The sequence below is a fragment of the Burkholderia sp. Ax-1720 genome (assembly GCF_011753035.1).
GTDB lineage: Bacteria > Pseudomonadota > Gammaproteobacteria > Burkholderiales > Burkholderiaceae > Burkholderia > Burkholderia gladioli.
The window spans coordinates 54,482-140,451 of record NZ_VWWK01000003.1 but is presented as its reverse complement, the minus strand read 5'-3'; the positions used below and the strand labels follow the sequence as shown (position 1 = coordinate 140,451).

The 85,970-nt window shown below is 61.1% G+C and carries 82 protein-coding genes and 1 pseudogene; 39 read left to right on the top strand and 44 right to left on the bottom strand.

Translation table 11 applies throughout. The annotated features are described in order from the left end of the window. Positions 1-225 (top strand): annotated as a pseudogene (locus tag F3J18_RS02075) (hypothetical protein); the annotation flags it as partial. Next, positions 222-1,337 (top strand): LLM class flavin-dependent oxidoreductase, encoded by a 1,116-nt coding sequence (locus F3J18_RS02070; RefSeq protein WP_166911087.1) that lies wholly within the window; start codon positions 222-224, stop codon positions 1,335-1,337. The pseudogene F3J18_RS02075 and the gene F3J18_RS02070, both read left to right, overlap by 4 nt. Positions 1,338-1,406: 69 nt before the next feature. Here the strand turns inward: F3J18_RS02070 and F3J18_RS02065 are convergent, their stop codons facing one another. Further along, positions 1,407-2,495: a sigma-54 dependent transcriptional regulator gene (locus F3J18_RS02065; RefSeq protein WP_166911085.1), complete on the bottom strand. Its 1,089-nt coding sequence runs from the start codon at positions 2,493-2,495 to the stop codon at positions 1,407-1,409. A 259-nt stretch (positions 2,496-2,754) separates the two neighbouring features. Between F3J18_RS02065 and F3J18_RS02060 the strand changes: the two genes are divergently transcribed. Beyond that, positions 2,755-3,084: an H-NS histone family protein gene (locus tag F3J18_RS02060; protein ID WP_166911083.1), complete on the top strand. Its 330-nt coding sequence runs from the start codon at positions 2,755-2,757 to the stop codon at positions 3,082-3,084. Between the two features lie 310 nt (positions 3,085-3,394). On the opposite strand, the gene F3J18_RS02055 is transcribed toward F3J18_RS02060, so the two are convergent. From F3J18_RS02055 to F3J18_RS01985, 15 genes are all read right to left on the bottom strand, one after another. Next, positions 3,395-3,697, bottom strand: a complete 303-nt coding sequence (locus F3J18_RS02055) for a hypothetical protein (RefSeq protein ID WP_166911081.1) — start codon at positions 3,695-3,697, stop codon at positions 3,395-3,397. A 23-nt stretch (positions 3,698-3,720) separates the two neighbouring features. Continuing rightward, on the bottom strand, positions 3,721-3,933 hold the full coding sequence (locus F3J18_RS02050) for a hypothetical protein (RefSeq protein ID WP_166911079.1): 213 nt from the start codon (positions 3,931-3,933) through the stop codon (positions 3,721-3,723). Positions 3,934-4,581: 648 nt separating this feature from the next. Beyond that, positions 4,582-5,058, bottom strand: coding sequence for a hypothetical protein (locus tag F3J18_RS02045; RefSeq protein WP_166911077.1), 477 nt, complete (start codon positions 5,056-5,058; stop codon positions 4,582-4,584). A 14-nt stretch (positions 5,059-5,072) separates the two neighbouring features. Then, the gene (locus F3J18_RS02040; RefSeq protein ID WP_166911075.1) at positions 5,073-5,462 is read right to left on the bottom strand and encodes a hypothetical protein; all 390 of its coding nucleotides are present in this window, start codon (positions 5,460-5,462) and stop codon (positions 5,073-5,075) included. 22 nt (positions 5,463-5,484) lie between these two features. After that, on the bottom strand, positions 5,485-5,766 hold the full coding sequence (locus F3J18_RS02035) for a hypothetical protein (RefSeq protein WP_166911073.1): 282 nt from the start codon (positions 5,764-5,766) through the stop codon (positions 5,485-5,487). A 516-nt stretch (positions 5,767-6,282) separates the two neighbouring features. Beyond that, positions 6,283-6,684, bottom strand: coding sequence for a hypothetical protein (locus F3J18_RS02030; protein WP_166911071.1), 402 nt, complete (start codon positions 6,682-6,684; stop codon positions 6,283-6,285). Positions 6,685-6,730: 46 nt separating this feature from the next. Then, positions 6,731-7,018 carry a hypothetical protein gene (locus tag F3J18_RS02025; protein WP_166911069.1) on the bottom strand — a complete coding sequence of 96 codons (288 nt, stop codon included), beginning with the start codon at positions 7,016-7,018 and terminating at the stop codon, positions 6,731-6,733. Positions 7,019-7,104: 86 nt separating this feature from the next. Beyond that, positions 7,105-7,359 (bottom strand): hypothetical protein, encoded by a 255-nt coding sequence (locus tag F3J18_RS02020; RefSeq protein ID WP_166911067.1) that lies wholly within the window; start codon positions 7,357-7,359, stop codon positions 7,105-7,107. A 750-nt stretch (positions 7,360-8,109) separates the two neighbouring features. After that, complete coding sequence (locus F3J18_RS38030) at positions 8,110-8,316, bottom strand: tyrosine-type recombinase/integrase (protein ID WP_345891676.1); 207 nt, start codon at positions 8,314-8,316, stop codon at positions 8,110-8,112. 206 nt (positions 8,317-8,522) lie between these two features. Then, positions 8,523-10,139, bottom strand: coding sequence for a hypothetical protein (locus tag F3J18_RS02010; RefSeq protein ID WP_240154512.1), 1,617 nt, complete (start codon positions 10,137-10,139; stop codon positions 8,523-8,525). 28 nt (positions 10,140-10,167) lie between these two features. Continuing rightward, positions 10,168-10,431: a PAAR domain-containing protein gene (locus F3J18_RS02005; protein WP_166911065.1), complete on the bottom strand. Its 264-nt coding sequence runs from the start codon at positions 10,429-10,431 to the stop codon at positions 10,168-10,170. A 60-nt stretch (positions 10,432-10,491) separates the two neighbouring features. Next, complete coding sequence (locus tag F3J18_RS02000; RefSeq protein WP_166911062.1) at positions 10,492-12,030, bottom strand: DUF6396 domain-containing protein; 1,539 nt, start codon at positions 12,028-12,030, stop codon at positions 10,492-10,494. Between the two features lie 122 nt (positions 12,031-12,152). Next, positions 12,153-14,270 (bottom strand): phospholipase D-like domain-containing protein, encoded by a 2,118-nt coding sequence (locus F3J18_RS38635; protein ID WP_166911060.1) that lies wholly within the window; start codon positions 14,268-14,270, stop codon positions 12,153-12,155. A gap of 41 nt (positions 14,271-14,311) precedes the next feature. After that, on the bottom strand, positions 14,312-17,044 hold the full coding sequence (tssI, locus tag F3J18_RS01990; RefSeq protein WP_166911058.1) for a type VI secretion system Vgr family protein: 2,733 nt from the start codon (positions 17,042-17,044) through the stop codon (positions 14,312-14,314). A 365-nt stretch (positions 17,045-17,409) separates the two neighbouring features. Next, on the bottom strand, positions 17,410-18,354 hold the full coding sequence (locus F3J18_RS01985; RefSeq protein WP_240154513.1) for a cell division protein FtsZ: 945 nt from the start codon (positions 18,352-18,354) through the stop codon (positions 17,410-17,412). 28 nt (positions 18,355-18,382) lie between these two features. Between F3J18_RS01985 and F3J18_RS01980 the strand changes: the two genes are divergently transcribed. Further along, positions 18,383-18,718, top strand: a complete 336-nt coding sequence (locus F3J18_RS01980) for a helix-turn-helix transcriptional regulator (RefSeq protein ID WP_166911056.1) — start codon at positions 18,383-18,385, stop codon at positions 18,716-18,718. 387 nt (positions 18,719-19,105) lie between these two features. On the opposite strand, the gene F3J18_RS01975 is transcribed toward F3J18_RS01980, so the two are convergent. Beyond that, a complete protein-coding gene (locus F3J18_RS01975; RefSeq protein ID WP_166911054.1) occupies positions 19,106-20,134 on the bottom strand; it encodes an extracellular solute-binding protein in 1,029 nt (342 codons plus the stop codon). Then, positions 20,131-21,828, bottom strand: a complete 1,698-nt coding sequence (locus F3J18_RS01970; protein WP_166911052.1) for an ABC transporter permease subunit — start codon at positions 21,826-21,828, stop codon at positions 20,131-20,133. Before F3J18_RS01970 ends, F3J18_RS01975 begins: the two co-directional genes overlap by 4 nt. 509 nt (positions 21,829-22,337) lie before the next feature. Here F3J18_RS01970 and F3J18_RS01965 point away from each other — a divergent pair. The 4 genes from F3J18_RS01965 (at position 22,338) to F3J18_RS01950 (ending at position 25,888) form a co-directional block, all read left to right on the top strand. After that, positions 22,338-22,814, top strand: a complete 477-nt coding sequence (locus F3J18_RS01965) for a GNAT family N-acetyltransferase (protein WP_166911050.1) — start codon at positions 22,338-22,340, stop codon at positions 22,812-22,814. 31 nt (positions 22,815-22,845) lie between these two features. After that, positions 22,846-23,841 carry an AraC family transcriptional regulator ligand-binding domain-containing protein gene (locus F3J18_RS01960; RefSeq protein ID WP_345891675.1) on the top strand — a complete coding sequence of 332 codons (996 nt, stop codon included), beginning with the start codon at positions 22,846-22,848 and terminating at the stop codon, positions 23,839-23,841. Between the two features lie 473 nt (positions 23,842-24,314). Continuing rightward, positions 24,315-24,638, top strand: a complete 324-nt coding sequence (locus F3J18_RS01955) for an Arc family DNA-binding protein (protein ID WP_166911046.1) — start codon at positions 24,315-24,317, stop codon at positions 24,636-24,638. A gap of 362 nt (positions 24,639-25,000) precedes the next feature. Next, the gene (locus F3J18_RS01950) at positions 25,001-25,888 is read left to right on the top strand and encodes a hypothetical protein (RefSeq protein WP_166911045.1); all 888 of its coding nucleotides are present in this window, start codon (positions 25,001-25,003) and stop codon (positions 25,886-25,888) included. Positions 25,889-26,241: 353 nt separating this feature from the next. Here F3J18_RS01950 and F3J18_RS38505 read toward each other — a convergent pair whose 3' ends face one another. The 10 genes from F3J18_RS38505 to F3J18_RS01905 all read right to left on the bottom strand — a co-directional run bounded on the left by F3J18_RS38505 (position 26,242) and on the right by F3J18_RS01905 (position 32,279). After that, on the bottom strand, positions 26,242-26,376 hold the full coding sequence (locus F3J18_RS38505; RefSeq protein WP_275691107.1) for a hypothetical protein: 135 nt from the start codon (positions 26,374-26,376) through the stop codon (positions 26,242-26,244). Between the two features lie 11 nt (positions 26,377-26,387). Continuing rightward, positions 26,388-26,588 (bottom strand): hypothetical protein, encoded by a 201-nt coding sequence (locus tag F3J18_RS38020; protein WP_240154515.1) that lies wholly within the window; start codon positions 26,586-26,588, stop codon positions 26,388-26,390. 1 nt (position 26,589) lies between these two features. Beyond that, positions 26,590-27,231: a hypothetical protein gene (locus tag F3J18_RS01940; protein WP_166911043.1), complete on the bottom strand. Its 642-nt coding sequence runs from the start codon at positions 27,229-27,231 to the stop codon at positions 26,590-26,592. A gap of 110 nt (positions 27,232-27,341) precedes the next feature. Then, positions 27,342-27,827: a hypothetical protein gene (locus F3J18_RS01935; protein WP_240154516.1), complete on the bottom strand. Its 486-nt coding sequence runs from the start codon at positions 27,825-27,827 to the stop codon at positions 27,342-27,344. A 301-nt stretch (positions 27,828-28,128) separates the two neighbouring features. Beyond that, on the bottom strand, positions 28,129-28,311 hold the full coding sequence (locus F3J18_RS01930) for a hypothetical protein (protein WP_166911041.1): 183 nt from the start codon (positions 28,309-28,311) through the stop codon (positions 28,129-28,131). Positions 28,312-28,317: 6 nt separating this feature from the next. Further along, on the bottom strand, positions 28,318-28,575 hold the full coding sequence (locus F3J18_RS01925) for a hypothetical protein (RefSeq protein WP_166911039.1): 258 nt from the start codon (positions 28,573-28,575) through the stop codon (positions 28,318-28,320). 400 nt (positions 28,576-28,975) lie between these two features. Then, positions 28,976-30,151 (bottom strand): ATP-binding protein, encoded by a 1,176-nt coding sequence (locus F3J18_RS01920; RefSeq protein WP_166911037.1) that lies wholly within the window; start codon positions 30,149-30,151, stop codon positions 28,976-28,978. A gap of 198 nt (positions 30,152-30,349) precedes the next feature. Next, positions 30,350-31,078: a hypothetical protein gene (locus tag F3J18_RS01915; RefSeq protein ID WP_166911035.1), complete on the bottom strand. Its 729-nt coding sequence runs from the start codon at positions 31,076-31,078 to the stop codon at positions 30,350-30,352. A 408-nt stretch (positions 31,079-31,486) separates the two neighbouring features. Beyond that, on the bottom strand, positions 31,487-31,834 hold the full coding sequence (locus F3J18_RS01910; RefSeq protein ID WP_166911033.1) for a hypothetical protein: 348 nt from the start codon (positions 31,832-31,834) through the stop codon (positions 31,487-31,489). Positions 31,835-31,949: 115 nt separating this feature from the next. Then, on the bottom strand, positions 31,950-32,279 hold the full coding sequence (locus tag F3J18_RS01905) for a hypothetical protein (RefSeq protein WP_166911031.1): 330 nt from the start codon (positions 32,277-32,279) through the stop codon (positions 31,950-31,952). 513 nt (positions 32,280-32,792) lie between these two features. On the opposite strand from F3J18_RS01905, the gene F3J18_RS01900 reads away from it, so the two are divergent. The 3 genes from F3J18_RS01900 to F3J18_RS01890 all read left to right on the top strand — a co-directional run bounded on the left by F3J18_RS01900 (position 32,793) and on the right by F3J18_RS01890 (position 36,257). Continuing rightward, entirely contained in the window at positions 32,793-33,911 is a 1,119-nt protein-coding gene (locus F3J18_RS01900) for a type IV toxin-antitoxin system AbiEi family antitoxin (protein WP_166911029.1), read from the top strand. Then, positions 33,912-34,823: a hypothetical protein gene (locus F3J18_RS01895; RefSeq protein ID WP_166911027.1), complete on the top strand. Its 912-nt coding sequence runs from the start codon at positions 33,912-33,914 to the stop codon at positions 34,821-34,823. A gap of 171 nt (positions 34,824-34,994) precedes the next feature. After that, positions 34,995-36,257, top strand: a complete 1,263-nt coding sequence (locus F3J18_RS01890) for a restriction endonuclease (RefSeq protein ID WP_166911025.1) — start codon at positions 34,995-34,997, stop codon at positions 36,255-36,257. Positions 36,258-36,290: 33 nt separating this feature from the next. On the opposite strand, the gene F3J18_RS01885 is transcribed toward F3J18_RS01890, so the two are convergent. The 4 genes from F3J18_RS01885 to F3J18_RS01870 form a co-directional block, all read right to left on the bottom strand. Continuing rightward, the gene (locus F3J18_RS01885) at positions 36,291-36,998 is read right to left on the bottom strand and encodes a Cthe_2314 family HEPN domain-containing protein (RefSeq protein ID WP_166911023.1); all 708 of its coding nucleotides are present in this window, start codon (positions 36,996-36,998) and stop codon (positions 36,291-36,293) included. Between the two features lie 34 nt (positions 36,999-37,032). Further along, entirely contained in the window at positions 37,033-37,971 is a 939-nt protein-coding gene (locus F3J18_RS01880) for a TraB/GumN family protein (RefSeq protein ID WP_166911021.1), read from the bottom strand. Continuing rightward, entirely contained in the window at positions 37,968-38,888 is a 921-nt protein-coding gene (locus tag F3J18_RS01875) for a hypothetical protein (RefSeq protein WP_166911019.1), read from the bottom strand. The genes F3J18_RS01880 and F3J18_RS01875 overlap by 4 nt, the downstream gene beginning before the upstream one ends. A 195-nt stretch (positions 38,889-39,083) precedes the next feature. Beyond that, positions 39,084-39,785, bottom strand: coding sequence for a competence protein CoiA family protein (locus F3J18_RS01870; RefSeq protein ID WP_166911017.1), 702 nt, complete (start codon positions 39,783-39,785; stop codon positions 39,084-39,086). 328 nt (positions 39,786-40,113) lie between these two features. Between F3J18_RS01870 and F3J18_RS01865 the strand changes: the two genes are divergently transcribed. The 3 genes from F3J18_RS01865 (at position 40,114) to F3J18_RS01855 (ending at position 45,060) form a co-directional block, all read left to right on the top strand. After that, positions 40,114-42,249 (top strand): phage integrase family protein, encoded by a 2,136-nt coding sequence (locus F3J18_RS01865; RefSeq protein WP_166911015.1) that lies wholly within the window; start codon positions 40,114-40,116, stop codon positions 42,247-42,249. A gap of 1,069 nt (positions 42,250-43,318) precedes the next feature. Beyond that, positions 43,319-44,002: a ParA family partition ATPase gene (parA, locus tag F3J18_RS01860; protein WP_166911012.1), complete on the top strand. Its 684-nt coding sequence runs from the start codon at positions 43,319-43,321 to the stop codon at positions 44,000-44,002. Further along, positions 43,999-45,060, top strand: coding sequence for a ParB/RepB/Spo0J family partition protein (locus F3J18_RS01855; protein ID WP_166911010.1), 1,062 nt, complete (start codon positions 43,999-44,001; stop codon positions 45,058-45,060). Before parA ends, F3J18_RS01855 begins: the two co-directional genes overlap by 4 nt. 109 nt (positions 45,061-45,169) lie before the next feature. Here F3J18_RS01855 and F3J18_RS01850 read toward each other — a convergent pair whose 3' ends face one another. After that, positions 45,170-46,441, bottom strand: coding sequence for a replication initiation protein (locus F3J18_RS01850; protein WP_166911008.1), 1,272 nt, complete (start codon positions 46,439-46,441; stop codon positions 45,170-45,172). A 1,343-nt stretch (positions 46,442-47,784) separates the two neighbouring features. Here F3J18_RS01850 and F3J18_RS01845 point away from each other — a divergent pair. The 14 genes from F3J18_RS01845 to F3J18_RS01780 are packed head-to-tail and all read left to right on the top strand — an operon-like array spanning position 47,785 to position 62,542. Further along, positions 47,785-48,501 (top strand): type IV secretion system protein, encoded by a 717-nt coding sequence (locus tag F3J18_RS01845; protein WP_166911006.1) that lies wholly within the window; start codon positions 47,785-47,787, stop codon positions 48,499-48,501. Beyond that, positions 48,498-49,373 carry a TrbG/VirB9 family P-type conjugative transfer protein gene (locus F3J18_RS01840; protein WP_166911004.1) on the top strand — a complete coding sequence of 292 codons (876 nt, stop codon included), beginning with the start codon at positions 48,498-48,500 and terminating at the stop codon, positions 49,371-49,373. Before F3J18_RS01845 ends, F3J18_RS01840 begins: the two co-directional genes overlap by 4 nt. 7 nt (positions 49,374-49,380) lie before the next feature. Then, the gene (locus tag F3J18_RS01835) at positions 49,381-50,655 is read left to right on the top strand and encodes a TrbI/VirB10 family protein (RefSeq protein WP_166911002.1); all 1,275 of its coding nucleotides are present in this window, start codon (positions 49,381-49,383) and stop codon (positions 50,653-50,655) included. After that, the gene (locus F3J18_RS01830) at positions 50,652-51,458 is read left to right on the top strand and encodes a transglycosylase SLT domain-containing protein (RefSeq protein ID WP_166911000.1); all 807 of its coding nucleotides are present in this window, start codon (positions 50,652-50,654) and stop codon (positions 51,456-51,458) included. Before F3J18_RS01835 ends, F3J18_RS01830 begins: the two co-directional genes overlap by 4 nt. Further along, a complete protein-coding gene (locus F3J18_RS01825) occupies positions 51,455-52,720 on the top strand; it encodes a TrbG/VirB9 family P-type conjugative transfer protein (protein ID WP_166910998.1) in 1,266 nt (421 codons plus the stop codon). The genes F3J18_RS01830 and F3J18_RS01825 overlap by 4 nt, the downstream gene beginning before the upstream one ends. Beyond that, entirely contained in the window at positions 52,720-53,142 is a 423-nt protein-coding gene (locus tag F3J18_RS01820) for a lytic transglycosylase domain-containing protein (RefSeq protein WP_205195252.1), read from the top strand. Before F3J18_RS01825 ends, F3J18_RS01820 begins: the two co-directional genes overlap by 1 nt. A gap of 2 nt (positions 53,143-53,144) precedes the next feature. Next, positions 53,145-53,702: a toxin co-regulated pilus biosynthesis Q family protein gene (locus F3J18_RS01815; protein WP_166910994.1), complete on the top strand. Its 558-nt coding sequence runs from the start codon at positions 53,145-53,147 to the stop codon at positions 53,700-53,702. A gap of 5 nt (positions 53,703-53,707) precedes the next feature. Beyond that, the gene (locus F3J18_RS01810) at positions 53,708-55,306 is read left to right on the top strand and encodes a type II secretory pathway protein (RefSeq protein WP_166910992.1); all 1,599 of its coding nucleotides are present in this window, start codon (positions 53,708-53,710) and stop codon (positions 55,304-55,306) included. Between the two features lie 5 nt (positions 55,307-55,311). Continuing rightward, positions 55,312-56,640: a hypothetical protein gene (locus F3J18_RS01805; protein WP_166910990.1), complete on the top strand. Its 1,329-nt coding sequence runs from the start codon at positions 55,312-55,314 to the stop codon at positions 56,638-56,640. Then, a complete protein-coding gene (locus F3J18_RS01800) occupies positions 56,627-57,205 on the top strand; it encodes a hypothetical protein (protein WP_166910988.1) in 579 nt (192 codons plus the stop codon). Before F3J18_RS01805 ends, F3J18_RS01800 begins: the two co-directional genes overlap by 14 nt. Continuing rightward, entirely contained in the window at positions 57,202-59,598 is a 2,397-nt protein-coding gene (locus F3J18_RS01795; RefSeq protein ID WP_166910986.1) for an ATPase, T2SS/T4P/T4SS family, read from the top strand. The genes F3J18_RS01800 and F3J18_RS01795 overlap by 4 nt, the downstream gene beginning before the upstream one ends. After that, positions 59,595-60,728, top strand: a complete 1,134-nt coding sequence (locus tag F3J18_RS01790) for a type II secretion system protein (RefSeq protein ID WP_166910984.1) — start codon at positions 59,595-59,597, stop codon at positions 60,726-60,728. Before F3J18_RS01795 ends, F3J18_RS01790 begins: the two co-directional genes overlap by 4 nt. 11 nt (positions 60,729-60,739) lie before the next feature. Further along, complete coding sequence (locus F3J18_RS01785; RefSeq protein WP_166910982.1) at positions 60,740-61,333, top strand: type 4 pilus major pilin; 594 nt, start codon at positions 60,740-60,742, stop codon at positions 61,331-61,333. Positions 61,334-61,342: 9 nt separating this feature from the next. After that, positions 61,343-62,542, top strand: a complete 1,200-nt coding sequence (locus F3J18_RS01780; RefSeq protein WP_166910980.1) for a hypothetical protein — start codon at positions 61,343-61,345, stop codon at positions 62,540-62,542. Between the two features lie 861 nt (positions 62,543-63,403). Here F3J18_RS01780 and F3J18_RS01775 read toward each other — a convergent pair. From F3J18_RS01775 to F3J18_RS01755, 5 genes are all read right to left on the bottom strand, one after another. Next, positions 63,404-64,438 (bottom strand): CAP domain-containing protein, encoded by a 1,035-nt coding sequence (locus F3J18_RS01775; RefSeq protein WP_166910978.1) that lies wholly within the window; start codon positions 64,436-64,438, stop codon positions 63,404-63,406. Between the two features lie 595 nt (positions 64,439-65,033). Then, positions 65,034-65,228: a hypothetical protein gene (locus F3J18_RS01770; protein ID WP_166910976.1), complete on the bottom strand. Its 195-nt coding sequence runs from the start codon at positions 65,226-65,228 to the stop codon at positions 65,034-65,036. Beyond that, positions 65,215-66,417, bottom strand: a complete 1,203-nt coding sequence (locus tag F3J18_RS01765) for a FlhC family transcriptional regulator (protein WP_166910974.1) — start codon at positions 66,415-66,417, stop codon at positions 65,215-65,217. The genes F3J18_RS01770 and F3J18_RS01765 overlap by 14 nt, the downstream gene beginning before the upstream one ends. A gap of 50 nt (positions 66,418-66,467) precedes the next feature. Further along, entirely contained in the window at positions 66,468-67,703 is a 1,236-nt protein-coding gene (locus F3J18_RS01760; RefSeq protein ID WP_166910973.1) for a hypothetical protein, read from the bottom strand. 230 nt (positions 67,704-67,933) lie between these two features. Next, a complete protein-coding gene (locus tag F3J18_RS01755) occupies positions 67,934-68,635 on the bottom strand; it encodes a nuclease-related domain-containing protein (protein WP_166910971.1) in 702 nt (233 codons plus the stop codon). A 424-nt stretch (positions 68,636-69,059) separates the two neighbouring features. Here F3J18_RS01755 and F3J18_RS01750 point away from each other — a divergent pair, with 424 nt between their 5' ends. The 6 genes from F3J18_RS01750 (at position 69,060) to F3J18_RS01725 (ending at position 73,273) form a co-directional block, all read left to right on the top strand. Beyond that, a complete protein-coding gene (locus F3J18_RS01750) occupies positions 69,060-69,422 on the top strand; it encodes a hypothetical protein (RefSeq protein WP_166910969.1) in 363 nt (120 codons plus the stop codon). A 112-nt stretch (positions 69,423-69,534) separates the two neighbouring features. Beyond that, positions 69,535-69,984 (top strand): hypothetical protein, encoded by a 450-nt coding sequence (locus tag F3J18_RS01745; RefSeq protein ID WP_166910967.1) that lies wholly within the window; start codon positions 69,535-69,537, stop codon positions 69,982-69,984. A 2-nt stretch (positions 69,985-69,986) separates the two neighbouring features. Beyond that, positions 69,987-70,814 carry a hypothetical protein gene (locus F3J18_RS01740; RefSeq protein ID WP_345891673.1) on the top strand — a complete coding sequence of 276 codons (828 nt, stop codon included), beginning with the start codon at positions 69,987-69,989 and terminating at the stop codon, positions 70,812-70,814. A 9-nt stretch (positions 70,815-70,823) separates the two neighbouring features. After that, complete coding sequence (locus tag F3J18_RS01735) at positions 70,824-71,378, top strand: single-stranded DNA-binding protein (protein WP_166910963.1); 555 nt, start codon at positions 70,824-70,826, stop codon at positions 71,376-71,378. Between the two features lie 429 nt (positions 71,379-71,807). Then, entirely contained in the window at positions 71,808-72,950 is a 1,143-nt protein-coding gene (locus F3J18_RS01730; protein WP_166910961.1) for a toprim domain-containing protein, read from the top strand. A gap of 95 nt (positions 72,951-73,045) precedes the next feature. Then, a complete protein-coding gene (locus tag F3J18_RS01725; RefSeq protein ID WP_240154473.1) occupies positions 73,046-73,273 on the top strand; it encodes a hypothetical protein in 228 nt (75 codons plus the stop codon). 41 nt (positions 73,274-73,314) lie between these two features. Here the strand turns inward: F3J18_RS01725 and F3J18_RS01720 are convergent, their stop codons facing one another. The 4 genes from F3J18_RS01720 to F3J18_RS01705 form a co-directional block, all read right to left on the bottom strand. Beyond that, entirely contained in the window at positions 73,315-73,569 is a 255-nt protein-coding gene (locus F3J18_RS01720; protein WP_166910959.1) for a hypothetical protein, read from the bottom strand. Further along, positions 73,566-73,721: a hypothetical protein gene (locus tag F3J18_RS01715; RefSeq protein ID WP_166910957.1), complete on the bottom strand. Its 156-nt coding sequence runs from the start codon at positions 73,719-73,721 to the stop codon at positions 73,566-73,568. Before F3J18_RS01715 ends, F3J18_RS01720 begins: the two co-directional genes overlap by 4 nt. 118 nt (positions 73,722-73,839) lie before the next feature. Next, positions 73,840-74,175 carry a hypothetical protein gene (locus F3J18_RS01710; protein ID WP_166910955.1) on the bottom strand — a complete coding sequence of 112 codons (336 nt, stop codon included), beginning with the start codon at positions 74,173-74,175 and terminating at the stop codon, positions 73,840-73,842. Positions 74,176-74,184: 9 nt separating this feature from the next. Beyond that, complete coding sequence (locus F3J18_RS01705) at positions 74,185-75,189, bottom strand: PRTRC system protein D (protein WP_166910953.1); 1,005 nt, start codon at positions 75,187-75,189, stop codon at positions 74,185-74,187. A 1,444-nt stretch (positions 75,190-76,633) separates the two neighbouring features. Between F3J18_RS01705 and F3J18_RS01700 the strand changes: the two genes are divergently transcribed. Next, positions 76,634-77,776 carry an integrase domain-containing protein gene (locus F3J18_RS01700; protein WP_166910950.1) on the top strand — a complete coding sequence of 381 codons (1,143 nt, stop codon included), beginning with the start codon at positions 76,634-76,636 and terminating at the stop codon, positions 77,774-77,776. 838 nt (positions 77,777-78,614) lie between these two features. Here the strand turns inward: F3J18_RS01700 and F3J18_RS01695 are convergent. Together F3J18_RS01695 and F3J18_RS01690 are read right to left on the bottom strand one after the other, a co-directional pair. Continuing rightward, a complete protein-coding gene (locus F3J18_RS01695; protein ID WP_166910949.1) occupies positions 78,615-79,286 on the bottom strand; it encodes a Lar family restriction alleviation protein in 672 nt (223 codons plus the stop codon). A 579-nt stretch (positions 79,287-79,865) separates the two neighbouring features. Continuing rightward, complete coding sequence (locus F3J18_RS01690; RefSeq protein ID WP_166911093.1) at positions 79,866-81,071, bottom strand: DUF1173 family protein; 1,206 nt, start codon at positions 81,069-81,071, stop codon at positions 79,866-79,868. A 1,185-nt stretch (positions 81,072-82,256) separates the two neighbouring features. On the opposite strand from F3J18_RS01690, the gene F3J18_RS01685 reads away from it, so the two are divergent. The 4 genes from F3J18_RS01685 to F3J18_RS01670 all read left to right on the top strand — a co-directional run bounded on the left by F3J18_RS01685 (position 82,257) and on the right by F3J18_RS01670 (position 85,964). Next, on the top strand, positions 82,257-83,258 hold the full coding sequence (locus tag F3J18_RS01685; protein ID WP_166910947.1) for an N-6 DNA methylase: 1,002 nt from the start codon (positions 82,257-82,259) through the stop codon (positions 83,256-83,258). 273 nt (positions 83,259-83,531) lie between these two features. Beyond that, on the top strand, positions 83,532-85,211 hold the full coding sequence (locus F3J18_RS01680) for a PRTRC system ParB family protein (protein WP_166910945.1): 1,680 nt from the start codon (positions 83,532-83,534) through the stop codon (positions 85,209-85,211). Positions 85,212-85,284: 73 nt separating this feature from the next. After that, positions 85,285-85,737 carry a PRTRC system protein E gene (locus F3J18_RS01675; protein ID WP_166910943.1) on the top strand — a complete coding sequence of 151 codons (453 nt, stop codon included), beginning with the start codon at positions 85,285-85,287 and terminating at the stop codon, positions 85,735-85,737. 8 nt (positions 85,738-85,745) lie between these two features. After that, positions 85,746-85,964 carry a PRTRC system protein C gene (locus tag F3J18_RS01670; RefSeq protein WP_166910941.1) on the top strand — a complete coding sequence of 73 codons (219 nt, stop codon included), beginning with the start codon at positions 85,746-85,748 and terminating at the stop codon, positions 85,962-85,964. Positions 85,965-85,970: the final 6 nt, after the last annotated feature.

Sequence of the window (85,970 nt, the reverse complement as noted above, 5' to 3'; positions counted from 1 at the left end):
CTCTATTGGATGGCGGCGGACCCCGCCGACAACCTGCGCGCCGCACCGTTCTGCGACGGCCTGATCGCCGTTGCGCGGCCCGACCCGGCCGTGTTCGAGGCGCTCGCGCGCGTCAGCGCGGCGCGCGCGCTGCCCCTGCCTTCGGCGCGCGAGCTGTTCCGCTGCGCCCTCACCGTGGCCGACGCTCCGCGCGCGGCCCCTCATCGGGAACACCGATCCTCATGAGCCTCGACTTCGCCTGGTTCCTGCCCACCAACGGCGACGGCCCGCATCTGGCCAACAGCGGCCTGCCGCGCCTGCCCACCTATCTGCGCGACTTCCGTCCGCCCACGCCCGACTACCTGCGCGGCGTCGCCCGGGAGGCCGAGGCCGCCGGCTTCGACAGCCTGCTGGTGCCGACCGCGACCGGCTTCGAGGATCCCTGGCTGGTAGCCGCCCAGCTCACGCGCGCCACGCGGCGGATCGCCTTCATCGTCACGTTCCGGCCCGGGCTGGAAACGCCCGAGCGGATCGCCGCCCAGGCGGCCACGCTGCAGCGGCTGGGCGGCGGCCGGCTGCGCCTGTTCGCGGCCAACGGCTCGAGCGCCTACGAGCAGCGCGCGCTCGGCGACTTCCTCGACCACGACGCGCGCTACCAGCGCAGCTCGGAATGCCTGCGCGTGCTGCGCCGCATGTGGCTCGGCGCGGGCCACAGCGTGGCCGGCAGCCACTACGCGCTGAGCCCTGCGCAGGCCGGCGAGCCGCTCGCCGCGCCGCCCGCCCTGTACCTGGGCGGCGCCTCGGGCGCAGCGGAACTGGTGGCCGCCGGCCAAGCCGATACCTACCTGCTGTGGGGCGAGCCGCCCGCCATGGTGCGTGCCCGCATCGCGCGGCTGCGCGCGCTGGCCGCCATGCATGGGCGCCGCGTGCGCTTCGGCCTGCGCGTGCACGTGATCGCGCGCGACAGCGAACGCGCCGCTTGGACGCGCGCCGACGAACTGCTGCGCGGCGTCTCGGACGGCATCTACATGAAGGCGCAGCGTGCGCTCGACGCCTACGACTCGGTGGCCCAGCACAGCCAGACCGCGCTGAGCCGGCGCGGGCCGCGCTCGCTGCGCGAGCTGGAGGTCTATCCGAACCTGTGGGCCGGCGTCGGCCTCACGCGCGGGGGCGCGGGCACCGCCGTTGTCGGCAGTCACGACCAGGTCGCGCAGCGCCTGGACGAATACCGCGCGCTCGGCATCGACGGCTTCCTGCTGTCCTCGTATCCGAACCTGGAGGAAGTCGCGCGCGTCGGCGAGCACGTCTTGCCCCGCGTACGACGGCTGGCGATGGGAAACGGCGCGGCGGCACAATGAGGCGCCCATCGCCCCCATCGCTCGCGCGGCGCGCGATCCACCCGGGCGGCACGCGCCGGGCGCAAGGTGTCAGTCGTCGAAAGCCGCTTCCGGGCGCGGATCGTTGAGCAGCCCGTAGCGTGCCAGCAGGGTGCGCATGGTATTGCGCGTCACGCCCAGCAGCGCGGCGGTGCGCACCTGGCTGTAGCGGCAATGCTCGAAGGCCTCGCCCACCACCAGTTCCTCGAGATCGCGCAGCAGGCTCTCGCCGGGCGCGCGGAACAGGCGCCGCACGCCGGCACGGATCTCGTCCTGCGGCAGCACGTTTTCGGCCTGCCCGGCACGGGCCTGGCCCGCCAGCGCCTCCGAGAACTTCAGGTGTTCCTCGCGGATCAGGTTGCCGCTCGATACCAGCAGCGCCAGATGCATCACGTTCTCGAGTTCGCGGATGTTGCCGGGCCAGGGATAGGCGAGCAGCGCCTGGCTCGCGCCCTCGGAGAGCATCGGCTGGGCCCGCTGCAGCTGCCGGCAGTAACGTGCGCGAAAGTGCTCGGCCAGCGGCAGGATGTCGTGCGGCCGCTCGCGCAGCGGCGGCAGGCGCACCCGCGCGAGATTGATCCGATAGAACAGGTCCATGCGGAAGTTGCCGGCCAGCACGGCCTGTTCGAGATCGACATGGGTGGCAGCGACGACGCGCACGTCCACCGCGCGGGCACGCGTCGCGCCCACCCGCGTCACCTCGCCCTCTTGCAGCACCCGCAGCAGCTTGGCCTGCAGCGCGAGCGGTAGGTCGCCGATCTCGTCGAGGAAGATGGTGCCCTGGTGGGCCTCCTCGAAATAACCGGTACGGCGCCCCTGCGCGCCCGTGAAGGCGCCGGCCTCGTGGCCGAACAGTTCGCTCTCGGCGAGCTGCTGGCTGATCGCACCGCAGTTCACCGCGATGAAGGCGCCCTTGCGCCCGCTCAGTTCGTGGATATGACGCGCCACCAGTTCCTTGCCGGTGCCCGTCTCGCCAAGGATCAGCACGGGCGCAAGGGTCGGCCCGAGCTGCTCGGCGAAACGTAGCACTGCGCGCGAGGCGGGATCGGCGAACACGATCGCCTTGGCGCGAATCGACAACGGCCGGCTCTCGCGCTCCGGCAGGGCAAGCAGCTTGGGGAAGTCGGAAGGGTTATCCATGGTCGACGCAGACGGATCGGTATCGCGTGTCAACAGGTGTCGACCCGAGGAATTGATCTTAATCAGAACCGGCCGCGCACAAAATGCCTATTCTTGCGATCCTTTGCCTACTTGTTCTGATAACGAATCCCGCTTGATAAAATAACCTGTAGGCCGTCCGTTAACTTCTCGTCGTTCACGGTAGTGATAAGGTCCGGTTCGCGGCCTTGGTCCGAGCCAACGTAGCATCACTCTCCAACATTCAAGTACCGAGGTACGCGTGACGTCAACAATCACCGAATTGCAATCTCAGCTGCGCAACATCAATATCCAACTGGCCGACGCAAGAGTCGAGGAAAAGCGTGCCCTCCTTGCTGCGATAAAAGAGCACGCGCAGTCGCTTGGGATCACGCAGGACGAGCTGTTGATCGCGGCCGGTTTCAAGATGCCCAAACGCCGACGCGCGCCGGCGAAATACTACGATCCGAGCAGCGGAAACAAGTGGTCGGGCCGGGGGCCGAAGCCGAAGTGGCTGCAAGATAAAAATCTCGACGATTACCTCATCGACCAGAATCGCCCTGAGCCTCAGGCGTGGTGGCCAGGCGAATGAAAGAGGGCGCTAATTCTGCCCCCCTTCCTCCCCCGTTTCCAGATTCGTTTTTGTCCGCCGACCGGTTGCGCGTGACAGCTTCGCGGCACGCCGATGCTAGCCCGACCCTTGTCCGGCAGCCCGCCCCATCTGATCGTCAAGCTCACCCACCAGCTCACCGCCACACGTGCGGTAGTCGGAAGGGTTAGCGGCGCCGCCCCAAACCCTGGTCTTCAACTCGCGCCGGCCGGAGTCCCCGCGCGGCGACCGACCGGCGCGCAGGTCACTGGCCGAACCATGCTCGCCAGCTCACGTTATGCATGCACGTCTTTCATCGTCGCGCACCTCTACTTATCACGCCTTCCTTGGTGCCGGCCAGGCCAACGTCTTCCGATGATTGCTGGCGCCGCGAATGAAGCTTCTCTGCGAGAACGGAGACGGTCACCAGGGCCGCGCTGACCAGGATGGCCACGGCATAGTTATGCAGACCGTCGAGCGCGCCAATGCGATGCGTCAGGATACCGGTCAAAACGAGGGCGGCGACGAGGCCCGCCGAGACTCCGAGCGAGAACCAATCACCTAGCACGCTGACTGCCCCTAGCAAATTCATCCCGAATGATTTGATCCTTTTCATGTCCGTTCTCCGGTCATTTTTGCTTACAGCGAACTCGGCTGCTTCACATTCGCCCACCGTTGCCGATTTTCTTCGCCAGCACAAACCGAGTTCCAGCCCATAGCATAGGCATCGATTGTCAGGTCAAGCGCGACTTCATCCTCGAGAAAGATCGGCTTGTCAGAAGCACGGAGAGCGGCTTCCGCCTCCGCGACACCAGCATCAAAGTCTTCAGTACGTTTTTCGGTAGTGCTCATCTTGTTTGTCAAAGCTGCAGTTCCGTTGTGGCGGCCAGGCCGGCGATTTCCTATTTGTCCGCGATGGTAGCTACTACCTGAGCTAGCGTCGAGGCCTGGGCTACGTGGGGAAAATTGTCCAAGATGTTCGGCTTCTTCCGGTACCCGCAAAGGAGAAGTTGCGTATGACGCAGAAGCGGATACTGCTCTGAAATCGCAGCTCGCACGGCCATACCTTCCGCCATTACATCGCGGGCGATCAACGCTATAAAGTCGTCTACGCAAACAACGTGAGCGCCAGCAAGCCCCACAGCGTTGCTGCTTGGAAGCACGGCATACTGCTCGATCGGGGTGCTTTCTGACAGAAACGGAAAAAGCTCGGAGAACATGTAGAGTCGCGCTAGCCGGAACTTCTTTTCGAAGCGTAGTTCGCGTTTCTCCCAGGTGTGGGCGTCCAGTGACAGTTTTTAATGTCGGATGATCCCTTCGTTCGGAGAATATCCGACGACATCGACCTCCATATCATGCCCACCAGCGAGGCGCTTGCCCACTCGCACGTTGGCTCTCACGATATGGCCAGTCCAGTCTAGCCATTCCTTGGCTAACGCTTCCAGGTGGTTCATGTTTATCCCGTTTCCCTTTGGGCCGGCAGCGCCAGCGTCTTCCTTTCTAAATGCGCTCGATCGGGATGTTCCAACCCACAAACATTTCTCGGCCATCATCTGTCCCCCCATCGACTCCGTGAGCCTTCCGGTCGTCGAAAACAAACCAGTCGCCGGCATTGGGGGCATGCTTGACGCGCCCCTGCTTGAACACCAGCCCGTCGTTATGAAGCACGACCATCAGCACCAGCCCTTCATCATCGGTGTGTGGCTCGACGCCAGCCGTGGCCACCAGAAGCTCCCGACGCTCGCGCCCAAAGACATCCGCCCGCTGTCGGCGGTAGCCCAAGGCCTCCAGATCCGGCAGCCAAGCGGCACCATCCTGCAAGGCCCACGCCGGGACCGACGAAGTTTCGACTTCGTCGCCGCAGAACGCCTGTTCCTCGGCCGCCAAAAACACCTCGGCGGCCAGCTTGCCAGCCTCAGCGATCACGAGAGCTGGCAATGCTACTGATCCGCAATTCTCACCCAGCGGCTGAGCCATCGGCGCTCTCCAATCTATTTGAAGACCAATGGAACTACCACTGCGTGAAGTCGTGCCGCTTCACGCCATAGCCCCGTTTGCTGCATGTCCGACATTTGATCCCACACCGTTGTAGCGCTGGATGCTGTCTCTTGAATACCGGACCTGACGAACAAGCTGGTGCCCGGATCGAGAAGCGATTCCAGGTAGCCTAGGACGACATCGCAAAAGAGCTCGCACCCATCCTCGCTCCGCAGATCAAGACGATGCTCGTCGAGGCCAGTGAAGAAGCGGTTCATCGCCACCGTCTCGCCTTCTGCGCCAAGGGCAACGATTGCCGCCCACTCACTGACTGTTTCGTCCGAGAACTCCTTCAACAGAAGAGCCGCCAGTATAGGCGAGAGAGGACGTTGCAGATCGATCATTGCTGCTTTCCTTGGCCCTGATTCAACGTTCGATGGACAAGTCGTCGCCGTTCACCTGGACGGTATACGCAATGCATTCGCTCATGCTCATCGCCGCATCGACAAACGTGAAAAGGCCGGCGGCACCGGGATCGGATGTAGTCACGACGACGCTATCGCTGATCGAGAACTCCGAGAGCAACTGCACGTCGTCGAAGATCTGACGCGCTTTGACAGCGTTGTCGCCAACATCAGACATGATCCAGTGCTTCTCTTGATCATCTACCAATGCTCTGCACTTCACTACTTTGAACGTCCCATTCATCGACGTTTCCTCGTTTTCCGTTGTGCCGGCCAGGCGGCGATTTCCGTGGTGTTTTCAGGCTACCGGCTGGGCCGGTGGCACAGGGTCGCAGCAGTGCGTGGGGAACTCCCAGCTTGCATCTTCGAGCTTCGGTCCGCTCGCGTAAAACCAGTCGAAGTCGTCTTCCCGATCTGCCGTGACCAGCCGAGGTTCTTCCCAGGAGGGTGCCCATACCCAAAGCGCCCTACCCGCGAACCATTCTTCGCCCGCGCTAAACTCGCGCCAGTTGCTCAGTTCCATTGTTTTCAGATCACCTTTTATCGCGAGAAGGCAAATACCTGCGCTCAATGGTCCCGTCCAAGAGCACACTGGCGACGACAGCAGCCGTCGCCGCTGGTACGCCAATCCACCACGACAGACCGGAGCTACGGCATGCGAACAGGAAGATCAGTGCAACCGCTGGTCCGAGTAGTGACACCACAACGGTCCATACAGGCAAAGTACCCACATCGTTTTGTCTTTTCATGTTTTCCGTTGTCACTGCTGCTCGGCCATCGCCACTGCAGCACGCACTGCGCAAGCTACATGCAATGACATTGCTTTTCCAGATTCCGCAGTCCAGATCGTGCGTAGGTAGGGCGTCCCAAGGTCCCGACAGACCTTCGACTGGACCACCCTGGGCGTGTATGAAGCGCCCAACGTGACGACGTAGTTCCGCCCCTTGTTGGCCGATACATTGAACACCCTTTCCTCTCCTCCCACGGAGATTCCGCTCGCGGCAAGGGCACCCCGCAGTGCATCCCACGCCGTCACGATTGGCAAACAGAAGGGCGCCTGATCGCCACTTTTCGTGATGATCGTGACGTCCGAGAATTTCGCCTCGAGAAGTGCAACCATCGTCTGAACGACCGACTCGAATTTGGCTTCGCTAATGTTCATTTGCAGTAATTTTCCTTCGTGCCGGCACGACCGCCGTGTTCCGCGCTTATCGGTACAGAGCAGCGTCCAGCGCTTCCAAAGATTCTGCGAGATCGCGCCATTCGGTCCAGTCACTGTCTGCACCGAACTTGCTATGCACGCGCCGCGCACATGCGACCACCGACAGAATCTCCCCCGCCGAGCCTAGCTTCACCGCGTTGCGCAATGCCAGCACGGCCATATCGTGGCGCTCCGCCACGCCGTCGTCGTCAATATCGGACAGGACTTTCTTGGCCGCCGTCACCATCATGGCCAACTGCGCTTCAAGCTGCTTGATCTTCTGTTCTTGATTCATGATGCTACTTCCCGTGAGGTTAGCCGGCCCGCGCGGCCACCGGCCCGCACATCGCCTTGTCGAGTGCCCTGCTCAATTCAGTTTTCCTACGCGTTCGACCGCAGCGCTCGGGCCGCCGCTCGAATCCGGCGGGCGGCATCGCGCGACGTGTCTGATACCTCCGTCCAATCGTGATGCCACCATGCGATCACGGCGGCAGCGTCGCCCAACGAGCGCGCAGCGATCACGTCGCGAACTTCGTCGGCCACTTCACTCCACCATGCCGCTCCTTCACCGTCACCTGTGCTCGGGTCGATTGCCTTGCGGTAGACCGCCTTAGCGGTGTCGAGTGTGATTTGCATCGAGTTGTCCTTGGCGCCGGCCAGGCCGACGTTTTACTGTCTGCTTAAAACGCGTAGCCTCGCTCAAGGCGGATCAACTGGCCCCGCCATGCGTGGCCGCACGAGGCGCAGTCGATCATGACCCGACGCGGGATTATGTCGGCAGGCCAGTCCGCGAGCGGTAGGTCTACGAGAGAATCGTCGTCGGTCTTCGGTGTCCGAATCCAATGATAGGCATGCGTGCGACATCGGGGGCAGCGACGATCAACCTTCATGGCGTTTTCCTTGCTATCCCAATCGCGGCCCGAGGCCGGCACTCTGCATCTTCCCGAACCCAGCTTCAGTGACGACGATGTGCTGGCAGCGGTACCTTTGTTCAATGCCCTCCAGGCTCACTGCCGCCGGCGGTTTCCGTTTTGCTTCGCCTAGTCATCGGCGGAAGCGCCGATATATGACCGCATCGTATATCCCCAATGGGGATGTTCAAGCCTTTTTCTTCTGCCACTCTAGAATCTCTTGCACGTAAGAGCGGCCCATGTCGGGCATGCTCCGAAAGTCCGGGGATTGGCTAGGTAGGAGCCATTTATCCAAGGTGCGTCTAGCGACGCTCACACGCGCTGCGAACTCATCGCGCGTCATCTCTAGCTGGTCCATCGCGTAGCGCAAGAACTCCTGTTGTGGGAGGTCGGAATACTGTCTGTTTGTGGCCATCTAACCCTTCAATATCGGCATTTTCCGTGTTTCACGGTATATCCCCATCGGGGATGTCCGTCAAGCGCCCAAGGCGTCGTCGCGATGGACGGGTATGTCGATCCCAGCCACGCTTGCAAGCAGTTCCCGCCGGGACGTGCCCAGGTACGCTGCAACATGATCCAGGTGCGCGTGCCCAAGGAGGGTTTGAACCATTTCGAGCGAGTGCCCATTCGCAATCAATCGGGTGGCAAGCGTCCCCCGTCTAGGATGACTGCTGTAGCCCACGCCGAGGCCTGCGGGCCGCTACAACGCGGTGAGGTAACTTTGCAGGCTGTGTCAGCGTCCCAATACTCCATCGGCTTGCCGGCAGAGCTGACGCGGCACTTCACACTTAGCTCGAACGGCCCACCCTTCTGCGTGAGGATGAGACGGGTTCGCGGCATCAGGCCGCGATACTCGCTCCAGTCCAGCGACGGTTCACGTGGACGAAATCAAAGCCCCAGGCGATCGGGCCGGACTACCGTGGGGCCGATGAAGACGAGCTTGCGAAGCGATCGTTGCGGGCCGTGTGGCTGCATCTTGAAGTGCGGGCGGCGCCAGTGGCCGCGCACCTGCCGATGAGCATCGAGACCGGATGATGGCTCATCGGGCAACTCGTCGAGCACGGCCGGTCCGACCACGTGCCGGTCGTACAACAATTCGATCTGCGCAAGCCTTTCGGCGCGCCGGCGTTTGCCCAGCCGACCCAGATTACGTGGTGCGTCCGAATATGCCCGATCGTGAATTACCTGCGCCTCGCCCGTCGCGAGATACAGCAGCATCTTGATCGTGTAGTCGAGCACGCGTCGCCATACCTGCATGGATCGCTCAACCTCCGCCAGCGGTTGATGGGTGGTCCCTCCATCGATATCCGCGAGAAACTGGCTAATGGTTTTCTGCGGATCTTCCAGCGGGATCGCAAGGAACCCGGTCTCAATCCAGCTCTCGTCGCGAACCTCACTCCACATGGCCACATTGATTACGTCGCTGGTGGCGTATCCCGGGCGCGAACCCGCCCGGCGGCGGCAGAGCATGATCGCGTCAACGCCCCCTCTCCGCCCCCACCAGGACGGATCAGGAACGATGCACATCGTGTCTTCCGGCGGTGCAAGCAGGCAGACCGGCACGTCGTCGGCGATATACGCGTCGTCGAGCAGCCGGTGCAGCGGCGGTGTCGGCTCGAACAGCGCGCCTTTACAGACGTCGAACATCTGCCACGGAATACTCCCGTGAGCGCGTCCGCGGTCATCGCTGCTCCGGAACAGCTTCGGATCGCCCCGACTCCACCAGTCGAGCCACGCCCCGAAATCCGACCGCATCAGCGAGACCGGATCATCCCGCAATCTCTGCGTGAACTCAGCCCCTGTGCGGCCGGCCGCGGAGCGGACCCTGGTCCAGGCTTCGAGCGCGCCACTGGCGCGGTAGCGCACGGGCATTGGCAGGCGGGCGAACCGGTCGTCGGCGGCGTCCTCCGTTCGAAGAAGGGCATTGCGAATCAGGTCGCCGATCCGCGCCGCGCCAGCATAGCCTGGTGCCTGGCGCGTCTGTGCAGCGATCGCGAACTGCGCCGCTGTCCGGTGGTCCTGCCCGATCAGCGGCATTTCGTGGCGGGCCACCTGAAAACGGGCGACCAGCGCCGGGCTGTACTCGACCGAGACGCGCATGGCGCACGACTCAAGATCCATGTCTGAGCCGGTCCGAGCGAGTCGGACGTCAACGCCCTGGGGAGAAGTCACGGTGATGCACTCGCCGGCCTCGAACCTGCCTGCGCGTGCAGTCAGTTTCTCCGCTACCGCGATCCACGCGTGATCGATGTACCTGCCCCAGGCAATCGCATCGGATTCGGGAAGCGGCCCGGCAACGACACGCATCGACAGCTCGGGGAGGAGATCGTGGCAGGCGACAGGGCGTCCGCCCAGGTTGAGCGATGCTCTCATCACGAGATCAAAGATGTAGCCCGTGTCGAGCGCGTCACCGCAAAGACGCAGGTGACTGCCCTCGCGGAACATCGATGCCAGCGAGCTGGGCGAGATCGGCTGCTCCTGCGCTGGAAGGGCTGGCTGCGTCATCTTCCGGCAACTATGTGCGAGAACCGGATCATGGAAATGACATCGTGGCCGAGCGACTCACGAGTGTGCAACCACAGCTCGTATGGTGGCCTTCCAACGCCACGGGGCGACCGTTGACCATGCTGTGCTCGTCGCCTTCGGAGATGGTCTGGCTTCCGTGCTCGTTGCATTCGACGGCGTCGCCCTTCCGGGCGATCGGCTTGCCGTTCACGACGTCCGCGCTCGAGCCCGTCGTGACGGTGCCGCCATGCGGCCCCAGCGTGTCGCCCACCACAATTACCTGACGAACCATGCTTTCGCTCCGGTCAGCAAGTCGAAGCTCCGGCAACGCCGGAACTTCGCTCAGTTGTCGTTACAGGCTAATCTCGCGAATACCAGGCATGCCGGTTTCCGCGTTCGGACTCCCGAGGTAAGTCCATCGAACATCGTTCATCGCCAGGCCTGGAAACCTCTCACTGGCTTGCGGGAACACCTGGCCTTTCTCAACGAACGTCTGCTGATTCCATCGGTTGAATGGCCTGGCCAGCGCATGATCGTCGGCAACGCGAGCTTCCCATATGCCACTTTGCGGGCACTGCTGCTGGCCGCCACAGATAAGGCGCGAAGGGAGTTCGGGAACCTGTCTCAGCAAGCGAGCTTCGATCATGTGTTTCAGGAAATCTTCACGCTGTGGAGGCAACGGGTACGCATCCCCCAGGTAGTGCCACTGGACCTGGTCGGCAGTGAGCCAGCTCAACGGAGACGCTTCGAAACGCTCGCCGGCATGGTAGCGCTCAGGCATGTTCCCGCGGGCGGGAATGAGCTGGGATTTTTCTGCTGACGCGGCCCCGTACAACGCCAGCCAGTATCCGTCGCGCGGGACAACCTGGTTGCCTGCAACTGAGATCGTGCTCGTGTCCAGCGATGCCACAGCGTAGCCGGGCTGTACAAGTTCGCGACCTTGTTGAGCAGCGCCCTGCTGCAGTTTGGGCGCCGGCGTCACGGGCTTCGCGCCATCGATCAACGTCTGCACGTTACCGTCCCACTTCGGCAACGCAGCCGGCGGCAGCGGAAGCACCTTGTCCAGGTTCGGAAGTTTGATGCGTCCTTGATAATGTTCCAGCGTCCTACTGATCGCGCGATATCGCTGAGCCCTGGCGCTGTCGATGGCTCCCGGCAAATTTCGTCCGTCGGCCAGGTTAAAACCGCCGAACTCGATGGACAGTTTTGTCGCGCACTTTGCGCTACCCAGCCTCACCCCTTCATGGAGAACCTCGAGCGCACGTCGCTTGGCCTCCGCCGTTCCGGGGCGTGCGTAAACGAAGCCAAGTTCTTCGGCGGCGTCTCCGTAGCCCTGCGCGAGAGCGCACTCGAGCATCTTGGTAGCGACAGGAAGGTTACCCCAGAACCCTTCATCCGGGTCGTCATGGGACGCATCCAACTTCTCCCCAAGAAATGCCAATGCAGATGGACTGCCCATATCGGCAGCTCGCTGAAAGAATGCAAATGCACTCGTCGCATTACCGCCCTTGATTCTTCCGTTCTGATGATACGTACCCATCATGTCATACGCATCTGGCACACCCAGCCGCATCGCCTTCTCAACCCATTGGATCGCGACTTCGGGGTCGTGTTCAGGCACACCTGGATAACTGCTGAGGATCAGTGATGCAAGGTTGAGCATGGCTTTCCAGTTCCCACGATCGGCAGCCTGAACGTACAGTTGATAAATCTTCGGATAGTCGCGCTTCTGGTAGTCGACATCGGGGTTGTCGAGTGCGAGCGCCTGCTGAAACCATAATTCAGCCTGCGGGTCGACCGGTGGGACATGCTGATCCTGATACACGCAGGTAAAAGTCGTACGATGCGGATTAAACAAAGGCAGCTTTTCGTAGCGCGGAAGATCAGACATGGCAACGGGACGCTCGGTAGTCGGTGTTGGTAGCAACGCGGCGTGAACACTCGCGGCGAATGCGCTCAAGGCAATCAAACTGATTCTGCACCAAGGCAAGATCGACACTAGATCTTCTCCGTTCAGGCAATAGAAGAGGTGTTGCTGGACGAGGGCGAGTCGATTTGTGCGTGCAATACGGTTTCCGTTCGGCGGTCGATAAATGGAAGTATGAATCCCTGCATTGGCCTCTTGCCGTCCTTCTGGATGTCTCGGTTGTCTTTCATCCGTCCTTCCCAAAGATCGAATGCTATCGACGTCTGGTCGCGATCTCCGCTGCCCGATGTCGCTCCTCCTGAGAGGAGCGAAAATACTCGCCCCCGAAGATGGGACACCCACTTCGGCCCCGTCGCTGAAATGTTGATCTCGCTGTCAACGGACATGCTGCGCTGGTTCATGTTTGCACTTCCCACTGTCACGAAGACATCGTCGATAAGCATCAACTTCGCGTGGATGTAGATCTCGCGATAGGCCATCACCTGATTGGCGGTCACTCCGCTGGTGCGTAACCGTGCGATGCTGACCTTCAGACCGATAGTGTCCCGCAGTTCCTGCGCGCTTTCCGGATGAAATGTGTTTTCGCCCTTTGCGTTCGTGTACGTTTCGCTGGTCTTGCCCTTATCCGACAGAACCTGTTCGCCCTTCCAGGCATCACCATGGCCCAGCTCGGCCATCGTATCGTAGGTACGTGGGACCATGCCAGGGTCTTGCGGATGCGGCGTGACAACGAACAGGTGCAAGATTGGCGCTTCCTGCTGCGGTTTGTTCGACAGTTTCGACCACGCTTCGTGGAATTTCTGCCGCTCCTGTTTCAGGTGCCTCGCAAACTCCGGATAGAAGAAATACTGATTCTCCATGTAGATGTAGTTGCGAGCGAAACTGGTCGCCTGCAGATAGGCTCTCTTTATCGTCTTCTCGTGTTCGTGCGGTTGGGTACGCACAATCTGCACGCGATAGGCGGGATCGTCGGGGAGACTCGGGATCTTGGAGGGCAGCGAGGTTAGTTCGTTCGTCTGCCATTGCGGCGGGGCGAACGGTTTCCAGCCGCGCTCGAAATTCTGGTGCAGCCGTTTCAACGCTTTGCCGACTACCTGGCAGGCATAATCCTGATACGGATTCGTGCGTGTATACACCGCCGCGCTGAGCGGACCAGTAGGATCCTGCGTTTCCTGCTCATGCTTGAGCTCGGATTGAACGTTGTCGGAGATCCATTCCTCACGCAGCGGATCATCGATTTCGTGGGCGGTCCTGTCCCAGTAGTCCGTGACCGAATTCAAACCCATCACAAAGCCGACCGCCTTACTTCCATTGTCATAGTTGTAGTCGATCAGGAGCGGCTTTTGATGATGCGTCGCGTAATCTTCAAGCAGACTCTTCTCATTGACTGCGTAGTAATCCACCAGCTCTGAGTGGGTGCTGGGAGCATCCTCTTCCGCCGGAGTTGCTGCGATCAGTTTCTTGACATCCTCGCTCGGAATGCTACGAAGAACAATCTGCAGCCGCTGATTCTTAGACCGGATGCCACTGCGTTTGCTTTCCCCGTCGGGCAGATTTCGATTCCACCATTCGATGCACCACTGGTTGCGTCTTTCGTTCGCATAGGGAGGTTTTACTTGCAGGTGTCTTTGCAACGGACTGGTCAACGAAACAGGAACATCGGTGAACCCCGGCATGCTGTTCTGAATGCGCGAGCCCCTCGGATCGAACCAGATCATCAATCGGACAGTAACGGGGTCTACCGCTCTCTGCGTAATCTCTTCGAGTAACGCTCCGTACACTATCCCACGGGGCCAATCGCCGGGTGGCGTTGGAGGAACCTGGTTGGCGGCAAGCGGCAGTGCCATCGAACCGGGTTCAAAGGAGCCGTTCCAAATTGGCTTGTTGGCGTCAAGTTCTTGTTGGGTTGGGCCCGGGGCGCCGACACCGGCTGGTGAGTCGGCGCCACGCCAAAGTTCCATGCCGGGATCAAACCCCCAACAGCAGATATCGACCGTTGATTTCGCCGCCATGAGTTGCTTGGCAATCGCCTTGAAGCCTTCCTCGCCGCAGACGAAGAACTGGAGATCGTTACCTGTGGTCGGCATGACGTCCTTGTCTACGTCCTTTTCAAGGAGCCATTGAACCGAGCCCTGCGCTGCCCGGCCAGCTTCGTCGATAGCGACATCGACCGGGTTGTGTGTTTCGAGAGGAAGTTGTGCCACGTTCTTTTCCCTGGTTGCCTTGAAGTACGTCGCTCACCTGGTCAGGCCAGCCGCTCACCGCGATTGCTCCGCTGGTCGGCGTGATCCGGATCCCCTTGTAGCGCGTCCTTCACCGCCATATCGAACTGACCGCCGTTCGCCAGCCGGACCTGATAGGCGGGTGTGCCTGGCTGGTGGTCGTTCACGACCACGCGGCCAAATTCGTCCGTAACGCCCTCACCAATTTTGGTGCCACCCTTGTACAGTTCATACGGCTCGCTCACGTATTGATGTGCGGCGCCGCCTGGAAGTGCGCCTAAAGCGAAATGCAACTGCTCCTTCTCCGGCGGGAGCGCCGGAATGGTCGGCGTGCTCACGCTGTCAGGCCCGACGAACGTCCTGCTCGCCGAGTGCACCTCGAAGCCACCTGACGTACCGCTCTTGATCTGCCCCGCCGTCCAGCGGGTATAGCTACCGCCTCCGTTGATCTCGACCTCCTGCTGCGCACTGATCGTGATCTTCGTGGCCGTCACCGTCACGTTGAGCTTCGCGAGGAGATTGATGCTGTCCTTCAACGCCTTCACATCGATATCGCCCGCCGCGGCGACGAGCCGCATGCCGGCCTCGGCGACAAACAGACGGAGCGCCTTGCGTGCGCTGGCGAAGAAGCCACCGCCAGTGCTGATCGACACGTGCTCGCCACTCGTCAGCGCGGTGGTCTTACCGCTGCTCAGATGAATCTGCGCCGGCGTGCTGGCGGCGACGCCGGCTGGGCTTGCCAGCACAAGATGCGGCTGCTCGAACTGCTTCAGGGCACCACCGCCCTGAATGCCCTTCGCCTGCGCTTTTAGCTCGCTCGCCACGGCTTTCTGCTCACCGTCCTGCGCCCCTGCGGATAGGGCTGACTGAGCAAGACTGGCCGCCGTATCCTGCGCACCGGCCAGTTGAAGATTGACCTCGTCGACACTGAACGCGTCACCGGTCGCGCCGGCGCGCGGATGCGTGGTCAGCAGCAGCCCGCGCGCGCCACGCACCGCGGCATTGCCGTCTGTACGCAACTCGACGCCCTCACCACGCTTCTCACCACGACCCGCCGGCTCGGTCACCCGCGTGATGTAGCCCGCGTGCAGACCCGACTCGAGGTGATCGCTGCGGATCTGCGTCTGGACCTGCCCCTGCGTATCGTCCTTCAGCCAGACGTTGTTCTGGCTGCCACCGATTTCCTTGCTCACGAAGCCCGACAGCATGTGCTGGGTCGGCAGGCTCCATTGCGGCGTGTTCGTGCCGTTGCCCACGCGGGCCGTGATCAGAGGTCGGTCCGGGTCGCCGTCGAGAAACGAGACGACAACCTCGTCGCCGATTCTCGGCAGCTGGATACCGCCAAAGCCCCCGCTCGCCCAGGGCTGCGCGACGCGCATCCAGCACGAGCTGCGCTCGTCCCGCTGCCCGATACGGTCCCAATGAAACTGCACTTTCACGCGGCCCATGGTGTCTGTGTAGACTTCCTGCCCGCCCGGCCCCGTCACCGTCACCGTCTGCAATTGCATGACCGGCTTGCGATGTTCAAACGGGCTACGAAACGGCACGGATCTGCGCTGCGCTTCGATTTCAACGAAGTAGACGCCCGTCGAGCCGTCCGGGTGCACGACGCCGGTCGCACTGCTCCCCTGCTCTTCCTTCGCTTCGGCGAGCTGGCCCTGCAGGCTGTGCGGAAAGTTCGCGTGGTGACTGGAGCCGGGAATGTTGTTCTCGACCAGCCACCGCGTTTCGATGATCGCGAACTGGCGTTTGTTTGGGGCATCGCGATCGTGCTCCGGGTGCCCGGTCAGTTCGAACCACCGGCCGGCGTCGGCACCGCGCAATCCGCCGGTGCCGTAAAACCGTTTCCCACGCGATTCCCACTCCTCCATGCGGACCTTCGACAGGTGATCGCCACGGTCCTGCTTCAAATAACTGTAGGGCCCCGTGTATTCGTAGACTTCCAACTGCTCCGGCAATTCCTGCGAGACCGTGGGAACGTTCGTGCCCTTCGGATTGGCGAGCGACGACGGACTCTTGTAGTCGTACGTGCGCGTCGTCAGCAGGGCGCTGTGCAGCATGCGCTCGCTGGACCAGTGAACCAGGGCATCGACTTCGCTGTTCATGCCGTACCGCGAAAACTGGACTGTCTGCGGAGCGAGCGGTTCGCAGGAATCCAGACGGTCCGCAATCGTCAGCGTGTGTGACTTGCCGTCTTCGCCCTGTTTCCAGATGCCAAACAGGCCCTCCGCTTCCATCAACCGGTGAACGAAGCTCCAGTCGTCTTCGTACTGCGTGCAATACGATCTGGGTTCAAGCGGCCTTGAAAGCGCGAAGCTGAACTGGCCTTTCGCCTGAGGGTGGGCGTTAAACACGTCGGCGAGGATTTCATCGACTGCCTTGTCCTGCCAGATGCGTCGGTCATGCCGGAATTTTAGGAAATTCATCCATGAGGCAAACCGGATCTGATAACTGGTGAGTCCACCCTCCGACCCAAGCCGACCGACAGAATAAACATATCCGTGATGCGGTCGATATGATTTGTCCGACTGCTGAAACCACAGAGTGACCGGCTGCCCAATCAGTTTCTTGAGCTTGATATCGCCGTTCGTCGACAGGACATCGAGCGTGAATTCAAAATGCCGCCCGAGCCGTGACCCGCCCACCATCCGTTGCGGCAGCAGGACATTGTCCCCCAGCGGCGTGTCGAGCCTGAGCAGACGATCCTGCTGGATCAGGCCTCCCTGAATGGCCCGTGCGATATCCTGCGCATTCATCTTTGCCCCATTTTTATTCTTATGCGCCCGCCGCATTACATTTACTACATATAATGTAGAATGGCGCAGCACATAATAGATAATCTCCAAAATACAGAGATGACAAATGTCTAACGATTCTAGCACGCCAGTTTAATTCAAAGACGGCTTTCCGATAGTATTTGACAATTCCTAACGTAATGCAAAAGACACTATCAATGAGGCCCTGTAGTCGAGCACATTAAGGTGTGGAAGGGCAGACTTGATGTGGCGCCGACCGCCAATGTTGAGCCATTCGTGAATGGTCGACGCTTCTGCTGATCCACAGCTCCCCGAGGGCATCGCCAAATTGACGATGCGGAAAACGTCCAGCGTGGCCGGAGGCTCTATATTGCCGCGACGACAGTCACACGCACGAGACCTCCCATGCGCTCGTCGTAGTGAGACGCGAGGACCGCTTCCGCGTCCCCCCGGGTCCGAGCATGGACCTGATACAGGGCCGACGCGACCTCGCCTAGCCGAAGCGTTTCCGCACCGCCCACGATCACCAACATGCCCGACGCCGTGCTCAACGATGTTTCGCTGACCGCCTCGATGGCATCGCTCGTCGCTTGGAAAATGCGCTCCGGACCGGCAGCGAAGCCGACACCCACGACGCCGCGGCGGCCGGCCTTGAACACCCCCCTCACGTCCAAAAATTCGCTGCCGGCCGGCATGGCAACCTTGCGGCCGCGCGCTGGGTCGCCCCCAGTCGCGGTCCGGTAAATCTGAAGAAGAGAGTCGAGAACGCTAAGGTGAGGGAATTCGGGAGTGACGACGATGGCATCGACCACGGCTGCGAGACCGGCAGTCGCGCTCTGGACTGTCTCCCGGTCTGCGGCCGCTCCATGCATGACGATCGCGACGGTGCGTAAGCCAATCGCCCGCCTGGCGGCGCCAACATTCTCCCCGAGTTGAAGCGCGCGAGGCTCCCCGGACGCGATGAGCAAGAACACAAGATCCGGCTGCGACCCGAGGTCCGGCCCGGGCTGGGCTCGCCGAAGCGTTGCATCGGAGAGCGTGCCGGCATCGCGATCGCCGTTCAACTGCGCGACGGCGCGCGAGCTCGTGTGCCTGGCCAGCGCCCGGGCCAACGCGGCGCCAATGCGGCCGACGCCCACCAGATCGCTCACCGGTCGATATAAATCGGATCTTCCGGTCGGCTCCGCCGATACGGCGCCGTCCACCACAGGCTTTCCCGCTTTCTCATCGCATGCTGACATCGTCATATCCTCGAGGCGCACCGGGTGCGCGCAATGCAATGTTAATTTAACAAAGACTGCATGGTTCATATTATGGCTTTTGTACGGTTGGCAATGCATGCTCTCGGGCATGAACGCATCTGCCAAAACCCCAACTTTCGAGCGCAACCCAATCACCCAGGCCGTCGGCCGGCGGTTGAAGGAAGTGCGCCTGCAGGCCGGCAAGAGCCAGGAAGATCTGGCTCACGAGGCGTCCGTCTCCAGGGTTGCGATCAGCGCAGTCGAATCCGGCGCCGCCAACACAACGGTCTTGACGCTCGCCGCGTTGTGCCGGCCGCTTGGGATATCGCTTTCGGAACTATTCGCTCCCTTGACCATGCCGCTCGACGACCACGGCCCGAGGCGAATCAACGCGGCCAAGCCGCCTAAAATCGGGCGGTCGCGCCTCCGTTAGCAGCCCATATCAGGGCAGACAGACGACAGCGTGTGGCAGGGACGCTCCGTCACGTCGCTTCGCGCCCTCTCCTTGCGTGTTTGCGCGGCCGCGCGCCGGCCACCGACTGCGCTTCGTTGCCGACACAATCTGCACTCCTAATAAATAAGAATCTCCGAGCACGTTGCGATGTCGCTTTCCGTGTTCCGAGCATTGAATAAAAAACGCGATCGGCGTGAGCGCAAACCGCGAGGCCGCCTGCAACGAGGCACGAGAAAAGTGCAGGCGGAGAAAAGCTGCGAGCCTTAAGGAAGCTCGCGAATTGGGTGATTTTTCAAAACCGCCTGCCGACTGTATTGCCCTGAGGAAGGCGCAATACAGCCGCAGAAATCTCGCGATCCAGAATGCCTAGTTAGACTTGAGCATTTCCCATACTTTGTTTCGCAACTTAATCGCTTGAACCGAGCACGCCTTATAAGGCTTCAGCCGCGATTTCAGATTCTCTGGTGTCGCGAATGCCGGATTCGACAGAAGCGATTTATCAACAAAACGCTCGGACCCGACAATCTCATTTCCATACATGTATGTATTGGAAACAACCGCTATGTTCTCCGGCCGCATCATCCAATTGACGAAGGTGTAGGCCGAGTCGAGATTCTTCGCCTTCGCCGGGATGAGCAGGCTGTCCATGAACAGCCGGACGCCTTCGCGCGGGTAGACGAACTTGACCGAAGGCAGCGCCTTTTCGGCACGCACCGCGGCGCCGTTCCAGATCTGCTGGACGATGACCTGCTTCGATGCCATCCGATCGACCGGGCCGTCATTGCTATAGAGCTTGACCGCGGGCTTCTGCTGTTTGAGCACTGCGAGGACCCGCTTCGCGTCCTCGGGGCTCTCCGTGCACTCGTCCTGCCCCAGAAACCAGCTGGCGGCCATGTAAAGCTCCTCCTGGACATCGAGGTCGGCCACCTCCCCTCGCAAGCTCGCGGGCGGGTTGAAGAACGGTCCCCAGGAATCGTCGAGGTGGCCGCCCGGGACACGCGCACTGTCGTAGGCATAGCCGGTCAGTACGATCGTATAGGGCATGGCATAGTCGCGGTTCTTGTCGAACGAAGGATGTTGATACTCCGGCCGGATGTTCGAGACGTTCGGCAGCTTGGTCTTATCCAGCCGTGTCAGCAGCCCGTCCTTAGCCAGGATCGGAACGTAGTAGTCGCCGGCGACCACTACGTCATAGGTTCCGCCACCGGCCTGCAGCTTCGTCAGCAGGCTTGCGTCGCTGTCGTAGGTGTCGAGGGTCGTCTTGATCCCCGTTTCCTTCTGGAACTTTTGAAGCAACGCCGGGGGGAAATAGTCCGGCCAATTGCCAATGTGCAGCTCTGCGGCCTGCAGAGGGAGCGAGATCGCGATCAGCGTTGCCAGCAGTGTCGTTTTCATAGTCGGCCTCCTGCGAACGTGTCCCAGTTCGGACCGAATGTCTCCGCACGGCGAGTTGCTTCGCCGCGTGGGAGCTTCACCTGCGCGAGCCAATATCCGGCCGCGACGACACCGCATGTCGCGATCGCCAGAAGCGTGGACGCGGCGTTGATTTCCGTTGTCATCTCGAGCTTAAGCATGCTGTAAATGTAAGTAGGCAGCGTGGTTCCCCCCACGCCGGACAAAAAATACGACGTCACGAAGTCATCGAGCGAAGTGATGAAGGACAGCATCACCGCCGACGCGATGCCCGGTGCGACACACGGCACCACGATGCGAGCCAGCACCTGAGACGGCGAGGCACCTAGGCCCTTCGCGGCATCCAATACCGCGTCATCGATAGCATCCATACTGGCTCGAATCGGGATGAAGGCTACGGGTAGGCAGAAGACCACGTGCGCGAACAGGACCACGCCGAATCCAAGGTCGATCGACAGCGCGGCGAAGCCAAGCAGTGTCGACACGGCCAGGACGATTTCCGGCGCCACCAGCGGAACGTGGATCAGCGCGCTCAATGCAGACGCTCTCGCTCCTTGGGTGGCTTTCGAGCGAATCGCCCACGCAGCCGACAATGCCAAGACAACCGCGATCAACGAGGTGAGGACCGCGAGCTGAATCGAGTTCCACGTGGCGCTTAGCAGCGCCGAGTTCGACATCAAATCCCGATACGCGTGCAGCGAGAACCCCGTCCAGATCAGCGCCGACTTGCCGAGATTGAAGCTCATGACCACCACCGCGACGATCGGCAGATAGAGAAACACCAGAGCTGCCGCACCCACCAGCCCGCCGCCGCGAAACTTGGTCGGCACGCCCAGCTCACCCGCTCCCGGGCCGCCTGGACGGCGAGAGCGCGCGGCCCAAGCAACCAGCAGCGAGAATGCCAAGACGACGATCGCGAGTGCAGCGCCCTTGGGCCAATCTCGGTTGGGGCCGAAGGCCAGCTGGATAAGGTTGCCGACCATCATCGATTTCGCACCGCCCAGCAAATCCGACACGACATACGACCCGAAGGCCGGGATAAAAGTGAGGCCGATGCCGGCTCGAATGCCCGGCATACTGGCGGGCACCACCAATCGGGTCAGCACCGCCCACTTCGATGCGCCAAGACTGGTTCCCGCGTCTACTGTCTCCCAGTCCAGGCGTCGCAACACCGAGTAGATCGGGAAAATCATGAAGGGGATGAACACGTTGGTGAGGCCAAGTAGCGTCGCCCAATCGGTATAGAGGATGCCTAATGCGCCCTCGTCGCCGAGCCCGTTCAGGAGCCGATTCAGGAGCCCGTTGTCCGCGATCAGCAGCATCCAGCCATAACACCGCACGACGAGGCTCACCAGGAACGGCACGATCAGTAGCAACAGGCAAAGCCGTTGATATCGCGCCCGCAAACCCACGACCCAGAGTGCGGTCGGAAATGCGATGAGCAGACAGGTCGCGGAGGTCAACACCGCGAACCAGACCGATCGGGCGAATATCCATGCGTAGCCCGCCTGCCAAACCCACTGGCCATCGAAATCCTGGTCGAACAGCAAGCGGGCGTAGGCCGACCACGAGTGCGCGTGCCAGTCGACCCCACCGAAATCGAGCGGCAGGCACGACGACACGAATCCAATGATCGCGATCGGGTATAGCACGCCCGTACCGAGTACGAGCCACACTGCGGTCCGTCCCATAGGAAATCGAATCTCTCCGTTCGATCAAAACCGAATGCCATTTCGGCAGTTCTTTTCGTTATTGTGTCGACGACCCGAAGACACGAAGGCATTCTTAGCGAACGGCCTTCACACTTCAACCATGCAGCCCAGACAAATTACGCCAAGGCTTCTGCTGTCTGCCGGCGGCCCGCCGTGCCCGTTGCAGCGTGCTCCTGACTGGACTATCTCTTACCGGGAAACAAAAGTCGAAAGTATCAGACAATCAATACGTAGGCGGCCACTTTGCCCACTTATCACAATCAACAATCTCGCCATTTATTTGCATTTAGTACACGATCGCCGGCCCAGCGCCTGCGATTTCTCCACACTTCATTTTGATATTCGCTTGGGCGACTACACATTTCGCGCCAACTAAGATAATCTTATCTCGAATAGGCGCAAAAATATCTCCTTAAATCATCACTGAAACTAAGGTGATGCTCTCATTTCCTACAGGTAGACCTGACGCATTTATGGCAAATCTCGACACCGAAAACTTCTTGATCCGGCGAATCGTCCCAAGCGACATCGGCGACTACTACGACATTCGATTCTCGGTCACTGAAAACCGCATCCATCCTCACCAGATACACCTGCTGCAGCGCGAGGTCGTCTTGGAGAACATCAACTCTTCAGGCGGGGCAATTTGCATCGATCGACGTTCAGGTGTTGCGGCAGGCGCAATGATGATTCTGATTACCTCGAAGCCGATGATATCAGCGCTCTTCGTTCGCCCGGAATACCAGGGTCTGGGGATCGGCAAGGCATTGCTGGACCGCGCGATCGAAATGAGCCGTGCAGCTGGCGTGGACGTCCTGACGCTCGTCACGGATCCGGGCTCCCGAGCCGACACCTTCTATCAACGGCAGGGATGGACGCGGGGCGGTCTGGACGAGTACGGCACCCAGGTCATCTTCACCAAACGCGTCTTGGACGGGCGCGATGACTAGGCGGCCGACTCTCGGGGCCGACCTTGCTAGCGTGCGACCCGCGCCGCTTCACACGGCCATCATCGCGATCCGGCTCCTCCAAAAGCGCGGTGTCCCGGTCTCGGATCTCATTGCGGAGAGTGGCATCACGGAAAGCGACCTGAGCCGGCCGGACATGATCATTTCGCACGAGCAAGAGATGATCGTCTTCGCGAATGCGCAGCGGCTCACCGGGACGGACATCACCGGCGCGCTGATCGGCAAGGCAATACCGATCACGGCGTACGGCGTGCGCGGACACGCCATGCTCGTCGCCCCGACCCTCCGCGCGGCCATGAGCCTTGGTTTTTCGTACCCCCTGTTGGCAATCTCCTACTTCAAGATTTCGTTTCATGAGATTGGAGGCGACGCGGTCTTCCTGCTGGACGGCTATGCCTACCGTCAGGACCTCAGGGTATTTTCGTCTTTGATGTGCCTCGCCGCAGTGCAGCGGGAGATACTCGACTCCACCCGAGCTCCGGTGGAGTTCATCCGCGCTGAGTTCGACTTTCCACAACCGAACGATCACGAGGAATTGACGCGGATTCTGGGCTGCCCGATCGTGTTCAATGCCCAATCCACCTCGCTGTCGATTCCCAAGCATTACCTCGACACCGAGCTCCCCTTTCATCACGAGATCGAATTCGAAATTGCCCGGGGGGAGTGTGCCAGGCAGGAACCGATGATGGCGGCCTGGCAGCCGGATCATATCGTTACCCGGGCGCTGCAAACGCTCCATCGTCTCGATGGGCGACTCGACGCGCACGGACTCGCCGCGGAGCTGAACATGTCCCTGCGGTCAATGCAAAGAGAGCTCGGCCACGCAGGACTCAGCTTCCGAACGCTGCTCGACCAAGTGCGGCTTGCGCGCGCACTGGATCCGCTGTTTCAATCGGGGAAGTTCGGCCCGGAGGCTCACTCCAAGATGTTCGGCTACTCGACCAAGTTCGCGTTCGAGCGCGCCAAGGATCGGTGGACCGCGAAGAGCAAAAGCAAGATCAGTGGCTAGCCGCCTTTCGATCGGTTGTCCTCCCGATTTTTTACCGAGATTGCCTGCTCGGGGCAGTCCTCTTTGGCCTGACCTAACGCGCGGCCTCAACGACATCGCGCACTTTGTCTTCGGCTCATCACATCAGGCGTGCCCCCGCAGTCGCAACCCCAAGTCGAACCGCTCTCGGCCGGCGACCACCCGGTGCGGCTTAACGGCTGCATGCTCCCCGATCCCGCTGAACCTGCTCGACGCATTCGGCCGCCGTGCGCTCGCTGATACGGTGCGAGCAGACGAAAAAAAGCCCTTCGCAAAGGAAGGGCCAAGCCTTGCCTACCGCCACAGGGGCCTGCGGTGCTACCGGTAGGCTGGTCGCGACGCGGTCGTCGAACCGCATCGCTCCGAGGGACAGAAGCGCACGGTGAGAGCGACGCGCAGGTGTCACTAAAGCTGTCACTATACGATTTCCGCGCTCGTAGTGTCAAATCCGGCGCATGGAAGACACACATCGCTCGCAATACCGGCTCCCCTGGTCCCTCTATGAACAGCTAAAGGCCTCGGCTGAAGCGCAACGTCGATCGATCAATGCAGAAATCGTCAACCGCCTGACGATCAGCATTGCTCAGAGCGAGCAATACGACCAGCAAGTGAGGGCCGCCAAGCAGCGACGCAAAGACGGCGGGCGCCCGGTCGCTGAACCGGTACCGTCGGTCGAGCAGATCCTGGCGGTTTTACGCGTCGCTTTCGGGCCAAACGTGTTCACCGAAACCGAGTTGTTGTCCGCCGCCGCCCGCATCGAAGCGACGATGCAGAAGTAACCCCCTTGCTCTCAAAGATTGCCCGCCGAAGCGGGCTTTTTAATTTCGCGTCGACCGGTTTCGTTCGCTGCCAAGCCAGGGTCGCGGCACTTTAGGGCGCAATCGCGGGCGCACTTAGAGTCCTTGAGCAGCGACGCGCGCCGCGCTATACCGAGCGTCCGGCATATGCTTGGGTCTGGCCATCGGTCCTGCTACGCGCCGCTGATTCCGACGCCTACAGGAAGTCCGGCTCCAGTCGATATAACCGCCATGGGTTACACGCGCCAGCCCTCTCCGAATGCCTGCCCGCCCGCCGCAGTTGGAGTCGGCTCGGTCAACGGACGGTCCGCTGGCTCAACCCACCCCCTCGCATGGAGACCAAAATGCAGAAACCCGAAGACGCGCTTCGCCAGTCTCGCCCGTTGCGCAGCCCCGAGCAGATTGGCGCTGACACGACGCCCTCGTATTTGCCGATGCCGGCTCCCCTTATTGCGCCCATTAAGTCGAAAATCCTCCTCGCCGCGGAGTGTTCGCGCAACGGAATCATCGACCGACCTGTGGCCGACGACCGGAAATTCCGCGAGGTGCTTTGGCTGCTCCAGCGTTCCGATTATCAATTGGGATATTTCGACGTTCCATTGACGTCGATTGTCGCACTCCAGCACAAAAATATGGCGGACAAAGCGTCCACCTGGCGCGAGTTGTTCGGCGGCCTGCTGTGCGACGACTGGGACGAGCGCGCCCTGGCTTACTTCGAATCCGAGATTGGCGCGGCGCCCTTTCCGGCGAGGAGGTCGCGCGGAGCGCTCAAGCTGTACGCGTGCGGTGGCGCCGTGCAATGCTCAAATGGCAATCACCGCCTAATCGCCGCCGTGCTCTGGCTGGCATCTCGATTCGGGGACATGGCGGCACTGCGCAAGGTGCAAGTCATGTACACGACGATACCCAGGCAGGTCCTGCAGTTAATTTCGACGGCGGTGCAACAAGGCAAGCGCGTCGATATCGCGGAAGTCGATAACGGCGCGCTTATTCGGGTGAGCACCGGGCGCACCGCCGACTACTGGCGCAAGACCGGCGAGGACCTACAGCCGCTCCCCGTCCCGCGTGGGCTGGTTGGATGGTATCGACGTCAAAGGAACCCGGAAGACAACAACGAAACAGAGCGACATTGGATTAATGTCCCGCCCTTCCTCGCCCTCGCGCTAGCCGATGACGCCTGGCTGCGCGAGCAGTTGGCTCGACCGCGCTACACCGATAAACCCGCCCACTAAAGAGCCGAAGGTGCGCTAGGTACCGACCGAAGCTTGCGCGGCCCGAATCTCGCGCAGCATCGTCGCCAAGCTAGCCGGAATTTGCACCTCGAGCTAGTGTCGCCCTTGGCGCCCAGACGCGGCTGCCAGCGGCGGATCAACCCCAGCAACCGGGCCGGCGTCATCGCGGCGGCGGCCAGGCGCTCGACCACGGCCGGCACGAGCCAGCCCTCGCACAGGTGGTCCAGGCGCGGCGCCTCGACCAGCGCCGCCTCCATGCGGGCGAGCGTCGCGTCCTGGCGCGCGCGCAGGCGCCGATTGCGCACGACCTTCCGTTCGATCGTGGGCGCGTGCGCGGGCGGAAACTGCTCCAGCTAGAGGGCCAGCAGCTCGCGCTCGCTGTTGACGTGATCGGGGTCGACCTGGTCGCGGTATGCCTCTAGCGTGGGCGGCACCGGCGCGGCGCCGTTCTCGCCCTGCCCCGCGCCCGCGTGAGCCTCGGCCGGCAAGCTGCCGGGCCTCAAACGAAGCAGATGCGCGGCGTCGATATCTCCCGCGCGGCGATGGTGAGGCTGTCGCGCAGCGTGGCCAGCGTGCGTCGCGTGATGCGGATGTCGGTGCCGGGCGCGCCGTAGAGCGCATGGAGCCTGCGCTCCTCGATGCCTTCCAGGTAGGCCCGATAAAGCGCGAAGTGCGCGGTCGTCAGGTGCAGCAGCGACACGTCAGGCCCCCACCGGGCGCAGCGCACCCCCGCGCCGGGTCAGCCAGCCCATTGCCGCGCTCACGCCGAGCAGCGTGGTGCCGCCGGCGAGCAGGTGCAACAGCACGATGCCGGCCGAATCGTGCGTGGTGGGCCACTGGGCGAGTTTCCAAGCGAGGTCGAATTTCAGCCAGAGCAGCCCACCCGTGAGCGCGATGAAGCGGGCCGGCGTGACGAGCGCAAGGCGCTGCAGCCGATCCGGCCACATGAGCGACCAGCTGGCCGCGAGCAACACGGCCGTCACCACCAGGAGGCCGGTCCGGTCGTAGGCGCCATATCCGGCGACGGCCGCAGCGCCGGCGGCCACCGGCGCGCCGAGCAGCACCCGGATCGGCCACGGCGTCGGGCGATCGGTGCCGCCGACAGCCCCGCCCGCCCGGCTCTCCACGAAATAGAAGAGCTGCAGGGCCGCGAACCCGACCAAGGCCATGCCGATCCCGCCAAGGGCGTGCTCCAGCACCGACACCGAATCCCGCCAGTGCAAAGCCGAGCGAATGGCCTCGCGGGCGGCCCGTACGCGGACATCACCGCGCAGTGCAGCCCCCCGTAGGCCGTAGGCCCATTGATGAAGCCCCCAGGCGACGCAGACGGCCGTGGTGGCCATCAAAAAGTACCCAACCTCGCGGTGTTCGCGGCACCAGGCGATCACAGCTCCGCGAGCCCGGGCCAGCCCGTTGAGCGTGCCCCGACCGCGCGTCGACGTCTCAAGCGGCCTCACGACGCGCGCGCGCCGTCGCACGCGGCCGGCGCCGTGCGCATCAGCTCGAGCACGTAGCCGGTCATCGAGACGGCGATCGCCGAGGCCTGCTCGAAGCTGACGATGCCCCGCGCCTCATCGCCGAGGGTGCGATCGCCCACCTTCAGCTCGACGGACTGCGTCCCGAGCCCGAGGGTGCGCGTCACGGTGTAGTACGGTGCGTCCCCTTCCCTGCCACGGTAAATCGCGATCACCGCCTGCGACGCGCCGATCGGCGCATACCACTTGTCGGCATCGGCCGCGCCGGCGACCCAGGTGACGCTCCCCACCTGTCGCGTGGTCCACGCAAACCCACTGGCCCAGGCCAAGGCATCCTCGGCGCTGGCGAACCCGCTCTGGCGAACGGACAGGTCGTGGCCGCGCTGATACTCGGCGCGTGCGCTGTAGGACGGCGGCTCGTCCCTGCTCGCGCCGAGGTTTTCGATGATCGTCACGAGGGCCATCGCGCGGTCCCCGGCGCCGTGTAGCTCGGTCCTGGCGCCCGTGCGCATCCGCGATCCAGCGGTAGCCGGCGAAATCAACGTGCCCGTGTAGGGCGGCGGCCGCCAGCGCGGCTAGGGTTTTGGGGGATTCGCTCATGAGGGTGTCCGGTTGCTCATCGATGGTCAGGGGCTCCGCCGCGCGGTCCAGCGTAGGTTCAGGGCGGGCACGCGCGGGGCGCTCATTCGGCGCGCCCGTTGCGTTGCAGCCAGCGCGCTGTCGCCGATCGCCCGGCGAATCCAGACGCAGGGGCAGCGTCCCGGGTCAAGCCGCCAGCGCCGCGCGCAAATCCGCCCCGAGATCCGCCGACGGTCCGTCGCGCGCCAGCTCGACCAGCGCGAAATCGCCCAAGCGCTGCAGGCCGATGCGCGTGAGCCGCCAGGTCTGGATGACAGGACGCACGGCGTGGGCGCCGGCCGCCGCTGCGGTCGGGTTCGATTGATCCATGGGGCGTCAGTGGCGCGCGGCCGGGTAGACGAAATCGGCCACGGGTGTGAACGCGTAGTGCGTCGGGTCGCGCTCGAACAGCACGTAGCCCTCGATGCCGCGCTCGCGCAGCGTCTGCACGGCCCGGCGGGTGCTCGCCACCGAGAACTCGTCGAGCACGCCCGGGTCGACGGCCTGACCGCCGGTGCACGTGCCGGTGCCCGTTATCAAGATCGTCATTTCGTCGTCGCTGCCGACCTTGCGGCCGAAGATCTGGTGTTTCATGGCGTCGCTCCTCGTCGTGTTGGCATGGCCGCGCGCGGGGGCGGGCGGACCTATATCGTGACGCACGCTACGAATCTTATACAACGGGATACACCCCGCGCGCAGGCCCGATGGGCGCGGCTCGGCGGTGGTCGGGAGGCAGTATCGGCGAAACGCGGCCGATCTGAGCGCACGAAATCGCGCAGGTGATAAGCAGAATTATCAGATGTGCGATTTGTCTATCGACCGAATGTTCACCCTCCGCCTCTTGAAGTCGGCCGGCCAATCGAGCTCGGACGGCACACGCCGCGCCTCGAGCAGCGCGACGTCAGATTTCTCACCCACTGCGGGATCAAGCGCGGCGTGGCCGGCATGCAACTGCCGACGCCGTGGCCAGAGCGGCGAGAGACGCAAACATTGCCTAGAAGGAGGTCTGCGTGTGTGGAATACCAACAGCATTCCACAGGACGTCAAATGCCGGCCGCAGCGTGGTCGCCGCGTCTACGTCGAAGTTCTCAAGGTAAATCGGAGGGTTGACGATTTCGGTCAAATGACGTGGAAGCTGGAGAAATCGGAGTCGGTCGTTGAGCGTAACCGCCACGCACGTTCCGGCATCGACGACCCAGCTAGTCATCAGATACGCGGGGCCAGAAATCTCGAGTTCAGTGAGCGCGTCGATCATCGCGCGGAGTCCTGACCGGACGAGCGGAACCTCATAACGGTCCGGATACATCGCATACCGTTCGACATCGAAGTCGCCGTGGGCCACTTGAAGCGATGACGCATCGACCAGCTCAATGCATCCATCTCGGTAGACTTGTCCATATCCAAGGTAAGCAAAATCCTGGTTACGAATCGTCGTGCAGAGGCTACCTTCGAAATTGACTCTCGCTGGATCCAATGCCAGTCCTCCAGGCGATGCGGTTCGCAATTTTTCGGCAGCCCTCCGCAATGTGTCGACGTCATACAAGGTTGGGCGCGTCACCCCCGAGATTGGAACCAGATGGACGACGCAGGCTGGTCGCGCCAAATCCGGTACTGGACCGGCGCGACGATCGATCTGCTGTAACGCCCCATCGCGGAAATTCTTTGCCTGTTGAGCGAGCGAGGCGCTGGCTGCGAAGGCGTTCCGAATACCCTGGATATCCATTTGTTCCTTTCCCACCGAAGTCCGCATATAGAAATGGCGATCTCGCGTCACACGATGTGGCGCACTTGGGCTCGGCGTCACCCTTAGCACAACGACATAACCGCCAGTCTGAAGCAGAACGGGATGGGCAAGAAGACCGCCGCTGACGCGAGGTTCCAGCAGGTCGCGCATCGAATTCACTATTGCAAGCAGCTCCTTGTCGACGTCCGCCAACCGAAGCGGCGCGAGGCTATGCCCGCCCTCGCTGCTCTCTCCAACGCCGAAGATCAAATCTCCGCCGAGCGCGTTGGCAAATGCGCAAACGTCCTTCGCTATCTCGAACCTAGCATCTTGATCCCGCGGCCAGTCCCGCTTGTAATCGAGCGTGCGCCCTTCCGGCACGCCATGATCGATAAGCCCTTGGATATCCGCTTCAGTGACTTCTTGGAGCCGCGCACGGGGAATCATCGGGTCCTCACCAGGTAAGTTAGTCGATGTGTCGAGGCGAGATCGGCGGACAAGCCGGCTCGCCATAGCACGCACGCAGCGTCGCTTCGTCGAGCCCTTCCAAACACACACTAAACGGCGCGAAATGGGGGGTGTTCAGGCGAGCCAGCGACCGTGACAGATCGACGGAAACTGCAGGGTGCCAGTGATTCGACCCGCTCACAGGCCCCCCGACTCATCGACGGGAAAGCCGGGAAACATGCTCTGCATGCGCGGCGTCAATTCGGGGATTAGCTCCAGATGCCCCTGCCGTTTCGTATACTGCTGCGCCAACTTCTCGAACTGAGCATCGAAGGCTGCGAGATACTGCTCCGTCACCTTGAACGGTTGAACGCCCACCACGCCGCGCATGGCATCCGCTATCCGGCAGACCTCCGAACCGAAGTGGATCGCGCGCTGCATCTCGAACTCGTACATATCGTCCGGGTTTGCCCACTCGCCCTGCCCGGCCCGCCAGGCAGCACTCTGGTGCAGCCTCTCCCGAAATTCCCGCAGTTGATCAACATGTTCGGCATTCAGTTCCGACACCACCGTCTCCGAGGGCAGGTCGAATAGTAGATGGATCGGGCCCAGCATGTCGAATGCCTTCATGTCGTGCGCGCGGTACCGGGGCAGCGCTTGGTCGATGGCATCGCAATAGTCATCGGCCTGTTTCGCGAACGCCTCTAGCGAATAGGCCACATCGAGATAAGCGAGCGAGCGGCGTCTCGCGTTCGCTTTGTCTTCGCGTTTGCGGTCGCTGTGCTTGAGCCACACAAGCACCCCGGCATTGACGAACGAAGCTACAACCGCACTCGTTAGCACCAGCGTCCACCCGTTCACTTCCGGTGTTTGCGGGACGATCTTTGCAACTTCGGACGCCGCTGCCGCCACTTCGAATACCGCCATAGTTTGTCCTTTGAGCCATTCGAGCGTCACCGGCCCGTGATGGCCGGGAAAGGTTTGAGGATGTTCGTCAAGCTGGCGGTTCCTCAAGCTGGAAGCGGCCGACGCGCCAGGCCGGATCCGGAGCGCCGATCAGCGCGCTGCCAGGTCGAATCCATGGTGCATTTCCCTCGAGGCCGACGTCTCGGCGTACTCCTACACTTCGAGCGACGCGAGAATCCACGCAGAGTGTCGCTCGAAATAGAGCTGCAGCCCCTCGCATGCCAATTCAGCGCTCAGCCAGGCTGGAACCCCTTCGTTCAACTCCGCGGTCGCCGCGTCCTGTGCATTGAGGAAATCAAGCAACGAAACCACCACCGCGCCGCAGCGTGCTCGTCGGAGGAGGTCCGCATCGCGGGCCATCGTTCAGCTTTACTTGTTTAGGCGCAACAGCGACATGTTAGGGCTCGGCGGGCATAGCCCGTCCACGCGCGGGGTCAGGCAGCCCGCCAATGCGCTCACGCCGAGCAACGTGACGCCGCTGGCGAGCAGCTGCTGCAGCACCACCCCGCCCAAATCATGGATGGTCGACCACTCGCTCCACTTCCACGTAAGGGCTAATTTCAGCCAGACCAGGCCGCCCTTGAGCGCGATATCGTTAGTGCCGACCGCTCTGCCCGGGTCGTTGGCCTGCCCGCCCGTCGAGCTGCCCAGGCCGGCCGTCAGGACAATCAGGGGCTCGTCGATGCCGACCATGCGGCCGAAGATCTGGTGCTTCATCGTGCGGCTCCTGTCGGCCCCCCGGGGGGGTAAGCCTGGTGCACGGCGCGATCCGCCTGCAGCCGTCGCCGGCCGACGCGAGGCCGACCAGGCGTTCCCCGGCCGGGCCGGTTGATTACGCGGCGGGCTTCCAGAAGCGAGTCGGATCAGCTTCCGTCTTGGCCAGCGCTTCGTCATCCGACAAACCTGGGTGTTCGGCATCCAGCTTGCCATCCGGGTCCGTCACGCTCACCAGCACCAGAAAGTCGCGGGTTTCGGTGCCGGCGTCGGTCGTGCGGGTCAGCGACTTGCGCTCATAGATCGCTTGGCGGCCGGGTTCGCCCGCGAAATCGTGGCTCAGGCGGTACAGCAGGCCAGCCGAGTCGCCGAAGGGAGACAGGCCGTCCCCGTGGAGTGGGCCGCCCACGCAGAAGCAGGCGGCTTGGGGTTGGGTTGCTGCGGTCATGCGTTGGTCCTCGTCATTTGGAATAGCCGCGTGCGGATGCGCGCGGACCGACATCGTGACGCACTCTACGAATCTTGTACAACGGGATACACCCCGCCCGGGACACCTGGCCGCGCGGCGGGCGGCGCTGGGCCGGGAGCGTGTGGCGTACAAGCTCGCGGGACGGGGCTCGCCGGGGGACCAGGGGAAGTATGGGCGGAAAAGTGGCGGATCTGACCGCGCGAGATCGCACTGGTGGATAAGCTACAAGTGCCGCCAGCGCGATCTGGGATCGTACAGCGTGGCCAGCGGGCGGCGAGCAACCCTGATGGAGATTCATTTCGAGCCGGGCGACAAGGAAGGCGTGTTCTCGACCGAGCCGCGCTCGCGGGCGACTGAGTGAAACGGGGCCGGATTCGCAAAATCACCCAGTCCATCGTTAGCTGAACAGCTAAATCGCATAAATTTGCTAAGGTAAAGATATTGTTGTAGATTATGCTGTACAGCAATATCACCGATTTTCGCTAACGAACCATGGGAAACATCAGTCACAACCTGACCCCCGACGCACGTAGCGCTTTCGAAGCCGACATCTTGAAGGAGCTTCTCTCAAGTCTGGAGGAGGTCTCGGGCGGTCGGATCAAGGTCCAGAACGTCGAATCAGATTTCGCGAACCTACCCGGGGTGGATTTCTCTCTGGATCTTGATGCAGACGGCAGTCCGCTAAGGATCGCCGTGGAAGCTCTCCGCTATGGCTACCCGCGCGACGTCCAGGGAGCGGTATGGAAGCTTGACGAATTCAAGCACACCTACGATCACGATAGCTTCGGTGACATTATCCTCCTCGTAGCCGCCGAGGCGCTGAGCCCCGGGGCGCGGGAACTGCTTCTCAAGCGTGGTATTGGCTATTTCGAACGCAACGGAAACCTCAACCTGAAGTGGCGCAACTGGCTGATCAACATCGAGCGGCCTGACCCACCGTCGGCGAAAAAAGAGGCCACCTCACTCTTCACGGATTCGCGTGAGGCGGTCGTTCACGCGCTCCTGGTCAACAAAAACAACTGGCTCAGCGGCGGCGAGCTGGCCGCGATGTCTCAAACTTCGCCCTACACGGTCTCGGTCGTCATGCAGGAGTTGGAGCGCCGTGAGTGGTGCGAATCAAGCGGCGCAGGCAGAACGCTTCGACGCAGACTACACAAGCCACGAGAATTGCTTGCGGCATGGGCCGAGCAATGGACGAAGCGCAAGGAGCACCGTTCGAGTTGGTACTGTTTCTCCGACAACCCCAAGCTTCTGCTCACCAAATTGACGGACAAGATCGAGTCATCAAACCCCTCCTTCGACTGGGCGTTCACCGGCACGGCCGCCGCGAATGCCTATGCACCGCTGCTAACGAGCGTAGACACGGCAGAGATCATCGTCCCACCAGGGAAAGCCGAGGGTCTTGCACACGACATGCGGTTGAAACCCGCCGACAAGGGCGCCAACGTCGTCTTCGTCGAACGTGACGGTGCGAGCCTTCTGTTCCGTGACTCGATACCCGAGTTGACGTCATACTTCGCGAGCCCGTTCATCATGTATCTCGACCTCCTGAACGGACGAGGCCGAAACAAAGAGCTGGCCGACCACCTTCTTGAAAAATTGGAGATATAAATGGCCGGTGTTAAACCCACCACAGCGGCAGGGTACAGCCCTAATATCACCGAGGCTTGCGAGCGGACTCTGCTCACGCTAATCAGCGCATTTGGCAGTCTCGGGCATACCCTTCGACTGGTAGGCGGCCTTGTTCCGCGCTACCTAACGCCCGAAACGCCACCGGATGTACCTGCGCACGCCGGCACGTCGGACGTCGATATCGTCCTCAACATCGCCCTTGTCGACGCAGGCGAAGGGTACGCCGAACTGGCCGACCAACTCACCGCACGTGGTTTTGAACGCGTTGTGAAGAATAGCAAGGCGTCGTCATGGCAATGGAAGCTGAAGGTCGATGAGCAAATCGATGTCATCGTCGAATTTCTGCGTGATGCCGTTGGCCAAACAGCTGGGCGGCCGGTGACCGTCGATGGCGAACGGGTCTCCGCGCTGGCAGTGACGTACGCCGAGATCGTGCACGATTGGTTCGGTGAGAAAGAGGTGTCCGGACGGTTGCTCGGCGATGGAGGCGTGACCTCACGCGTCGTCCGCTTCGCGGATGTGCCAGCGTTCGTGATCCTGAAGGCGATCGCGCTCGAGCAACGCAACGAAAACAAGGACGCAGGTGACTTGGTCCACGTGCTACGTTACGCAGGATCGATTGAAGAGGTCGCTGAACTCTTCGTCCAACGGAAACTGTCAAACACACATAGCGAAGCGATTGACGCTGGGCTAAAGACCCTTCGTCGATGTTTCTGTGATGATGAAGACGCTGATGGATACGAAAAAGTCGGCGCGGTCCGCTACGCCGTTTTTCAGGGTGCCACCGATGAGGAGACGAAGGTGGGACACCAGCGCTATGCCTCGGGCCTCGTCCAATCGATCCTAGATCGTTTCGAAGAGCGCCTCGCTGAGTCAACGCCAACCGAATGAGAATCGCCCCAAGCAACGCTGACGGCGTCAGGGCTCCGAGCCACCACCGTACACCAATACCGCGATGAACGCAGGACAATCGCGTACAACCAGGTGGGCGTGATGCCTCGATGAGGAGATAATCGAGGCTCACCGGTCAGCACCAGTCAACGCCTAGCGGAGCACGCCTAGATGGAAAGCGAAAACCACAACTGGGTCCTTCCTGCCGCCATTCCTTTCGAGCAACTAAAAAGCAAAGACCTTGAAGAGTGTGTGTATTGGCTACTAGACGCGATGGGCGCCAAGGATCTCGAGTGGCGTACCGGCGGGACTGGCGGCGGCGCCGCTGATGGGGGGCGCGACCTAGAGGCCCACTTCTTCGAGCCCGACGCTGACGGCGAGATTCGGCAACAGCGCTGGTGGATCGAGTGTAAAGGACGCAAAGGGACGGTCGACCCGAATGAGGTCAAAGCGGCACTGAACAACGTCTTGGCCTACGAGGCGGTCGACCGCATAATTATCGCAACTAATACACAATATTCCAACCCAACGCTCGACTGGGTAAAAGAATGGCAGAACCGACATCCGCGACCAAAGGTACAGCTTTGGGACCGCGCTCATCTCGAGCGATATCTATCGCGGCATCCTGATGTTGTGCTTCGCCTCTTTGCCGAGGCACTGAGTTTGGACGGCCGCATTCAGGCGATGGAGAGCAGATTCTGGAATAAGCTAGAGCTGGTGTCGCCGAGAACATTGGCCGACATCTGGGAAAAACGGTACGAAATCGAACTGACGGGAGCAGGCGTATTTGCTTTGGTCGCCAACGAGTTCGCGAACGGCGATATCTCTCGTCGACCATGGGCAGCGACACTCGACGAACAGGCCGCTCTGGCCGTGCTTGGGGTTGGATTGACCAACGCAGGCTATCTATTATTGCGGTCGCATCGGTCGGGAATCGATGCACGAATCCTGAGTCGCACGTTCGCATATCTGACGCTTCTCGTACTGGAGAAGCATCCGCCCGACGTAATAGCGGACTTCGTCGTCCACTTCTTTCGGTCTCGACTCGAAACTGTACCCGATGATGTAGTAGAAGTGCTCTTGAGGCCAATTTTGCATCAAATGGCCGCTGAAATGCAGGACCTCTGCTCCGATGACTGCACGCGCGTGATGCTAACCGACCGCAAGGCGCTGATCGAGAGCGACGAGCCCCGGACGTACTGGCTACGGTTTGAGGCAGACGTGACTGGGGAAGAGCCTGACGATCGGATGCTTCAAATCGAGAAACGAGACGAGCCGTGTGTGGTTGGATTCGGCGTTGACAACGAAAACGATTGTCCGCTCTTCGCAGTCGAACCGACCGTAAAAAACATCCGTGAGCTGTTCGCCGTCGTGCAGCGGGTCGCCACTTTTCGGAAAGCGCAGGCAGCGGCACTTCGACTATCGAAGCGATAATGCCGGCATGTATTGACTCCGGCCGAGGGTTGCTTATGTTGGCTCGGCCATGGCCGAGTAACTTGACGCGAGTCCGGAAAGCAGTTTCTCCAGAGATGCCTGCACGGCAATGATCTTCAAGTCCACCCCCTCCGACTCATTCAAGAAATACTCTCGGGCCAAGGCGTCGACGTCGTAGCCGTCGACGGGCATGTTCAGTTCGCGAATTGCATGAAAAAGTCCAATTTCACGCGTTCGAAAAGCCGAGTTATGCACGAGCTCATTACGTGGCTTCCGAAACACTTTCACAACCTCGGTCACGCCGTTCAGCGCCTCCAGGATCGCGCCGTCAACCTCCCGAGCATGGCGCTTAATCGCATCCTTTGCAAGCTTGCTCTCAATCTGCTTGCGGCTCATTGCCATCGACGCCCCGACCAAGCGATACGCGCGATCGTCGACGCCTATCATCCGGAACACAAAGTTCTCGTAGTGGTACTGATACGCGTCCGTATCAACATGCGTGCTCTCGCTAAGCTGCTGAATGAACGATGCACACATGCGTAATGCGTTCATCGAGTTATCGAGCTCGCCTACTCTCTCGACCACCATTTCCGCATAAAGCTCCGCCGGCATGACACGCTGCGTCTTTTCCCCATGCCGAGCCGCAAGCATCTTGAGAAGATAGCTCCGAAGAAAAGGCATGAGCGGACGAAGCGATTCGTGCTCAATCAGCGGCGTCATCTTGAACTGGTTGGTATCCACAACCGTGCTCCCAATCTAGTCTGCGGGTCGGCTACTAGCCTTGCGTCGGGTCAGCCGGCAACACAATAGGCTCAATTCGATATCCCGCCTTGGTGAGGAGTGAAATGAGCCCACCGGCTCCGGGCAGGTGTGCCGCACCAACCAGAACGACAGCATTTCCTTCATCAAGGTAGCGGTGCAGCGGCACCATCCATGCCCGATTGCGATCATCGACCATCAGTCGGTAGAACGTCGCAGCGTCGCCCGGATTCTGATAGCCAGCATTGACCACACGAAGAACGGTCGCATAGTCGCCTTGATTCAGCGCGGTCACGACCTGAGCGAATGCTCGCTCTGCAGTTGGACCGAATGCGCCGCGAAGCTGCGCTTCATAGATTCGATCTGGGACTGCTTTGCGCTGCCGGTCGACCGCAACCTGGGTCTCAAGAATATCGATCGGCAGTCGTGCGTCTTTGGCGGCCCGGGTAAGAATCTCGTCCCGCGACAACTGCCCCACCCTTCCACAGGGCAGATTTGCGATCCCGGCCGCCATCGCCGGACTTTTCATCGCAAGCAGAATGTCCAGCGATTTGTCATCAAACACCGAACCCGAACAGGTGGCGTTGCGTCGCAATACGGCCACGTCGTCGTCAGTCAGCGAAGCCGCCCATGATGCGCGAGGCAAGGCGCCGCCGGTCAAGAGGCTCGACAGGGCTTCCGGTGTGAGAATCTCCGTCGGATCTGCCGGCGCCGGCTGGGGTCCGTCCGTAGTGGAACTCTCAATCACAAGCCGCGACTTTCCTCGCAGCACTGAGGCCAGCGGCTGATGCAAGCCGGTATAGGGGACATGCATACTGGCGATCAGAATGCTCGTCGCACCAGTGGGCGCGATCACTTTGAGCGCAGGGACTCCGGCCGTAATCTCGGCGATAGCGATCATCGTGCAGCCCGAGAACATCGAAGCTGCGATTGCCAAACGAGCAAGCCACTTCACGCGATCGCCTCACTGGCGTTTGCTGCCGACAGTTCGGTAACGCGATGCGGAGCCGCATGCACCAATCGGTCAAAATCAACGTCATCGGTGGGATGTTCAACGAATCGTAGTCGCGCATCTTTCTGTCCCAACGTCACGTCACGGAACGCACCGTCCCGGCTTTGCACAATTGTGTGCGCGACGAAGCGATGTGGGTTGTCCGCGAACGGCTCGTGCAACCACCCTCGCATGATCGTGAAGTCAGCGTAACTCGCGCACCATCGCCTCGCATTGAGATGGCAATCGGCCGGCATGGGATGCCAGGCCGGATAGTCGGCGGGCAAAACACTTAATGCGGGTTGCTGCACGGCATCAACTAGCGCACGCCACACCTTGTTCATCAACGCCCGTTTCGCTGCCGACTCCAGCTCAGTGTATTGCGGCGCAAGCGAGTCGGAACCGTACCGTATAACCACGGGCAATTCACGATGCTGCAATCGCGGACAGCCGTGGCGACCAGACTGGACAACAGCCGAACCGAACGGACGATAACACTCGAATCGACTGCGAGGCTGCCGATCGTTCGCAAGGGCAACCTTGAGCCAGCCCCCGCAGGCATGGCACTTCAGATGGTGTTCGTTTACCTGCCTTATCGCATGAACCGTCGCGGCCAAGTGCGCTTCAAGGGCCCCGGGCGTTTCGAAGCGATGTTCAGATCCGACAGGGATACTAGTTTTACCCCGATTGGGCAGTGACCTGGAGACGCGAACGAATGGCGTCGCCGTGACGTCGTGCATATAGCCGTGCATCGCTACAGGGACTCTCGCCTGTACGAAGCCTTGGCCATTGTTGCTCGGGCTGAGCTCGAAGATGGCGCTCCCTCCGCCGAAGCCAAAGGCCTTCAGGATATCGACCGCCTGTTTACTAGAAAATGCCATATCGCAACGACCTCTGTTGTGAGAGACCCTGCTGCTCAAAGAACAGCCTGTATGTTTTGTACGAGTCAAAACAGCATTGAGTGAACGATACGCTGAGCCGTTTGGCGGCGGCGTCACCCGAGAGGTACCGGTCGCTTGCACAAGCGATTGTCCGCAACGAACGTCCTCTATGCCTGCACCGTTTCCGCAAGGCCCTCAATCCAAGTTCCATGAGCCTGCGCGATATTGGTAGTTACCGGCCAGGATACCAGCGAGCCACTCCTCGACGGTTGCCTGCTTCATTCCCCCAAACAAGATCCGTTGCTCGCTGCCGGCAATCGTCAACGCGGCCACCGGTAACTCGGGCAGCATGCCGGTCCCAATGCCGCCCTCCGGGAACACGTTCCCGTAATCGCGCTTGAGCAGCAGGCGGCATGTCGACTTGCCCAAGGAAAGAAAAATCTCTTTGCGGACCAGCCAGTAGCATTCGACAGCCGAGGCGGTGTAACGCTCCTGGCGGCGCATGAAATCGCGCAGGTGCTGATAGGAGCGTTGCAACTCGATCACGATGGTCCGCCCGGCGACCGAGAAGAGTACGTCCGCCTCCCAGTGGTCGCCGCTCGGCGAGGCACCCGGTACCTCCTCGGCGGCCGCGATGCCCATGCCGCTGAGCGCCGCGAGGACGGCCGCTTTGCCCGACCGATGCCATTGGGTCTCTGGCGCAGTGACGCATTCGTCCGACAGGTGAGCGAAAAACGGCAAGCCGTTGATGCTCGTCTTGAGCACCGCCGGCGCCTTGCAGCACGGCATCAGGAAGTCGCCGAGCTGCGTCGACACCTTGAGCCGCTCCCACTCGGCGATCGAGAAGGCCGCCGCGTCGACGGGACACCCGTCGCGGGTCCAGGCTGCTTGCGTCATGACGTGATCGGGAAAGTGGAGCGGCGCGGATGCTGGGGCGCAAGCGCCTCCCAACTCTAGTTGAAATTGAGACACCCATGTTGAGCTGCGTAGACCACTGCGCCCACGGCTGCCCCGTCCGTTCCTTGAAATGAAGGGTAACATAGCCCTTACTATGTTACCCTTCACTTTATTGGTCGAAACACCCCGTTTCTGAGCCGCGCTTGGCGCCCGCCTTGTCCAGCAAGGCCGCCGACGACCAGCGCGGCACGACCACTACCCCGACGCTCCCGATCGCCGCGCACGTGCTGTATCAAACAACACGGTTTCCGTATCTCTGACCACGCCCATGCCGAACACCGACGACGCCGACGTGCTCGATGTCGAATTTCGCGAACTGCCGGCCGCCCCGCGCCGCGCAACCACGCCGGCCGCCCGCCGCAAAGCGCGCTCGCGTCAGGCACGGCGCGACGCGGCCGCCGAGCGCCGGATTGGCCTGCAGCACCTCGCCTTCTTTCGCGGGTACCTAGAAGGACTGGATCTCGCCGAGCTGGCCGACCAGTACCTGGAATTCGGCCGCGACGCGCGCAAGGCCGCCGCCACCCGCACCTGGTTGATCACGTCGTTCGTCGCCGCGGCGAGGAAACGCCAGGACTTTGCCACCGCCCGGCTGCTCGCCATCCGGCCGGCCGCCCTCGCTGCGGCGCCAGCGGCCAACGCGCCGGCACGCACCACGCCGTCGCTGGAGGACTTCGCCGCCGAGCACGATCCGGACGGTTTTTATACCGAAAAGGAGTTGCTCGACCTGTTCGCCGCCAAGCACGCCGGGGCGGACGCCGACGCCGGCGCGACCCTGCGTCGACAGCAGCGCAACGCCCGCCTGCGCGCACGGCAGATGGCCGCGCTCGAGGCGCTCGCGCGCCTGGTCGTCGAGGATCCGAGGCCGGAACACCACGTGCTCGGCTGGTTCGATACCACCGTCGCGCTGCGTCTGGCCGACGTCGGCCTCACCACGATCGGCAAGCTGGTCGAGACGATCAATGCCGTCGGCTACCGCTGGTACCGACGCGTGCCGCGCCTGGGCGAGATCGGCGCGCGCCGCATCACCGCCTGGCTCGCGCACTACGGCGACGTCGCCGGGCTGCAGCTCGCCGCTGGCGCGCAAACGCACCCGTCCGAGTCCGGTCTGCCGGTGGCACGGCTCGCCGCAGTCGGTGCCGTTACCGCGATCGTCCCGCTCGAGCGCTTCTTGCTGCCGCCCGAGCTGGACGGCTCGCAAGGCGCGCACCGCAACCTGGTCAAGAACAACAGCCGCGCCCACAACGATCGGGAAGCAATCGACTTCTGGCTCGCCGACTACGAGAACCCGCATACGCGCCAGCGCTATCGCACCGAGGCCGAGCGCCTGTTGCTCTGGGCGATCTTCGCAAAACGCAAGGCGCTGTCGAGCCTCGACACCGACGATGCGCGCGATTACATCAACGGCTTCCTAGTCGACCCGCAACCAGCCAACCAATGGATCATGGCCGGCACGGCGCCGCGTGACTCGATCGACTGGCGCCCCTTCCGCGGTCCGCTGTCCGTCAAAAGCCGCCAGGACGCACTATCCGCGCTAAAAAAATTCTTCGGCGAACTGGTCGACGCGCAGTATCTGGACCACAACGCGTTCGCGAAGGTGCGTGTCTTCACCGGTACGACGCACGATGCCGCCGGCAATGAGCGGCGGGTGGCCGCGAAATCACGCCTGCGGATCGAGCGCGGCCTGACCGCCGATGCCTGGCGCTTCGCGATGCGCGTGCTCGAGACGATGCCGGACACGGTCGCCGCGGCACGCATGCGCTTCGTGCTGGGCTTTGCCTACAGCACGGGACTGCGGCGCGCCGAGCTATGCGGGGCGTTCACGGATGACGTCCAGGAGCGCTACGCCGGGGCCGAGCTGGGCACGATCCGATTGCTGCGCGTGGTCGGCAAGCGCGCGAAGGAGCGCTTCGTGCCGCTGGTGCCGGCCGTGCTGGACTTGATGGGCGACTACCTGGCATCGCGTGGCTTGCCGCGCGATCCCCTCGCCTGCCCGGCCGCTACCCCGCTCATCCCGGCGCTGCTGTCGAATATCGAGATTGGCGAGATCCGGCGCGCGGCCAAGGCGAACAAGACAGATCCGACGCCTGAGCTCGCGGCGCGCGCGCGGCAAACCGGACCAATCCATCCGATGCAGCTCTACAAGGCGATCAAGCAGTTTTTCGCGATGGTGACTGCGGCTGCGCTGCGCGAGGACTCGCCTCACGCACGCGCTTTCGGCTCGGCCAGTCCACACTGGCTGCGGCACACGTTTGTGTCGCACGCGCTGGCCAATGGCATGAGTCTCGAGAGTGCGCGGAATTTTGCCGGCCACGATTCACTCGACACGACGTCGATCTATGCCACGGCCGAAATCGGACGTCAGTATCAGGAAGCCGAGGCCTTTCTGAGAACGGCGTCGACCTGACGAGATCGGCGTCGCGAGATAACTATGGGTTGAACGCCCGCCCTCGTTACCGCCCAAGTCTCTCGCAAATCCAGAACAAGTAATCGGCGCACCTGCGCAGCAAGTTAAGCCGCAGGGAGATCATTTGCGTGATGTATGTGAACTCGCTGCGACCCGGCGTCCGATCGACGAGCCACAGGCCGTTCACTTCTCCCAGATTAAGTCGGAGTTCATTTAGTGATCGCCACTAAACTCCCAGATAATCTGGCACTCTCCCGCTCTATCGCTACGAATCTACCATCAAATCTACCAGTTGCGCGAGGACGCATCTGATAGGCTTGACCCCACACAAATTCAGTATATAAGTTCCTACGCAGATCTATCCCCGCCGGTCGATTACGTCTATGCACTTTGCCCCGAGTAACCAATACGCTCGAGCGAGCCACTAAAGCTCAGCCGGTCTCAAATCTCCAATGTAGATCGCGATGAATACACTAAATCGCCTCCCTCTTCGTCCTCTACGGAATCTTCGATATGTGATACCGACCTAGTCAATTTATCTGAAGCCTACCGACGTCACCGTAACGTCCACGTCGAAATCGCGCGCGAAAGGGCGACACCTTTCCTGCTTTCACCACGCCCTCTATCTCCACGCGGGAACCGACCGCCTCTCCATGCGCTTGGGCCTCTTGAATTTCCAAGTGGGAATCGACCGCCCCTCCAGGAATCGGGCGCCCTTGAATTTCCACGTGGAAATCGTGGACGGCAGGGCGACGCGCGGCCTCCTTCTGCCGCACCGTCAATTTCCACGTGGAAATCGACCGCCCCTCCAGGAATCGGGTGTCCTTGAATTTCCACGTGGAAATCATTCGACCGCCAAATCCCCAGGCGTTCCCCGCCAGAATCCAGCGCTAGTTGTCCAAGATGGGGATTTTGGTGTCTCCGCCCCTCCATTCTTGATTAAAAGTAATTTACGTCTATACTGGCAAAAGAACGATTTTTTTGCGGACAGTCGGAATGAATGTCCGTACGATTTCCACGTGGAAATCGTGGTCGGTAACTCTATTCTCAGTTACAGCCAGGAGGCGAGATGGGTTTAGTTTTCGCTGTTGCAAATCAAAAGGGTGGAGTTGGAAAAACCACCACAACAATCAATTTAGCTGCTGCATTCCACGCTGCAGGCTATAAGCCACTCGTCGCGGATGCCGACGCCCAAAACTCCTGCTTACGGTGGAATGCGGTAGCCGATGAAGGAAACCCACTACCGTTCAAAATTGTCAGTGTCGCCGGCCACGGCAAGCAGATAGGAAGCGTCATCACGCAGCTGGCTGAAGACGCTGAAATTGTGTTGGTGGATTGCCCACCAAGCATTGAGTCGCCAATCACTGCGCGAGTGCTCATGGTTGCCGATGCCACGATTATTCCGACCGACTCGTCTCCGCTTGACCTCTGGAGCAGCGAAGGGATGGTGCGCTTAGTCGAGCAGACCCGTGCTGTCCAGCCAAACGGGAAATTTGCAATTTTGCTCAACAAGGCAAACCCGAAGACGCAACTTCATAAACAGATGAAGGAATTGCTCTCAGAAAGCAAGGTTCACGTCTTGTCAACAACGATCAAGAATCGTGAAGTCTATAAATTGACCGCAGCCTTGGGACGTACAGTCTTCGATGTTCGAGGACTGCGATCTGATGCCGTGAAGCCGGCGCGGAGCGAATTTTCCGCGCTTCTCGATGAGATGATCGCGTTCTATAACTCCGAGGAGGCCGCAGCATGAGCCGGAAGCTCGATCTTGTAAGCAAAGTCCGGGTCGGCATGAACGCCGAAAGAAGCGACGTCGACGCGCGTCTGCGAAATTCCGGGGTAGTCGAAAGTGCTCAGGCAAATGCAGCCAACATCCTGAACACCGGCCCGCAGTCGACGGCCGAGGAGGCATCCACACGCCTCTCGCCGGATCAACCCGACGATCAGCGGATACACGTCCTTTCGATTGACGATTGCATTGCGAATCCCTACAACCCTCGTGCGTTCTATAGCCCGCAGAGTATTGACGCTCTTGCCGCGACGCTTCAGCGAGAGCAGCAACTCCAGCCGATTATTTTTACGCATTTACCAGAATATCCCGGTAAAAACATCGTCGTCGACGGCGAGCGGCGCAAGCGAGCTCTGAAGAGCCTGGGCCGCAATACGGTCCTGGGCATGTACCGCCCGGACCTCTCACCGCAGGACCTATTCACTCTCGCGTATAGGGCCAATAAGGAGAGGGACGCCCAGACCGTCTTCGATGATGCTGTCTCGTGGCAGCGCCTGCTAACTCAAGGCGTTTATCGGGACCAGCTTGAGTTAGCTGCAGCTGTCGGGGAGGACAAGATCGTGGTGAATAAGGTCTTGCAACTCAACACTCTGCCGATGTCTCTCCTGCAACGGATGGTCGACAACGCAGAGAAAGTGAAACTTTCGCATGCCTACAACATCAAGCTCATATGCGACAAGGCCGGCGACGCGGTAGCTGAGCGTTGGCTAGATCAAGTGATCGCTGGACAAGCGTCCGTACGAAAGCTCGAACAGATCGCCACCAGTGACAAAAGCGGCGCGCGAGGCGCAAAGAGAACTCACTACGAGTCGCGAGTCAAATTCGCATCGCCAAGTGGCTTCGAGCTAGGCGAACTGAAGGCCTTCGCGGATGGCAGGGCCGAGTTAAACCTCAAAGGGGTAAAGGGCGTCCCGCAGGAGCAGTTGATCGACAAACTGACTGCGGTCATTCAATCGTGGGCTCTCGAGTTGACGGACGACGACGTCAACAGACAGGTTCCTGAGACACAGTCTGCGGGGTAGGAGCGTCACGTCGCGACCAAGCCGCTCGGCCAAATGCCCGAGCGGCTCACTCGCGCACGAATGTCACTGCAGGAGTCTCGGGGGCATCTGATTCGGTACGGCCGGACGATTACCGTCCATTTGCGCCGCCTCCAGCGAGCACGAAGTTTAGGAGATCTCGGTCAGTCGGCTTGCCCCAAACATCTTCAGCCAGCCAGTGAAAGAATGCTTGCTCTGAAGCCTTCTTCGGTTTCTTGTTCGCCGCAAGCTTCAGCTGAGGCGCCACCTGGTTCTCGTTATAGCGGCTAACACAGTCGCCTTGCTCGCCAGAATCAAGCTCGTTGAAATAGCCGCGCGCCTGCTCAGCTCGATCTGCAAGTAGCTTAGACAGAAGCTTGTCCTCCGCTTGCTCAGGCGAAGACGCAATCGACACGACATTGCTATCTGGCTTACCTCGCCCGCTTTCCAGTTGGTAGCCATTCGCCAGAGCTTTCCGGAAATACGAGGCGACGTTGTCCAAGGGCTGGGCATTTTTCTTCTTCACGCGTACTTCGGTGTACGCAAGCGCTTGACGTACAGCCTCGGGCCCATGCTGACCCAACAGCTTGCGAGCCTCAGACAAGGGAACCGAGAGCTTGGTCATTGCGCCAAGAACATCGAGGTCTTCCTCCGATGTGGCGTCCGACTTCCGCTTCGGCGTGATGAAGAACTGAACCTCAGTGACTGCCCGGCCGGTCTTGTGCTCCTTCAAGACAATTTCATGGTCCGAAATGTCGTTTATCTCCCTTAGCGCCGGCACAAGAATTCGACTCTTGAAAATTTTGTACTCGGCATAGGACCCTTGAGCCCACTCCATACCAAGCAGAAGATCTCGAAGGGTGTTGACCTTCATTTTCCCTGTCTGGCCGACGCCTTCGTAGCGGACAACGTTCTCCCAGAGGGTTAGCGCGTAACCGCGCTTGAACACCCTTGCGATCCGCATGTCGATACTCGCGTACACCTCCGGGCTGAGCAGCAGCTCGCTGATGTTGTCCGAGAACTGATACTTGAGAGTCCCGCCGGACAGCTTCGCGCCGGCCAGCAACGCGCTAGCGTTCCATTCAGACTTCGCGCTCAACTGGTCCCAATTGACCACGAAGCCCACCAACGAATTGATCGTGGCCTTCACGTACTCGCGATTTTTCGAGTTCAGTCCTACGTCCGAAATCAGGTCTCCGATCGAATACTCGAACCATGTACGTTCACCTTCCTTGCGCTGCTCAATCGCGTTCTTGATCAACGCGTTCCAAGTCTTCGCCTGCTGCAATGAAATGGGCCCAGTCTTTGGTGCCATGTGGATCGCCGGCACCGCCTTCCGGAAAGGATCTGGCATCTCCGGCATCTGGAAGAGGGCGATTTGCATGGGCTCGCGACCCGTGTCTTTTTTCGTTGCCACGAAGGGATATGCTCGATTTGAGATGATCGGTAACAATACACTGTACTTTGTTCACCCTCAAGGCAAGACGTGCCTTCAACGACCTGAACCGCGATAGTCAGAGCTAAGAAGAACCATAAACGTTCACCAATGGCACGACCTTAAGCTAGCGAGGGGGAAATTCCCGATATCCCATACAATTCAATGGCTTATAGAGACAGAACAACGTTCGACAAGGCCCTCGTCATGAACCATAGGCGTTCACCTTCATCGGGCAAAAGCTGGTCCAATTCGACGCGTCTTTCCAGGAGCGAAGAACCATAGCCGTTCACTTTTCGCGCCCTCGGTCCTGGCAGCCTTAGAAAACCATAGACGTTCACCTCTATGCCAGTTGTCCTGATTGACACGCAAGGCACATCCAGAGCGAAATAAATTAACGCTATGAATCATATACTTGCGAGATACCGCTCGAGCGCTTTCTGAGACAACGTCAACAGTGCGCAGAACCATAGAGGTTCACCTTCAGGAGTAACCATAGACATTCACCTTGCCCCATGACCTCGGGAACCAGAAACATTCACTCTCACCCCATATCCATGTACCTGTAGAACCACTGGCATGCACCGACAGAACCATATCCCGTTACCTTTAGACCCACAGCCGTTCACCATCGGCACCATAGGCATGCACCAAACATCCCGGAGACCCTTATCCAGCAAGGATCCGAGGGCCCGTAAACGTAGTTGAAGGTGTTAAAGGTGTTAAGGTAAACACGTAAACCAGCGTTGGCCTTAAGCAACAGCGGAACACCGACCCGCCGCGCGCGGTAACCTCGGTGACGACACCGGGACGTCGACGCGAGAAGAACGAACCATAGACGTTCACCTTTCTGTTTGGCTGAGCGACGGCCCCTCTCACGCACACCGAAACCAGCTCCACTCCGACTCGCCTATCGCAAGAACCATAGACGTTCACCCAGCGTCGCCAGAAGAACCATAAACGTAGACCTGAAACTCTGTCGGTCGTACCTTGTTGCCTACCAACTACAAGTACCCGGCTTGTCGGTTAAACACTCGCGGATGATGCTGAGCTGGCCGCCCAATCGATCTGCAGATGCTGGCTCTAGCTCCGGACTCCGGCCTACAGCGACTGAAAAGCTAACCGTTTTCATAGGGCTTTTCATCCTAGGCCCCTCAACCGGTTGAGCGCTGACGTTCCGACAGCCAGCGTTTCGTCCCGTCTAGAAAAGGGCCCCAAAATGACGGCTCTTTTCCCAGATGCTGTTGTCGCCTCGGCTGTTCCAATTGACCCGTCCCAATTGGAACTCCGTGATGCGATTCCCCCGACTCCTTCCCCGCAACAAGAAGCAGGTTGCCTTGTCTCCGGCACCTGGTCACTACTCGAACGACGATCCCGAAGCGATCATCTTCGATCAGGGGACGCGTCTACGCGTCGAAGCGAATCACTGGAAGACCTTCTGCTTCATCCTGGCGTTCATCGCTGGCGGTGCGGTCTACACACGGCAGCCGCCTCCGTCTGTCGTCCGATCGTATGGCGTCTCATCGGACGCTGGCGGTAACCCGCTGGTCAAGCAACTGGCCGCCTATAACCCTGACGACCAGGCCAAGCGGACGGCCATCAGACAGGACATCGAGCATTGGTTCACCATCGAGCCGGTCCTGACCGATGACATCCGAACGTCGCGGCTCGCCAAGAACATCAACGCGGTCAAGGCCAAGATGGTCGGCAACGCGAAGAACCAGTTCGCCGCCTGGATCAGCGACGACAAGCCATTCGACCAGATCACCACGAACCCGAAGCTCGTGCGTGAAACGAAAGTCACAAACGTTTCCTTGCTGGACGACGCGACGGCCGTCGTCGAATTCACGACATCGACCAGGCAATCGCCAACGGATAAGCCCGTCGATACCCGCTTCGCATTGACGGTGCGCTACCAGATCATCCCCCCGACGGCCGAAGACGTGCTGGGTACCAACCCGTACGGCCTCTACTACCCGTTCTTCACTCTGCAAAAAACCGGCGCATGAAACGAACACGTTCCCTTTTGAGCTGGGGCGCGCTCGCGTTGATCGCAGCGTCGGCCAATGCGCAAGCCGCGAAGAGCGCCGCGAATCCGATCTCACCCGTGCCGAATTTTGATGTCGGCAGCATCATCGGTGATGCGATGAGCCCGGTGAACCCGTACAACTCCGGCACTGATCCGATCACGATGCCGGGCGACGCGCGCATGGCGGTGTTCTCGTACAGCCGCGACAAGATATTTCGGGTCATGACTGCGCCGCTAAAGCTTACGACAATCGAGCTCGAGCGCGGGGAGACGCTGGTCAGCGAGCCAGCAATGGGGGACTCGGTGCAGTGGGTGCTCGACACCGATGGCGCAAATCACGTCTACGTGAAGCCGACCAAGCCAGGCCTCGTCAACACGCTGCACCTGAGTACGAACAAGCGCGAGTACGACCTGACGCTCGTCTCGTCCCCGTTAGGCGGCCTGTTTTATCAGAGCGTGCGGTTCAGCTATCCGAATTCGCTCATGGCGAAGGTACGCGCGCGCGGTAGCGCTACGGGTGACGACCAGGACGCTGAGCACGGATCCCAATCTGATTCAGGACCGATTGGGGTATCGCCCGACAAGCTGAACTTCGATTACACGGTGTCTGGTACGAGTTCCCTCAAGCCCGAGACGGTCTTCGATGACGGGACTTTCATCTGGATCCGCATGCCTCCGCGCACGCCATTTGCGGTGCCGACGATCAAGGATGGCGGCGACGTTGTCAGCCCGAATTTCATTCGTCGTGGGCCGTATATCGTCATCCAGCGACTGGCCGATGAAGTGAAGCTGACGCGCCCGGGCGAGGAGGTCACAATCACACGCGGGCGCCGCGGCCTATTCGGATTCTGAGGACGGTATGGCAAAACAGACCGATCCGACCAGCCCGGAGGAACGGGCCTTGTTCAAAGGCAAGGTACCGCGGAACGTCATGATTGCGGTTGGCGCGATCGCGGCGCTCGTTGTCGGCGCGCTGGGTTTTTACACTCAGACCGTCCAGGCCGACAAGGCCGAGGCCGAGGCGCTGCAGGCCAAGCGCCAACGAGCGGCCGACGCGGTGGACAAGGGCAACGGAAACAAGACCGACGTCGATACAATCATCGAACAGCAGCAGGCCGAGGCCCGTCGGCGGGCCGCGGAAGCGGCTGCAGCGGCCAGCGCTGCGGCCGCCGCGAACGCGAAGAAGCCTACGCTTTCGGCCGACGCGGTCATGCCGACCGCGAGTACCGCGGACCTAAAAGCGGCGAACGACCAGGACAGTATCTACGTTTCGCCGATCTTCCGCGCGGGCGTCAAAGTCAAGGAAAGCCAGCCACAGCCGCCGCAGACCCCCAACGGCATCGTTTCGCCGCAACAGATGCTGCTCCAACAGGCAGCGGCTCAAGACGCCGCGATGAAAGACGCGACGGCTCAGGCCGCCTTGGCGTCGCGCAGCGCGCAGGCAGCTGGGCCTATGACGACGCAGCAACGCGACAATGCCTTCATGCATGACGTCGCGCAGTTGAGCGAAGGTGACAAGGACTTTGCGCGGACCGGCTTTGTTGGCCACTCCCGCGGATGCACGCTGTCGCCGCCGGCGAAGATACCCGTTCTCTCGAACGAGGCGCTCAACTCGGACCGCCCGGGCACAGCATCCCTGATCGTCGAAAGCGACGTCTACGCCAACAACGGCGATGGGCGTTGCCTCGTCATACCTTGGGGCACGACCATCGTCGCACCCTACAGCTCGGACGTTCAGCCTGGGCAGGAGACGATTCTCGTTGCCGGTGCTGAGATGCGTCTGCCGAATGGAAAGCATGTGCCACTGTACGGCGCGCAGGGTGCGAATGGCGACGGTACGGCCGGGTTCGGCGGGGACGTGAATAACCACTTCCTGAAGATCTACTCGACCTCGTTCTTGACCGCGATTCTGGTGCGCGCTTTCAGTAATAACGACCAGAGTACGACGACCGGCCCGCTTGGTGTCACCCAGGTCGGCAGCACCGGTGGACAGATCGCGGCGCAAACGGCGCAGTCGGTACTCGATCGCTACAAAAATATTCCTCCGACCGTCTCGTCAAAGCCAGGCGAAAAGCACTTCATGATGAAGATCAATCGCGACATGGTCCTCGAACCGTATCGGGAGTCGCGATGAGCAATCGGATGGCCATTGCCGTGGCGATGGCGTTGGCAAGCGGCTACGCCCAGTCGGCCGTGATTGCGCAGGTGATCAGTCCAGTCAGCGTCGTCATTCAAGACGGGGCGACGCGCCGTGTCGCAATGCTCCCAGGCAAGCCGGTCTATGACTGCGGCCTTGAGACGTTCGTCGAATGGGCATCGCCGCTGGTCGGGCAACCCGTGCGCAGTTCGCGCGAAATGGGTATCACGGTGTCGATCGACGGCCGGGACGTCGCGCTGGATGACCTGTTCATCGACCGAGGCTGGCTGCAACCGCTCGTGCTGGATGAAGGGGCTCAAGCGGCGCTCACCGAGCGCAGGGGAGGGTGGGCGTGCGCGCGAGCGGTTGTTCCGTTCGAGCTGCTGCACACCAATGTCGATCCGAAGATTCTCGCGGGCATCGCGCTAAACGAATCGACCTACCGTGGCCACGCGTGGCCTTGGACCCTGAACGTAGCCGGCCAGGGCTATTTCTTCAAGTCGCGCGAGGAAGCGTACAAAGCGATCCAGTCGCTGCTTGCGCGCGGTCGCTGCGACTTCGACGTTGGCCTGATGCAGGTGAATTGGTGCTACCACGGCAAGCGTTTCGCATCGGCATGGGATGCGCTGGCGCCTGCGGCTAACGTCGCGGTCGCTGAGGCGATTCTTACCGAGAACTTCGCACGTACCGACTCAGTCGCGAAGGCCATCGCGTTTTACCACAGCGCGAACCCCTCTCCTGGTCGCGCCTATCTCGCGCGGTTCGCGCAACACCTTTCCATGATCGAGGCAGGCTTGTGAAGCAGACGATCAAGTTTCTGGCCTGTGCCGCAGCAGGGATGGTATGCGCCGCCGCGTCAGCGGCTAACACCGACCCCTTCGACTTCGACTACGAAATCCTTGGCGGCATTTCAGAGCGTCCGGCGCTCATCTTCAACGATGGCGAAAAAACCTACATCCAGCCGCGGGCAGGCCAAGTCATCGTCGCCGACGGTGGGCATACCGAAGGTCCGTACGTCGTTGTCGATGGCACCCCGTCGTCGGTCACATACAAGGTGGGCGCGCATGCGGCCACGGCACGCTGGAAGAAGGCAAATACGTTCATCGGTGGATCTGGTGCGTTGGGTGCACTGAAGGATGACCAACCCGCCGGGTTCGATGGTTTTACCGACCGCCTGGTGATGATCGGCGCGCGCCCGGCGCTCGAGCCAGTTCGTGCGCTCCATGCGTCGATGACGGTCGGCGGCTTCGTCAAAGCGCTTGTCCCGCAAGGTTGGACCGGATCGGCTCAGAAGGACGTCGACTTGACGACGCCCGAGCAGTTCGGCACGCGCGACGGCGAGAACTGGATGCAGGCGATGGACCGTTTGATGACGCAAACAGGGCTGTATGCGGACGTCGATTTCGCGGCGCGCCATGTGCGCTTGCATCGTGACGCGCCGAAGTCCGCCGCGTTGAACTACGCGGCTTCGGGGCGCGATGCCGACGAGGCGGCGATGAGCCGCGCCGTTGCACCGATCACGACTGCTCCTCCGGCAGTGTCGCGCCTGGCTGAACGCTTCGGTGCGCAGGCCATTCGAGACGGCGACGACTCGCACATGCAGATCCGGTTCTCGGCCAAGCCAGCCAAAACCGTCACGTTCAAAACTCCTGACGGCAAGGTACTTCGAACGAGCTGGGATGCGATGACGAACGTGCTGACGATCGACCGCGCGGAGCGCTTCGTGGTCGCAGATGCAGCCGATCACGTCGAGGTCACGCGCGAGGCGAAGACCGTCTACGACTTTGACCAGCCGAACGCGGCAAAGCTCGAGTTGGTGTTTGATCGAGAGGGCCGGACGTACTTCAAATTCGCAGACTCCGTTGTGCGGATCGGTGTGACCGACACGAAAAACCTGGGCACCGGCCAGCAGAAAGGACGGTACTACATGTTCGACGGGACCTCTGACCTATTTACGGTGACCGCCGACGGCAACACGATCCACGTCAAGCGTCGCAAGGAAGTCGTCTACCACGAAGTGCCGGCCTCCTCGCTGCAAGCTAGCGGAGGGCCGACCTCGTGATGCGTTTCGTACCAATCGTAGCTGTCTTGGTCGCCTTCGCACCACAGCTGAGTCACGCGGATTGTCTCGACGACGCGGCAGCCTTCCATCGCGTGAATCCGCGGCTTCTGCGAGCGATCGCGCAGCACGAGTCCGGGATGCGCGCGAACGCCGTGAACCGAAACACGAACGGCAGCGAGGACATCGGCCTCATGCAGATCAACACGTCGTGGCTCCCCACGTTGGCGCGCTACGGCATCCGTCGTGAGCATCTCTTCAACGGCTGCGTCAGTGCCTACGTCGGTGCGTGGATTCTCGCGTCGAACGTGCGTCGCTTCGGACCAAATTGGAAGGCTGTCGGCGCCTACAACGCAGTCACGCCGTCCAAGCAGCTCGTCTACGCCAGTGCGATCTATCGCCGATTTATGCAGCAGGGCCGGTAACCATGCAAATGACACATTCGACTCATGCGCGGGTTCGCGCACTCGTTGCGGCTGGGCTGGCCGTGGTCCATCTAGGGGCTTACGCTGCGGTCGACCTGGGCGCGGGTCCCGTCGACACCGACGGGTGGCAGATGCTCGCTTCAGTACCGAAGGCGCCGGCGGCTGCCGTAGAGAGCCCGCAATCGAGCCGGCCGCTTCCGACGCCGGCGGCGGCACCGGCGAGCGTGAATGAATCCCCGTCCACCGAGGTTGCTTCTGTCGTGTTGCCCGGCGCCGCGGCGTCCGCCGCGAGCGGCACGCTGACGTTCTCGGTGACGCCAGCGGACGTGAATCTGCGCGATGCGCTCGACCGTTGGCTGCAGCAGCAGGGCTGGCAGCTCGCTTGGAAGATCGACGACGACCTCCCGCTGGAATTCAATGCCACCTTCACCGGCGATTTCACTTCGGTGCTCGACCAGGTGATGAAGGCGACGAATCACATGCGCACGCCGACACGCGCGTGCCGCCACACGAACAACGTTATCCGCGTGATCGTACGCGCGGGCAACTGCCAGGATTGAGAACCATGCGTGTTCACCTTTGGAAGTCTGCCTTCGCGATCGCAGCCGCATTGATGGCCGCGGGCTGCGCCGTGACTCAGCAGGACGTCAACGATAGCTACGACGCTGCACACCGTACCATCTCCGACGCGATGGGTAAGGGGCCGGCGCCGATGGCGCTCGTCGAGGACGTGCCGACCGCGTTTCTCGGTGATCGGCTGGTTCCGCTCGCGTATGAGGCCACGCTGCCCGCAGTGTTCCGGGACAAGACAGTCACGCTGCCTGCGAACCTCGGCATCAAGCAGATCGCCACGCTCATTTCTACGGCGACAGGCTATCCGGTACACCTGAGCCCGGACGTTTTCGTGCCCCGCGCCTCGCTGGTGCCAGGTCAAACGGAGGCGAAGGGCCAGAACAACTCCGCGCGAACCGAAGAGCCGATCTATCCCCAGGCGTTCACGGGAAAGACCGGCATTTACATGCGAAACATGACAACCGACCTCGGTCTCGACTGGTCCTTCGACGGCAGCACGATCAACGTGAATCGGTTCGTCACCCGCATGTACCAGATCGCAGCGATTCCAGGGAAAGTCTCGATCAAATCGACGATGACCAAGGGCATGGACACGTCGACGGGCAACCAGTCCGGCAGTGGCGGCAGCTCAGGCGGCAATACCGGTTCTTTCTCGGCTGAAACGAAGAACGGCCGCGAAGGCGGCTTCGATCAAATCGCGTCGATCATGGAGGAAGTCGATAAGCTGAAGTCCCCGATGGGCCGCGTGAGCGTGAACCAGCAAAGCAGGCTCGTGATGGTGTACGACACCAAGGAGGCTGCGGACAACATCGGGAGGTTGCTCAAGCAGGAGAACGCGATTTCCACGCGGCAGGTGGCGATCACCGTCCGGACCCTCCAGATCGCGTTGAACAAGGGGAGCCAGGCCGGCGCGAATGCCGACGTCGTTTTCAATGCGATGCATGCTGGCCTCGCACGCTATGCGATCAGCCTGACGTCGCCAACGTCTCTCGCGACCGGCGGCGGCTCAGTCGGTGTGTCAGTGCTTCGCCCTGACGCGCCGTTCTCTGGAACAAACGCGGTCGTGAACGCGCTGAACCAGTACGGCCGAACGGTCCAGGACAACACGATGACGAAGATGACCCTCAACGGGTTGCCCGTCTCGATCGCGTCATTTCAGAGCGATGACTACCTGCGATCGACGACGCCGTCGTCGGGCTCCCTGACTGGCTCGTCGGGGGGCGTGCCGGGGCTCACGCCGGGCACGATCACGACGGGTGATTTCGTGAACGTGTTGCCCGCAGTCAACGATCACAACCAGATCGTGCTTGCGTACTGGGCAGACAGTTCGAAGCTCAACGGTCCGTTCACCAGCGCTGCGGTTGGCTCTGGCCAGACCCAGCAACAGATCCAGTTGGCGCACACGGTCGGCTCGAAGGATGACCAGACGATCGCACTGTCGGATGGCCAGACTGTCGTGTTGTACGGCGCAATCACGGACCAGGCTGACAGTACGACGAATACTGGCATTGCCGGCCTCACTGGGAGCTGGAACAAGTCGAAGACGTTCCAGGTGATCATGCTGAAGGCGACTGTCGTTCCGTCGATGTGATAGCCATGATGCACATCACCGAACCACTGCCCACCGATAAGCGCGCACGCCTGGTGTTTGGCATCGACTGGCGGGCCTACCCGGCGAAAGGGGGAAAAGCCGAGCGTCGTCGCTACACCGACGCGTTCAACGCGACGCACTTCCTCGAGTTCAAGGTCGGGGCCGAACTGATCGGCGGGTTCGCCGAGCCGGACATGTCAGAGATCAAAGGCACGCGCCTGTACTCGGGTGCGGCCCGCGTCGCATTGCATGATCGGATCAAGTCCCGGGCCGCCGCTCTCGTGCTCCTGCAGGACGGTTCGCGCGTCTACATGGTGTTTGTGGTGCGCGGAGCGGTCCGGAGCGACGAGGTATTGACGCCAGAGAGCGCGCAGTCGCGTCGTCTCGAGATTGAACAGGAGTGCCTGAAGAGCAACCTCTCGCTCGATACGCTGGGCACGGGCGACCGTATCGGCGACATCGACGAGCCCTTCCAAGCGAGTGAGTTGCTCGCGAACCGGAAGGTCGGGCTCCTTCGGCGGCCACCCATTTCCTTGCCGACCGCCATTCCGGTGGTCGTCATCGTGGCGGGCGTCTTCTTCGGCGTCCCCAAGATCGCGGACATGCTTTCGCCGCCGCCGCCGCCTCCGCGGGCACCGACGTTCGCAGAACAGTACGCGGTGGCAGTACACGACGCGTTTGCCAGGCCGCAGCCGCGTGCCTCCGAGCTCGCGCCGGCGCTGCTAGCTGCCGTAGGTGGAAAGGATCTGGTGAGAAAGGGGTGGCTGTTTACCGAGGCGAACTGTCCCTCTGCGGGGTTCTGCACGATGACGTTTCGCCGGAACGGTGGCACGTTCGCGGGCTTCGACCAGGCCGCGACGGCCGATATGCGCCCGCTGACTTTCGCGCGTGACGGCCGCACGCTGGCCTCGCGTGGGCCTGCCATCCCGAAATCAGCTTCTCTGATGGAGCGTGAGTCGGAAAGTTGGCCGGACGAGCAGACTTTTATCGACATGCTACAGACGCCGCCGCAGCGGATGTCGGTTCAACCCCTCGACCTTCGATCCTACGGCTACGTCGTCAATCTTGGCGAAGCGCGACCGTTGCTCGCCGCGCCGGGTATGGGCGAAGGGGGGCGCGCCGCGCGGTTGCTCAAGCAAGGCGACTGGACGATCGAAGGTTTCCGCTGGCAGACGCAGCTACTCGCGAAGCTGCCCCCCAACATGGCGCTCCAATCCCTGAAGGTCGAACTGCGCCTGAATGAGGGTGCACCAGCGACCACTAACAAGGAAACGGGTGATTCGCCGTATGGCGTCCACTTCACCGCGAAGGGCAAATACTATGTCTTTGATTAGGTACGCATGCATTGCGGTGGGCTTCGGTATCGCCGTTTCCGCGCACGCCGATCCGGCTAGCGCAAACCTATCGATCGACGACATCGATCAGTTGGCCCGGGCGAATGTCGTCCGGAGCCTCGGCGGAGGGGCGACCGGTCCCGGCATGTTGCCCCCGGGCGCCATGTTGCAGCCGCAGCCCGGCATTGCCGCGAGCGGAGCCGCAGTGGGCACGCCGGCGAAGCCGGTCGAGAAGGCGATCCGCGCGGCGCGCGCGCATGCTGAACCGGTTGCTTTCCTCGGCGCGTACAACGACGAAACCGGTGCACACGTCCTGTATTCCTTCCACGACGCAATCTATCCTGCGCGTGTCGGAGCGACGCTGCTTAACGGGTGGTGCGTCAAGGGTGTAGAGGGCTATGCGGTGACGGTAGCCGAAGGCAAGCGCACGTGGAAGGAGCCGATTCGCGGCATGGCGCCAGTCCAATCTCCGGCGGCAACTGCGACTCGTTCGCTCGTGGATCTTGGGTCTCCGTTGCCTGCCGGCGCGCCGCTGCCGGGAATTCCGCTCGGAGGTGCGCAATGAGTTTCTTCGCGGAAATGGAGCCCCAAGAACCCGCCAAGCGCAGCCTGCTCGGCAGGCTCAAGGCGTTGACGGCGGGCTTCACGGACAGCTCGTCGTCTTCCTCGATGCCGATCGTTGGTCGCGAGCCAATCGACGGGGGCGATGCCGCGGTGGCTGCCGAGCTGCAAGGTGATCGGGAGCCGCGCTTTAAGCCGGCGACCACGCTGGTGAATCCTCGGCGCACGAGCCAGGTTCAACCGATGACGATGGGCATGATGCTGCGTCGCGCGCAGGCAGAGGCAGAAGACGTCGCGGTCATCGGCGAGGATAGCGGTAGGGAATGGCCTGCGGAAACTGAGAAGGGCGTGGGTGGCCCGCCGGTGCAGCGACCCGTTATCGACGTCGTGACGCCGGCTGGATCGGGAGCGACTGCCCCCTTTGCTGCAGTGACTGGGGACATTCCTCCTGCGCCAACGCCTGAAGCGGAGCCGCCGATGGACCAAGCAGCGGCTCCGGTGGCTGAAGTGGTCGGGGATGTCCCTCCCGCGCCAACGTCCGAAGTCGAGCCGCCCGTGGACCAGGCGGCGGCCCCGATGGAAGAGAGCGCTTGCGCCTCCGAGGAGCCAATCGAGTCGATGCATGCGGACACTTGGCCGGACGCCGAGCCGACTGCGCAGTGGGCATCGGGCTACGACGTTCCCCCGACCGTCCGGCGAATCGGGACCGACGTTGCCGAGGCGCCGGAGGTTCCGGTCGAGAGTGGTCGGCCACGTCTCGTTCATGCCGAGTCGCTCAACTTCAAGCGGGTGTTGTGCCAGCGCGATGAAAATGCGGCGCTGACCGTGACGGAATCGGCTCGGCGTGAATTCATCGCAGTGGAGCTGCAGGCGGGCATATCGATTGTGGTGGCCACCTCTCGTTTCCACGAGAGCCAGCTGTATGCGACCTATCTGAAGGACCTTGCGCGCGCGGACATTTCAGTCCACGAGGAGATGGTCGCGGATGAACGGGTGATTGCCTCGCTCTACGGCCGGGAGAAGCAGCGAGCGGCGTCCGTGGTGCCGGAAGCGTCCCGAGCGATCGGGTTGTTCCGGGACGTGATCGAAGCTGCTCACGCGTATGGATCGAGTGACGTGCATTGGGAGTACCGAGATTTCTCTGACGACGTCGCGCTGCGTTTGCGTGTCGACGGTGAGATGTACTCGTATCGAGAGTTGCCGAAGCCGATGGTCCGGAAGGCACTGTCTGCTGCGTATCAGGATCTCGTTCAGCGGAATACGAACTCAGGTGAATCGTTCCAAATGTCGGCACCGCAGTCCGCCATGATTCCGCTGGTCGCGCATACTGACATCGTGAACATCCGGTGGCAGAGCTCACCGCTCGTCGGCGGGTTTGACGTTGCGCTCCGACTGCTCGATGGGAACTTCAAGCGTGTACGCGTGCTCATGCCGTCCGAAATGGGCCTCGAGGCAAGCCAGATCGATATCCTCGAGAGCCTTGGGAAGGTAACGGGCGGCGCGACCTTCCTGACCGGCGAAACGGGGTCCGCGAAGACCACGCTGCTGCGCGCCATGTCGTATCTCGTCCCGAACCGCGATCGCATCAAGCAGTTCGCCGTGAATGAGCCTTCCGAGGTGCCGGCTCCTTGGCTGTCCGATATCTCGATTCAGCGGCGGCCGAACGAGTCCGAAGACGACGCGAATCGAAAAATCGTAGAAGTGATCCGGACGCTGATGCGGATGGACCCCGACGACCTGACGATCGGCGAGGTGCGCGATTCGGTCTTGGCCGGCCTGGTCGCAGAACTTGCGCTCACCGGGCATCCGGTCCGCGCGACCCTCCACGGTAGCGGCATCATCGGCGCAGTGATGCGCCTGGTCGGCGGCCGCTTGAAGTTGCCGATGGACGAAGTGGCATCGGGGAGCTTCTTGAACGCCGTTGGCAACCAGAAGTTGATTCCGAAGCTCTGCCCGCATTGCAAGCGCCCCGCACGCGATGTCCTGTCGCCCACGCAGATCACGACTCTCGAGGGCAAATTCGGGCTCGACACGTCAACGATGGCGTGCCGAGATGAGGATGGTTGCGAGCATTGCAGGCGTCCCGGGCTGTTCACGCGCGCCGGCAAGGTTGCCGCGGGCATCAAAGGGCAGACGCTTGCGATGGAGCTGTACCGGCCCACACCTGAGTTTCTCGCGTGCGTCGCGAAGCGTGACTGGAGAGGCGCGGAGTTGGTATGGCGGACGAGTCGAGCGACTGATTTCGCCAACGCGGATATGACGGGTAAGACCGTCTACGAGCATGCGTTGTACAAGGCATCGCAAGGCCTGATCGATCCGAGATTTATAGACGAATCGATGTGCGCATTCGACGCATACCAGCTGTCTCCAAGTGCGTCTGCCAGGAGTGCGACGTGATCAAGGGGCTCGTCTATAGCATCTTCAGGACGCTCCCTCCGAAGGAACGCTTGCGCATTTCAACATGGCGGTTCAAAGCGATGCGGGAGATGTTCTATCGCGAAACCCGTCTCGATGTCGCTAAAAAAGGCCTCCGTAACAGCGAGACACTGCTCGAGCGATTGGATACGCTCGAGCAGCGCCATCGATCGCGGAAAAACTTGTCGTGGTTGGCGTTCCAGAAGATCGCCCAACGCATGCGCGCCGGCGACGATTTTGCGACCGCAATGAAACCGTTCATCCCGAACGATGAATTCGTGCTGCTTGAGCTCGCGAGCGAATCGCCTCGCGATGATGCGGCGATTCGCGGGCTTGAACTCGCCGAGATGGCGGCACACGCGAAGGGTGTGTTGTCCACGATGACCTGGGTGGAGATGGCGTATCCGGCCTTCCTGCTTGTCTATCTCTACGCGTTCTGCGTGCTTTTCGGCTCGGAGATTTTGCCGGCGACGCTGGATGTCAGGCCGCTCGAAAGATGGTCGCCGTTTGGCAAGTTCGTATATGCCTTCGACACGTTCTGCGCGGACTACTGGTGGCTGACGAGTTTGGTGGTCACAGGAATGGTTCTGGGGTACTTCCAAACGCTGAAGCGATGGACGGGGACGGTTAGAAACAAGGTCGATGCGATGCCGCTGATGTGGCGCAATCGCCGGGATTTACGTGCGGCGTTGTTGATTGTCTCGCTCGCTGGTCTGTTCGACTCGGGCTTAACGCTGCGCGCGGCGCTCAGCAAGCTCGAGAGAGCCGCGGATCCGTGGATGCGTTGGCATCTCCGGCAGATGAGCAGGCGGCTGACCGCCCAGCCTGACGAACCGATGCAGGCGCTGGATACCGGCATCTTCTCGGAGACGACGATCGACATCCTGACAGACGCAGCGGGCCGAGATCAGTTCGTCGAGTCGGTGAAGAGTCTCGGGCACAGCTCGCTCGGGCGCGTCGTCGAGTCCGTTCGACGCAATGCAAAGGTCACGCACTACGTGCTGCTAGGCGCGGCAGTCCTGGCGTTCCTTGTCTTCGGCCTGGGCTCGTACTTTGCAACGGGGGCCGTCGCTTTCGACGGGGCCTCTACCTCAATCAACCAGAAATACTAGGAGCCGTACTGATGAAAGGGACTAACAAGCCGCAACTCCGCAAACGCCCGTACTTCGGGAAGAGTCTCAAAAAGCAGAAGGGTGAGCTTTCGCTCGTTGAAGCCGCCGGGGTGATGGCGGCCGCGGCGCTGATTGCGCTGGCCGTCTACATGGGCCGTGGGTTCCTGATGGACCGAATTCATGCGCTCCAGTTCAAGAGTGAAGCGCAGTACTTCCGCAGCGGAATTCAGGACGCCACCGCGGCGGAGGTCGACTTCTCGGCGGTCACGATGCAGTCCCTGACATTAAACCGGGCATTCGATACGGCAGGCCGGCGACTGAACAAGACGTCGGGAGCGCTGACCGGGCTGTTCGGCGGTGCCGTCACCGCAGCCGCCGCCACGGTGACGGCAACCAATGACGCGATCGCGGTGACCTACCCCACTCCGGCAACGGTCTGCGCGTTGGCGGCCGACACGATTGCAGCTACCTACACGCAGGTCAAGGTGAACAACACGACGATTTCCGGGCCGAACACGACGTACGATTCGAACACGGCGGCGACCGCATGTGCTTCGGCCGGCGCCACCGCGAATATCGTCATGTACGCGACGAAAGACAATTGAGGGCCAGCGATGAGCCTCATTGAAGCCGTGATCGTGCTCGTCGCCGCGGCGCTGCTGACGTTGCAAGGCATCCAGCGGGACGTCGTGCAGCGCCGGCACGACGTGTTGAGCGTCGAAGGGCAGAACGAGGCGGTGATCAATGCTGCGTTGTCGAGGTGGGTAACGGACAAGTACGGAACGCTGGTGGCGCAGATGGTCGGCGACAGGTCGACGGCGATAACACCGCCCACGTTCGCGGAGCTGCGCGCTGGCGGCTATTTGAAGGCTGACTACGCGGCTGGCCCGTTTTGGGGTGGCAGCTACCTGGTGCAGATGAGCGTCGGGCCGGACGGCTGCTCTACCGGTTCGACGTCGTGCCAGGTGAGCTACGTCTTCTACTCGTCGAAGCCGGTGACGAGGCTCGGCCAGCCGGACGTCGCCGGCGCGGGGCTGGTCGCCCAGGCGGCAGGGGCGGCCTTCGGTTTCTCGACGACGCAAAATGCGACTGTTGTTCGAGGTCTCAATGGCGCGTGGACCGCAAGCAATCCGGTGCCTGGCGCGCCCGCGGCGGTAGTGATGGCGACAAACGGCCCTTCGTCGGACGGCAATTCAGTGTTCATCCGCCGGGACGGTTCTCTGAAATGGACTGGGAGCCAAGACGTCAACGGCGTCGATCTGCACAACGTTGGCAGCATCGATGCCAGCGGGACGATTGCAGCGCCGACGCTCGCCGCGTCAAACGTTGCGGTCAGCAACGCAGTGAGGTCGCCCGGGACGCTGGCCGTCCAGACAGCGGATGGCTCAGCGCCGGGGCCAATCTCGACCGGCGATAGCATCGTGAACGGCCAGCTGCAAGTGACGCAGACGATCATCCCTGGCGCGATCGCAACGCCACGAGCCTCGTGCCCGGTCAATGGCGCGATCGCGCAAAACAGCGACGGGCGTGGCCTGCAGTTGACATGTATGGATCACGTGTGGCTGCCCACGGGCGGTCCGGCGCTTCGGCAAGGTTACTTCATGGTCCAGAACGGGTGGGGTGTTCCGGCGCCCAACTGCGCGACCGGCGGTACCCCGCAGATCGTCTTCAGTCCGGTGAGCTTCTATGTGGATCCGACCGCGACAGTGAATGTTTCAGCCTCGGGCAGCGGCCCGTGGACAGTGTTTATCACGGACGGCAATGGCAGCGGGATCGGCGGCACGGCCGTCGTTGAAACCTATTGCTCGTATTGAGGGAGAAGGAAGTGAAGAGCTGGATGAGGTGGGTAGTGGCGGTTTTATTGTCGATCGGCGCGACCAGCGCATTCGCGGACGGGTCGTGCCAGCCGGGGTTCGGACTTCGTTCGTATCCGTACTACGACAAGGCTGGTGCGTATATCGGAATGCGTCAGGCATGCGCGCCGATCCCATGCACACCAGGCTACCAGGACTCGACGTGTGCGACGCCTTTGCGCAATGGGGCGATCCCTCAACCGCAGTGCCAGGCAGGCGCAGGCTGGACGACCGTGTCGGCGTCCGTGTGGCAGGGCTCGCGGTGGTCTCAACCACAGTGCAATTATTCCGCTCCGCCGAGTTGCCCGCCAGGTTTCGACACGATTGCGGGGTCTTCGTGGACCGGTGTGAGTTGGACCCAGCCGACATGCACGCCGCATGTGACTCCCCCCCCGCCAATCACCGACCCGAATCAGGTCTGTACGGCTGTGGCGAACAACTACACGCTAACAGCGGCGGACATGCAAAGGCTCAATTCGGCCAGTCAATCGATAACGAGCAACGCTCCGTTTCGGCAGGCGACCGCGTGGCAAGACTGGAGCACTATCCCAGGCGTAAATCCCAATTGGCCTTATATTTTCGGCCCCCGGGGTGACAAGGTGTTCACGGGCAACTGGACCGGGCCGTGGTACAACAATCAGAATGCATGCAGTCAGCAGAATATTTGGGCTGTCCTCTGCTTCATCAATCCGGCAAACGGCGCGGTGGACACTTTGTCGGTAAGTCCGGCGGGTGCGAGTAGTGGTCAGTGCAATCACTAGTAGCCGGCAAGCAATAAAAAAAGCGCCCGCGTGGGCGCTTTTTCTTTGTGGTGACGCCGAATCAGCTGCCGGCGTTTGCGGTTGTGAAACTGGCTGTCCGCGAGAATGCTTTGCCGTTGATCGTGCCCGTTACTGTTGCGCTATACGTCGTGTTGGGCAGCAACGGCTCCGTTGGATAGGCCACGGCCTGGTACTTGCCAAGCAGCTTGTTCGGGTCCGTATCTGAATTGAGGATCTGGACGGCCACTGCTCCCGAAGGCCCTGTAACCGACGCGGACTGGATGACGACCGTGTCGGTAAGGTTGCCCATCACGGGCATTGGTGTTCCCCAGCCGGACGAAGAGACGTTCGGGGGTGTCGGAATTTCACCGATACCGCGGTAGGGAACGCCGGACACGCCGTCGCACGGGAACATCATCGGGCTATTCTGGATGGGCTGTGTCTGATTGCTATACATGCTGATCGACTGCCACGACTCGGTAAACGTGAAGGATCCGGAAGCGGCTTGAGTCTCGAACTCCCCGAAGCCCGCGTTGTCGACTGGGAACGTGGCAATGACCGCGTGGTAGGCACCACCGAGAAGCGCGTTCACGAACTGTTGACCAGCGAGCGGAGCGTTGAAATTGCTCGTGAAGACAGCGTTGCCTGCGCCGCTCGCGCCAATGCCGATGGCATTGCTCGGAAACCCGGCCAACACCGCGCGATCAGTGTAGCTGGCAGCCGTGTAGCCTTGATTCCCCGATACTTCGGTGTCAGTGACGACGCCGTTGAGGCCGATGTACTTTGCATGGTTTTGCGCAGCTTGATCAAGCACCGTGTTTTGCTTGAGCGCCGGGAAGCCGCATTGAGTGCGGTACTGGTTCAGCAGGTTCAGTGCGGCGAGCTGCGCGCTGCCGGCAGGATACTGAGCGCTGTCGAGCGTGCCCGGTACGGTCGTCGATGGGGTGCCAGGGTTGGACGGATTCTGGTTGTTGCTGCTCGATCCAGTGTTCGAGCTGGCGCTGCCGCTGTCACCACCGCCGCCGCCGCAGGCTGCGAGTGCGAGAACGGCTGCCGCGGAGATCGCCGAGACGCTGATGGTCGTAAACTTCTTCATATTTGGTCCTCGAATTGTTGTTGGGGCGCGCACCTTGCGAGCCCTTGAATCCATCCTATCGGCGCGGCGGCAAAGTCAAGTTCGCGCGGCCGACGGCCCAGTCTTCGAAATGGCTAGGGCGAGCCCAAAAACCGCCAATTCTAAATTACGGTCAGATTTCGCCGCACTTAATGGCGATCGGAAAAAAAATCCCGCCATCGGGCGGGAATTGAGCTTTGGTGATCATCTTGCGCGCCGGCGCCTCCAATGGAACACCCGCAAGCCCAGGAAAATCGCGCCGAGCAACATTGTCGACTTGTAGGGCATCGCTAACGACACGACAGGAACGACTTGAGCCCCGACGTACATGCACGTAAGTGCGACCAGCACCTTCCCGAACCACGGCCTGGTAAGCATGGCGAGCGCCCTTGGGGGTTGGCTCCCGATCCACGAGGGGTATGCTTCGTTGGCGCGCTCGAGCTCGAATGTTTCGGCTTGCCTCTGTCGCTCGACCCGATAGAACCGTTCGTAGCGCTCGAATCGCCCGTCTCCGCGGCCGGCGAGCCAGGCAGCGTTGCTCTCCGCAACGAGGTAGGCGAGATCGTCCATAGTCTGGCTAGTGGACGCTAAGCGCGGCCCAAGGCATCGCGGCGCGTACGTCGACGATGACCTTTCCATCCGCTTCGGAGTAGTACTGCGCGGTTTCGGCGTCGTACCAAGCGAATTGCGGCCGGTGATCCGCGTTGATGACTATCACGCTGGAGGGCAGGTCCGGCAGTGCACGCCCCGCGTGATCTTTACTGTGCTTCATTGCGAACCCTCGCTTTGGCGCTCCGGCGTTTCAGTCCAAGCTGTCCCGTGCAGGCCGGACAGTCGAAACTATGGTGCATCTCGATCTTCGTCTCGTTGTTACTCACGAGATATTCAGTTCGGCAGGTGCGGCACGGCGCGATCGTGAGGCGGTTGTCTGCCGCCATTGCACGTGTCAGGTTGCATCCGCGGTCGACCGAAATCGCGTGCTGGCCGCCGAAGATCTGCTGGTAGACGTCGTTGGTCGCGATCAGCGCTTGCGGCGCGTTTGCGCCGGCGGCGAGTGCCGCGCGATATAGCCAAGTGAAGATCGTTCCGTGCAGCCGGTTGGTCGGCGCTTCGACGAACCACGTGAGCGAGTTGGGCGTGTTCCCGCACGGCGAGCTGGTGCCGTGCATTTCGAAGAAACGTTGCCGCATTGCGTTCTGATTCAAGCGGAACAAGCTGGCCGCTGTCGAAGCGCGGCACCCGTATGCCATCAAGGCGCTCGCGTAGGTTTCGTTCTTGTCGCGTGGCAAACGCAACTCGCTCCAGCCGGCCTTGCCGTGTGAGCTGTTCATCCTGATAGGCGACGTCGCCATGATCTGGTGTGCCACCATCTCGTCGGTCAGCTTGCTGGCCGTGAACTGATACCAGAACGTCGGCGAGTTGAAGCGCCAGCGGAAGAGCGGCAGGCCATTCATTTTGCCGAGTGCGATTCGCAGCTTGTACGTTGGCACCGACACGAGATAGGAAGCAACCTCGGTGGTGATCCCGAGAAGGGGCGCTGCCAGCACGCTGATGTGGATGACGCTCGTGACCAGGTCAAGGAAGATCCGGTTGTAGTGCTCGACGGACAGCTTGGCGAGCGCGTCAAGCTCTGGCAGTTTGCGAATCAATTGGTCAACAGCGAGGGTCGTTGGTGTGTCGTCGACGAGACATCGCCAATCTTCCACGGACTCGAGTGTTGGGGCGACCATCAGAAAGGGCGCGCGCAGCAGATTTCGCAACGACTCTTCGTTGTTTTTAACGTGATCGATCTCTTTGCGCTCGACGGCCAGGATGTCGTTAAAGGCGCCATCCATTTCAAGTAACCATCTCATCTGGTCGACCAGGTCAAAATTGGTCTCGCGGATGCGATCGGCCAACCAACTGGGTACATACAGTCGTTCAATCGATCGATAGGTCTCTCGCGAATTCTTCTTTTCCATTCTTTTTGTCTCTCTTCAACTACACAGCATTGCTTCGTGGCCCAAACTTATCAGGCGCGAGCGGCCGCCATCACCTCGCCATGGAACTTGCCGATCAGGTCGCCGAACGCCTCGAACAATGATTTGAAGCGCGCGCGATTTCCGTCTGCGGTGGCGAGCAGCTGAGCGCTGTGATAGTCCTGAACGAAGGAGCTGAAAGAGTCGATCAGTCCTCGGATCTTCTTCTCCAGTACCTCACCCGCTTCGATTGACGCTTGGTGCTCGCGCCCCCGGGCTTCGAGATCCGAAAGCCGCCCTTTGGCTTCTTCAAGCTGGGTGCACGTTGCCTCGAGCTCGGCAAGCTTATCTTTCAAGGCGTCTTGGAGGTTCGTATAGGATTCCGGCAGTGTGGGCACCGGTACTTCGGTCTTCACCGGACTCGACTGAAGCTTGCTGACCTCTGCCGTGAGTTGCTCGATTTCGCGTTCTTTCGTAGCGATCGTGTGTTGCAGCGTGCTCACCTGTCTACCAGTTGAGGCCAGCGAAACCTGGGTCTCCTGCGCTTTGGTCTTTTCTCGGGCCTGCTCTTGCCGGACGCCCGTCAGTTCTGCCGAGAGGCGGTCGATTTCCCGCTGAGCGTCGTCCAAGCGGCCTACCGTTGTTGCCAGCTGCGACGTCGCCTCTTCAATGCTGTTGTCCTTTCCGGCAATCTGTTCCTTGAGCGTCGCGATGAGTGCGCTGACTTCGCTCTTGGTGAGTGTGGGGTCCTCACGCTTGGCGTCAATCACCTTTCCGACGATGTCGTCGCCGATATGATTGTGGACGAGCAAGGACATGTCGCTGATCGTCAGTATTTCGACCGCGCCGATGTTGTTCGAGAATTTGTTGTAGCACCGAATGTACAGGCTGACCGACGACTTCGACTTCCGGAACAGCTTGGTGAGAAAGGCGTAGACGATCTCGGCAGCCATGTTCCGAACCTGTCGGGTATCGCCCATCGTGCTGACGTAATGCCCGATCACGGAGGCATGGATGTGTGCGAAGTTGCCGCCGATGCGCATATGCTCCTGCAGGATCTTGCGCGTGGAATGCGCGACTTCCTCGGTCTCGTGGATGATGTTGCGAACGAGGGTTTCGGGCAGCTCGCTGAAGTGTTCGCGGGCGGCCGTGCTGAGTTCGAGCTTGTCCGGGACATGGGCGAAGGTCGCGGGAAGATCGAGGTCCGTCCCTTCGGACGTGGGATTATCGGGTACGGTCGGGTTGAAGCCCTCGTCGTCTTCGGGCGTTTTCGGCGATTTCTTGGACAAAGCTCTCTCCAGCTGATTGGGGCCTTCCCTGGCACGGGTTAGGCAGTGAAGCGGACCAGCGCATGGCCCGTCCTACGGAGTCGACACCTGGGGGTGTGCACCAGCTTACGCGGCCCTTTTCGGCGTCATGCCTGGAAAGCTGCACGAAACAATGTGTCTTTCGTAGAAATAACGCGCTTCGGAAACCTGCAACCAAAAGTTACAGGTTGATATGAAATGTAAACTGGCGGTCATAGGTTTACGGATGAATTCCTGGCAACTTTATAGCGATGTGCCAAAAGAGCCGATCCGGTCGGGTCGTCGACGCTCAGCCGGCGCACAACGTTCCAGGCGGCCAAGACGTTGATGTTCGGGGTCCGCGATCTAACGTGGCGTTCTCGCTGCGTCCGCAGCCAGTATTCGAGGTCCCGAAGCGCCACCAAGCTGAGCGGTAGCCCAGCGGAGAGGGTGCAGGCATCGTGGGAGAAGATGCCGAGGCCTTGCACGCTCCACGTCGCCGGCAACGTGCCGCGCAGGAACGCGACCTTTGCTCGATTTTGGCTGATGGGAGAGCGGCGCTCGTCGAGCTCGCCCCCGGGAAGGTGGCAAATGACCTGATCGGGCGTCCGGCCGGGCAAGATCGCACCGGCCCAATTCTTCGTCTCAATTAGAAAAATGCCGAACGGGGTGATCACGAGGTGGTCGACCTCTGCGGTCGGAAATTCGCTGCCCGGTGCATGAAGAAGCAGAAGCGCGGTGGGGTGAACGTAGAAGTCCGAACCGCAGATTTGGGCGAGGATTCGGCGCAGCTCCGCGTTCACGCGCGCCTCGCCTGCCTCGCCCGATGCCTGGGCGCGCGTTACCGGGCGTTTGGATTGGTGGCGCGTGTGGGATTGGGTATACCGCTTGTATAGTGCCCATGCGCCGCAGAGAAGGATGATTGACCAGACCATGTGGATGCGTCCTATGTGTTGAAGTGACGCATCCAGTCTGCCTCGGGTTATTCGAAGTCAAGTTCCGGAGAAAGCTATACGATTTTCGGTAGCATTCGCGGTTTTGCCCCTCAACCGGTTGCGTTGTGGTTGTGTGGCCAAAGCTGTACTTGATTGGCTAGCATTCCGCGGCCGCCCCCGCAGCAACGCGGGATACCCTGCCTTTAATTCGCGTTCCTGACGCATCGACCTATCTGAGCCCACCGGCTCTGTCATCTCGCGGCCAGCCCGCAACTTCCTTTCAATCGGCCTTGAGCGATTTCGTGCGCTGACCACCTGGTCGCGGACGAAAGCGCTTCGCGCCGATTTCCTTGCTCGCCCCGAGCATCGAAACCACCGGACACCGTCCGGGCATCCAACTGTTCAATTTTCTCTGGAGAGAAGCATGTTGAAGTCCCTGTTCCTCGGCGCGTTTAAATCGCCCGGCAAGTTCCTCGCGCTGTGTTTGGCGCTCTATATCGCCGCGCACTCGATCATCGTCACCGTGTTCGCGGTCGTGGCAGCAGTTGGCTATCTCAAAAGCAGCTCCAAGAAAGAGCCGCAGTCGCGCGAACGAGATAGCGCCGATGGTCGGGAATTAGACAACGCTCCGCAACAGGTGGAGCGCAGTCAAACTGGACCAGCACGTTCCAACGTGAAGGTCCCGCCCGCCCCACAACGCCAGTACGCGAAGTCCGCTGTCGTCATCCCCCTGAAGGCTAGGTCGAGCTCGACCAGTGCGCAGTCAATGAAGATGGGCACGAAGTAAGTCGCCCCAGTCCGGCCGTGTGAAGCGATTCGCACGGTCACCCCATCTCCCACCGGGAACCACGTTCCCGGTAAGGGGAATGAGGTGCCCGGTCGTAACCCGGAGCACGCTCATGGAACCACAAGTGGCTGGTTGGCAGCTTGACATCTTTGGCAGCGCATCGCCGATTTTCAACACTCCTGTTAAACCCGAACCGCTGCCGCACCCCGACCTCTGGGAGCCTCATGTTCGGGAGAAGCTCGCTGAGGCGGTCGTGTTTTTCGCGCTCGACAGCAGGCATAGCGACAACGTCCCCGAGGCGTTGATCGATTGCGCGGAGATTCTGCATCATCGGATGTGCAACCGTCCGGTCGACAAGGACGACTACTACGCGACGCTCGGCTGGATCATGGAGCTTTGGACGGGAGCGATTCCGTACCAGGTCGTCTGTGCCCTTGGTCGTGTGCGTCCACGTGCGATGCAGGATGCGATCCGCGACGTGCCCCTTCTCAACTACGATTTCGATCGGCTCAAGCGTTGGTGCAGCGGTCAACTATCGCTGGAGGGGCAATGGGCGGTGTAGCGATGTTCATCACACGCATGCTCGCGCAGGCGTTTCCTGGTGGCCTTCGCGACTCGACTGCACCCTCGTCGACGTCATCCGGGCCAACTGAACGAACGGTGGGCACGGGCGCGTCCAACGAGACGTTTGTGACGATCGGGGGGGTAGCCCACCTGTTCGTCGACGAGGGCGACTGTGTGGTCGAGTTCGAACCGGCTTTCGACGAGACGCCTGGCGACACCATGTTCGGTACGAAGATCCTGCCGGCGTTGGCGCCGCATTGGGCGTTGATCCACGAGCACTCGGCTCCGCTGAAGGACGCAATCGCAACTGCGATTCGCCGTGAGAGCTTGCCGACGTCTACGGTATCGTCTCCCGCTTCTACCCGTGCTTCTACCCCTGCAGTCCCGCTTGCGCGGGTGCTCCAGTCGGTGGATGAGCCGCAGCCGGCAGTTCCTGCCGAACGCGAGCGGCACCGCGCACTGCCGGCGAGAGAACCCGGTCGGTTGGGCGGTCTGCGTGATGCCGGTGGTGACGTAAGCCACTCAGCTGCAGTCAAAGGTCGGATTACGTCCTGGGGCGAGGAAGAGTTCCCCAATCGGCGCCCAGGCGGGCCTGACACCTATAAGTCTTTCGCCATGCACCTCGATACGCGTAACGGAGCTCGGGTACTCCAGGGCGAGGGCCTGAAAGATGCGATCAACACGTGTGGGTGCAGCGTTGGGGACATGGTCTCGGTGAAGCGCCTTCGCAAGATCAAGGTCGCTGCATTTGGAGACGACGGTTCACCCATTATGAAAAACGGCCAGCAAGTCATGTGGGACAAATGGCTGTGGTCAATTACTAAGTAGGAGTTCTGAATGGCATCTGTTAACAAAGTTATCCTCGTCGGTAACCTCGGCGCCGATCCCGAAGTGCGCTACCTGCCGAGCGGCGACGCGGTGGCAAACATCCGTATCGCGACGACCGATCGTTACAAGGACAAGGCCACCAACGAGTTCAAGGAAGTGACCGAGTGGCATCGCGTGGCGTTCTTCGGCCGGCTCGCCGAGATCGTCAACGAGTACCTGAAGAAGGGCTCGTCGGTGTATATCGAAGGGCGCCTGCGCACGCGCAAGTGGCAAGGGCAGGATGGCCAGGATCGCTATTCGACGGAGATCGTCGCTGACCAGATGCAGATGCTTGGCGGCCGCAGTGGCGCGGGCAGCAGCAACGGCGGCGACGACGGGTTCGCCGGCGGATCCGGTGGTGCCCGTGCTGGTCAGGGCGACGGCCGCGGCCGCGACACCGCGCGCGATGGTGGCCGTGCCTCGAGTGGTGGAGGCACGCGCAGCAGCGGTGGCGGCTCCAGTCGTCCGAGCGAGTCGGCCAGCGGTGGCGGCTTCGAAGAACTGGATGACGACATCCCCTTTTAAATCCGACCCTAAGTAAATGTTCGACGCAGAGTTGATCCCGTAAAGGCTCACCGCTGCGCTTTCTCTTCCCGTTTCTTCTCACCTTCAGCGTGTGGCGCGCCCTCGGGCCCGCCACACGTTGCCTTCCCCCCCTCCCGCATCGCCCTGTTTCGTCGACGTTGCTGAACCAAGCCGGCGCCCTGACGCGCGGCTTCGTTGAGCAAGCGTTTCTGCGCCTGTCTCAGGCATCGAAAACCCCGCAGTCCAACTGGAGAAATCCTTGAACGTGAAGTGCTTTTCGCTTTCGTCCTACCCGGAGTTGTCCGTGTCGCGTCAATCCGACGTGATGTTGGAGACCACTGCGGACGAAAGTTTTGGTGACCCATCTGTGCTCGCCATCCGAGTGATGGCCGCACGCGTTTCCGCCTTCGGGCGGATGGAGGACGAATCATGCGCGAGCTGAAGAAACTGGTTCTCGCGAACCTGGACTGGCCGAACATCTTTCCCCACTACATCGACTCCCGATTTTTGAGTGGGAAAGGGCGGTGGTGGACATGTCCGATTTGCGAAGGGGAGGAGACTTTCCGAATTTTTCCCGCCGAGAGAGACCCAAACGGCGGGTGGCATTGTGCACGTTGTGTGAAGGGCGGCTCGGGCGTGGAACTGATCCACGAAGTGACGGGCAAGCCGTATCGCGAAATCTACTACGAGCTCGAGACTGGCAACTACCACGGGGGGATTCCTCCCTCGGTAGTGCGCAAGGCCAGGCCCGTGATGGTCCGGCCTGAGAAAAGCGACGAGCAGAAGCGTCGTGAGTTGCAGGCCGCGTGGGACGGCGCGGCTCCGGTGGCTGCCGACTCTGCAGTTTGGCGATACCTGTCTAGCAGGATCCCCGGGCTGCAGGTCGACTGGATCGGTCGCGACGTGCGCTGTCATCCCGGGATGCCGTACATCGATGCCTTCGGCATGAAGCAGGGAACGTTTCCCGTAATGCTTCAGCGTGCCCGATCGAGGGAAGGGAAACCGATGCGGATTCATCGCACCTACCTGACGCGCGAAGGCGAGAAGGTTCCATTTCTCACGAAAAAGGGAACGTCGAGAGCGAAGCTTGAGATGAGCGCGCCAACTGGCAGCTTCGGTGCGTCGGTTCTGCTCAATACGAGGCGGTCTCGCACGCTTGCACTCGTCGAAGGCGCGGAAACGGGTTTTGCGGTGGTCGCCAGTTTCGAGAACCGCATTGAAGTACGTTGCCTGCTGAACTGCGGTGGTCTCGAGCACGCCGACATCACCTGGGATGACTACGACCACGTGATCATCTACGCCGATCGCGACAAGCTTGACCAGCGACGCGGCTATCGACCAGGCGAGCATCACGCGAACGTCCTTGCTGAACGCATCCGCAAGGGGGGAAAGCGCGTTTCGATCGTTAAGTCGGTCGTCGAAGGCGTGGATTTCTGCGATGTGTGGAAGTTGCAGTATCAGCGGCGGGAGCAACAGCGTGACCTTGTGCGCGCCAAGCAACTGGCGCGCGAAGAAACGCGGAAGCTTAATCTGACGCGGATCCGCGGTGGCGGGATGCACGCTGCAATGTGACGTTGACGCCGGCGATAGCCGGCGTTTTCTTTTTCTTACCCGGTGGGGACACGTCCCCACTGGGCCGTGTCGCGCCGTGCTACATCACGAGGTGAATGATGGGCTCGTTTCGACTTGTGCTGGATGAGTTTGAGATCGTTGAGGTGCCGGTCTCGTCATCTGTTGAAGGTGCTGCGGACTTCCTTCAAGGTCCCCGCTTCGACGTGATCGATCGCCTGCTGGAAGGTGAGGATCGGTACGTCTTGCGGGATGAACCCTTTCAACCGGCGGTCGACTTCTGTATGGCTTGGCTCGAAGAAAAGGCGAAGAGCCGACAGCACTAAACATGGCGACAGGCGGCTTCCTTCGGGAAGCCGCTTTTTTTTCAGTCGCGCGAGACGAGCAGCGCCAGCAGGAGCCCGAATTTGACCAGATGCCAGACACCGCCGGCCCAAAACGTCCCGATCCCGCCGACGAGGAGAAGCAGAAAGGCGAGGTCGCCGACGCCCCGGTTGTGCAGGAAAGCGCCAAAGGCGAAGGTCACCGAATACCCCAAAACAAGGAGAATGCGGCGCACGATAAACGGAAGTGCCCGGAACCCCAAAACCATAGTCGAGATAGTGCTGGTGATTCCGTTCATTTGTTGCCTTGGCCCTTTGCCGCGCGGGCGTGCCATGCCTTGACGAAGTATTCAGCGGCAATCGCGGTCGCGGCAATTGCCAGCCAGAAGTAGGGGGACGCGAGTTTGTGAATCAGTTCCCCGTTGCGGATCCATTCGATCAGTTCCAGCACTTTCTTCTCCTTGTTTTTCGGTGCAGGGCGCCAAACGCGTCGTGAACACCGTCCTCGTATCGCTATTTTCTCAGGTTTGTCAGGAAAGCTAGTTGGGATTCGGCGAGCTGCTTGCGCGTCACGTCCACGCGCCGAGCTGGTCGTGGAGCGCGTCGTCGAAGCTGGTTCGGTCGTTGGTACCGTCGCCTACGCGGAGCACCCTCAATTCGTCGTTCTCGGGCGTACTAACCGGGCGTACCGGTACCTCTTGCCGAGGCGTGGGTGAGGTTACTGCGGCCAGCGGCGGCGGGACTGGCGCGACTTGCCCGATCAATTCTGCCCGCAACGCCGATTCCGCCAATGCTTTGAGCACGGCGGCCCGTCGGCGGGCCGAGGCGCACGAGCTCAACCGCTCGAACAGCAGCGGCGACACGAGCTCGTTGATCGTGATGGTCATCTCGATCTTGTCGCTCATGCCGGCTCCTTAACGCCGCTCGCGGGTGAGACTGGACTCACCGACCAGGAGAAAGCCTCGCACGTTCGCCAGACACGGCGCGTCGATCACCTCGATCAAGACGCGCGGGAACGCGCGCCGGATGACAGCCGCGTAGAGCGCAGCGCCTCCGCCTGACAGGATAATCGACCGGACGTTCGCCAGGCGACCGACGTTGTTCTGCATTTCCTTCACGACGCCGGATATCAGTGGCTGCGCCATCTCCAGATAGGGCTCGAGGTCGATGTCCGAGCCATAGAAGAAGAAGGGCTTCTTCTCGCGCAGCGCTTTGTCGATGCGCTCGATGTCCTCGACTGCATCGCCTTGGTCGCGCGCGATCAGGGCGGCGATCCGTTGGTAGATCTGCGACGCGCCTCCGGGCATCCCGCCGCTGCGCTTGTCGTCCATCGTGAAGCCATTCGCGTAGACCCAATCGGTGGTGAAGTAGCCCACGTCGACAACGAGGTGTTCGACATCGCGACCAAACCCACCTTGACGGTTGCTCGAAGCGAGCACGAGCGATCCGAGGGGTTGGGGGATCACCATGACCTTGTCGATCGTGACGCGGCCGGCGCCGAAATCCACCTGCCCGGTGAAACGCTCCTTGAGTTCGGCCGAATACTTCTTCATGTTGTGAACCGGCAGACCCAGCACGAGTCGCTCGATGTGGTCGACGCCGGCGAAGTGAATCGCGCCGAACAGCAGCGCGGCATAGTTGGCGGACAAGACATAGTCGTCCGCCAGTGCGCGGCCGGTGTGGCCGTATGCGGCCGTCAGCGAGACGTCGGGGCCGACCTCGTATTCGACCTGGTCGACCACAATGGTGGCGACCGTGCGTGCGGCGAGGACGCTTTCGCCGTAGCCGGCGATTGCGCGGCTCGCTGCCAGTGGCGCCAGGGAAGGGAACATGCCGGATGCGACGGCGTTGTTTGCGGCACGGTGCGCGTATTTCGTATTGCCGTAGCCGACGTCGATAGCAAAGACTGCAGTTTTCAAGGGCGACTCCTTCGGTCGATAGGTTGAAATGGAAGGCACATGCTCGAACCTGTTCCCGGACAACGAGGCGGCATCGGCAAAATGTCCTAGATAAAGTCGGACATTGAGATTCGCTGCCGCCGAAGTCGGAGATACGGTGGGAGATTGCTCGAACGAGTCGTTCAAACTCCCGGATAAAGTCCGAGATTGCGTAATTCAGTCTATCGAGCGCGCAGCGAAGTCAAGTTTTGGAAAGCGGCGCGCTTCCCGCCAGCTTTCGCGCGGTGGAAGGTGACATCTCGGCATATTCTTGACATCACCTACCGCGTCATCGACGCATCGAACTCGAGCGCCAGGCGCTCACGCCCCTCCTTCTGGCCCGCCTTGGGCCTCCCGCGCAGTGAAATGACCGGGCCGCACTTTGATGCGGCCTTTTTCTGAAGCAAATCAAGTACACAGTGGTCCACCTTGAGGACCCCTGGACAGTGCGATATCCATACGATTGGCGGTGGTTTGCCGCAATGGGACGCAATGAGGACATGTGGACACCGGACACCGGACAGTCCACGCGTCCTCGCTTGCGTCTGCTCACGCCCTTTCAGCGAACGAGCTGGGTGCGTTCAGGAAGCCCGATACACCGCGGCCGACGTGAACGTGCTTGGGGGCGGGGGAAGCCTTGCGAACCGGAGAGACCGGTGTCGCGATTCCCTGATTGGAAGACCGAACGGTAGGCGCAGCCGTAACAGAAATGCGCAACAGGAATTGCCCGGCACATAGCCCGGCGCCGGCGACCGCGAGGTTGGTCGACGCCGAGACGCGAACGCGTCAGGCTGGCAGGGTAGCCACGAAGCTGACCTGGGCGGAGGGACTTCGCGCAGCGCGTCCGCTACACGGGCGCGAAATGATCGGCGGAGGGCTTGCGCGCAGCGCGGGCCGCGTCAGTCACGGCAGCAGAATGGACAGTCGGATTGCATGCTCTTCCCATGCAGCGGGCTGATCGGATGGAATCGCTAAAGGACAGGAAGCAGCAGGACCGCGCCGGCGGATACTGGCGAAGCCGATCGCGTTAGCGATGGGCGGGGTTGAACCGCACGGCGCGTCAGGTAGGGACGCACGCCGGGCGGTAAAGGTGTACGTCTATGGGGCGTCGAGAAGACTGCGGAACGCTTCAGGGCAGCTGACGCGGGGATAGTCCGCGCGGAGCGGTGATTGCTGGCGCAGCGGAATAGTCCGCGCACTGCCTACTCGCTGCGGACGTGTCCTTGACGGCGTCGCTCTCCACCCTACGATGGGATCGCGGATACAGGTGGCCACGTTGCCCGGGATGGGGTCCTTGGATCCGCATAGCGCGATCGATGGCCCGACGCAGCGAACCTATGCAGCGCTCGGCACGATTAATTGACGACAGTGATTGGCGGCGGAATTTCGCCAGGTGAATGCGGCATCCGCCGCAAGGAGTAGAAGGATGGCTGCGATCCTCAACGTTCGAGCTGTTGTGGGCCGCTATCGACTGTTGCCCGAATTGCGCGACGCGCTGCTGGTGCTGTTCGACCAACACGTTGCCGAGATCCATAGCACGACGCGGATCAGCAAACGCGCGCTGTCGATCAAGACTCAGGAATACCGAGCGACGTCGATCTGCAAGGCGTTCGTCGAGTTGCGCGAAGGCGGGTTTGCTGTGCAGACGCCCTGGTCGCTGAGAACCAAGCACGTCGAGTACCTCGTTGGGCGCTGGGTCAAGGACGGGCAGTCTGGTGGCACGATCGAGAACAAGCTCACATACCTGCGGGCCCTCGCGCAGTGGATGGGCAAGGACAATCTCGTCGGTACGCTCGGCGATTACGTTGACCGCCGCGAAGCAGGTCTCGCGCGAAGCTACGTGGCGACCGAGGACAAATCTTGGGCGGCGAATGGCGTCGACGCCGTCGGCAAGATCGAGGAAATCGCGGGGACGTGCCCATGCACGGCGGTACAGCTCAAACTACAGGCGGCCTTCGGGCTACGCGTTGAGGAAAGCTTCATGCTGCGACCGGTGGAGGCCGTGCGGAATCCTCGCACGCTTACGGTCACGCGAGGCACTAAGGGTGGGCGGCCGCGCGAGGTTCCTATCGAGCGGAAGATCGCGATCCTCGAGGAGGCGGCGCGCCTGAGCAACGGGGTCACCGGTTCCACGATCCCAACAGGACGAACGCTGAAGCAGTGGCGCGACTGGTACTACTACGTGCTCGCCAAGCATGGTGTAACGAAGGGCGGTATTGGCGTGACGAGCCACGGATTGCGTCACCAGTACCTGCAGACCCTCTATGAGCAGATAGCTGAGGTTCCCGCACCGATCAAAGGCTCATCTTCTCGTCCGACTCCTGGCGCCCATGAGGATGCGAAGCGTCGGGTTGTCGAGGCGGCTGGCCACAGCCGGCCGTCAAAGGCGAACGCTTACCTTTCGACGTTCGCGCGACAGACGGAACTGAGGAAGGCACTGCCGACGATCGACGAGCTCAACGCGGCGCTGGCGTCTGCTGCCGGCAACAAGAGTCACGCCGCGGCGGCGCTGGGCATTTCGAGGCAAGCGTTATACCGATTGCTTGCTGGAGCTTCGCCGCGCGGGTGATTTAGGTGATGGCGCCGAGTGCAACCCGGGCCGCGCCGGAGCGCTGGCCGTGGCGTGCGCCAAATGCCGTGCGTATGTCGCGACCGCGCGCCAGTAGGCGGCCATTGGACCCTTGCGCCGAGCCCATGCGACTTCTGCCTCCGCATTCGCCTGGCTGCGCAGTTCACGTAGCACTGAAGCAATTGCGCGCCGAGACTCGATGGGAAGTTCGAGAAGTTGGCGCGTCGCGGAGAGCTTCAATAGCGGGTTGATGTAGCCCATTCGGTTCGTTCCCATTCGCTGATTTATGTGAGGTCGGAGCCTCGGTAAGTAATTGCGAGGCCAACGGAGCTAGCGTACCGTCGACCGCCGGAAGTCAAGCGTCTGGGACCAAGTGCCGCCGTCGGAGTCGCGATAACTTCTGGGCCTGGCCGGACACGACACGCGAGAACGGACTAGCGACGCTTACTCGGTGCGCTGGACCGCGAAAGAAGGCGCGGTCCAGCGAATGAGTCTCGATCGTTATCGAGTACTCGAGGCGAGCATTGCAGTCCTGGGAATGGAGCGAGAAATCGCCACTGTAACGGGCACGACGAGCGCTGCGGGCTCGATAAGATGAGCTTGTCTCTCAGGTTCTGGCGACGGCCCTCGGATTGCGCCAGAAACCTCGTTAAGCCGGCGCAAGCCGGCTTTTTTTTCGCATTGCGCGAGTTTTGTGGGCCATGAAGCCGAGCAGGACGAGGCCGAGAAGGCGGGTCGCACGATTCTTTTTCAATCGGCCAATTAGTTCAAAATATCGAAATTATTCGGCGTAGCCGTTTTGGCTAAATTTAGTTCGGTACTAGTTCTCCGCCGGCGATTACCATCGATCTCGATCCGGCATAGCGTCCACAGCGGTCGCGATTCGATCTTCGAAAAGAAAATCTCGATGTTCGTTCGGGGAATAAATCTTCGGAAACTGGATGTAGTCTTCGCCATCAACCTCGATCCACTTTGCCAGCTGCAAGAGCTTTCGATAACGGCTTGCGTCATCGAGCACTGGCGCTATCGGCCAAGTGTCGAACGTGACAATGGTTGCATCGACGATCCGTTGAGCCAACATCTTGAAGATCGGGCCGATCTCGGACCAGTCCCCCTCGGCGCGCGACAACATGTCGAGCACCATCTGCGCGTCACATGCGCCGAGCTCCCTCTCGATCAGGCCCTGGAGATCGCCGCTAGACGCCACTGGCCGGCTCATGCGTCGCATCCATGTCGCTGCGCATCGATTCTTCGCGGCAGTTTCGTCATCGCCGACCGGTTCCCATTGCGTCGACATGCCGCAAGCAGTGCAGTAGATGCAGACCAGTGCCTCGGTCTTCGGTGCTTCCGGCGGACGGGGCAGGACGTCGCCAAGACGTGGCGGGCCGGCGAGATGGCCGAACTGGCCGAAATCGAATTGGTGATTGTCATCGCCATCTACGAGTCGCTGGGACCGGCCGACGGTTGGCCGGCCGCCACAGTGCTCACAGGGATAGAGCTGTTCGATCATTTGTCGGAAGGATGTAAGTTTCTCGTCGCCGGCATTATTGCCGGTTTTTCTCGCCGGTAATACAGAGAAAAGCGCGAGTATTCCTTCCCAAGGATTATCGACCGCATGAGATGCGAGATGCGCGCCGCTCAGTAGCCTGAATGAGAGTCATGAGAGCGGCCGCAGATGCCCCAGAAGCTCCGGTTTTTCCCGATTCTGTGACCATAAGGCCGCCGAAATCGGTAGGAAATACTCGCAGCGCGGATTCTTCCGTATCTACCACCCAGAAGTGCCAGGCGCGTGCGTAGTGCCACCAAGTGCCGGCACGCTCCAGCTCGGTCCACGATGCTCGAAATTCAAGTATCGCGCCGAAATTGGTGAATGCGGCGAATCTCATTCCATCAGCGTCGGTGACAGCGATCGCGATCTGGCGGCCACCTGAGATCGAGTCTTCCCGGTGGCAGGCCATGGAGAGGGTCGGGAATCGCGGACCCCACTGGTCAGTGCGAGAGACTGCGCGTTGGAGGAACAGTGCTTTACCGTGCATGAGAAACGTCCTGGTTGGGGAGATACGTTCATCATGCAAGTCCCGGCGAGAAATCAAGGTAAGACCGACCAGAGCGCGATGGGCGGCAGTTGCACGGTAGCGAGTGCGGTCGTGTCGATATTCCATTCGACGGCCCGAATACATCGCGCGACTCGCAGGCGCTGCTTTTCACGCTTGCGAGATTCATACTCGGCCATGCCGTTCATGCCATAGACCTCGATGTGCGTCGGCGCCGCCGTGTCCGTGAGAACGAAGTCGGGCAGCATCTCTGCCTCCGCTTCTAGACGGATCGGTTTGTCGAAGCTGCGGCCTTCCGCGACGAGACGGTTCGCCATTGCGACTTCGTGGATCGAGTCGCAGCCGATGTAGGTGGAGGAGCAGAGCATTGCCGCGAGATCGACCACGACGTGATGGCCCTTGGCCGTGCGTTCGATCACGAGTATGGCGACGACGCGCGCCGCGCGGTCGCCTTGTGCACGAAAGGCATGCGCATATCGTTTCTCGGCTAGCGCAATCAAATCGCTGCTGCAGTAGTATCGCTTCGCGCTTTGGCGCAAGGAGATGGACCGGCCGTATGGAGTCGTGCCAACCTCCGCGAGTTCACCGATGACCAGGCCACGATGGTTCGTGCCATCACGCTGGCCGACGCGCTGGAGGAACGCGTCGAATTCGGCGTTGATCGCTGCCCGGTCCGCCTCTTGGAATCTGCGCATGACGTGGAGAACGTCTTCTGCAGGTTCGCCGTTGATCACGGCGTCACCGATGCCGGCGAGAATGCGGGCGTTGCACACCCCCCAGTTTCGCGCACGGTCGGTGGTGGACCAGCGGTTGAGCCCGGCAACCTGCCATAGCGTTTGCAGAAAGCCGAGGAGGGGCGCCGAGCGGCGCGACGTAGCGGAGGCGCCGGCTTGCCGAGGCCCCTTGGAAGCACTGGCCACAGTGCGCTGCGTAAGCGCTACGTCCAGCTTCGCTCGCAAGCCTACCGCGGTGGCCACGATGCCCGGCAAGGTCTTGCCCGCGCCGCTGCTGCCTTCGGTCGGGTCCTTGTGGAACGAACAGAAGTGGCGGTCATGCAATGGCCCTTCATCTGGCCAACCGGCGAGGTGAAGCAGACTACCGTATCGGCGGATCTGGAGACGCAGCGGCGCGGTAGTGCCGCGACAGAGGCACTGCGCGTAGCCCGGATTGATCTTCGCGCGCTCGAGCTGGCGCGCGAAGGCTGCGGGGTTTTCCTGGACCTGGTCGAGCGGGATGACGATGCCCGAGAACGAGACCTTGGTTGGCGACGCGTTCGTTGTCGCTGGGCACTCCGATGAGAGGTCCCGGCCGTGCCCTGTGAAATGCTATACGGCGAGCGCGAGCGGTCCGATCCTGGCGTCAAATCTGCCACTATTCCTCCGGTCCGACACTGGTCGCCGACTCTAGCAGCCCGAGCCGTCCGTGCAGATGAGTGCCGTTCGAGCTGACGCGCGCGATTTCGAAGAGGCGGCGGGTCTTGAGGCGAATGGCTGATCGAAGGCGTCATGGTAGGGCTATATCCATTCATCGATAGGTGGATGCGCGAGCCGCGGCGGGATGTACACCTTGCCGGTGTCCTTGTCGATCAGCAGCCAATGTCCGTCGGCGAGACGCCTGACGTGGCAGTGGGGATGCCGCATCTGCATGATTCGCGCCGCGCGCCGTCGCTCGTAGCGCCGGACAGTAGACATCACCAGTCGAACGGTGTTCGCGGCCGCTACAACCAATCCGGCTACCGCCAAGATTGTGAGGTAGGACGAAGCCTCGCTGCTCGCGAGCTGAGCGACCAGCTCGCCGGCAACTTGGCTGAGTGTCGTTGGGGTTGAGCAAAACATAAGGTGTTGCCGTCCGGAACTAGTTAACGTTCGGACCGCGAAGGCTGGCCAGCGCCAGAATGAGGAGACCACGAGGGCTGTCCTCGGATGCGCGTGTGGAGCGAGTGATCATGGTGCTTGTGCCCGGTAGATTCGTCGAAGGCGGCGGATGCGCCCATCTCAACCATGCTGCCGGAGGGGGGGCTAGCAAGGGGCGAAAGCGTACTGGTTTCCTGGTTCTTTTCATCGAACCCCGCACAACCGGTTGCGTTGAACGCCAGGTGCTTAAAAAATAAGCATCGGCCCTCGAGCGTTGCTCGACTTGGGTGGCAGGGACTTATCCACAAGCTTGTGCAGCGTAAATGTGGGTATCTCGCATGCTTGCCCATGTGCATCAAAGCGTACTTGAACGGGGCCGCATTTGGAGGCAGTGGCGTCTGTATCGCGAATACCATCTCCTCCACTTACCGCGTCTACGACGCACCGACCCATGGCCGCACACGGCCTACCTTCTTTACCCCTACGGGATCACTCCCGTAGGGCGTGCTCTCCCGTCATCAATTTGGAGAGCAACATGTCATCATCGATTTTCCGAGGGCTCGAGGTCGCAGCATGAGCCGCAAGAGCGCCGAGAGAAAATTCATGCACGCAGCCGATCCGCACCAGGCCGAACTGGTGAAACTGATCAAGCAATTCGGCTATGCGCATCCGCCGGCCACTGTATTCGCCGATTTCGTCGAGATGGCTGCCATCGCATTGAGCAACCGCGTGGACAAACCGCAGTTCGATACCCGCGAAAAGCGTTACCTGGATATCGTCGGAAAATACAAGCCTGCCGAAGTCCAACTGTTTGCTCGGATGTTCGGGGAGCTCACACTTTCGTTCGAGCACCGGCTTGGTGTCGATGACGCGCTGCCGCCGGGAACATTGCCATGCCCCGGCAACTTGACGGATGTGCTCGGCGAGACCTACATGATGATGGGTATCGGTAACGATCGGGCCGGCCAGTTCTTCACTCCGTACTCAGTCTCGCGACTGATGGCTGGGATCGCTATTGGTGGCCGAAGCGACGTCATCGAGCGCGAGGGGTTCATGCGCATGCAGGAACCGGCCTGCGGTGCTGGCGGGATGGTGATCGCGACAGCAGACGCGCTGCTTTCGGTGGGCCACAATTACCAGGAGACCATGCATGCGACCTGCATCGACATCGACGCACGCTGCGTCCACATGACGTACGTGCAGCTGGCGATGATGCACGTCCCAGCGATCGTCGTACACGGAAACGCGCTCACCGGAAAGGTGTCGGATATGTGGTACACGCCTGCGCACATCCTCGGGGGGTGGCGATCGAAGCTCCGGCTGCGGAGACAGGCAGACGCCATGCGCGAGTTGTTGGCGCTGGGACGGCGCACGGACGACCTGGACCCAGCACGAGAAGTCCAGCCGGCCCCCGAAGGCGAGGGGGACGGCGACCTCGCTGTGGACACGGTTATTGAGGTGCCTACCGCTGCGACCGGAGTTCTTGACGATACCCTCAGTGATCTCTTCGACGCGGCCGTCGAGCAGTCGCGGGGCAGCATTTTCGACGCCGTCGATCAGTTGGCTCTGTTTTAGAACGCGCGGCGGCGCGCCGCTCTTACTCCCCAGGGCCCGATCGTTCGATCGGGCCTTTTTTCTTTCAGGCGACGGAAGCATTTCGATACCCCTCCGGTGAAAGCTAGGTGATTCTTCCGGCCTTTTCGGGAAGGCCGCCAAATTTCAAGCGGTATCTTTTCCTCATCTACTGCGTCTCGGACGCATCGACTCAGCCGGCGGCGCCGGCCCACTTTTTCAACCCCTCGGGAACCTTTCCCGATCGGGGCGGGTTCCCTCTCAGGAGAACTCGACATGCAAGAAGCACCACTTCAGCAGCCCACGATCAAGCTCGGTCGTATCAAGCTGGGTCGAAATCCACGGACATACTTCGACGACGCCAAAATGGCCGAAATGAAGGCGTCTATCTCGACTCGCGGTGTTGATACTCCCGTGATAGTCCGTCCGATCGACGACGGATTCTTCGAGCTGATCGCCGGCGGACGACGCTATAAAGCGGCGCTCGAAACACACGGCGCAGAGTACGACATGCCGGTGAACGTCAAGGACGTCGACGAGGTCGAGGCCGAGGAAATTGCCTTCATCGAGAACATCCAGCGTGACGATATGTCCCCGGGTGACGAGGCCGTTGAGGCGGCACGCCTGCTCGGCCGATGCCAGGGGGATCGCGAAGAAGCCGCAAGACGCATAGGCTGGAGCGTCCCGACACTCAACAGCCGTCTCGCGTTGTTGAACTGCAGTAGCGACGTTCTCGTCGCTCTCAACACGCGCCAGATCCTACTCGGACACGCGGAGCTGCTCGCTGCGCTGTCGAAGGAGAATCAGGATCGGGTCCTCCCCGTGATCATTGCCGAGAAGAAGTCGATCGCGGAAGTACGAAAGCTCGTCGAGAGCGCAGCGTGCTCGCTGTCGGCGGCGATTTTCGACAAAGGTGATTGCGCGGCATGTCAGCACAATTCAGCGATGCAGTCGGAAATGTTCGGCGAGTCCATCGCAACCGGCAATTGCACGAATCGGCAATGCTACAACGCCAAGACCGACAAGCAACTCGACGTGATTGCCGGCAGCTTGCGGGACGAGTTTCCCGCGGTGCGCATCGTGCGTGCCGGCGACAACCACACGCGAGTCCAGCTCGCGATCGAGGGGCCTAAAGGTGTGGGACTGGAGCAGGCAAAAGCATGCAACGCCTGTCAAAACTACGGTGCGGCCGTCAGCGGTTTGCCGGATTCACTGGGGAAGGTCTACCGCGGGCAGTGTTTCGATACCGTGTGCAACATGCGCAAGGTTGCTGCTCGTCTGACTGCAGAAAAGGCATCTGCCAAGCCGGCTGACGTGAAGGGTTCTCGTGCGGGCGCGAAAGCTGCCGGCGCGAGCGGCTTGACGTCTGACGCGAATCCTCCAATTGCAGCGCCCGTGACCATCGTCGCGGAATCCGACCGGGTGAAGCAATATCGCGAGGCGCTTTGGCGCAAGGCACTTCGCAGAGACGTCGGAAAGAACGCGGCGCTTGCGCGACAGTACCTGATCGCGATTGTCCTGTCGGGATACGCGCGCCAGATCAAGGAAGAGGTCTTTCGCTCCGTCTACGAAAAAGTGACGGCCGAGAAGGCACCTCTGTCTGATCTCTCGAAATGCCTCGTGCTCGCTGGCGCCACGTCGGATGAGCAGGCGGCTACGCTGATCACGGGCATGTTTGTCGCGGCCATCGAGGGGCTCGATGTTTCGTATCTCAAACAAATCTGCAAACACCACGATCTCGACCTGACGAAATACTGGAAGCTCGACAAGGAGTTTCTGGAACTCGTCACGAAGGCCGAGATGATGGTGATCGCGGATGAGCTTGGGCTGCGCGAATCGATGGGCGACAGCTTTAAGAAGGTGTTCTCGAAGTCGAAGGCTGATGTCATCGCTGCGTTACTCGCTGTCGAAGGATTCACTTACGACGGCAAGCTCCTGAAGGTTTTGAAGTTCTAAGTAGCGGACGGTATCTCCGTGCCGCATTGACATTTTGCGCCGCCTCAAGCGGCGCTTTTTTCTGGAGATTTAAATGTTCCAAGCACTCGAACCGCTGCTTCGTTCAGCGGAAAAACTCGTGTTGACACTGGCAATGAACGGTGACCAGATCTCCGTGTTTCTGGTGCCGGCCGGTGGAAAGGACGCGATGATGCGGCAGCCCTTGATCCTGAATGGTACGGCGGCGGATCTCGATGAGGGCTTCGCGACAGCCGTCGCCAGCTTCACGGTGGCGCACTGCTCGCTTGGCGAGCAGGTGGCCGCGACCAATGCGATCCTCGAGGCCAATCAACAGACTCAGGCGACGAAAGCGCAGAAGGCCCTGTCGAATGTGTCGAAGCCCCCGACCAAAAATACGAGCGGGGACGGCGACGCGGATGTTGAGGAGGACGAGACTGAAGCCGGTACTGCTGCTTCCTCGCACGACACGACGCCGGCAGCCGGGGAGAAATCTGCCGGCACGGATCTCTCGTCTTTGATCCTGTGAGGTGACCCATGACGATCAGCATTGCAGCAATCATTCGCGAGTTCACTTACAACGGGATGACGCTATTGGACCCCGGTCCCGCGTTCTCGCCGGATCAGGTTCGCGATCTGTACACCGCCCAGTACCCCGAGCTGACGACCGCAGGGGTCGACGGCCCTGCCGTCAAGGGTGAGGTGATGGCCTACAAGTTCGTCCGCGCGGCGGGCGCCAAGGGTGCCCATGCGTAAGGACGC

Excerpts from the sequence above, each read along its gene's own strand:
- F3J18_RS01920 (WP_166911037.1), bottom strand. The coding sequence starts at position 30,151 with ATGATTCCCCGTGCGCGGCTCCAAGAAGTCACTGAAGCGGATATCCAA.
- F3J18_RS02035 (WP_166911073.1), bottom strand. The coding sequence starts at position 5,766 with ATGAATGGGACGTTCAAAGTAGTGAAGTGCAGAGCATTGGTAGATGAT.
- F3J18_RS02045 (WP_166911077.1), bottom strand. The coding sequence starts at position 5,058 with ATGGCTCAGCCGCTGGGTGAGAATTGCGGATCAGTAGCATTGCCAGCT.
- F3J18_RS01800 (WP_166910988.1), top strand. The coding sequence starts at position 56,627 with ATGTCTTTGATTAGGTACGCATGCATTGCGGTGGGCTTCGGTATCGCC.
- F3J18_RS01900 (WP_166911029.1), top strand. The coding sequence starts at position 32,793 with ATGGGAAACATCAGTCACAACCTGACCCCCGACGCACGTAGCGCTTTC.
- F3J18_RS02050 (WP_166911079.1), bottom strand. The coding sequence starts at position 3,933 with ATGAGCACTACCGAAAAACGTACTGAAGACTTTGATGCTGGTGTCGCG.
- F3J18_RS02055 (WP_166911081.1), bottom strand. The coding sequence starts at position 3,697 with ATGAAAAGGATCAAATCATTCGGGATGAATTTGCTAGGGGCAGTCAGC.
- F3J18_RS01680 (WP_166910945.1), top strand. The coding sequence starts at position 83,532 with ATGCAAGAAGCACCACTTCAGCAGCCCACGATCAAGCTCGGTCGTATC.
- F3J18_RS02070 (WP_166911087.1), top strand. The coding sequence starts at position 222 with ATGAGCCTCGACTTCGCCTGGTTCCTGCCCACCAACGGCGACGGCCCG.
- F3J18_RS01955 (WP_166911046.1), top strand. The coding sequence starts at position 24,315 with ATGGAAGACACACATCGCTCGCAATACCGGCTCCCCTGGTCCCTCTAT.
- F3J18_RS01865 (WP_166911015.1), top strand. The coding sequence starts at position 40,114 with ATGCCGAACACCGACGACGCCGACGTGCTCGATGTCGAATTTCGCGAA.
- F3J18_RS01820 (WP_205195252.1), top strand. The coding sequence starts at position 52,720 with ATGCGTTTCGTACCAATCGTAGCTGTCTTGGTCGCCTTCGCACCACAG.
- F3J18_RS01895 (WP_166911027.1), top strand. The coding sequence starts at position 33,912 with ATGGCCGGTGTTAAACCCACCACAGCGGCAGGGTACAGCCCTAATATC.
- F3J18_RS01725 (WP_240154473.1), top strand. The coding sequence starts at position 73,046 with ATGATGGGCTCGTTTCGACTTGTGCTGGATGAGTTTGAGATCGTTGAG.
- F3J18_RS01700 (WP_166910950.1), top strand. The coding sequence starts at position 76,634 with ATGGCTGCGATCCTCAACGTTCGAGCTGTTGTGGGCCGCTATCGACTG.
- F3J18_RS01775 (WP_166910978.1), bottom strand. The coding sequence starts at position 64,438 with ATGAAGAAGTTTACGACCATCAGCGTCTCGGCGATCTCCGCGGCAGCC.
- F3J18_RS01870 (WP_166911017.1), bottom strand. The coding sequence starts at position 39,785 with ATGACGCAAGCAGCCTGGACCCGCGACGGGTGTCCCGTCGACGCGGCG.
- F3J18_RS01770 (WP_166910976.1), bottom strand. The coding sequence starts at position 65,228 with ATGAAGCACAGTAAAGATCACGCGGGGCGTGCACTGCCGGACCTGCCC.
- F3J18_RS01985 (WP_240154513.1), bottom strand. The coding sequence starts at position 18,354 with ATGAACCATGCAGTCTTTGTTAAATTAACATTGCATTGCGCGCACCCG.
- F3J18_RS01940 (WP_166911043.1), bottom strand. The coding sequence starts at position 27,231 with ATGGCCACCACGGCCGTCTGCGTCGCCTGGGGGCTTCATCAATGGGCC.
- F3J18_RS01845 (WP_166911006.1), top strand. The coding sequence starts at position 47,785 with ATGCGATTCCCCCGACTCCTTCCCCGCAACAAGAAGCAGGTTGCCTTG.
- F3J18_RS01730 (WP_166910961.1), top strand. The coding sequence starts at position 71,808 with ATGCGCGAGCTGAAGAAACTGGTTCTCGCGAACCTGGACTGGCCGAAC.
- F3J18_RS02030 (WP_166911071.1), bottom strand. The coding sequence starts at position 6,684 with ATGAACATTAGCGAAGCCAAATTCGAGTCGGTCGTTCAGACGATGGTT.
- F3J18_RS01765 (WP_166910974.1), bottom strand. The coding sequence starts at position 66,417 with ATGGAAAAGAAGAATTCGCGAGAGACCTATCGATCGATTGAACGACTG.
- F3J18_RS02010 (WP_240154512.1), bottom strand. The coding sequence starts at position 10,139 with ATGACGCAGCCAGCCCTTCCAGCGCAGGAGCAGCCGATCTCGCCCAGC.
- F3J18_RS01915 (WP_166911035.1), bottom strand. The coding sequence starts at position 31,078 with ATGGCGGTATTCGAAGTGGCGGCAGCGGCGTCCGAAGTTGCAAAGATC.
- F3J18_RS01855 (WP_166911010.1), top strand. The coding sequence starts at position 43,999 with ATGAGCCGGAAGCTCGATCTTGTAAGCAAAGTCCGGGTCGGCATGAAC.
- F3J18_RS01805 (WP_166910990.1), top strand. The coding sequence starts at position 55,312 with ATGATGCACATCACCGAACCACTGCCCACCGATAAGCGCGCACGCCTG.
- F3J18_RS01980 (WP_166911056.1), top strand. The coding sequence starts at position 18,383 with ATGCTCTCGGGCATGAACGCATCTGCCAAAACCCCAACTTTCGAGCGC.
- F3J18_RS01675 (WP_166910943.1), top strand. The coding sequence starts at position 85,285 with ATGTTCCAAGCACTCGAACCGCTGCTTCGTTCAGCGGAAAAACTCGTG.
- F3J18_RS01950 (WP_166911045.1), top strand. The coding sequence starts at position 25,001 with ATGCAGAAACCCGAAGACGCGCTTCGCCAGTCTCGCCCGTTGCGCAGC.
- tssI (WP_166911058.1), bottom strand. The coding sequence starts at position 17,044 with ATGAATGCGCAGGATATCGCACGGGCCATTCAGGGAGGCCTGATCCAG.
- F3J18_RS01890 (WP_166911025.1), top strand. The coding sequence starts at position 34,995 with ATGGAAAGCGAAAACCACAACTGGGTCCTTCCTGCCGCCATTCCTTTC.
- F3J18_RS01830 (WP_166911000.1), top strand. The coding sequence starts at position 50,652 with ATGAGCAATCGGATGGCCATTGCCGTGGCGATGGCGTTGGCAAGCGGC.
- F3J18_RS01755 (WP_166910971.1), bottom strand. The coding sequence starts at position 68,635 with ATGGTCTGGTCAATCATCCTTCTCTGCGGCGCATGGGCACTATACAAG.
- F3J18_RS01835 (WP_166911002.1), top strand. The coding sequence starts at position 49,381 with ATGGCAAAACAGACCGATCCGACCAGCCCGGAGGAACGGGCCTTGTTC.
- F3J18_RS01935 (WP_240154516.1), bottom strand. The coding sequence starts at position 27,827 with ATGGCCCTCGTGACGATCATCGAAAACCTCGGCGCGAGCAGGGACGAG.
- F3J18_RS01695 (WP_166910949.1), bottom strand. The coding sequence starts at position 79,286 with ATGATCGAACAGCTCTATCCCTGTGAGCACTGTGGCGGCCGGCCAACC.
- F3J18_RS01965 (WP_166911050.1), top strand. The coding sequence starts at position 22,338 with ATGGCAAATCTCGACACCGAAAACTTCTTGATCCGGCGAATCGTCCCA.
- F3J18_RS01905 (WP_166911031.1), bottom strand. The coding sequence starts at position 32,279 with ATGACCGCAGCAACCCAACCCCAAGCCGCCTGCTTCTGCGTGGGCGGC.
- F3J18_RS01815 (WP_166910994.1), top strand. The coding sequence starts at position 53,145 with ATGCAAATGACACATTCGACTCATGCGCGGGTTCGCGCACTCGTTGCG.
- parA (WP_166911012.1), top strand. The coding sequence starts at position 43,319 with ATGGGTTTAGTTTTCGCTGTTGCAAATCAAAAGGGTGGAGTTGGAAAA.
- F3J18_RS02020 (WP_166911067.1), bottom strand. The coding sequence starts at position 7,359 with ATGCAAATCACACTCGACACCGCTAAGGCGGTCTACCGCAAGGCAATC.
- F3J18_RS02040 (WP_166911075.1), bottom strand. The coding sequence starts at position 5,462 with ATGATCGATCTGCAACGTCCTCTCTCGCCTATACTGGCGGCTCTTCTG.
- F3J18_RS01850 (WP_166911008.1), bottom strand. The coding sequence starts at position 46,441 with ATGCAAATCGCCCTCTTCCAGATGCCGGAGATGCCAGATCCTTTCCGG.
- F3J18_RS01925 (WP_166911039.1), bottom strand. The coding sequence starts at position 28,575 with ATGAAACACCAGATCTTCGGCCGCAAGGTCGGCAGCGACGACGAAATG.
- F3J18_RS01795 (WP_166910986.1), top strand. The coding sequence starts at position 57,202 with ATGAGTTTCTTCGCGGAAATGGAGCCCCAAGAACCCGCCAAGCGCAGC.
- F3J18_RS01780 (WP_166910980.1), top strand. The coding sequence starts at position 61,343 with ATGAGCCTCATTGAAGCCGTGATCGTGCTCGTCGCCGCGGCGCTGCTG.
- F3J18_RS01750 (WP_166910969.1), top strand. The coding sequence starts at position 69,060 with ATGTTGAAGTCCCTGTTCCTCGGCGCGTTTAAATCGCCCGGCAAGTTC.
- F3J18_RS01670 (WP_166910941.1), top strand. The coding sequence starts at position 85,746 with ATGACGATCAGCATTGCAGCAATCATTCGCGAGTTCACTTACAACGGG.
- F3J18_RS02065 (WP_166911085.1), bottom strand. The coding sequence starts at position 2,495 with ATGGATAACCCTTCCGACTTCCCCAAGCTGCTTGCCCTGCCGGAGCGC.
- F3J18_RS01685 (WP_166910947.1), top strand. The coding sequence starts at position 82,257 with ATGAGCCGCAAGAGCGCCGAGAGAAAATTCATGCACGCAGCCGATCCG.
- F3J18_RS01930 (WP_166911041.1), bottom strand. The coding sequence starts at position 28,311 with ATGGATCAATCGAACCCGACCGCAGCGGCGGCCGGCGCCCACGCCGTG.
- F3J18_RS01840 (WP_166911004.1), top strand. The coding sequence starts at position 48,498 with ATGAAACGAACACGTTCCCTTTTGAGCTGGGGCGCGCTCGCGTTGATC.
- F3J18_RS01745 (WP_166910967.1), top strand. The coding sequence starts at position 69,535 with ATGGAACCACAAGTGGCTGGTTGGCAGCTTGACATCTTTGGCAGCGCA.
- F3J18_RS02005 (WP_166911065.1), bottom strand. The coding sequence starts at position 10,431 with ATGGTTCGTCAGGTAATTGTGGTGGGCGACACGCTGGGGCCGCATGGC.
- F3J18_RS01740 (WP_345891673.1), top strand. The coding sequence starts at position 69,987 with ATGTTCATCACACGCATGCTCGCGCAGGCGTTTCCTGGTGGCCTTCGC.
- F3J18_RS02025 (WP_166911069.1), bottom strand. The coding sequence starts at position 7,018 with ATGAATCAAGAACAGAAGATCAAGCAGCTTGAAGCGCAGTTGGCCATG.
- F3J18_RS01810 (WP_166910992.1), top strand. The coding sequence starts at position 53,708 with ATGCGTGTTCACCTTTGGAAGTCTGCCTTCGCGATCGCAGCCGCATTG.
- F3J18_RS01785 (WP_166910982.1), top strand. The coding sequence starts at position 60,740 with ATGAAAGGGACTAACAAGCCGCAACTCCGCAAACGCCCGTACTTCGGG.
- F3J18_RS01975 (WP_166911054.1), bottom strand. The coding sequence starts at position 20,134 with ATGAAAACGACACTGCTGGCAACGCTGATCGCGATCTCGCTCCCTCTG.
- F3J18_RS01710 (WP_166910955.1), bottom strand. The coding sequence starts at position 74,175 with ATGAGCGACAAGATCGAGATGACCATCACGATCAACGAGCTCGTGTCG.
- F3J18_RS01910 (WP_166911033.1), bottom strand. The coding sequence starts at position 31,834 with ATGAAGCACCAGATCTTCGGCCGCATGGTCGGCATCGACGAGCCCCTG.
- F3J18_RS01735 (WP_166910963.1), top strand. The coding sequence starts at position 70,824 with ATGGCATCTGTTAACAAAGTTATCCTCGTCGGTAACCTCGGCGCCGAT.
- F3J18_RS01720 (WP_166910959.1), bottom strand. The coding sequence starts at position 73,569 with ATGAACGGAATCACCAGCACTATCTCGACTATGGTTTTGGGGTTCCGG.
- F3J18_RS02000 (WP_166911062.1), bottom strand. The coding sequence starts at position 12,030 with ATGTCTGATCTTCCGCGCTACGAAAAGCTGCCTTTGTTTAATCCGCAT.
- F3J18_RS01875 (WP_166911019.1), bottom strand. The coding sequence starts at position 38,888 with ATGGCATTTTCTAGTAAACAGGCGGTCGATATCCTGAAGGCCTTTGGC.